We start from the raw sequence: 111,705 nt of genomic DNA on the forward strand, positions 1-111,705 counted from the left end.
CGCCTGCAACGCGGTGTCGAACCCGAGCCCGAGGTGTGCCTGGTCCGGGTCGTCCAGGAAGTCCCGCCACTCGATGCTCAACGAGAAGTCCGTCGGCTGTTGCAGCTCGACGACGAACACGCCCGCACCGATGGCGTGCGGCAGCCCGGCCGGGATGTAGACCGTGTCGCCGGGACGGACCGCGACGCTGTTGAGCGCGCCGAGCATCGTGCCGGTGTCCTGCTCACGCACCCACTCGTGCACGGTGGCGGGGCTGACCGTCTCGCGGAAACCGGGGTAGACGCGCGGGTCCTCGCCGCTGGTGCCGACCACGATCCACGCCTCGGTCTTGCCGAAGTGCGAGTCGAAGTGCTTGCGCGCGAAGCCGTCAGTGGGGTGGAAGTGCACCGGTAGCCGCTGACCTGCGTCGAGCAGCTTCACGAGGAGCGCGGTGGAATCGTGGAACGCGGCGACGTGCTCGGCGCCCAGCCAGGACTCCGGGTCGGCGCGGACCGCGTCGCGCAGCCACCGGCCGTCGGGCAGCCGGGTCAGCCCGGCCTCCTCCTGGCCGAAGCGGGTGGTGGTCGAGGCGACCCAGTCCTCGGGGCCGAACGCGGAGTCCGGTCCGGACACCCCGCGCAGGGCGGCGATCGCGGCACCACCGCGGTAGAACTGGGCCGGCTGGTTGGCCGGGAGCTTGATCGGGGCGGTCACGGGGACACCTCTCCGGAGCCGCGGGGAACGAGACGCACGGGCAGCACAACCTTTCTCGGTGCGGAGGCATCACCGTTGATGCGGGCGAACAACAGCTCGGCCGCTGCCGATCCGAGACGGCTCACGTCGTGCGCGACGACGGTCACCGGCGGGTCGAGCAGATCGGCGAGTTCGAAGTCGTCGAAGCCGACGACCGCGGGGCGCGGCGTGACGTGGGCCAGCGCGCGCAGCAGGTGGACCGTGACGCGGTTGTTGCCGGCGATGATCGCGGTGGCCGGGTCCGGGTCGGCGAGCAGCCGGGCCACCGCGTCCGCGACGCCCTGCCGGGTGGGCGGGCGCATGATCACCAGGCGCTCGTCGGGGCGCAGGCCGGCGCGAGCGCACCCGTCCCGGTAGCCGCGCAGGCGCTCGGCGGCGGTGTGGATCTCGGGCCGGTCACCGAGGAAGGCGATGCGGCGGTGACCGTGCCGGACCAGGTGGGCCACCGCCTGCACGGTGCCGCCGACGTTGTCGACCAGGACGGTGTCGGCCGCGATGTCCCCGGGCGGGCGGTCCACGAAGACCACCGGCGTGCCGGCGCGCACTTCGGGCAGGAGGTAGCCGTGCTCGCGGCCGGCCGGGACCACCAGCAGGCCGTCCACCCGGCGCGCGCAGAACTCCAGGGCCAGTTCGCGCTCGCGGTCGGGGTCCTCACCGGACGAGCCGGACAGCAGGCGCCGCCCGAACGCGGTGGCGACCTGCTCCGCCGCGCGGGTGAGCTCGGAGTAGAACGGGTTGCCCACGTCCTCCAGCACCAGGCCGATCGTGCCGGTGGTCGAGCCGCGGCGCAGGTTGCGCGCGCCGAGGTTGCGCCGGAACCCGAGCTCGTCGATGGCGGCGAGGACACGCTCGGCCGTGTCCGGGTGCACCGCGGGCTCGTCGTTGACCACGCGCGACACCGTCTTGACGCTCACTCCGGCCAGCCGGGCGACGTCGTTCATCGTGGCGCGCCGGGACGCCTTGCCCGCACCGGACGACAACGTTGTCATAGCGGGTGGATTCCACACCACCGGGCAGCGCGGTGTCAACCGGTGGTCACCGTGCGTCGGCCGCGTCCGCCAGTCGTGAGGATGATCACGACCCCCGGAGTTCCGGTGACCACGATCACGGCTCACACTGGGTACCGGAACGTCCGACAGCGTGGTTGACGTCAGCGAAGTCGGACGTTTTTCCATGTGCTTCTCACGAGGAGGAAAGCAGTGACCAGCAAGGCCGCTCTCGTGTTCCGCGTGGCCGCCGTCGCCGAGGCGCTGTCCTGGGCGGGTTTGCTGATCGGGATGTTCCTGAAGTACGTCGTGGACGCCCCGAACGATGGTGGCGTGCCGGTGCTCGGGATGGTGCACGGCGTCGTCTTCGTCGTGTACGTCGTCGTCACGCTCGCCGTGTTCAAGCCGCTGGGCTGGCGCCCGCGCGTGCTCGCCATGGCGCTGCTGGCCAGCATCCCACCGCTGTTCACCTGGTGGTTCGAGACCTGGGCGCTGCGCACCGGGAAGCTCGACGGCCCGGAGCGCCTGACCTACGGCGGCACCGGCCTGATCGTCCGGGACACCGTCTCCGCCTGACCCCGCGGCATCGAAGCGCCGCCTCCGCACGCGCCGGGGCGGCGCTTCGCGCTGCCGTCAGCCGTTGAAGTCGCCGGTGGCCTTGCGCACCTTGGTGAGCAGCTCGGACAGCTGCTCGGTCTGCTTGGGCGTGAGACCGACCAGCCCGAAGTCGATCGCGGTGACCGCCTTCGTCGCCTCCTCCAGCCGCGCATGACCGTCGCTGGTGATCTCCACCAGCGTGGTGCGCCGGTCGGTCGGGTGCGGCATCCGCTTGACCAGCCCGTCCTTCTCCAGCCGGTCCACGATGTTGGTCACGCTCGTCGGGTGCAGTTGCAGCCGTTCGCCCATCACGCGCATCGGCAGTGCGCCGCGCCGCGCGAACGACAGCAGCACCAGCGCTTCGTAGCGCGCGAAGGTCAGGCCGTGTGGTTTGAGCGCGGCGTCGACGGCCGACTGGACGATCTGCTGGACCCGCATCACGCCGGTGACCGCCGCCATCGCCCCGGACGGCCCGATCCGTTCCTCCCACAGCTGCGCGGCGCGGGCGATCGGGTCGAAAGGCAGCGGGCGGTTCATGGCAGGGAAGCTACCAGCGGGTTCTTGACCGGCGGGGCAGGGTAGTGCGCAAAGTGTCACAAGTGTGAGGAGAGCCGATGATCGTCGCGTTCAGCGTGAGCCCGTCCGGCGGTGACCCGGACGGCGGAGTCAGCGAAGCCGTCGCCCGTGCGGTGCGGGTCGTGCGCGAGTCCGGCCTGCCGAACTCCACCAACGGTGGTTGATGTCAAGACGTACCGTGCGGCAAGCTTGGCGCTGTGAACCGATACGTTGCCCCGTGTTGCCGCATCTCAATCGACCGCCAGGGCCGCCAAGAGGGCGTCATGCGCCAGGGAACGCTGGGGACGTGATTACGCCCGTCAGGCGTCGCCTGGGCTGCCTATCGGGTGTTCTCGGACAACGACCTGTCCGCGGCTGACGACGAGGTCGTACGACCGGCTTATGACGATCTTCGCGAGGCCATCCGTCGAGTGCTCGACGGCCTGTTGAACCTTCCTTCGCAGCAGAATGTCGCTCGGATGCTTGAAACGACTGACAACCAGCTCCCGCGCGCAAGCTGGCCATGCAGTTGAATTAGGAACCGCGATGAGTGAACTCTCAATGAGTGTCCGAGAGCTCAGTTCCTCGGCCCGGGGTGGAATGAGCCTGTCTCGGGATTCCACCCCTTGACCAAGACTGCGTCGGTGGGTTCGGCAGGCCAGCACTGAATCCGGACGTGTGGCCAATCACCGGGCGTCCGCGTCAGAGACAGGCGCAATCGCAACCACCCCCTCGGAACTGTTACCAGATCACCGTCGTCCTCGCCGTAGGTCGGAGAAGTAAGCCTCAACGCGCCAGAGGCGGCTCGCAGGCTGCACTCCGTGACAATGTCGAAGGCATCCTTGTCATCGGCGGGCGCCACATCGGTCACATCGATGGTGACGATCACATCGCCGTTGACCCCTGTCCAGATACCAATTGCGTCGTCCGCCAGCGCGAGGTAGTGAAACAGTGCGGAATCTGACCATTGGTCTGCCAGTTCGGTGGACGAGCCGCTATCCAGGAGGTGGATCTGCCGGTAGTCGGAGAACACAGTCAGGTCAGTCGCCACAGTTCCGTTTATACCAGGATTCAGGGGCTCGACCTGGCCGGGAACGGCCTTGCAGATAGAGAAGTTCCGGACGCTCACTGAGGTCGTGTGCTTGATATGGTTGAACAACTCACGAAAATGCGCACCGCGCGCGTTGCCCGTATGTGTCGAGTTCGTGTTCCAGTTCAGACGCAACCATGTTCACCAACGTCGATGGACGTGGTGAAGCGGGCGGTGCAGGCGGCCGGCGAAGGCGCGGCCCGGGTGTCGCTGGTCCTCAAGGCCGACATCCGGCCCGGGTTCGACAGCGGTCAGCTGGAGGCGAAAGTGGACCGGCTGGAGGAGCACCTCCGGTGAAACGTCGGACCGTACATGCCAGGATGGAAGCGTGACAAATCCACGCGCACAAGCAGCGAAGTCAGCCGCCATGTCCGCCGCGCTGTCCGGCGCGGTGGACCTGTCCGCGCTCAAGGCCCGGGCCGAGGCGCAGCGCAACGCCCCGCCGCCGTCGAGTGGTGCTCCGGCCGGGGGTGGTGGCGCCGCCGGTGCGGTCATCGACGTCACCGAGGCCACGTTCCAGACCGAGGTCGTCGAGCGGTCGATGCGGCAGCTCGTGGTGGTGGACCTGTGGGCCGAGTGGTGCGGGCCGTGCAAGCAGCTCAGCCCGGTGCTGGAGCGGCTGGCCGAGCAGTCCGGTGGTGCCTGGGTGCTGGCGAAGGTCGACGTGGACGCCAACCCGCGCATCGCGCAGGTCTTCGGGGTCCAGTCGATCCCGATGGTCGTCGCGATCGCCGGTGGCCAGCCGGTGAACGCGTTCCAGGGCGCGCTGCCCGAGCCGGAGATCCGCCAGTGGCTGGACCAGCTGCTGGAGGCGCTGCAGGGCAAGCTGCCCGGCGTCCCGCCGTCCGGCGCGGAGGACGCCGAGCAGCCCGAGGACCCGCGGTTCACCGAGGCCGAGACCGCGTTCGAGCGCGGCGACTTCGCCGCGGCGGAGGCCGCCTACCAGCGCATCCTGGACACCGAGCCGGCCAACGACCTGGCCAGGGAAGGACTCGCGCAGGTCCGGTTCGCCGCCCGCGCCGCCGAGGCCGACCCGTCGGCCGTCGCCAGGGCGGACGCGGCACCCGACGACCTGGAGGCCCAGTTCGCGGCGGCCGACTACGAGGTGGCGACCGGCAAGGTCGAGGACGGCTTCTCGCGGCTCGTCGAGGCGGTGCGCCGCACCGCGGGCCCGGACCGCAACCGCGTCCGCGAGCACCTGGTGGGGCTCTTCGAGCTCTTCGACCCGGCCGACGAGCGGGTGGCCGTGGCGCGGCGCAACCTCGCCTCGGCCCTGTTCTGACCGGACGCCCGGCGCTTCCCCTCCCGCACCCGGTGCGGGAGGGATCAGCCGTACCGCTGCGAGCAGGGTTGTGAGCCCTGCAGGTACCCGGTCCGCATGGCCTCCACCCGGTTGAACCCGCTGGCCGCCGGCTTGCCGTGCACGTCGGCGGCCACCAGCGAATCCGGCCGCAGCAGGTCCGAGATCGCCTCGTCCAGATCGCCGGCGGACAGCCGGAGCTGTTGGCCGGGCTGCGCGGCCACCGCCGCCCACGCCCCGACCAGGCAGGCCGTCCGCAATCCCGCGTTGGGGTTGTCCAGCGACGCCCCCACGCCCTTCTGAATGCCCAGCGCGTAGCGGGAGGCGACCTCGGCGAACGCCGCGAAGTCGCCGTGCCCGCCGCTGCCGGAACCGCTGAGCTCGCTGCGCTGGTCGACCGGGCGGCCCAGTGCGGCCAGCGCCGCCAGGTCGATGCTGACCGTGTTGCCGTCGGCGCAGTAGGACGCGGGCGGGGTGGACGCGCCGCCCGGGCAGCTGCCGCCGTCGTCGGTGATCCGCGGCGACGGCACCTTGGCACCCGCGAACGCCCGGTCGAGGCTCGCCCCGAGCAGCGTGATCGCCTCCCGGTCGACCCTGAGGTCACCGTCCCGGTCGTCGGCGTCGAAGGGCCGCTCGGTCAGTCGCGGGCGGATGCTGTCCATCGTCATCGCCGCACACTTCTTCGGGCCGCGCTCGAAGCCGATCTGGAAGGCGTAGGTGCGGTCGAACCCGGTGCCGTGCGCCGCCCGGTCCGTCGCCGAGGTGCCGGCGTCGTCCCGCACCAGGAACAGCGACGAGAGCGCCGAGTTGAGTCCGTCGGAGGTGGACACGGCGAAGTACTTGCTCCGGCCTTCGGCGACCCAGCGGTAGTAGCCGCCGGCGAAGCAGTCCGCCTGCTGCTCCTTGACGATCGTCGGCGTGTTGCGGGTGATGCCGGCCTGGTCGCCAAGCCGGTACTGCACGGCGTGGCCGAACTCGTGCGCGAGCACCGTGACCACCGACAGCGGCCCGAACTTGTCCATCATCGTGGGCAGCAGCGCACCGCGGTCCCAGGCGATGGAATCGTCGGTGCTGCAGTAGAACGCGTTGACGTTGCCCTTGGTGTCGCCGCAGCCGTTCTTCTGGTTCGCGCCGCCGGAGTCGTAGGACAGCAGGGACTTCACCGGCCGGAACGTGACGCCGAAGCCGGAGGGCAGGGCGTCCGACCAGTAGTCCTCGACGTCGGCGATGGTGGCGACCGCGATGCGGTCGGCCTCGTCGTCGCTGACGTTGGTCACGTTCAGGTCGGGGTCGGGCGCGTCCCGTTTGAGGCCGCTGTCGAAGTGCGTGATCGGCAGGCCGGCCACGTCACTCTCGATGGTCAGCGCGGCCGTACCGCCGCCGCACCCGGTCAGGGCCAGCGCCAGCACCCCGCTCAGCGCCACCAGCGTTCGCCGCACCCGGCCCCCTCGATGTTCGTCACGCTTGTCGCAGCGCACCTTACCGATATCGTCGATCCTCATGAGAGCAATCCGCCGGTTCACCGTCCGCGCGAGCCTGCCCGAGCCGCTGGCCGGGCTGCGCGCGCTGGCCACCAACCTGCGCTGGACGTGGCACCCGCCGACCCGTGACCTGTTCGCGTCGATGGACGACGAGCTGTTCCGTCGCGTGCGGGACCCGCTCCGGATGCTCACCGCGGTGTCCCCCGCCCGCCTGGAGGAGCTCGCCGCGGACGAGGACTTCCTCACCCGCGCCCGCGCGATGACCGAGGACCTGGACCGCTACCTGACCGAGCGCCGCTGGTACCAGCAGCGCCCGCAAGGGGAGCAGGCGCCGGCGGCGATCGCGTACTTCTCCATGGAGTTCGGGGTGCACGAGGCGCTGCCGAACTACTCCGGTGGTCTCGGCGTGCTCGCCGGCGACCACCTCAAGGCGGCCTCCGACCTCGGCGTGCCGCTGATCGGTGTCGGGCCGCTCTACCGGTCGGGGTACTTCCGGCAGTCACTGTCGCTGGACGGCTGGCAGGTCGAGCACTACCCGGTGATCGAGCCGAGCGCGCTGCCGCTGGAGCTGCTGACCGGCCCCGATTCCGAGCCGGTGCTGGTGCACGTCGCCATGCCCGGTGGCCGCGACCTGTATGCGCAGGTGTGGCAGGCGCAGGTCGGACGGGTGCCGCTGCTGCTGCTGGACACCGACGTCGACGCCAACGACGAGGACCTGCGCCGGGTCAGCGACCGGCTCTACGGCGGCGACGCCGACCACCGCATCCGCCAGGAGATCCTGGCCGGCATCGGCGGGATGCGCGCGGTGCGGCGGTACTGCGAGCTGACCGGCCACCCGCAGCCCGAGGTCTTCCACACCAACGAGGGCCACGCCGGGTTCCTCGGCCTGGAGCGGGCGCGCGAGGTGATCGCCGAGCACGGGCTGGCCTTCGACGAGGCGCTGTCCGCGGTCCGCGCCGGCACGGTGTTCACCACCCACACGCCGGTCCCGGCCGGCATCGACCGGTTCCCGGTGGACCTGGTGCAGCACTACTTCGGTGACGGCCGCCTGCTGCCCGGCCTGGAGCTGCCGCGCATCCTCGCGCTGGGCGCCGAGGACAACCCGGGCATGTTCAACATGGCGCACATGGGGTTGCGGCTCGCGCAGCGGTCCAACGGCGTGTCCCAGCTGCACGGCCGGGTGTCGCGGCGCATGTTCGCGCGGCTGTGGCCCGGGTTCGACGACGCCGAGGTGCCGATCTCGTCGGTCACCAACGGGGTGCACGGGCCGACGTGGGTGGCGCGTGAGCTGACCGCGCTCCTGGGTGGCAAGCACAAGGCGTGGGGGCACGACGGCAAGCTGCCCAGTCAGATGGGCGTGTCCGACGAGGAGCTGTGGGCGCTGCGACGGGACCTGCGGCAGAAGCTCGTGCTCGAGGTGCGCCGCCGGGTGCGCAACGCGTGGTTGCAGCGGGGCGCGTCGGCGTTGGAGCTGGGCTGGGTGAACCAGGTGTTCGACCCGGACGTGCTGACCGTCGGGTTCGCGCGGCGCGTGCCGACGTACAAGCGGCTGACGCTGATGCTGCGCGATCCGGAGCGGCTGCGTGCGTTGCTGCTGGACGAGGAACGGCCGATCCAGATCGTGGTGGCCGGCAAGTCCCATCCGGCGGACGAGGGCGGCAAGGCGCTGATCCAGCAGGTCGTCCGGTTCACCGACGACCCCGCGATCCGCCGGCGCATGGTGTTCCTGCCCGACTACGACATGTCGATGGCCCGCTACCTCTACCGCGGCTGCGACGTGTGGCTGAACAACCCGACCCGGCCGCTGGAGGCGTGCGGCACGTCGGGCATGAAGTCGGCGCTCAACGGCGGGCTCAACCTGTCCATCCGGGACGGCTGGTGGGAGGAGTGCTACGACGGCAGCAACGGCTGGGCCATCCCGACGGCGGACGGCGTCACCGACCCGTTGCGCCGGGACGAGCTGGAGTCCGCTGCGCTGTACGACCTGCTGGGGCAGCAGGTGGCGCCGCTGTTCTACGAGCGCGACGCCGCGCGCGTGCCGCGCGGGTGGATGTCGATGGTGTGGCACACGCTCGACGTGCTGGGGCCGCGGGTGCAGGCGTCGCGGATGGTGCGGGAGTACGTGGAGACCGCGTACCACCCGGCGGCGGTGACGAGCGCGGCGGCGGCCGCCAACGGCTACTCCGGGGCGCGGTCCCTGGCGGCGTACCGGCGCCGGATCGACACCGTGTGGCGGCAGGTGCGGGTGCTCGACACCGAGCTGACGGTGGAGGCGCAGGAGCGCCTGGTGGTCGGCGACGAGGTCCGGGTGCGCGCGAAGGTCGACCTGGCGGGGCTCGCGCCGTCCGAAGTGGACGTTCAGACGGTGGTGGGCCGCGTCGGGGACACGGACGAGCTCGCCGAGCCGGTGACGGTGCCGATGGTGGCCGCCCAGGAAGGCGAGTACGTGGCGACCGTGCGGCTGCCGCGGGCGGGTTCGCTCGGGTACACCGTGCGGATCCTGCCGCGGCACGACCTCCTCGCGACCCCGGCGGAGCTGGGCAAGGTGGTGCTCGCCTGAGCGCGGGTCCCGCGGTCGCCGGCACCGTCGCCTTCGGACGGTGCCGGCGGCACCGACGGCCGGCGGCCGGGCGCGCCTAGGGAACCGCCGGAGTGCCACCCGGCCGCACCGGCAGCCCGGCCGCCCGCCAGGCCCGGAACCCGCCCACCAGGTCGGTCGCCCGGGACAACCCGAGCCGCCGGAGGTCGGCGGCGGCCAGGCTGGACGCGTACCCCTCGTTGCACACGACGATCACCGGCAGGTCCGCGTGCACCCCCGGCAGCCGGTGTTCGCCCGCCGGGTCGAGGCGCCACTCCAGGTGGATCCGCTCGACCGGCACCGACCCGGGGATCTCGCCCTCGGCCTCGCGGTAGGCGATCGGCCGGATGTCCACGATCAGCGCGCCCTCGGCCTGCAAGCGCCACGCGTCGGCGGGCTCCGCCCGGTCCAGCGCGGACCGGGCGGCTGCCAGCATCTCGTCGACGGTCATCAGCGCAGCACGCCGGGCAGCGGCGGGATCTCGGCAGGCACGTCGTCCAGGCTCGCGTACTCCCGGGTGGGCACCAGCGGCGGCGAGTAGGCGTGGATGCTCGCGGAACCCCCGGCGGCCGCGCCGGTCACCCGGTGCGCCCGCCCGGCACCGAATCCGATTCCGTCGCCGGCCACGTGCACCCGCTGCCGGACCGGCCCGCCCGGGTAGCGGTACTCCTCGGCCAGCTCGCCCCGCAGGACGGTGAACGAGCCGGCCGCGCCGCCGTGGTCGTGCGGCGCGGTGCCCTGCCCGGGCAGCCAGGTCAGCACCCACAGCTCGAGCCCCTCGGTGAGGGCGAGCCGTGCCCACCACCGCCGGTCCTGGTCGAAGTGCAGGAACTCGGCGATCCGCTCGCCGAGATCCAGGGTCACGGTGCGGGTGAGGCCCGCGAGCTGGGTGGGCGTCCAGATCAGTCGTTCGGGGTGCAGCAGCTCGTCGAGCTCGGTTCCGGCCAGGCGGGGGTGGATTTCGGACGGACGCAGGACGGACTGGGTCATGACGGTCTCCCGGATTGGTCGCGTGAACAACGGCGCGGCGAGACGCGGCAGGGTCAGCAACCCCGCCGCGTCGGGCGACACCCGCACGACGCGACCAGCACCAGATCCACAGCGCGATTGCGCCAGAAACGGCGCCGACGGAACCGGGAGGTGCTCACGAAGCGCATACTGCCACGGCGCCGGGGTCACCGGTTGTGACGTCCCACCAAGTGGTACGGGGGCGGCGGGACCGCGGCCGCGCCCGGCCGCCACAATGGGCTCGTGAGCGAGCCGAACGACCTTGACGATCTCGTGGTGCGCATGGCCGGGGTGGGGGTCCGCCGCGGGCGCACCGACCTCCTGGCCGGCCTCGACTGGTCCGTGGAACTGGACGAGCGCTGGGTGGTGCTGGGTCCCAACGGCGCGGGCAAGACCACACTGCTCCGGCTCGCGGCCGCCGAGCTGCACCCCACCACCGGGACGGTGCACCTGCTGGGCGAGCAGATCGGCCGCACCAACATCTTCGACCTGCGCCCGCGCATCGGCTTCAGCTCGGCCGCGATCGCCGCGCGCGTGCCCGTGGACGAGAAGGTCGGTGACGTCGTGGTGAGCGCCGGGTACGCGGTGATCGGCCGGTGGCGCGAACAGTACGACCAGCTCGACACCGGCCGCGCCGGGGAACTGCTGGCCGCGATGGGCATCCGGCACCTGGCGGAGCGCGACTACGGCACCCTGTCCGAGGGCGAACGCAAACGCGCCCTCATCGCCCGCGCCCTGATGACCGATCCCGAGCTGCTGCTGCTCGACGAGCCGGCCGCGGGCCTGGACCTGGGCGGCCGCGAGGACCTGGTGGCGCGGCTGTCCGAGCTGGCCCTCGACCCGGACGCGCCGGCCATGGTCCTCGTCACACACCACGTCGAGGAGATCCCGCCCGGCTTCACCCACGCGCTGCTGCTGCGTGACGGTCGGGCCGTGGTCGCGGGCCTGGTCGACGACGTCCTCACGGCCGAGAACCTGTCCAAGACGTTCGACCAGGATCTGGTGCTCGAACGTTCGGGTGACCGCTTCTTCGCGCGTCGCCGGTAAGGTCAACCCCTACCAGCCGGTAGGCACCGCACGATCAAGGAGGATGCCAGCGTGGGCGAGTTCGTTCGGCTCGAGGTGGACGGCGGGATCGGCACGATCCGGCTGGAGCGGCCCCCGGTCAACGCGATCAACGGGCAGGTCACGGCGGAGCTCGCGGTGGCCGCGCAGGAGGCCACCGAACGGGCCGACGTGCGCGCGGTCATCCTCTACGGCGGCGAGAAGACGTTCTGCGGCGGCGCCGACGTCAAGGAGATGGTCACCCGCTCCTACGTCGAGATGCGGTCGTTCGGCGCCAAGCTGCAGAACACGGTGGCCGCGGTGGCCGCGATCCCGAAGCCGGTCGTCGCCGCGATCACCGGCTACGCCCTGGGCGGCGGGCTCGAGCTGGCGCTGGGTGCGGACTACCGGATCGCCGGGGACAACGTGAAGGTCGGCCAGCCGGAGATCCTGCTCGGCATCATCCCCGGCGCTGGCGGCACGCAGCGGCTGTCCCGGCTGATCGGCCCCAGCAAGGCCAAGGACCTGGTGTTCACCGGTCGCTTCGCCAAGGCCGAGGAGGCCCTCTCGCTCGGCATCGTGGACCAGCTGGTCGCGGCCGACGACGTCTACTCCGCGGCGCAGAAGTGGGCCGGCCAGTTCGTGAACGGCCCGGCGGTCGCGCTCGCGCAGGCCAAGGCCGCCATCGACGGCGGCCTCGACATGGACCTGGCCAGCGCCCTGAAGCTGGAGACCCAGCTGTTCACCGCGCTGTGGGCCACCGAGGACCAGACCACGGGCATGACCTCGTTCGTGGAGAACGGTCCCGGCAAGGCCACCTTCGAGGGGAAGTGACGTGACCGCCGATCCCGCGCCCAACCCGCACGCGACCGAGGAAGAGGTCCAGGCGGCGTACTCGGACCCCAAGCTGGCCAACATCCTCTACCACGACTGGGAGGCCGGCACCTACGACGAGAAGTGGTCGATCTCCTACGACGAGCGCTGCATCTCCTACGCGACCGACGTGTTCACCGCGGTCGCCGGCGAGGCGGGCCGGCCCTACCCGACCGCGATGGAGCTGGGCAGCGGCACCGGGTTCTTCCTGCTCAACCTGATGCAGGGCGGCGTGATCAAGAAGGGGTTCGTCACCGACCTCTCGCCGGGCATGGTGCAGGTCGCCTTGCGCAACGCGCGGAACCTGGGACTGGACGTGGACGGCCGGGTCGCCGACGCCGAGCGCATCCCGTACCCGGACGACAGCTTCGACCTGGTGGTCGGGCACGCGGTGCTGCACCACATCCCGGACGTGCCGGGCGCGCTGCGCGAGGTGCTGCGGGTGCTCAAACCGGGTGGCCGGTTCGTGTTCGCCGGTGAGCCGACAAGGATCGGCAACTTCTACGCGCGCAAGCTGGGCCAGCTGACCTGGTGGCTGACCACGAACATCACCAGGGTCCCGGCGCTGAGCGGCTGGCGCCGCCCGCAGGAGGAGCTGGACGAGTCGTCCCGCGCCGCGGCCCTCGAGGCGGTCGTCGACCTGCACACGTTCGACCCGTCGGAGCTGGAGCGGATGGCCCTCGGCGCCGGTGCGGTGGACGTCCGGGCGGTCACCGACGAGTTCAGCGCAGCCCTGGCCGGCTGGCCGATCCGGACGTTCGAGGCGGCGGTGCCGCCGGAGAAGCTGACCGTGCGCTGGCGGATGTTCGCCTACCACCTGTGGCTGCGGCTGTCCGCGCTGGACAAGAAGGTGCTGGCCAAGGTCCTGCCGCGGCAGCTGTTCTACAACGTGATGATCACCGGCACCAAGCCGTAAGTGCCCTACGCGTTCACCCTCGACGACGTCGCCTTCCTCCGCTCGGCGGACGGCGCGCGTGCGCTGGCCGCGGTCGCCCGGCTGCCGTTGACCGACCGGGTCGCGGACGTGGCGGCCGTGCGCAAGCTCGTGGGCGAGCGGTTCGCGCCGGTGCTGGAGACCGTGCTGTTGCGCCGCAAGGGCAAGCTCGACCCGGACTGGCTCTACACCTCCGACGCGCTCCAGCAGGCCAGCGTGCCGCCGGTCGCCCGGCACCGGGCCACGCGGCTGGCCGGCCGGGACGTGCACGACGTGACCTGTTCGATCGGCGCCGACCTGGCGGAACTGGCCCGGGTCGCGCGGCGCTGCGTCGGTTCCGACCTGGACCCGGTGCGGCTGGCGATGGCCCGGCACAACTGCCCGGACGTCCCGGTGGTCCGGGCCGACGCGCTGAACCCGGTGACCCGGGACGCGGTGGTCGTCGCCGACCCGGCGCGCCGCGACTCCGCGGGCCGGCGCACCTGGCGGCCGGCGGACTTCGCCCCGCCCCTGGACGCGCTCGCGGACGTGTACGCGGGCCGCGACCTGGCCGTGAAGTGCGCACCCGGCCTCGACCCGGCCGCGGTGCCGTGGGCGGCGGAGATCGAGCTGGTCTCCCTCGACGGGCAGGTCCGCGAGGCGTGCGTGTGGAGTGCCGGGCTGGCCACCGCGCGCCGCCGCGCCACCGTGCTGCGCTCGGACGGGCCGGGGTGGACGGTGACCGACCGGGACCCGGACGACGTCGGCGCGGCCGCACCCGGGGAGTGGATCGTCGACCCGGACGGCGCCGTCGTGCGGGCCGGCCTGGTCAAGCACTACGCCGCCCGGCACGGGCTGTGGCAGCTCGACGAGCGCATCGCCTACCTCACCGGGCACACACCACCGCCCGGTGTGCGCGCGTTCCGGGTCGCCGAGCACGGCCACTACCAGGAGAAGTCGCTGCGCACGCTGCTGCGCGCCCGCGGCGTGGGGCGGCTGGAAATCCTGGTACGTGGTCTGGACGTCGACCCCGACGCGCTGCGCAAGCGGCTCAAGCTGACCGGCGCCGAGGAGGCCACGGTGGTGCTCACCCGCATCGGGCGGACTCCGCACTTCTTCCTCTGTCGCGCGGAACGGGTTCCCCGGTAGGTTCTCGCCTCGTGCACAGTCCACGGGGAGGAACCATGTTCCGCAAGAAGATGACCGGATTGGTGAAGCTGGCGGCGGCGGCCGCGGTCGGCGCGGCCATCGCCGGAGGCACCACCGCGATGGCGACCTCCGGCGGCGGCCACGAACCGGCGAACCTCGGCCAGGTCAAGCTGGACGTCAAGGCCTACTACGGCGACCGGATCGACGCCGAGGGCAGGCACCACGAGTCCGGCGACAGCCGGTGGGCCACCGACCTGCGGCGGCAGGTCGACGGCGCCCGGCACTACCTCGCGGTCCGCCTCCAGCAGGGCGTGCGCAACCCGGCGATCGTGCTCGACATCGACGACACCTCCGAGGTCACCTACGGCTGGGAGGCGGACAACGACTTCGGCTTCGACCCGGTCAAGCAGGAGAAGGCCATCGCGGACGGGGCGTTCCCGGCGATCAAGCCGACCCTCGAGCTGGCGAACTGGGCCGCGCAGCACGGGGTCAAGGTCTACTTCCTGACCGGCCGCAAGGAACACCAGGGCCCGGCCTCGCTGAAGAACCTGGCCAACGAGGGTTACCCGGCGCCGGCCGCCGCCTTCTTCAAACCGGAGACCGCGGCGCCGGACTACCTGTCGTGCGGCCTGACCTGCACCACCGTGCAGTACAAGTCCGGGACGCGGGCGCACATCGAGTCGCTCGGGTCGACGATCGTGCTCAACCTCGGCGACCAGTACAGCGACCTCGACGGCGGCCACGCCGAGCGGCCGGTCAAACTGCCGAACCCGATGTACTACCTGCCCTGAGGCGGAAGCGGACCGGCGGCGCGTGAGCTGCCACCGGCTACCTGCCCACCAGCGTGTCGGTGTTGATCAGCCACTTCCCGTCGCGCTGGATCATGCCGAGGTGGTGCCGTTCCCGCGAGTGCGAGCCGCCCTTCACGAAGTCGAGCGTGACCTCGACGGCGCTGTCGTCGATCTGCCGGGGGCCGCCGACGATCGTGACCGCGGTGATCGTGGACCAGAAGTTCACGTAGCTCGCCTTGCCCTGTGCCTGCAAGGCGGGACCGAGGCGCGCCCAGCCGGCGTCGGTGCCGCCCGGCATCAGGGCGTAGTAGTCGCTGACCGCCTGGGCCGCGGAGGCGGTGGCCGGGCTGGGACGGACGCTCGTGGTCCCGGCCGTCGTGGTGATGCTGCGGGAGGGCGGGGCGGTGCTGGCCGGCGGGAGGGTGCTGGTGGACGGGAGGGTGCCGGCGGTGTCGGCGGGGGCCGGGTTGTCGCCGCTGAACGAGGGCAGCAGGACCACCAGCGCGACCACGAGAGCGGCGACCACCGCCAGCGCGGCGCCGACGTAGGCGGATCTCCGCCCGGACGGTCTCGGCTGCGGGACCGGCTCCTCGACCTCGGTGCCGGCCGTCATCAGGGCGAGTTTGCCCAGCTCCGCCGCCAATTCGGGCATCGTCGGCCGGTCCGTCGGGTTCACCTGGAGCATCCGGGTGAGCACGCCGGTGAGCGGCCCGGCCTGCTCCGGTGGGGCGACCCGGCCGGCGGCGGCCGCGTAGAGGAGCGCCATCTGGTTGTCGAGGTCGCCGTAGGGCATGCGGCCCTCGACGGCGGTGTAGAGGGTGGCGCCGAGGGAGTAGACGTCGGACTCCGGGCCGGGCTGCTCGCCGCGGGCGGCTTCCGGGGAGAGGAACGCGGGGGTGCCGGCGAAGCGGCCGCTGCCGGTGAGAGTGCCGTCGTCTGCGGCCTTCGAGATGCCGAAGTCGGTGATCTTGGCCGTGCCGTCCGCGCCGAGCAGGATGTTGCCGGGTTTCACGTCGCGGTGCACGATCCCGGCGGCGTGGGCCGCAGCCAGGGCGGAAGCCGCGTGGGCGCCGATGCGCGCGACGTCGCCCGGCGGGAGGCTGCCCCGCTCGGCGAGGACCTCGGCCAGGCTGTGGGAGGGCAGGTACTCCATCACCAGCACGGGCCGGCCGTCGTCATCGGCCACGTCGAAGATGCTGATCGCGTGCGGGTGCTGCAACCGCGCGGCCAGGCGGGCCTCGCGGAACGACCGCTTGCGGGCCTGCTCGGCCTCGTCGTCGGTGAGCCGCGGCGGGAGCAGGAGTTGTTTCACCGCAACGGTCCGGTCGAGCAGCTGATCGCTCGCCTCCCACACGACGCCCATCGCGCCCCCGCCGATGTGCCGCCGCAGCCGGTACCGCCCCGCGATGACGCGCTCGTGGTCCTGCCCCTCGGTCTCCGTCACCCGGCAAGGTTACGGTGTGGTCCCAACCCCGCGCGCGGCAAGCACCGGGTGCCGGGCAGGGGTACCGGTCGCACCGTCACGGATCCTCCCACCTGGCGGTTTCCGCTGGCCACCGCACCGCGTGGCGGCCATTGGCGGGTTGCCGACCTCAACACCTACTTGACCCTTTTCGCGGCACCGTCGCCCGGGAGCACGGGGCAACCGAGGGCCGCCTGGCCGGTGCGCGACGCGGAGATGGCGGACGACAACCGCATGGCGGCGCGCCAACAGACACCACCACTCCCGCAACGGGAAACGGCGCGGCACAAGCCGCTGGTGACGCGTGCGACCCGCGGGCCCGGTGCGGATGCGCCGCCCGAACAGCGCTGCGGCCGGCCCGCCTCGCTCGACGGCGGGCGTCTTCCTCGTGGTGCCGCCCGGTCGCGAGCACCGGCTTTCGCCAGTTCCGCGGGGCGGCGCGCCGCACCTATGCCTGCGAGGAACCGATTCATGGCGATGAGGTGCCGACGGTGCGCGTCGGTTTTGCCGGAATGGGCGCGAGGTCGGCATTGCGCAGGCGGCTCGGCGCGGAAATCGGGGCGTCCGAAGGCTGTCCGTGGTGCGGCGTCGTGGTGAACCCGGAAACCGATTCGCGGTGGCACAGCAGCGTTCTCGCCGCCCGGAGGTGGTGCCGGAGCGCGCCGTCGGGTGAAGCCGGACCCGGTTCCGCGAGCGTCACACGGGAAAATTGCCTTTGCCCGGCCCCAGCGAGTGGACGGCGGGCACGGATGAGAGGATGCTAGACGGTGGCAGGCTTTCAGCTTTGTCCATTCAGGACAGTCTCTTCGGGAGGTGCGGATGACGGCCGTGGACGCTCGCGAGGATCTGGTGCCACTGCGGACGGATTTCGACCGCTCGTGGCGAGGCTACGATGCTCGGCAGGTGCAGGCGTACGTCCACGCCGTGGAGGCCGACCTGCGGATGGTGATCGCTGATCGCGACGCGGCGGCCGCGGCCGCGGAGCGTCTTGCCGTTCAGCTCGAGGATCTGCGCTCCGAAAACGACGCCCTGCGGGAGAAGATCGACCGGATCAGCCGGAGCCCGATCGACGCGGAGGGGCTGACCGAGCGGCTGCTGCGGATGGTGGAGCTGGCCGAGGACGAGGCCGCGGAGGTCACCGAGCGGGCTCGGCTGGCGGCCGAGCGGAGCTGGGCCGCGGCCGAGCAGGCGGCCGGGCGGCTGCGTGAGCGGCACGAGCGTCTGGTGGCCGAACTGGATGCCCGCCGCCGGCAGATGGCCGAGGAGCAGGCCGAGCTGATGCGTCGCACCCAGGCCGAGGTGGACCTGATGACTCGGCAGGCGACGCAGAGCAGGCACAAGCTGGACGAGCAGGCCGCCCGCCGCCGCGCCGCGGTGGAAAAGGACTTCGAAGAGGCGATGGCGGTGCGCCGCGCCACGTCGCTCCGCGCCATTGCCGAACGCGAAGCCGAAGCCCGTGCCAAGGCCGACGAGCTGGTCACCACCGCCCAGACCCGCGCTGACAAGCTCCTCGCGGCCGCCCGCGCGGAGGCCGAAGAGGCCGTGACGTCGGCCCGTGCCGAGGCCGAGCAGACCCTGACCTCGGCTCGTGCCGAGGCCGAGCGGAGGCTGGCCGCGGCACGCGCCGAGGCTGAGCAGACCGTGACCTCGGCCAGGGCTGAAGCGGACGAGACGTTGACCTCGGCTCGTGCCGAGGCGGAGGAGACGCTGACGTCGGCGCGTACGGAAGCCGACCGGCTGGTCACCTCGGCCCGTACCCGGTCCGACGACCTGCTCGCCTCCGCTCGTGCTGAAGCCGAAGCCACGGTCGCTTCGGCCCGCGCGAAGGCGGACGACCTGGTCAGCTCCGCGCGCAAGGAGGCCGACAAGCTGCTGACCTCCGCCCGCGCTGAGGCGGAGGAGACGCTGACGTCGGCGCGGCGCGAGGCGGAACAGACGCTGAGCGCGGCCCGCGAGGAGGCCGACACCTTGCAGGCCGAGGCCACGAAGCAGGAGGCCGACGCCCGCGCCAGGGCCGAGGACTTGGTGTCCCGGGCCACGGCCGAGGCCGACGAGCTGGCCGCCGACGCCCGGTCCCGGGCCGACGAGCTCCTCGCCGACGCCACCGCGCGCGCCGACGCCAAGCTCGCTGATGCTGATTCCCGGCTGTCCGACGCGACCCGGCGTGCCGACGCGATGGTCGCTGAAGCCACCGACCGGGCGAGCTCGCTGGTCGCGTCGGCGACTGCTCGTGCCGAGGACAAGGTCAGCAGGGCCAGTGCCCAGGCCGAGCGGCTGCTGGCCGAAGCCACCGCCGAGGCCCGCCGCCGCGCCGAGGAGGCTGCGGCCAAGGTCGCCGAGCTGACCCAGATCCGCGAGGACACCGCCAGCAGGCTTCGTGCCGTCAACGCCCTCCTGGCCGAGGCGACTCCGCTCTGGGCGGAAACTGCGCCAGGTACGCCGGACTCGCGAGGAGCTTCGCAGGACAGCGTTGCCGCTCACGAGGAAGGCGAGGAACCACGGCCCGGGACGGCGGTGCCCGCCGGGTCCGGAGCCGAAGGCCGGTCACCAGCGCTCCCGCGCATCGACATCGCCGTCCCGGTGCAGTCCGCGCCCGCCGACAAGGCCCCGGTGGAAGCGGCTCCCTGACGGCCGGTGTCACCACGCCAGTCCAGCTGGGTGAGCGGCGGGAGGCTTGATCGCCTCCGCTTCAGGTGGCACGTCCCGTTCGGACGGGGCTCGACGGCTGGTGGCGCTGGTGGTGCCGTGTCGCCCTGCCCAGTAGCAGGCGCGCACGCCTTGCCAGCACGCGCGCCTCTTGCCGGACGTGCACCTCTCGCCAGCACGCGCACCCCTTGCCGGGCGCGCTGGTCAGGGCTACTCACCGCTCAGCTGTACTCACCGCTCAGCTGTACTCGCTGTCCTGGCGTGCTCACTGCCCTGCGCGTGCCGCACCTGCGCGGCCCCGGCCATCCAGCCGGCCGGGGTGAGTGACGCGGTCTGGATCACCCGCGCCGCGTTCGTCAAGACCCCAATGGAAGGGTCCCTCCCGCGTCCGGGAGTTGCTTCCCGGGCCCAGACGCTGGTTCGCCCAGTCCGGTGGCGTCCGGGGCTGTCGGAAAGTTGCGTCGATACCTCCTCGGGGTGGTCGGAGCTGTGTACCTGTTTTCGGACGCCGCGCTGCCGGATGATCGGCCCTTCCCGACGGCTCGCCCAGGATGGTGCCGAGCCGACACGCCTGCGGATTCTTGCCGGTACCGACCCCGGACCGGACCTCGTCGTCGAGGGGTGTGGCGGTCACCTGCCCGCTCTTCCTGAGCCTGCCGCTGCCGCTGCCGCTGCCGCTCGTCGTCCCGCGGTCACTCGGCCTGCCGTGTCACTCAACCTGCCGCGTCGCTCGACCTGTCGTGTCACCTGACCACCCGCTGTCGGTTGACCTGCTGTGTCGCTTGGCCTGCCGCTCTCACTCGGGCTGTCCGTCATTCGGCCCGCGGGCATGGGTGATCCGGTCAGGAACCGTTGGTCGTGCGTGAAGACTGCCTCCTTTCCTGGGTCTCCCGGCGGACCCGGTCCATGTGTTCGTGCAAGGCCGTCACCTCGACGGCCAGTTCGGGGTACACCTGGTCGAGGTGCTGGCTGACCCCGGCCAGCGGCGACAACAGTGCCGAGGCGTCGTCCTCGGCCAGTGCACGCCGGACCCGTCCGACTCCCGGCACTCCCTCCAAGGCGCTGATCTGCCCGGCCAACCGGCGCAGCGAAGCGGAGTTCTCGCGTGCCCATCGGGTGACCGCCTTCTCCTCCGCGCGGCGGTCACGTGTCTCCTGTACTCGTTGATCGGCCGTGTTGCCGCTGCCCGTGGCATCCCGGAGCCGCAGGTAACGACGCTCGGCCGCCTGTCTGCTGGCCACGCCGAGCGCCGGCGCCAGCTCCGCCCAGCTGACTCCCGCGTCGCGCGCGGCCTTGATGAGCTGGGGCTCCCAGGCCGTCAACTCGTCGCGCAGTGCTCGCAGTACGCGGAGCGCCGCGAGCACCTCCGCCGGTTCGTGCTCGCCGGCATCCTCGCCGAGCACGTCCACCAGCAGTTCCACTGCGTCATGCATGTTCTCGTAGGGCGGCACGAATGTCATCATTCCGATGACGGACGGACTTGTCAACTGGAGGACGACGCGCTATAACTGTGGTGTGCGACGTCAACGCCAAGGAGATACCGGACCCGAGGAGGTGTGACCCAGATGTTGATGCGCACTGATCCCTTCCGCGAACTGGACCGCCTGACCCAGCAGGTGTTCGGCCAGGGGCCTGGAACGTGGTCACGCCCGGCGATGATGCCGATGGACGCCTACCGTGCGGGCGACGAATTCGTCGTGGTGTTCGACCTGCCCGGTGTGGATCCGGACGCGATCGAGCTGGACATCGAGCGCAACGTGCTGACCGTCAAGGCGGAGCGGCGTCCCGCTGCTACCGGGGACGACGTCGAGATGCAGGTGGCCGAGCGGCCGCTCGGGGTGTTCTCCCGGCAGCTCTTCCTGGGCGACACGCTGGACACCGAGAACATCAAGGCGAACTACGAGGCGGGTGTGCTGACGCTGCGGATCCCGGTTGCCGAGGCCGCCAAGCCGCGCAAGATCGCAGTCGAGAGTGGTGAGAGCCGCAAGGAGATCACCGCTTGAGATTGCTGCGGGAGGGGTGATGCTCGGACAACCGTGGACGAGCACCCGGGCATCACCCGGTTCTCCCGCTGCTCGTCGCTCGATACGGTGAGTTGGTGGGACTCATCGCCGAGCTCGAAGCCGATTTCGTGACGACCGACCGGGATGTGCTGGCCGGTTACCGCTTCGACCAGGCCGGATTCGGCACTGCGGGTGTGCCGATCGCCCTGGCCCGGCCGTCCAGGACCGAAGACGTCGTAAGAATCATGCGTGTCGCTTCCCGGCACCGGACCCCTGTCGTCCCGCAAGGTGCCCGGACGGGACTGTCCGGAGGGGCGAACGCGGTGGATGGGGCGATCCTGCTCTCCATGGAGCGGATGACCCGCATCCTGGAGATCGACGAGATCAACCACACGGCGACGGTGCAGCCGGGAGTTGTGAACGCCGTGCTGTCCCGCGCCGTCGAGGACAAGGGCCTGTTCTATCCGCCCGACCCCGGCTCGTGGGAGTCGTCGACGATCGGTGGCAACGTCGCCACCAACGCCGGCGGGCTCTGCTGCGTGAAATACGGCGTCACCGCTGACTTCGTCCGGGAGCTGGAGGTGGTGCTGGCCGACGGTCGAGTGCTGCGGACCGGGCGCCGTACGGCGAAGGGGGTTGCGGGGTACGACCTGGTCCGGTTGTTCACCGGCTCGGAGGGAACGCTCGCGGTGATCACCGAGATCACCGTGGCGCTGAGGCCCGTGGCGGAGGCGCCGTTGACGGCGGTCGCGTTCTTCGCGACCCCGCCGGCGGCGTGCCGGACGGTCACGGAGTACCTCGGCACGGGGCAACGTCCGTCAGTACTGGAGCTGATGGACAAGCCGACGATCGACGCGGTCGCGGCGTACCGGGACCTGGGTTTCCCAGCCGACGTCGAGGCCGTGCTGATCGCCCAGTCGGACCGTGGTCCGGCGGCGCCGCGGGATCTCGAGACCTTCGCCAAGGTCGCCCGAAGCTGCGGAGCGACCGACGTGCTGGTGGCGAGCGACCGCGCCGAGGCGGACATGCTCATCGCGGCACGACGGCTCGCCGGTGTGGCCATGGAACGGCTGGGTGACCGGCTCGTCGACGACGTGTGCGTGCCACGCTCGCGGTTGGCGGAGTTCTTCGAGGGAGTCACCGCCATCTCGCGCGAGCACGACGTGCTGATCCCGACATGCGGGCACGCGGGGGACGGCAACATGCACCCGAACGTGGTCTTCGACGGCGCAGACCCGGACTCGGTGCGGCGTGGCAGGGCCGCGTTCGACGCGATCATGGCGCTCGGTCTCCGGCTCGGCGGCACGATCACCGGCGAACACGGCGTAGGCACGTTGAAGCGGGATTGGCTGGAGACGGAGCTGGGCGAGGTGGGTGTCTCGGTCCACCAGGCGGTCAAACAGGCGTTCGACCCGCTGGGGATTCTGAACCCCGGCAAGGTCGTTCGCCCGCTACCGTGAGGGGATGGAGACAGCACTGTGGCATCCGTTCTCGGACATGGCAGTGGTCCGGGACGAGGAATTCGTCCTCGAACGAGGCGAGGACGTGTGGGTCTACGACGCCGCCGGCAACCGCTACCTGGATGCCACGGCCAGCCTGTGGTACGCCAACGCGGGCCACGGCCGGACGGAGATCGCCGACGCCGCCGCCGAGCAGATGCGCAAGCTCGCCGGCTACTCGATATTCGGCGACTTCGCCAATGAACCGGCCCGCGCGCTCGCGGGACGGCTCGCGGACCTCGCACCGATGCCGGATGCCAAGGTATTCCTCACCACCGGAGGTGGCGAGGCGATCGACAGTGCGGTCAAGATCGCCCGCCGGTACCACGACGCGCAGGGGCAGCCCGAGCGCGTGCACGTCATCAGTCGTACGAACTCCTACCACGGCACGAACGGCATTGGCACCGGCGTCGCCGGCATCGACGCCAACCGAATCGGGTTCGGCGAAATCCTGCCCTCCTCGTCACGCGTTGCCTACGACTCGGTGGACGCGTTGCGCGAGGAGATCCGGCGCGTCGGTCCGGACCGCGTCGCGGCGTTCCTGTTCGAGCCCGTCATCGGCGCGGGCGGTGTGCTCGCGCCGCCCGAGGGATACGTGCAGGGCGTGGTGGACGTGTGCCGCGAGTACGGCGTCCTGGTGATCGCCGATGCGGTGATCTGCGGGTTCGGCAGGCTCGGCACCTGGTTCGGCGTCGAGCGGTGGGGCGTGGAGCCGGACCTGATCACCTTCGCCAAGGGGGTCACCAGCGGCTACCTGCCGATGGGCGGTGTGGTCGTGCACGGGCGCGTGGCCGAGCCGTTCTGGGAGCGGCCCGGAACGACCCTCCGGCACGGCGCCACCTACTCGGGCCACCCGGCCTGCTGCGCCGCGGCGCTGGCCAACCTCGACATCCTCGCGCGGGACAACCTGGTCGAGCGGGGCCGGCTCCTGGAAGACGAGCTCGCCGCGGCCCTGAAGCCACTGACGGCGCACCCCCTGGTGCGCGAGGTGCGGGCGGGAGTCGGCCTGCTGGCGGCCGTCGAGTTGCAGCCGGAGCTGTTCGACCGGCTACCTTCCGCCGTACCCGACCTCAGCCTGCTCATCCGTCAGCGCGGTGTGCTCACCCGGACACTCGCCAAGGCGCTGGCCGTGTCGCCGCCGTTGACGATCCGGAGCCCGGAGATCAACGAGATCGGCCGGGCGTTCGCAGCCGGACTCGATGAGCTGGCGCAGAAGGCAGGGGAGTGAGCCAGGGCCGGTGACGCACCGAGCGCGCGCGGCGTCCCGGCGCACGGGATGGGTGCGTGGCGGCGGTTCGGTGACCTTGGCGCGTGACCTCGTGCCGGCCGCCCCGTGCCCGGGGCCGACACCCCTACCAGCGACACCCCTACCAGCGGGCCTGGGCCGGTGACTGGCGATGGGACAACGGCGATCGCTGGCTGGGTGCCCCTCTCGAGCGGGCGGGCGCGGATCAGCCGGCGACGGCCCTCGCGAGTGGAGGCGAGGCCAGGCCGGCTGCGACAGGGGGCCGGTCACCCGCTTGCGAGCGGGTGACCGGCCCTGGGGTCAGCTGGCGTAGGGCCGCACTCGCCGCGCGTCGCGGAGAGCGTGGGCCCACCAGGACAGCTGGTCGAGCAGAGCCTTGGCCGCCGCTGTGGCCGCGTCGGGGCTCACCAGCTCGCCCTGGTCGTCGAACTGGCCCCAGGCACCGTGGAAGCTCACGGTCTCCCGGATCGTCGTCGCGTGCAGCTCGGCGAAAACCGGCCGCAGGTGCTCCACCGCCCGCAACCCACCGGACAGCCCGCCGTACGACACGAACGCCACCGGCTTCGCCTGCCACTGCGTCCCGTGCCAGTCGAGCAGCGTCTTCAGCGACGCCGGGTAGCTGTGGTTGTACTCCGGGGTCACCACGACGAACGCGTCCGCCCGCTCCAGCCGCTCGCTGATCGCCCGCACCTCGTCGGTCACCTGGCCGGAGAGCGCCGCGGGAAGGTTCGCCTCGGCGAGGTCGATCACGTCGAGCCGGTAGCCGCCGTGGGCGGACGCCTGCTTGGCGAACCACCTCGCGACCACCGGCCCGAACCGGCCCTCCCGCGTGCTCCCGACGATTACCGCAACATCAAGTTGGTCCATGCCGGCCAGCATGTAACCTCGACAATACTTGAAGTCAAGCGCCGCTGATCACGACGTGCTGCCGCTGGTGACGCCCGTTCAGAGCCTCGTCGACCAGCGCGATCGCGAAGTCGGCATAGGAAATCCGGTCCGCTGGGTTGCCGTGCGGAGCCACCCGGTAGGCGCCGGTGCGCCCCGCGGAGTGATCGAAATCTCCGGCCGGGCTGACGTACAACCAGTTCACCTCGCTGTCGCGCAGCACCGCCAACCCGGCCGCGTGTGCCGCGGAGAACGGGCGGAACTCGGCCGGGAACCCGGGTGCGTCCATCCACGCCTGCCCCGACGCGTCCGCCGCCAGCGACGCGATGCCCACGACGACCAGGCGCGCGGGCGCGGCCGCGACCAGCGCCCGTGCCGACTCCGTGAAGAAGGCGTGCGGGTCGGTGCCCTCGCCGTAGACGGCGGCCGCCGAGATCACCGCGTCCTGGTCCTTCACCAGGGCGGCGACGGCCGCCGGATCGGTGACGTCGCCCGCGACCAGTTCCACCCCGTCCGGCGCCGCGTGCTGGGCCGGGTCGCGGACCACGGCCGTCACGTCGTGTCCACGCCCCGAAGCCTCCGTGACCACCTGCCGTCCCGCTCGCCCACCGGCGCCGAAAACCACGATTCTGCTCATGACGCGACCGTAGCCAGCACCCTGGTTTCCTCCCGGATACCGACTATCGTGGCAGTATGCGTGAACCCCTGCCGCCGGACATGTTCGACGAGATCTGCCCGTCGGGCCTGGTGCCGATCCGGTTCGGCGACAAGTGGGCGCCGCTGGTGATCGCCTGCCTGGAGGGCGGGCCGCGCCGGTTCTCCGAACTGCGCGTGCCGTTGCAGCGGGTGACGCCGAAGATGCTGACCAAGTCGCTGCGCGGTCTCGAACGCGACGGTCTCGTCCGCCGCACCAGCCACTGCGGGACACCGGCGCGCGTTGAATACGAGCTCACGCCCCTCGGCCGCAGCATGCTGGCGCCGATGAAAGCGGTCTACGCCTGGGCGGGCGAGCACTGGGAGGAGCTGCTCGACGCGCGGGAGTCCTACGCGCAGCGCTAGCCGGGCCGGAGAGCCGGCGGCTCCCGCGGTGGCCTGGGCGGGCACCGCTCAGGGCGTCAGCCGCGCCGAGGCTCGGGCCAGGGCCTCGGTGAGCGGGGTCGTGCCGTTGTCGCGCGCAGCCGTCAGGACCGCGGACACCGTGTCCCCGATCGACTCGACGCGGGACATCGCCGCGGTGTGGGACAGGCCCTCGACCTCCCGGAGCAGGACGTACACCGCGCCGCCCGCGCTCGCCACGAAGTCCGGCACCCACACGATCCCCCGGGCAGCCAGGCCCCCGGCGACCGAATCCTCCGTGAGCTGGTTGTTCGCCGGGCCCACGATCAGCGGCACGGACAACTCCGGCACCAGCTCCGCCGGCAGCACCCCACCCACAGCGGCCGGCACCAGGATGTCCGCGGGCGTCCGCAACGCCTTGGCCGGCTCCACCCACTCGAACTCGCCCGTACGCTTCGCAGGGTCCACATCGGACACCAGGACCCGCGCGCCAGCCTCCGACACGTGCCGCGCCACCAGTCCGCCCACCGAACCCAGCCCGCTGACGACCACCGTGCGGCCGACGAGGTCGGCAGTGCCGAACACGTGCCGCGCTCCCGCGCGCACCGCCGCGAACACCCCCGCCGCCGTCGGCACGCTCGACGAACCCGTCCCGCCGTGCTCCGCCGGCAGGCAGAACACCCGCGACGTCGCGCGCCGCACCACCACCATGTCGTCCGGGCCCGTCCCCACATCCGGGCCACCGAAGTAGGAACCGCCGAAGGAGTCGATCATCTCGCCCAGATCGAGCAACGCCGCCTCGCGCAGCTCCGGTGTCAGTGACGTCCCCGGTTCGAGTGCGATCACGCTCTTGCCGCCGCCGAAATCCAGTCCGGCCGCGGCGTTCTTCAACGTCATCGCCTCCGACAGGCGCAACGCGTCGGCCAGCCCGTCCCGCCAGTCCGGGTACCGGCGCAACCGGATGCCGCCCGCCGCGGGACCCAGCGCCCGCGAGTGGACCGCGACGATCAACGCCAGGCCGGAACGGGGACCACGCCGCACCTTCACCTCTTCATGGTTCATGGGCCGGACGCTAGGCTGATGCCCAATGGAATAGCGACTTGACCGAACGATATTCGGCGCGAGCATCGGAGCTGCGAACATGGACGAACTTGATTCGGCGATCGTACGGCTTCTCCAGGAGGATGCGCGGCAGTCGAACCGGGACATCGCGCGCAAGGTCGGGATCGCGGCGTCGACGTGCCTGGAACGGATCCGCCTGCTGCGCCAGCGCGGCGTCATCCGCGGCTACCACGCCGACATCGACCTGACCGCTCTCAACCGCGGGGTGCAGGCGCTCGTCGCGACGCAGCTCCGGCCGCTGACCCGGGACGTGGTGGACGCCTTCGAACGCTCGATGGCGCAACTGCCCGAGGTGATCGCGGTGTTCTCGATGGCGGGCAGCGACGACTTCCTCGTGCACGTCACCGCGCAGGACATCGACCAGCTGCACGCGTTCCTCCTGGAACGCTTCACCAGCCGCCGGGAGATCTTCGCCTTCCGGACCTCGATCATCTACCAGCACCGCAGCAAGCAGGTGCTCGAGCCGCTACCCGCGCCGCGTCACTGATCGGGGTGCAACGCGGCGAACACCGACGGCCAGTCCGGGAGCGGCGAGTCCGCGTCGTCGTACAGCTCGAACGTCTTGCCCGACGCGGCCGGGTCGAACAGCGCTGCGACCGAGGCGTCGGCCACCGCGTCGCGGCTCACCCGGCCCTCGCCGGTGTCGCCCTGTTCGACGCGGATCCCGGTGACCGGCAGGTCGTGCAACCAGCTCGGCCGGACGATCGTGTACTGCGCGCCGCTGTCGCGCAGCGCCTGCTCGCCGCGGGCGCGCGCCTCGATGCGCGCGCTCATCTCCGGGTGCGCGGCCGGCCGGGTGAGGTAGATCTGCGACACCAGCACCACCGGGATGTCCTCGCGCGCCGCGATCTCGGCGATGGCCGCGACCCCGTGGTGCATCGCGGCCTCGGCGGCCGCCGGGTCCTTCGGCGGCTCCGCCACGATCACGACACCCTCGGCGCCGGTGAACAGGGCCGGGTCCGGTTTGCCGGTGAGGTCCAGTGCGGGTTCCGAACTGCGGCTCGCCGCCACGACCCGGTGGCCGCCACCGCTGAGCCGGTCCGCGATCCGTCGGCCGGTCCGGCCGGTACCGCCGACCACGACGAACGTGCTCATCGCCGCCTCCCGGCTGTCTCCGAAGTCACTGGGGTTGCTGAGGGCAGCATGGACCCGCCGGTGATCATGGTCAATGGCTGGTGACACAACCGTTCCCGCAGTGCGGCCGCCGCTTCGTCGGCCCCGAGCTCCGACCAGATCTCCAGCGACCGCCGGAACAGGCCCTGGGCCTCGTGCACCTGCCCGAGCCGCTCGTGCAGCTCACCCAGCAGCTGTCCCGCCTCCGCCTCGGACCGCCGGTCACCGTCGCGCCGGTGGACCGCCAGCGAGTTGACCAGCAGGAGCTTCGCGTGCGTGAGCTCGCCGCTGCGCAGGCACAGTTCGCCGAGACTCCGGTGCGCGTAGCCCACGCAGCGGTCGTCGCCCAGCTCGCCGAAGATCGTGATCGCCCGGTCCAGTTCTTCGCGGGCCGTGCCGAGGTTGCCGCGGTGCTGGTGCAGCAGCGCGATGCGGTGCCGCGCGTGCGCCTCCCGGTGCCGATCGCCGATCTCCGTGCACATCTCGCGCGCATCGGTCAGCCACCGCAAGGCGGTGGCCCCGCAGCCGCGCGCGAGCCACACGGACCCGATGGCGATCCGCACCACCGCCTCGCCGTGCCGGTCGCCGTGGCGGACGAACAACTCCAGTGCGTCGTGACAGTGCGACAGCGCCGCCTCGTACTCGCCCGCCATCCGCCGGATCGTGCTCAACCCGGCCAGCGCGACGGCCGCACCCTGGTCGTCGCCGATGCTCCGGAACAAGGCCAGCGCACGCGTGAACGCGCTGTGCGCGGCGGCGTAGTCGTCCTGGTAGACCTCGAGCTGCCCGAGGTTGCGCAGGACCACCGCCTGCCCGCGCGGGTCCCCGGTGCGTTCCGCCGCGCCGAGTGCCAGCTCGTGCGTGCGGCGCCAGTCCTCGTGGTGCCCGCGCAGGTCGAAGTACGGGGCGAAGGCCGTCGCCAGCTGCCACGCGAGCGCGTCGAGCCCGTGGCGGACGGCCAGTTCGACGAGCGCGACGGGTTGTTCCCCCGCGTACCACGCCACGGGGTCGGCGAGCACCGTCCGATCCGGACACCACAGGCCCGGCGGCAGCGGTCCTGGCGTGGCGCCGAAGAACCGCACCGGCATCCGCTCCGCCGCCTCGGTGGCCAGCGACAGGCAGCCCTCGACCACGCGCCGGACGCCGTCGTCGGCCGGGTCGGCGAGTTCCCGCGCGTAGCAGCGCACCAGGTCGTGCAGCCGGTACCGCCGGCCCACCGACTCCACCAGGTGCGCGTCGACGAGCGCGTCCAGCACCTCGTCGGCGCATTCCCGGCCGAGGAGCGCACCGACCATCCAGCCCGGGAACGGCAGCGGCCCCAGCGCGGCCAGCGCGCGGAAGGCGCGGGCGCAGCTGCCCGGCAGTTGCTCGTAGCTGAGCGTGAGGCTCGCGCGCACGGCGAGATCGCCGACGCGCAGCTCGTCGAGGCGGCGGCGTTCGTCGGCGAGCCGGCGGGCGAGCGTCCGGAGTGTCCATTCGCGACGGAGCGACAGGCGGGCCCCGGCGATGCGGATGGCCAGCGGCAGCCGGCCGCACGCCTCGACGATCTCGGCCGCCGCCGCGGGTTCCGCCTGCGTGCGCGCCGGTCCGGCGATCCGCGTCAGCAGTTCCGCGGCCTCCGCTCCGGACAGCACACCGACGTCGGCGTGCCGGGCGCCGGTGAGATCCGGCAGCCGTCCGCGGCTGGTCACCAGCACCGCGCACGCGCCCGCGCCGGGCAGCAACGGGCGCACCTGGGCCGCGCAGCCGGCGTCGTCGAGCACCACGCACACCCGGCGCCCGGCGAGCCGCGACCGCAGCAGGGCGGATCGTTCGCCGAGCTCACGCGGGATCGCCGGGTCCGGCACGCCGAGCGCGTGCAGCAACTCGGCCAAGACGTCCAGAGGCCGCCGGGGCGAGTCCGACGTGCCGCGCAGGTCGACGTAGAGCTGACCGTCCGGGTAGCGGTCACGGACGACGTGGGCGGCGTGCACGGCCAGCGCGGACTTCCCGGCACCGGGCGGCCCGGACAGCACGACGACCGACGTCCGTTCGCCGTCGAGCACCCCGGTCAGTTCCGCGAGCGGCTCCGCCCGGCCGGTGAAGTCCGGCAGGTCGAGCGGCAGCTGGCACACCGGTGTGACCGTGCCGACCTCGGCGACGGCCTGCCGCAGCCGGGCGCCGGGCTCGGTGTCCAGTTCCGCCCGCAGCAACTGCTCGGCCTCGGCGTAGGCGGCGAGCGCCTCGACCTGGCGCCCGGCCGCACCCAGCGCGACGATGAGCAGCCGCCACAGCTCCTCGCGCAGCGGGTGCTCGGCGAGCAGACCGCGCAGGTCGGCGACCGCCTCGTCGTGCCGCCCGGACTCGACGCGCAACCGCAGCCGGTGCTCCTGCACGGACAGGCGCAGCTCACGCAAGCGGGCCACTGTGGACAACCAGGTGTGGTGGTGCGGCAGGTCTTCGAGCACTTCGCCACGCCACAACCCCGCCGCGCGGTCGAGGAGCGCGGCCGCGGGTTCGGTGTGCGCCCGGGCCGCCAGCTGCTCGGCGAGGGTGGCGTCCAGCTCGTCCGGCGCGACGCGCAGCAGGTAACCGCCCGCGCGGCCCTCGATGCGGTCGCCGAGCAGCCGGCGCAGACCGTGCACATAGGTCCGCAGGTTCGCCGCGGCGGATCGCGGCGCCCGGTCCGGCCACAACACGTCGGTCAGCGTGTCCGCGGAGACCGTGGCGTTGGGCTGGAGCAGCAGCGCGGCCAGCAGCAGGCGCGGCTTCGGACCACCGAGGGGTGCCGGCCGCCCGCGAACCTCCACCTCGAGCGGTCCCAGGACTCGGAAGAACACCAACGGCATCACCTCCGGACGCCCGGCTGGAAAAAAGGAAATATGATAGTAGGCAAGCCTGTCAGGGATTCACCAGTACCGGCGCGGAGCTTTTTCCCGAAGTTCAGCCGAAGAACTCGCGTCGATTGTTCACTTGTTCACCAGTTCGCGGGGACGGGTCCCGGGCGACCTCGGCGGCGCGCGGCAGCTTCGGCCCGTGCGGCTCCGCGGCGGCGAGCCGGAGGCACGCCAGCAGGCGCAGGCCCGTCCACTCCCGTTCGCTCCAGGAGGCACTGTCGAGCGGCGGCTGCCAGCCCGTGCGTTCGGCCTCGGTCCACACGTCGTGCGCGTGCCCGGCGAGCAGGACGAGCCTGCTCACCGGATCCTGGCGCGGGACCACGTCCTGCTCGCACCGCACCGCGTCCGCGACCGCGGCCTCGTGCCGGTTCACCGCACGCGACAACGAGGGGTCCGCGGCCAGCGCTTGCCAGCCCGGGCCCAGCCGGCCGGCGACACCGCGCAGCCACCGCCGCGCGGATCGATCCGCCAGGAAATCGGCCCACCGCACCCTTCGATGATGGACCCCGGACAGCGCTTCAGCGACCGTAGCCGGCCTTCCGGAGTGCCTCGGCCAGCGCGCCACCGCCGCCGGCCGGCTCGCGCCGCTTCGGCTGACCACCCTTGCGCGGCTGGCCGCCACGGCGCTCACCGCCGCCCTGACCCGCGGGTTTGCCACCCTGACCAGCGGGTTTCGCGCGTCCGCCGGTGACTTCGTCGTCCAGCCGCAGGGTCAGCGAGATCCGCTTGCGCGCGATGTCGACCTCGAGCACCTTCACCTTCACGATGTCACCCGGTTTGACCACCTCGCGCGGGTCCTTGACGAAGTTCTTCGACATCGCCGAGACGTGGACCAGACCGTCCTGGTGCACCCCGATGTCGACGAACGCGCCGAACGCGGCCACGTTGGTGACCACACCCTCCAGCCGCATGCCGGGCTCGAGGTCGCCGATCTTCTCCACGCCCTCGGCGAACGTCGCGGTCTTGAACGCCGGGCGCGGGTCGCGGCCGGGTTTCTCCAGTTCGGCCAGGATGTCGGTGACCGTCGGCAGGCCGAACGTGTCGTCGACGAAGTCCTCCGGGCGCAGCGTGCGCAGCACCCGCTCGTTGCCGATCAGCTCACGCAGCTCGACACCGGTCCTGGACAGGATCCGCCGCACCACCGGGTACGCCTCCGGGTGCACGCTGGAGGAATCCAGCGGGTCGTCGCCGCCGCGGATGCGCAGGAAGCCGGCGCACTGCTCGAACGCCTTCGGGCCGAGCCGCGGCACCTCCTTCAGCGCCGAGCGCGACCGGAACGGGCCGTGCGTGTCGCGGTGGCTGACGATGTTCTCCGCCAGTCCCGCGGTGATGCCGGAAACCCGGGTCAGCAGCGGCGTCGAAGCGGTGTTGACGTCCACGCCGACGGCGTTCACGCAGTCCTCCACCACCGCGTCCAGCGAGCGGGACAGCGCCACCTCGGACACGTCGTGCTGGTACTGCCCGACACCGATCGACTTTGGGTCGATCTTCACCAGCTCGGCCAGCGGGTCCTGCAGCCGCCGCGCGATCGAGACCGCGCCGCGCAGCGAGACGTCCAGTTCCGGCAGCTCCTGCGAGGCGAACGCGGACGCCGAGTACACCGACGCGCCCGCCTCGGAGACGACGGCCTTGGTCAGCTTCAGCTCGGGGTGCCGCTTGATCAGCTCGATGGCCAGCTTGTCGGTCTCCCGGGACGCGGTGCCGTTGCCGATCGCGATGAGGTCGACCGAGTGGGCGGCGCACAGCTTCGCCAGCTCGTCGATCGACTGATCCCACCGGTTCTGCGGCTGGTGCGGGTAGATCGTGTGGGTGTTGACCACCTTGCCGGTCGCGTCCACGACCGCGACCTTCACCCCGGTGCGGAAGCCCGGGTCCAGGCCCATCGTCGCGCGGGTGCCCGCAGGCGCGGCCAGCAGCAGGTCACGCAGGTTCGCGGCGAACACGTTCACCGCGTCCTCCTCGGCCTTCTGCCGCAGCCGCATCCGCAGGTCGATGCCCAGGTGCAGGAGGATCTTGGTGCGCCACGCCCAGCGCACCGTGTCGGCCAGCCACTTGTCGGCGGGCCGGCCGGCGTCGGTGATCCCGAACCGCTGCGCGATCCGCTGCTCGTAGTCCGACGGGCTGGTCCGCGGCTCCGCAGCGGAGTCCCGCGGCTCCGCGGGCTCCACGGTGAGGTCGAGGACCTCCTCCTTCTCCCCGCGCAGCATCGCCAGCACCCGGTGTGAGGGCATCTTGGTGAACGGCTCGGCGAAGTCGAAGTAGTCGGCGAACTTCGCGCCCTCGGTCTCCTTGCCCTGGCGGACCTTCGAGGAGAAGTACCCCTCGCGCCACATCTTCTCGCGCAGCTCGCCGATCAGGTCGGCGTCCTCGGCGAAACGCTCGACGAGGATCGCGCGGGCGCCGTCGAGGGCGGCCTGGGCGTCCGCGACGCCCTTCTCGGGATCGGCGAACGCGGCCGCGGCCGCGTGCGGGTCGGTGCCCGGGTCGTTCAGCAGGCCCTCGGCCAGCGGCTCCAGCCCGGCCTCGCGGGCGATCTGCGCCTTGGTGCGCCGCTTCGGCTTGTAGGGAAGGTAGATGTCCTCCAGCCGGGCCTTGGTGTCCGCGGCGCGGATCGCCTCGGCCAGCTCGTCGGTGAGCTTGCCCTGGCCGTCGATCGACTCGAGGATCGCGGCCCGGCGCTCGTCGAGCTCCCGCAGGTACCGCAGCCGGTCCTCCAGCGTCCGCAGCTGGGCGTCGTCGAGCGCGCCGGTCACCTCCTTGCGGTACCGCGCGATGAACGGCACGGTCGCCCCGCCGTCGAGCAGGTCCACGGCGGCCTTGACCTGCCCTTCGCGGACGCCGAGTTCCTCGGCGATCTTCTGCTCGATCGACTGCACGGCCACTGTCACGATGCTGATCACTCCCTGCTCGCGGTTGCGGGGGCCAATTCTGCCTGCGTCACCCCGGTAGGACGCGGAAGGGGTGCCCGCCGTTGCCGAATCGGGAGCAACGGGCGGTAACCAACGCGGCCCGGCGGACGACCTCGGGGTACCGGGGTCGAGCGGGCAGGTGTGGATGGGCGGTTCGCGCGGGACGCGCCAGGTACGGGTGGCGGTGCACCTGAGACGGGTCGAGGTGACGGGGCCGGACGGTGAACCCGTGTCGCTGTCGTACCCGGGGATACTGCTGACCGGGTACGAGGACGGCCGCGAGGTGTGCCGGCGGTGGGTGCCGCTCGGCCGGGATCCCTCGTTCGCCGACGACGAGCTCCTGATCGAGGCGCTGCACGCGGCGACGCTGTGGCAGAACCACGAATCGGAGGACTGCTCCTGATCGCTCCGGATCGCCGCAGGACGGCGGCGTGCCGAGGCGGCGGGACTGTGCCAAGCTCGCGAAGGCAGGAGTCGGCGAGGACTTGGAGGGCGCACATGGAGCGGGTCGGCACCGGTGGTCACGTGGTGTTCGTGCTGCACGGCTGGTTCGGGTCGTCGGGTGCGTGGGGGGAACTCACCCCGCACCTGGACGCCGAGCGGTTCAGCTACGTCTTCCCCGACTACCGCGGCTACGGCACGCGCAAGGACGAAGCCGGTGCGCACACGATCGCCGAGGCCGCCGGCGACGTGCTGCGGCTCGCCGACGAGCTGGGCGCCGACCGGTTCTCCCTCATCGGCCACTCGATGGGCGGCTGCGTCATGCAGTACGTCCTCGCCGAGGCACCCGGCCGGGTCCGCTCGCTGTTCGGCATCTCGCCGGTCCCCGCGACCGGCGTGCCCATGGACGAGGCCACCTGGGGCCTGTTCAGCAGCGCCGCCGAGGACCCGTCGAGCCGCCGCGCGATCATCGACTTCACCACCGGCGGCCGCCACCCCGGCGCGTGGCTCGACGGCATGGTCCAGCACTCCCTGGACAACTCCGACAAGACCGCGTTCGGTGAGTACCTGCCGTCCTGGGCGAAGGCGGACTTCGCCGACCGGGTCGTCGGCAACCCGGTGCCGGTCAAGGTCGTCATCGGCGAGCACGACCCCGCCCTGAACGAGGAGCTCATGCTCGCGACCTTCGGGCAGTGGTACCCGAACCTGGAGATGGAGGTGCTGCCCGACGCCGGGCACTACGCGGCGGACGAGATCCCGGTGACGCTGGCCAACACGATCGAAGTCTTCCTCGACGAGCACTGATGTCCGAAGTGGACGTGTTCGACCCGCGGGTGTTCGCCCGCGGGGTGCCGCACGACGAGCTGCGCCGGCTGCGGGACACCGAGCCCGTCGCCTGGCAGGACGAGCACGAGGTGCTCGACTGGCCGTCCGGGCCGGGCTACTGGGCGGTGACCCGCTACGCCGACGTCAAGCACGTGCTGCGCACCCCGGAGACGTTCTCGTCGTGGCTCGGTGCGACCCAGATCCGCGACCCCGAGCCGGACGACCTCGCGTTCATCCGGCGGATGATCCTCAACATGGACCCGCCGGAGCACAACCGCCTGCGCCGCATCGTGTCCGCGGTCTTCACGCGCCGCCGGCTGGAACGGTCCGCCGACCAGATCGCCGAGCGGGCCCGCGCCCTGATCGGGGCGGTCGTGCCACGCGGGCGCTGCGACCTGCCGGCCGAGGTGACCGACGACTTCCCGCTGCTCAACCTCGCCGACCTGATCGGGGTGCCGGCGCGGGACCGCGGGCTGCTGCTGAAGTGGACCAACCGGGTCATCGGCTACCAGGACCCGGAACACGCCGAGGTCGTGCGCGGCCCGGACGGCAAACCGGTCAACCCGCGATCACCGGCGATGCTGGCCGACATGTTCGGCTACGCGCAGGAACTGGCGGAGGCCAAACGGCGCGACCCGGCCGACGACCTGATGACCGCGCTCGTCCAGGCCACAGTGGACGGACGATCGCTGGACGACGCCGAGCTGCGCATGTTCTTCTTCCTCATGGTGATCGCCGGGAACGACACCGTGCGCAGCGCACTGCCGGGCGGGGTGCTGGCGCTCGTGCAGCACCCGGCCGAGTACCGGCGGTTGCGGGCGGACCCGTCGCTGGTGCCGTCGGCGGTGGAGGAGATGCTGCGGTGGCACCCGCCGGTGCTGACGTTCCGCCGCACCGCTGCGCGGGACACGGAGCTCGGCGGGAAGCGGATCGCGGCCGGGGACAAGGTCGTCGTGTACTTCGCCTCGGCCCACTACGACGACCGGCAGTTCCCCGACCCGTACCGCTTCGACGTGACCCGCTCGCCGAACGACCACCTGGCTTTCGGTCAAGGGCCGCACCTGTGCCTGGGCGCGCACTTCGGCCGGTTGCAGATGCGCGTGTTCTTCCGCGAGTTCCTGACGGTGCTGCCCGAGGTGCGGCTGGACGGCGAGGTGCGGCGGCTGACGTCGAACTTCATCAACGGGATCACGCACCTGCCGTTGGCCTGGTGACCCCGCCGGGCTGTGCGGTCAGCCGGTGAACGCGCGGACCTCCACCCCGGCCTCCACCAGCGCCGCGCGCACGCGCCGCCCGATCTCCACCGCGCCCGGGGTGTCGCCGTGCAGGCAGATCGACTCCGGCCGCACCTCCACCTCGCTGCCGTCGATCGCCGTCACCACGCCCTCGGTGGCCATCCGCACGCAGCGCCGGACCACCTCGTCCGCGTCGTGGATCACCGACCCGGGCTCGCGCCGCGACACCAGCGTGCCCGCCGGGGTGTAGGCCCGGTCGGCGAAGGCCTCCCGCACCGGCCGCAGCCCGGCCGCCTCCGCCTGGCGCAGCCACTCCGATCCGGGCAGACCCAGCACCGGCAGCGCCGGGTCGAACTGGCGCACCGCCTCGACCACCGCCGCGGCCTGGTCCGCGTGGTGCACGATCGCGTTGTACAGGGCGCCGTGCGGCTTCACGTACGCCACCCGCGTGCCCGCCACGCGGGCGAACGCGTGCAGCGCGCCGATCTGGTACAGCACGTCGTCGGTCAGGTCCGCCGGCGCGATGTCCAGGAACCGCCGCCCGAACCCGGCCAGGTCCCGGTAGCCCACCTGCGCGCCCACGGCCACCCCGCGTGCGGCGGCGGCCGCCGTCACGCGGCGCAACACGCTCGGGTCGCCCGCGTGGAAGCCGCACGCCACGTTCGCGCTGGTGACGATCTCCAGCAGCGCGTCGTCCTCGGTGAGCCGCCAGACCCCGAAGCCCTCGCCGAGATCCGCGTTCAGATCCACCCCGGTCACTCGCCCTCCAGTTCACCCTCGGTCCGCAGGTACACCTCGCGCAACCGCCCCAGCAGCTCCGGATCCGGCTCCGCCCACAGGCCGCGGTCGGCGGCCTCGGTCAGCCGCTCGATGATGCCACGCAGCGCCCACGGGTTGGCCTGCGCGAGGAACTCCTGGTTCTGCTGGTCGAGGACGTAGGACTGGGACAGCTTCTCGTACATCCAGTCCTGCACGACCCCGGCGGTGGCGTCGAAGCCGAACAGGTAGTCCACAGTGGCCGCCAGCTCGAACGCGCCCTTGTAGCCGTGCTTGCGCATCGCCGCGATCCACCGCGGGTTGACCACCCGCGCCCGGAACACGCGGGCCGTCTCCTCCGACAGCGACCGCGTGCGCACCGAGTCCGGGCTCGTCGAGTCGCCCACGTAGGACGCCGGTGCCTGCCCGGTCAGCGCGCGGGTGAACGCGATCATGCCGCCGTGGTACTGGAAGTAGTCGTCGGAGTCGGCGATGTCGTGCTCGCGGGTGTCGGTGTTCTTCGCCGCGACCTCGATGCGCCGGTAGGCGCTCTCCATGTCCGGCCGCGCCTCGACCCCGTCCAGGTCGCGGCCGTAGGCGTAGCCGCCCCAGGTCGCGTAGACCTCGGCCAGGTCCGCGTCGTCCCGCCAGTTGCCCGAGTCGAGCAGCGGCAGGATACCGGCGCCGTAGGCCCCCGGCTTCGACCCGAAGATCCGGGTGGTGGCCCGCCGCTCGTTCCCGTGCGCGGTCAGGTCGGCCTGCACGTGCGCGCGCACGAAGTTGTCCTTCGCCGGTTCGTCCAGCGACGCGACCAGCCGCACCGCGTCGTCGAGCAGGTCCACCACGTGCGGGAAGGCGTCCCGGAAGAATCCGCTGATCCGCACGGTCACGTCGATGCGCGGCCGGCCCAGCTCGGCGAGCGGGATCGGCTCCAGCCCGGTCACGCGCCGGGACGCGTCGTCCCACACCGGCTGCACGCCCAGCAGCGCCAGCACCTCCGCCGCGTCGTCACCCGACGTGCGCATCGCCGAGGTGCCCCACACCGACAGGCCGACCGACCTCGGCCACCCGCCGGTGTCCTCGCGGTAGCGGCGCAGCAACGACTCCGCCAGCGCCTGCCCGGTCTCCCAGGCCAGCCGGCTCGGGATCGCCTTGGGGTCGACGGTGTAGAAGTTGCGGCCGGTCGGCAGCACGTTGACCAGCCCGCGCAGCGGTGAGCCGCTCGGCCCGGCCGCGATGTAGCCGCCGTCCAGCGCGTGCAGCACGGCGTCGATCTCCGCCGACGTGCCCGCCAGCCGCGGCACGATCTCGGTGGCCGCAAAAGCCAGCACCCGCGCCACCTCCGGGCCGGGGGCCACCTCGGCGACGGCGGCGGGCGACCAGTCGCGCTTCTCCATCGCCTCCACCAGCGCGCGGGCGGTGGCCTCGACCGAGTCCACTTCGGACGTCGGCGCGCCCTCGCGCAGCCCCAGCGCGGACCGCAACCCGGGCACCGCACCCGCCTGGCCGCCCCACATCTGCTGTGCCCGCAGCATCGCCAGCACGAGGTTCACCCGGGCCTCGCCGGCCGGCGCGGCGCCCAGGACGTGCAGCCCGTCGCGGATCTGGGCGTCCTTCACCTCGCACAGCCAGCCGTCGATGTGCAGCAGGAAGTCGTCGAACTCGGCGTCGTGCGGGCGTTCCGACACGCCGAGGTCGTGGTCGAGCTTGGCGGCCTGGATGAGCGTCCAGATCTGCGCGCGGATCGCGGGCAGCTTCGCCGGGTCCATCGCCGCGATGTTCGCGTGCTCGTCGAGCAGCTGCTCCAGCCGCGCCAGGTCGCCGTAGCTCTCCGCGCGGGCCATCGGCGGGATCAGGTGGTCGACGATCGTGGCGTGCGCGCGCCGCTTGGCCTGCGCGCCCTCACCCGGGTCGTTGATCAGGAACGGGTAGATCAGCGGCAGGTTGCCCAGGACCGCGTCCGGCCCGCAGGACGCCGACAGGCCCGCGTTCTTGCCCGGCAGCCATTCCAGCGACCCGTGCTTGCCCAGGTGGACGACCGCGTGCGCGCCGAACTCCTCCTCGATCCAGCGGTAGCAGGCGAGGTAGTGGTGGCTCGGTGGCAGGTCCGGGTTGTGGTAGATCGCCACCGGGTTCTCGCCGAACCCGCGCGGCGGCTGGATCATCAGCACGACGTTGCCGGCCCGCAGCGACGCCAGCACGATGTCACCGTCCGGATTGGACGACCGGTCGACGTAGAGGTCGCCCGGCGGCGGGCCCCAGTGCTCCTCGATGTCCGCCCGCAGATCCTCGGGCAGCGCGGCGAACCACTCGCGGTACCGGGCGGCGGGCACCCGGATCGGGTTGCCGGACAGCTGCTCCTCCGTCAGCCACTCCGGGTCCTGACCGCCCGCGGCGATCAGGGCGTGGATCAGCGCGTCACCGTCCGGCTGGCCGGTCCCGGTCGGCTCGACCCCGGGGAACGGCTCGTCGCCCAGGTCGTAGCCCTGCTCACGCATGCGGCGCAGCAGCTCCACCGCGGAGGCCGGGGTGTCCAGGCCCACCGCGTTGCCGACGCGGGAGTGTTTCGTCGGGTACGCCGACAGCATCAGCACGATCCTGCGCTCCGGCGGCGGGGTGTGGCGCAGGCGGGCGTGCGCCAGGGCGATCCCCGCGACGCGCGCGGCGCGTTCCGGGTCCGGCACGTAGTGCGGCAGGCCGTCGTCGTCGATCTCCTTGAACGAGAACGGCACCGTGATCAGGCGGCCGTCGAACTCCGGCACCGCCATCTGGTTGCCGGCGTCCAGCGGGGACAGGCCGTCGTCGTTGTCCGCCCAGGTCGCGCGGTCGCTGGTCAGGCACAGCGCCTGCAGGGTCGGCACGTCCAGGGCGGCGAGCTCGGCGACGTCCCACGCCTCGTCGTCACCACCCGCCCCGGCCTCCGCCGGCCGGGTGCCGCCCGCGGCGAGCACGGTCACCAGCAGCGCGTCCGCCTTGCGCAGCTCGGCCATCATCGCCGGTTCCCGTGACCGCAGCGACGCGCAGTAGATCGGCAGGGCCTGACCGCCCGCGTCCTCGACCGCCTCGGCCAGCGCCTCGACGAACCGGGTGTTCCCGGACAGGTGGTGCGCGCGGTAGTAGAGGATCGCCACGACCGGAGCACCGGAGTCCACCGCGCGGCGTGGGGTGCGCGGCAGCACACCCCACGCCGGCTGCTCGGCCGGCGGTTCGAAACCGTCGCCGGTGAGCAGCAGTGTGTCGGAGAGGAACCGGTGCAGCTGGGTGAGGTTGGCCGGGCCGCCCTGCGCGAGGTAGGCGTGGGCTTCGGCGGCGATGCCGGCCGGCACGGTGGACAACGCCATCAGCTCGGCGTCCGGCGTCTGCTCACCGCCCAGCACCACCACGTGCTTGCCGCTGGCGCGGACGACGTCCAGGCCCTCCTGCCAGGTCCGGGCCGATCCCAGGATGCGGACCACGACGATCTCGGCCGCGGCCAGCAGCGCGGGCAGCCCGGCCAGGTCCAGCCGGGCCGGGTTGGCCAGCAGGTAACCGGCCGCACTGGTCCGGGCGCTGAGCAGATCGGTGTCCGAAGTGGACAGCAGCAGGATCACGCGGGTTCCCTCCTCGGTCACCCAACCCTGTCCGGTGAGGCGCCCCGGAGTCAAGCAGCCGGCCACCCGGCCGGGGCGCGGGTCGCGTGGAGAAGATCACCTCGAGCAGCACCCCCGCATCCGGTATGAGCCAGGTAATACTTCGGGCTCAGCCCGCCGTTTACAGTGAGCGCATGGCCCCTCCCGCACGCGTCCGCCCCGATGCGTGCCCGGGTGTCTTCGCCACCCACGACGCCGCCGACGGCGCGCTCGCCCGGATCCGGCTGCCCGGCGGACGCGTCAGCGCCCAGCAGGCCGAGGCGCTGGCCGGCTGCGCGGAAGACCTGGGCGACGGCAGCGTGCACCTGACCTCGCGCGGCAACGTCCAGCTGCGCGGCCTGTCCCGGGACACCGGCGAGCTGGCCGCGCGGCTGACCGCGGCCGGTCTGCTGCCCGCGCCCGCGCACGAGCGGGTGCGCAACTACCTCGCCTCCCCGCTGAGCGGACTGACCGGCGGGCTGGTCGACGTGCGCGAGACCGTGCTCGAACTGGACCGGGCGGTGTGCGCACGGCCCTGGCTGGCAGCGTTGCCGGGCCGGTTCCTGTTCGCCCTCGACGACGGCCGCGGTGACGTGTCCGGCGAGGACGCGGACGTGTGCTGGCGGGCGCTGGACTCGTCGACCGGCGCGGTGCTGCTCGCCGGCCGCGACACCGGGGAACGGGTGCCGCTCGCCGGCGCGGTCGACGCACTCATGCGGAAGGCGGCGTGGTTCCTGGAGGTGCACGGCAGCGCGTGGCGGGTGCGGGAGCTCGACCTGCCCGCGGGCGAGCGGCTGCCCTCGTCCCCCGGCGTGCCGATCGGCGTGTTCACCCGCGACGACGGGCGCACCGGCGTGTGCGGCGCACCCGTGCTGGGGCAGCTCGCAGCCGCGGACCTGCGCGCGCTGGGGGAGATCGTGGTGACGCCGTGGCGTTCGGTCGTCGTGCCGCTCGGCACGGACGCGCCGGGGCTGGTGACCGATCCGGCCGCGCCGGGCCTGGGCATCAGCGCGTGCATCGGACGGCCCGGCTGCGCCAAGTCCCGCGCCGACGTGCGCGCGGATGCGCGGGCGATCATGCCCCGCGTCCCCGCTGGGGTGCGGATGCACTTCAGCGGATGCGCGCGGCGCTGCGGCCGGCCGCACGAGCCGCACGTGGACATGCTCGCGGGCAGCGAGGGATACCAGAAGGGAACAGCGTGATCGACTACATCCGCGACGGGGCGGAGATCTACCGCCATTCGTTCGCCACGATCCGCGAGGAGGCCGACCTCGCGATCCTGCCGGAGGACCTGGAGCCGGTCGCGGTCCGCATGATCCACTCGTGCGGCATGGTCGACCTCGTCGACGACCTCGCCTACTCGCTCGACGTCGTCGAGTCGGCCCGGGCCGCGCTGCGCGACGGCGCGCCGGTGCTGTGCGACGCCCAGATGATCGCCAGCGGCGTGACCCGCCGCCGCCTGCCCGCGGCCAACGAGATCGTGTGCACGCTGTCGGACGAGCGGGTCCCCGCGCTGGCCGAGCGGATGGGCACCACCCGCTCCGCGGCGGCGCTGGAGCTGTGGCGGGACGAGCTGGCCGGCTCGGTGGTGGCGATCGGCAACGCGCCGACCGCGTTGTTCCGGCTGCTGGAGATGCTCGACGAGGGCGCCGGGGTGCCGGCCGCGATCATCGGGGTGCCGGTCGGGTTCGTCGGTGCCGCCGAGTCCAAGGAAGAGCTGGTCAAGCGGGCACCCGCGCCGTACCTGGTGGTGCACGGACGGCGCGGCGGCAGCGCACTGGCCGTGTCGGCGATCAACGCTCTCGCGAGCGAGGCCGAATGAAGACGGGCAAGTTGTGGGGCGTCGGGCTCGGCCCGGGCGACCCGGAGCTGATGACGGTCAAGGCCGCGCGGCTGATCGGCGAGGCCGGCGTGATCGCCTACCACTGCGCGCGGCACGGGCGCAGCATCGCGCGGTCGGTCGCCGAACCGTACCTGCGCGCGGGGCAGATCGAGGAACGCCTGATGTACCCAGTCACCACCGAGGGCACCGACCACCCGGGCGGGTACGAGGGCGCCATCGCCGAGTTCTACGAGCTCAGCGCGAAGCGGCTCGCCGAGCACCTGGACGCCGGTCGGGACGTGGTGCTGCTGTGCGAGGGCGACCCGTTCTTCTTCGGCTCCTACATGTACATGCACGAGCGGCTCGCCGACCGGTACGAGGCCGAGGCGGTGCCCGGCGTGACCTCGGTGTCGGCCGCTTCGGCGGTGCTCGGCAAACCGCTGGTGCAGCGCGACGAGGTGCTGACGGTGCTGCCCGGCACGCTGCCCGCCCCGGAACTGGCCCGGCGGCTGGCGGACACCCAGGCCGCAGCGGTGATGAAGCTGGGCCGCACGTTCGGCTCGGTGCGCGAGGCGCTGGCCGAGTCGGGACGGCTGGACGAGGCGTACTACGTCGAGCGGGCCACCTGGTCCGGCCAGCGGGTCGAACCGTTCGCCGACGTCGATCCGGCGTCGGTGCCGTACTTCTCGCTGGCGCTGGTCCCGAGCCCGGCCGCCGCGTCCCGCACGGCTCCGGCGGCCGGGACCGCGGCGGCCGCTGCCGAGGGCGGCGAGGTGGTGGTCGTCGGGCTGGGTCCGGCCGGACCGGAGTGGCTGACCCCCGAGGCGTCGGAGGCGCTGGCCGCGGCCGAGCACATCGTCGGGTACGGCCCGTACGTGGCGAAGGCGCCGCAGCGGGCCGGGCAGGTGCGGCACGCGTCGGGCAACCGCGTCGAGGCGGACCGGGCACGGCACGCACTGGAACTGGCCGCCGCCGGAGCCCGCGTGGCGGTGGTGTCCTCCGGTGATCCTGGAGTGTTCGCCATGGCCTCGGCGGTGCTGGAACAGGCGGCCGAACTGGCCGAACCGGTGCCGGTGCGGGTCGTTCCCGGCGTGACGGCCGCCTCCGCCGCGGCGGCCCGGGCCGGGGCGCCGCTGGGCCACGACTACTGCGTCCTGTCGCTGTCCGACCGGCTCAAGCCGTGGGAGGTCATCGAGCGGCGGCTGGACGCGGCCGGGGCCGCCGACCTCGTCGTGGCCATGTACAACCCGGCGTCGAAGACCCGCACCGAGCAGCTGGCGCGGGCCCGCGAGGTGCTGCTCCGGCACCGCGCCGGGGCCACACCGGTCGTGGTGGCGCGCGACGTCGGCGGCGCCGCGGAGTCGGTCACCGTGACCACGCTGGACGAGTTCGATCCCGGCACGGTCGACATGCGGTGCCTGGTGATCGTCGGGTCCTCACGCACGCGGGTGACCCACGGGCAGGTGTGGACGCCCCGGTCGTACTGACCGCGGGCGGGCCCGTCCGTGGCCGGACGGGCCCGCCCCGCTTAGCGGGTCGGGGTGGAGCCGGTCGGCTGGTGCGGGCCGGGGCCGAGGCTCTGCCAGCCCCACAGCGTCTGCGTCCCGTGCTCCACCTGCGGGGCGACCCCGTCGGTGTACGGCTCGATCTGCAGCAGCCGTCCCCAGGACCGGCCGGACGTGTCGCCCTTCAGGTAGCTCGGCACCTCCGGTTCGTCGGCCAGTTCCTGGAGCCACCCGTTCGGGCCGCCGCCGTATTCGTCCGCCACCCCGGCCTCACCCGCGAGGTCGCCCGCCGTGATCCGGTACGCCGGGACCTGCGAGATGCCGTCGTGCGAGGCGACCGGGTTCATGCACGGGTAGACGAACGCCGCGGGCCAGTCCATGTACACCGGGGCGCTGCCGATGCGCTGGGTCAGTGTGGTGAACGTCGGCACGCGCGGGGCGCTCACCGCGACCCACCCGTCGGTCGTGATGTCGTCGTCCTTGGCCACCACGCGCACCCGGTTCACGTCCGGCGGCAGATCGCCGATGTCGACCCGCCCGTCCGCCCACCTGGGGTTGGCCGTTGTGGCGCCGGTGCCCACGTTCGGGGCCAGCACGGTGACCGACCGGACCACCTCGACCCCGGCCGGGGTGTTCCGGCCGAACTCCAGTTCGACGCTCGTCGCCTTGGCGCTCGGCGCCGCGGCCGCGATCGTCACCTGAGCACCGGCGTGCTGCTCCGGCAGCGCGTACCAGTCGGTGCGCAGGCGTCCGGTCGCCGAAGTCTCGTGGTAGCTGCTCCACATCGGCACGGTCGCGGTGGTGAAGCCGTGCGGCGGGCTGTTCAGCGGGTCGCCGTCGGCGGTGCTCTCGGTGTGGAAACCGGCCGAGGTCTTGTCGTTGCCGGTGTCCTCCGGCCGGGGCAGCGCGGTGTTCTGCGCCGGGGGTGCCGCCGCCGGCACGGTCGGCGAGCTGACCGGCTTGAGCATGCTCGACACCGGGTCCTGCTCCACCATCACGTGGTCGGACAGGTTGCAGCTCTTGCCGAACAGGTGGTCCACGTTCGCCGCGGCGAGGCTGTAGCTGCCCGTGGACAGCTGCTTCTGGATCGACTTCGCCATGCTGGCGACCTCGAACACCACGACCGCGCCGCACACCACGACCAGCGACGCCGCGCCGAGCCGCAGCGCGCGGCCGCGACGCTCCCGCACCGGTGGCGGCGCAGCCGGCCGCTGCATGCGCACGTTCTCGACGAACGCGAACACCGCTGCCACCGCGGCGCCCGCGAGCAGCACGGTGGACAGGTCCCAGCCCTTGAGCGACGGCGGCTTGTCCCACCACGGGACACCCAGGCTGGACACGAACCAGTAGGCGTTCGGGCCGGTCGCCGCGAGCGCGGCCACCACCAGCAGCCCGGCGGTGAACGCCGCCCGGTTGCGCCGCGACCGCAGCACCGTCGAACCGGTCGCCAGCGCGGTCAGCGCCGCCATCGCCGCGCCCACACCGGCGAACGCGCCGAAGTGGTGCGTCCACTTGGTCGGGGTCAGGGCCAGCAGGAGGAAGAACAGCGCCACCGTGCCGATCAGCCGGCGGGCCGGGCCGAGTGCCGCGCCCTGGATGCGGCCGCGGCGCAGCAGCACCACCAGGCAGGTGCCGGTGCACAGGATCAGCAGCAGCACCGGGAACCGGCGGGACATGGCGCCGTCCGCGTTGTTTTCGAACAGCAGCTCGTACCGCGCCAGCTCCTCGTACCACGACTTGTTCGGGCCGACCGTGCCGCGCAACCGGGTCGCCTCCATCACGGTGGCGAAGGTCTGGTCGACGAACACGACGATCAGCACGATGAACCCGGCCGCCGCGATCGGCGCGAGCACCGCCAGCCACCCGGACTCGCGGGCGCGGCTGCGCAGCAGGTGGAACAGCGGTTTCGCGGCGACCAGGAACGGCGCCACCGCGATCAGTGCCGTCGGAGTCGCGGCCAGCGCGAACGCGGCGCCGATCAGGCCCAGGCACAGCGGCAGCAGGCGCCGCGTGACCAGCGCCCGCTCCACCGCGCACAGCGCGATCAGCGAGCCGAACGCGGCCCACGGCTCGGGCCGGACACCGTTGTTGAACGGCAGCCACCACACCAGGAACACCACGGCCGCGGCCCAGCCCGCCGCCGGGCTGAGCCGGACCTCCTTGCCCAGCCGCGGCAGCACCTCACGGCTGATCAGCAGCCAGCTCAGCACGCCCAGCAGGAACGACGGCAGCCGGATCCACGGCGGCACCGTGGACACCACGGCCATCAGCTCGTAGATGTGGTCGTTCCACCCGAACGGGGCCTCCGCGACGCCGAACCACCGGTGGTAGTTGGTCAGGTAGCCGACCTGGCCGGCGACCCGCGCCATGGTCATGATGTAGCCGTCGTCCGCGGTCACCGGCCCGACGAACACCCACGCGCTGAGCACGCCGAACACCAGGACGTCCCGTTTGGTGAGCTTCCACCAGCCGATCGGCGCCCAGCGCGGCGCCCGCCGCGCGCTGCCCGAATCCAGCCGGTTGACCGCGATCAGGCAGCCGATCAGCGACAGCACGCCGAACACGCCGATGCCGACCTTCAGCCCGGTCGGCGAGGACTGGTAGCGGGTGTCCGGGGTGATGCCGACGGACAGGCCGCCGATCGGGTCCCGCGCGGAGGAGATGTCGGTGTAGATGCCCAGCACCCGTGGCCGCACGTCGCCGCCCGAGTCGTAGACCGGCGTGCCGGCCACCGTCAGCGTGGTGTGCGTCGCGCTCGAGCGCAGGTGGACGTCGCAGCCGGAGCCCGGCAGCGGCTGGCGCGCGACCTGCTGTCCGCGGCTGGTGGCGCTGAGCACGTTGTCGTCGACGGTCAGCTGCATGCCGACGCCGTCGCCCACGCGGGCCTGCGGCACGGTGGAGAACAGCAGCGCCGCGCCGGCGGCGCGGGCGTCGACCGATTTGATCGTCGCGCACGGCAGGTCGACCTGCATGTCCTGCGCCCAGTAGCCGACGAGCGGGGCGTTGACCGGGCGGGTGTCGCTGCCGGCGGGCCACACGATCTTCGCCGTGTCCTGGATGGTCGGCAGCAACGGGAAAGCGATCGCGCAGGCGGCGGCGAACACGCCCAGCACGATGGCGAGCAGCCGCCACAAGAACGTGTGCGGCCGCGCCGGTGGGGTGCTCTCCGCCGTGCCCGGCTGATCCGGGCCGGTCACCTCATCCGGTGCGGCAGTAGGTGTCCTGCTGACCATCCACATTGGGAGAACGTTAGCGCGGCGCATCGTCGTGCCCGCTTCGGGCCGGGACGTGTGCCGGACCGTTCGCGGTCCGCCGCTGCGGACAGGATGCTCTCGATCCTGATCGGGTGAACGTGCCTCGCGTCCGGGTGTTGTCCAGGCGCGCCGCATCCCACGGCTGGGTGACCCGCGCTCGGGGCGGAGTACGTGGCTCCGAGGACCCGGAGCACTCTTCGGTCACGTCCCCAGGATCGCCGACACCCAATCCAGCGCGGCAGCCACGTCGGCGACGGTCGGCGCGGGCGGTCCGGGCGGTCGAGGCGGGCGCCGCACGACCACCACCGGTACCCCCTCCTGCCGGGCCGCGACCAGCTTCGCGGTGGTCATCGCGCCGCCGCTGTCCTTGGTCACCAGCACGTCGATGCGGTGCTCACGCAGCAACGCGGTCTCGCCCTCGACCGTGTAGGGGCCGCGGTCGAGGAGGACCTCCAGCCGCGGCGGCAGCGGCGGCTCCGGCGGGTCGACGCAGCGGGCCAGGAAGTGCGGCCGGGTGCAGCGGGCGAAGGCGGCCAGGCCCTGGCGGCCGCTGGTGAGGAAGATCCGGTCGCCGAGCCGCTCGACGAGGGTGGCGGCCTCCTCGAGCGTGTCCACCCAGTGCCAGTCGTCGCCAGGGCCCTGCCGCCAGCCGGGACGTTGCAGCCGCAGCAGCGGGACCCGCGCCCGGGCCGCCGCGGTCACGGCGGACGCGCCGATGCGCTCGGCGAACGGGTGCGTGGCGTCCACCACCGCGGCGGTGCCGTGCTCGGTCAGCCAGCGCGCGAGACCGTCCGGACCGCCGAAACCACCGACGCGGACCGCGCCGGCCGGCAGGCGCGGGCTGGCGACCCGTCCGGCGAGCGACGAGGTGACCGCGACGCCGCGGGAGACCAGCCCCGCGGCCAGCGCACGGGCCTCACCGGTGCCGCCCAGCACGAGTACTTTTGTCACGCGAGCCATACTGCCTCCTGATGAGGTACGGGTGGACCACTGGAGCGTGTGCGACCGCGGCCACCACGGCCGCGTACACCGCCCTGCTCACCGGCGAGTTCCCCGACCCGGTCGAGGTCTGGCTGCCGCAGGGACGGCGCCCGGCGTTCGCGCTGGCCACCGAGCGGCTGGACGCGGAGTCGGCCACCGCCGGGGTGATCAAGGACGCGGGCGACGACCCGGACGTGACCCACGGCGCGCTGATCCTGTCCACGGTCCGCCGCGGGCAGCCGGGGAGCGGGGTGACGTTCCGGGCGGGTGCGGGCGTCGGCACGGTGACGCTGCCGGGACTACCGCTGGCAGTGGGGGAGCCGGCGATCAACCCGGTGCCGCGCCGGCTGATGACCGAGGCGGTGCGGCGGGTCGCCGCGGCGCACCGCGACCCCGGGGACGTGGTGGTCGAGATCTCCGTGCCGGAGGGCGAGGAGCTGGCGCGGCGGACGTGGAACCCGCGGCTGGGTATCGTCGGCGGCCTGTCGATCCTCGGCACCACCGGGGTGGTGGTGCCGTACTCGTGCTCGGCGTGGATCGACAGCATCCGGCGTGGCGTGGACGTGGCACGGGCACTGGGGCACCAGCACCTGGCGGGCGCGACCGGCAGCACCTCGGAGCGGGTGGTGGCGCAGCGGTACAGCCTGCCCGAAACGGCGCTGCTCGACATGGGCGACTTCGCCGGCGCGGTGCTGAAGTACGTCAAGCGGCACCCGGTGCCGCGGCTGACCATCGCCGGCGGGTTCGCGAAGATGTCCAAGCTCGCGGCCGGGCACCTGGACCTGCACTCGAAACGGTCGCAGGTGGACCTGGAGCTGCTGGCCGGGCTCGCGCCGGAACCCCTGGCCGCGCGGATCCGGGCGGCGAACACGGCGTTGCACGCGTTGCAGCTGTCCCAGGCGGAGGGGTTCCCGATCGGGGATCTCGTCGCCGCACGGGCCCGCGAATTCGCGGCCTCGGTCCTGGCCCCGGCGCCGGTCGAGGTGGACGTCCTGGTGATCGACCGCGCCGGGACGGTGGTCGGGGTCAGCGGGGCCTGATCTTCTCCGCCCGGTCCCGAGCCGCCGAGTACAGGTAGCTGTCCGGGAAGCCGCTCGCCGCCAGGACCCGGCCGACGAAGATCACCGCGGCCGAGCCGATCCCCGCCGCGCGCACTTCCGGCGCGATGCCCGACAGCGTGCCGCGCAGGATGCGCTGCCCCGGCTGGCTCGCGCGGTGCACCACGGCCACCGGGCAGTCGCCGCCGTAGTGCGGCAGCAGCTCCGACACGACCTGCTCGATGCGGTTGATCGCCAGGTGCACTGCCAGCGTCGTGCCGCTCGCGGCGAACGTGGCCAGCGTTTCGCCCGGTGGCATGGCGGTCGAGCGCGCCTGAACCCGCGTGATGACCAGGCTCTGCCCGATCGCCGGCACCGTCAGCTCCCGTCCCAGCTCGGCGGCCGCCGCGGCGAACGCGGGCACCCCCGGCACCACCTCGTACCGCACACCGGCCGCGTCCAGCCGGCGCATCTGCTCGGCGACCGCGCTGTAGATCGACGGGTCGCCGGAACACAGCCGTGCCACGTCGTGCCCGGCCCGGTCGGCCGCGACCAGCTCGCCGGTGATCTGGTCCAGCGACAGGTCCGCCGTGTCGATGCGGCGCGCCTCGGCCGGGCAGTGCGCGAGCAGGTCGGGCGGGGTCAGGCTGCCGGGGTAGAGGCACACGCCGCAGCGCGCCAGCAGATCACGCCCGCGCACGGTGATCAGGTCCGCCGCGCCGGGGCCGGCGCCGATGAAGAACACGGTCATTTCACGAAACTCCATTGCGTGACGGTCCGGGCCGGCGTCCAGCCGGTGAATCCTCCGAGCGGCGCGGCGTGCTCGACCGCGATGCGCACGAGCTCCCCGCCGTGCTCCCGGTAGGCGCGGGCCAGCGCCTGCTCCGATTCGAGCGTGACCGCGTGCGCGACCAGCCGCCCGCCCGGCCGCAGCGCCTCGCGGCAGGCGTCCAGCGACGCGAGACCGCCGCCGACGAACACCGCGTCCGGGTCGGGCAGGTCCGTCAGCACCCCGGGCGCCGTACCAGTCACCACCCGCAACTCGGGCACCCCCAGCCGGTCCGCGTTGCGCCGGATCCGCGCCGCGCGTGACTCGTTGCGCTCCACCGCGACCGCGCGGTTGGCCGGGTGCGCCCGGGACCACTCGATCCCGACGCTCCCCGCACCCGCGCCCACGTCCCACAGCAGCTCACCGGCCACCGGTGCCAGCCGGGCCAGCGCGGACGCCCGCAGGTCCCGCTTGGTGATCTGCCCGTCGTGTTCGAAGGCGTCGTCCGGCAGGCCGGGCAGCGTCGGCAGGGTCGGCAGGGCCGGTCCCGCGCACTCGATCGCGACGACGTTCAGCGCGTCCCCCGGCGGATGCGGCCAGTCCCGCGCCCGGCCGTCGGTGCGCCGCTCGGCCGGGCCGCCGAGCTGTTCCAGGACCGTGAGCTTGCTCTCGCCGAAGCCGCGCTGGGTCAGCACCGAGGCCAGCTGCGCGGGCGTCGCACCGTCGGAGCTGAGCACCACCAGCCGCGCGCCCGGCGCGAGCGCCCGGCTCACCCGGTGCACGCTGCGCCCGACGACGCTGACCACCTCGGTCTCTTCCGCGGACCAGCCCATGCGCGCCCGGGCCAGCGCGACCGACGACACCGCGGGCACGATCCGCACGTGCTCCGCGCCGAACCGCCTGACCAGCGTCGTCCCGATGCCGGACAGCATCGGGTCGCCGCTGGCGAGCACGCAGATCCGGCGCCCGCGGTGGGCGGCGAACAGACCGTCCAGCGCGGGCAGCAACGGGCTTGGCCAGGGCACCTTCTCGACGTCCGCGGGCACGAGGCCGAGCTGGCGGTGCCCGCCGAAGACCACCTCGGCGGCCCGGATCTCCGCGCGCGCGGACTCGGCCAGCCCGGCCCACCCGTCGGCCGGGACACCCACAACGACGATCCTCACGGGGCTGACGGTATGCGATGATCCGGGGGACGGTCGCGCGAGGAACCCGGTGTGAATCCGGGGCGGTCCCGCCACTGTGACCGGCCCGCGGGCCGGGAGCCAGAGCTTCGACGGCCGTTACGTGCCCGGCACGTGCCCTGTTCAGGCGGGCGAGGACACCCGCGCGTGGCGAAGGAGTTCGCTTGAGGCCGTATCCGTTCACCGCTGTCGTCGGGATGCCGGACCTCCGGCTCGGACTGGTGCTCTCGGCGATTTCCCCGGCCATCGGCGGCGTCCTGGTGCGGGGCGAGAAGGGCACCGCGAAGTCGACCATGGTGCGCGCGCTGGCCGGTCTGCTGCCCGAGGTCGACGTCGTCGAGGGCTGCCGCTTCTCCTGCGACCCCGCGGCACCGGACCCGGACTGCCCGGACGCCCCGCACGCGGCGCGCGCGGTCCGCCGGCCCGCGCGGCTGGTCGAACTCCCGGTCGGGGCGGCCGAGGACCGCGTGATCGGCTCGCTCAACCTGGAACGCGCCCTCACCGAGGGCGTCACCGACTTCCAGCCCGGGTTGCTCGCCGCCGCGCACCGCGGTCTGCTCTACGTCGACGAGGTCAACCTGCTGCACGACCACCTCGTCGACACGCTGCTCGACGCCGCGGCCATGGGCCGCGCGACGGTCGAACGCGAGGGTGTGTCGGTGTCGCACGCGGCGCGGTTCGTGCTGATCGGCACCATGAACCCGGAGGAGGGCGAGCTGCGGCCGCAGCTGCTCGACCGCTTCGGCCTCACGGTCGAGGTCGCCGCGAGCCGCGACCCGGAGCAGCGCGCCCAGGTGATCCGCCGCCGGCTGGCCTACGAGGCCGATCCGGATTCCTTCGCCGACGGCTACGCCGACTCCGACGCCCAGCTCGCGGCCGAGATCGCTGCGGCGCAGAAGCTGCTGCCCGCGGTTGAGCTGACCGACGACGCGCTGCGGCGGATCGCCGAGGTGTGTGCCGCGTTCGAAGTGGACGGGATGCGCGCGGACATCGTCACCGCACGCACCGCCGTCGCGCACGCGGCGTGGAGCGGACGCACCGAGGTGACGAGCGAGGACATCCGCGTCGCCGCGCGGCTGGCGTTGCCGCACCGGCGTCGCCGCAACCCGTTCGACGCGCCCGGCATCGACGAGGAGCAGCTGGAGCAGGCGCTGCGGGACACCGAGCCGCCGGAGGACCCGGGCCCGCCGGACGACGACGGTCCCGGCTCCGGCGCGCCGCCCGGGAACGGCGAACACGGTGACGGGAGCGGCGAACACGGTGACGGGAACGGCGAACACGGTGACGGGAGCGGCGAACACGGTGGCGGGAGCGGCGAACACGGTGGGGGGCAGCGGACGGTGGGTGCCGGAAAGCCTTATCGCGCGAGGATGTTCAGCGTCGCCGGGGTGGGGGCCGGCGCGCACGGGAGGCGGTCGCGTGCCCTGACCGACGCCGGACGCACCATCGGTGTCCGGCCGCCGGGAACCCGGCAGGGACGGCCGCACCTGGTCGCGACCGTGCGGGCGGCGGCGCCGCACCAGCGCTCCCGCGGCCGCGACGGCGCCGGTCTGGTGCTGCGGCCCGGCGATCTGCGGTTCGCGCTGCGCGAGGGCCGCGAGGGCAACCTGGTGCTGTTCTGCGTGGACGCATCCGGCTCGATGGGGGCGCGGGCGCGGATGCGCGAGGTCAAGGCCGCGGTGCTGTCCCTGCTGCTAGACGCCTACCAGCGGCGGGACAAGGTGGGGCTGGTGACGTTCCGCGCCGGTGCCGCGGAGCTGGCGCTGCCGCCGACGATCAGCGTCGAGGCGGCCGCCGTGCGGCTCGAAGCGCTGCCGTCCGGCGGCCGGACGCCGCTCGCCGAGGGGCTGCTGGAGGCCGCGCGGGTGCTGCGTGTCGAGGCCGTCCGCGATCCGCGCCGCCGACCGCTGCTGGTCGTGGTCACCGACGGCCGGGCGACCAGCGGCGCGGACGCCGTGGCGCGTGCGCACGCCGCGGCGCAGGTGCTGGCCGCGGCCGGGGTGGCGTCGGTGGTGATGGACTGCGAAACCGGCCGCATGCGCCTGGGGCTCGCCGCGGAACTGGCCGCCCACCTCGGTGGCGAGCACGTGCCGCTGGGCGAGGTCGCCGCGGACGCACTGGCCACCGAGGTCCGCCGGAGGGCTGCCTGATGCCACAGGGAAAACCGCTGGTGGTGCCGGACGACGGGCTCACCACACGGCAGCGCCGCAACCGCCCGCTGCTCGCCGTGCACACCGGTGCGATGAAGGGGAAGTCGACCGCCGCGTTCGGCATGGCGCTGCGTGCCTGGAACCAGGGCTGGTCGATCGGGGTGTTCCAGTTCGTCAAGTCGGCGAAGTGGAAGGTGGGCGAGGAGAACGCGTTCCGCGCGCTCGGCGCCCTGCACGAGAGCACCGGCCAGGGCGGGCCGGTGGAGTGGCACAAGATGGGCGAGGGCTGGAGCTGGTCGCGCAAGCCGGGCTCCGACGAGGACCACGCCGCGAACGCGCGGGAGGGCTGGGCGGAGATCGCCCGGCGCCTCGCCGCCGAACAGCACGACTTCTACGTCCTGGACGAGTTCACCTACCCGCTGCACTGGGGCTGGATCGGCACCGCCGAGGTCGTCGCCGCGCTCGAGAACCGGCCGGGCCGCCAGCACGTGGTGATCACCGGCCGGAACGCCCCGGCCGAGCTGATCGAGGCGGCCGACCTCGTCGTGGAGATGACCAAGGTGAAGCACCCGATGGACACCGGGCAAAAGGGCCAGCGCGGGATCGAATGGTGACGCCGTGGTAGCCCGGCTGATCATCGCCGCGCCCGCGTCGGGGCACGGCAAGACGACGGTCGCCACCGGGCTCATGGCCGCACTGCGCGCCCGGGGGCTCGCCGTCTCCGGGCACAAGGTCGGGCCGGACTTCATCGATCCCGGCTACCACGCCCTCGCCACCGGGCGGCCACCGCGCAACCTCGACCCGTTCCTGCAAGGGGAGGACCGGCTGGTCCCGCTGCTGCGGCACGGGGCCGCGGGTGCGGACATCGCGGTGATCGAGGGCGTGATGGGCCTGTTCGACGGGCAGCTCGGCACCGCGGGGTACGCCTCGACCGCGCACGTCGCGCGGCTCCTCGGTGCGCCGGTGGTGCTGGTGGTGGACGCGAGCGCGGCGAGCCGGAGCGTCGCCGCGACGGTGCTCGGGTTCGCCCGCTACGAACCCGGGGTGGAGATCGCCGGCGTGATCCTCAACAAGCTGGGCTCGCCGCGGCACGAGGAGGAGATCCGCGCGGCGCTGGTGCGGACCGGGATCCCGGTGCTCGGCGCGTTGCGGCGCAGCGACGACATCCACGCGCCGGGCCGTCACCTGGGGCTGGTACCGGCGGCCGAGCGGGACGCCGAGTCGCGGGAGCTGCTGCCGAAGCTGGCGGCGTGGGTGGCCGACGGGGTGGACCTGGCGGCGGTCGTGCGGGTGGCCCGGTCGGCTCCCGCGCTGACCGCTCCCGCGTGGGAGCCGGCCGGGTCGTACTCGGGGCCGCGGCGGGTGGTCGCGGCGGCCGCGGGACCGGCGTTCACGTTCCGCTACACCGAGACGGCCGAGCTGCTCGCCGCGTCCGGAGTCGACGTGGTCGACCTGGACCCGTTGCGCGACAAGGCATTACCCGAGGGTTGTGCCGGGTTGTACTTCGGCGGCGGGTTCCCCGAGGTGCACGTGGAGGACCTTTCGGCGAACGCGCCGCTGCGCGCGGAACTGGCCGCGGCGATCCGGCGCGGCATGCCGGTGGTGGCCGAATGCGCCGGGCTGCTGTACCTGTGCCGGGAACTGGACGGGCTGCCGATGGTGGGGGCGCTGGACGCGTCGGCGGTGATGACGCGGCGCGGCGCGCTCGGCTACCGCACCGCGGTCGCGCCCGGGCCGAACCTGCTGGCCGAGGCCGGGCACCAGGTCACCGGGCACGAATTCCACCGGACGGAGGTGACGCCGCGGGCCGGTGCGCCGGCGGCGTGGACCTGGGACGGGGCCCCGGACGGGTTCGCGTCGCGCACGCTGCACGCGTCTTACCTGCACGTGCACTGGGCCGGGCATCCCGTGCTGGCGCAGCGGTTCGCGGCGGCGGTGCACGCGCATGGCTGACTACGACCTGCACCACCACGGGGATCGGGAGGTGGGGGACGGGCTGACCGACCTGGCGGTGAACGTCCGGTTGCCCGCGCCGCCGGCCTGGTTGCGCGCGGAACTGGTGGCGGCGCTGGACGAGCTGGCCGCGTACCCCTCGGCGGAGGCGGCCAGGGAGGCGGTCGCCGCGCGGCACGGCCGCGACACGTCGGACGTGCTGGTGACGGCGGGCGCGGCCGAGGCGTTCACCTTGCTGGCCACGGCGTTGCGGCCGCGGCGCGCGGTGGTGGTGCACCCGCAGTTCACCGAGCCGGAAGCGGCGTTGCGCGCGGCCGGGCACGAGGTGGAGCGGGTGGTGCTGTCCGCTGCGGATGGTTTCGTGCTGAGACCGGTGCCCGCGGACGCCGATCTGGTGTTCGTCGGCAATCCCACCAACCCGACTTCCGTGCTTCACCCGGCCGCAGCGCTGCGTGCGCTGGCCCGGCCGGGGCGGATCCTGGTGGTGGACGAGGCGTTCCTGGACGCGGTGCCCGGTGAGCCGGAAAGCCTGGCGGGGGAACGGTTGCCGGGCGTCGTGGTGATCCGGAGCCTGACGAAGACCTGGGGGATCGCCGGGCTGCGCGCGGGATACGTGCTGGCCGAGCCGCCGGTGGTGGCGGCTCTGCGGGCCGTGCAACCGCCGTGGTCGGTGTCCACGCTCGCCGCGCGCGCCGTGGTGGCGTGCTCCCGGCCCTCGGCACTCGACGAGGCGGACAAGCTGGCCGCGCGCGCCGAGCAGGACCGCGAGTACCTGGTGGCCGGGCTGCGCGCGCTGGGCGTCGAGGTCGCCGGCGAGCCGCGGGGCCCGTTCGTGCTGGTGCGGATCCCCGGCGCGGCCGCGTTGCGCCTGCGGTTGCGGGAGGCCGGCTATGCCGTCCGGAGAGGCGACACGTTCCCCGGCCTGGACGGCGACTGGCTGCGCATCGCGGTCCGGGACCGCGAGGTGACGGACGGCTTCCTGGCGGTCCTGGAGCCTCGGCTGAACGGGTGAACTCCGGGAATTCGCCGGTGGGGGCGGCAGGTGAGGCAGTAGTCACGAACGGTGATCTTGTCCAACGTTCTACGTGGGTTCCGGGCTCTGATCGGCGAACGCCTGTGGGACGCACTTGTCTCCGAGGGCGCGACGCGCAGCTTCCCGTCCGGATCCTTCCTGTTGCGGCAGGGCGACCCCGGCGGTTCGGTGCTCGTGCTCCTGCGTGGCCGGGTGCAGGTCACCGGCCACGACCAGCAGGGCGCGGAACTCCTCGTCTCGTTGCGGGCCGGCGGTGACCTGGTCGGAGAGATCGCGGGTGTGCCGCAGATGACGCGGACGGCGAGCGTGCAGGCGATCGACCACTGCACCGCCCAGGTGCTCACCGCCGAGAAGTTCCGTGACTTCCTGAAGCGGAACCGGATCGACGGGCACTTCACCGACTACCTCCTCGGGAAGCTGTCCGAGACCGTGCCCTACCAGATGCAACTCGTGCACTTCACCGCACGGCGGCGGCTTGCCCGGCTCATGCTGGAGCTGGTCGTGCTCGCCGACCCGGGTCACCCGGACCGCATGCGCGTGCCGTTTTCGCAGGAGAGCCTCGCCCGTGCGCTGGGGTTGTCACGCAGCACGGTCGCCGAGCAGATCGCGGCGCTGCGCGAGCTGGGAGCACTCACTGCCGGACGGCGGCTCGTGGTGGCCGACCTCGACAAGCTGGCCGGCAGCGCCGGCTTGTGATGGTCGTCACCCGTGGAATTGTCCGGTGCCGGACAACTCCGCGGACGCGGTTCGGTGATCGTCGTGATCGCGCCGCACACCCCGGGTGCGGGCGGAAAGGCGATCACGATGACCAAGCACGACCACGTCGAAGCTCTGCCGCCGTATCGAGCGCTGCTCGTGGTGGACATCCGGCACTTCAGCGGGCGGCGCGGCCGGTTCCACGCGGAGCTGACCGACGCTGTGCCGCAGATCCTGGCGCAGGCGTTCCAGCGTGCCGGGCTGGACAGGATGTGGCGGGAGCACAAGTTCGGTGCGACGACCGGTGACGGCTACGTGGCGGGGTTCCCGGCCGAGGAGCTGCCGTTCCTGCTCAACCCGTTCCTGCCCGCGCTGCAGGAGGAACTGGAGTACCGCAACACCGTGGGCTGGCGTGCGGCCGGCGACGAGCCGTTGCGCATGCGGGTCAGCGTCAACGTCGGCCCGATGACGGACTCGGGCGGGAAAGCGCTGTCCGAGGGCAGCGGTGCGTCCCGGGTGGAGAACCACCGCCTGCTCGACTCGGACCCGGTGCGGGACCTGCTCACCCGCTCGGGAAAACCGACCTGCGTGGCCGCGATCGTGTCCGACCGGGCGTTCGCCGACGCCGTCGCCACCGGCTACACCGCCGAGGACGAAGACCTGTACGTGCGGGTGCCGGTGGACCAGAAGACCTACCACGGCACGGCTTACCTGCGCGTGCCCCAACCTTCGGGTGACCTGCTGAACCGCGGCTTCCGTGCGGAGGCGGACATCGACGACGAGCCGACCACGCAGGAGGCCGCACCGGTCAACTCGACCGTGATCCACCAGGCGAGCGGCCCGGTGCACACCGGTTCCGGCAACCAATTCCACGGGGACGGGCAGAACATCATGGGCTACAACAGCGGCAGCATCCAGCAGTCCTTCGGAGGGCGTGATCGATGACGGCGCCGGTGAACCAGACCGAGATCGCGGACGTGCGCGGTTCGGTGCACAGCGGCAGCGGTGATCAGATCGACAACTCCACCCATTACTACCAGTTCCTCCGCCTGGTGCGAGACGATCCGGTGCCGGCGGCGCGCCGGCCGATCACCGCCGGCGATCTGCGCTGGCTGCGGATCAGGTTCGAGCCCCCACCCGGGTTCGACAAGGCGGAGCGGGTGGTGACGGGCGGGGTCGTGGTCCTCAGCGGTCCGACCGGGTCGGGACGGGAGACCGCCGCCCGGATGCTGCTGTGCCCGGAGGGAGAGGAGGACAACGAGATCCACGAAATCGACATCGAGGCGGGCGCCGCTGCGGCCCTGGGGGACGTCGAAGCCGCAGATCGGCTCCTGGTCAACCTCTCCGATCTGGACCGGTGGACTTTCCACGGCTACCACCGGGAGTTGCGTTCCCTGGCGGCGGCGGTGGAGCAGAGCGGGGCGCGGCTGGCTGTCGTGATCAACCAGGTGCAGGAGGCGTGGCTCACCGACGAACTGCGGCGGCGGGTCGTGCCGCTGGGGCGGCCAGGTGCCGTTCCCGTGGTGCTCACCCATCTCGCCGCCGCCGGGATCGACCTGCCCCCCGATGGCGTCGATCGGGCGGCCGGAGAAGTCCTCGAGGCGGCCGCGATGAGCGAGCTGGCACGGGTGGCGTACCTGGTCGTCGCGGAGAGCGAGAACAGGCGCGGCGCGGCGGCGGACTGGCTGGCCGCGGCCGTCGAGGCGATCCGGGGCTATCCGGGGGAACTGGGGCAACTGCTGGACCGGCATCGTGACGGCCGGCAGCGGGCTCTGCTGTTCGCCGCGACCGCGTTCGCCGGCGCGCGGCTGGACACCGTGGCTGTCGCGGAGCGGACGCTGCTCGGGCTGATCGGCTTTCCGGAACCGGAGCAGCACTGGCTCGAACACGACGGGGTCGTGGGGCGGCTCGGGCGGCTCGGCGCCGAGGTGGCCGATCGGCGGGTGGGGTTCGGGCGCATCGGTTATGCGGACGCGGTTTTTGGCCGGCTGTGGGACGAATACGCCGGCCTGCACGAGGACCTCGAGCGCTGGATCGCGGACACGGTGGTGACGCCGCCTCTGGCGGACGACGAGCGGCGTCTTGCCGGCGACCGGCTCGGTGACCAGTTGCTGCGCAGCCGCGACGGTCGGTCGGTCGGTCGGGTCGCGCGGAGCTGGGCCACGCAGCCCCGGAGCGAGGTCCGGGTGCTCGCGTACCGGTTGCTGGCCCGCGCGGCGGTCGATCAGCACGTTGGGCGGGCAATGCGGAGACAGCTGTACGAGTGGGCGGAGGATCCCTCGCTGCCCGCCCGGCTCGCCCACATGATCCTCGCGGTGTGCGAGCGGGTGCTGACGCACACCCACCCGGACGTCGCGATCGTGCGGCTGCGCCTGCTGACCCTGCATTCCGCACCGGCGGTCAGCGCCGCCGCCCGGGAGGTCCTGGTCCGCCTGGCCGACGACGCGCGGCTGTCCCGGCGGATCCTCGCCGCCCTCGCGAAGTCGAGCAGGATCGATCACGCACTCTTCGCGGTGCTCGCGGCACCGCACCGGGTCGATCACCACCCGTGGACCCGGGCACGGCTGATCGAGTGCTGGCGGGCAGCCCTGAACGACCGTGCTGTGGAGCAATGGTCACCGCTGGTTCAGGCGTGGCTCGCGGAGGCCGGGACGCGGGCGGATCTTCTCGATGTCCTGGCCGCGGCGGCCGGTGACGACGAGGCCCGGGCAGCGCGGCTGTTCGTGGTGGCCCGGGACTGGGCGCGCCGGGCCGACGGTGGGGCGGCCGTGTTCGCCGCCCTGCGGGACCGGATCGACCGGCAACAGGGCGTGGCCGAGTGGTGGGACGACGGAAGAACGGAGCTCTCGCGATGAACAACCGGACGGTGGTCTCGGCAGGACTGGCAGTGGCGGCACTCCTGATCGTGTCCGCGCTACTGGGCGGGTGGGTCGCACTCGTCGTGGTGATCGTGCTGCTCGGCATCGGCGGTGTCGCGCTGGCTGCGGCCTACTCGCGGCCGCGGATCGCGCCGCCCGCACCGGCGCCGGCGGTGATGAGCGCCGAGTACGAGATCAGTGCGGAGCCGCTGCAGACGGCCGACCCGGACTACCGCGCCTTCTTCTCGGCTCAGGTGCACTGCCAGTTCACTGCCGGTCCGGGGGCGCGGGATGCCGCGAGCTGGGCGGTGCGGAGCATCCGTGACCGCGCCGCCGACATCGTGGCTCGCTACCAGCCGGAAGACCTGGCACAGGCCCAGCGCGACCTCGCGGTCGCGGTGGGGCAGGCGCTGGGGGACAGCGCGTCCCGCTGGGCGTGGGCCACACAAGTGACGCTGACTTTGTCCGACGACGACCGCGAGCTCGTGCAGCGCCGCATCGAATTGCGCAAGAAGGTCCGGCAATGGGAGGACGAGCGCGCGCTGGAGAAGGCTTTGCGTGCCTACCTCCGCGACGACGCGCTCGCGACTCCCAGCGACGCCCTGATCTGGTGGCTGGCACAGAACCAGGACCGGGTCGAGGACGCGGTGCGGATGCGCGGTACGTTCGCGCTGCTGTCGTCCGCGGTGCACGAGTCCGCGGTCTCCCCGTACTTCGCGGGCCTCGCGGCAGAGGCGGAACCGTCGGACGACCGGCAGCAAGCCGAGGCTGTCCGGGACGACCGGCCCAGTTCGCCCGCCGATCTCGCCGACCGGTTCGTGCGGGCACTCCACCCGGCGACGGAGGAGAAGCCGGAGCGTGAGCTGCTCCGGGACCGGCTGGCGTCCTTGATGGTCCGGGCCGGGCGGCCGGACCTCGCCGGTTCGCTGCGGGACCTGGGGGAGGGCGACGTGCCGGACAACGTCACCGCGTTGCGGTGAGCCGCGGGGAGGCCGGTCGGGTGAGCGGTCTCCCCGCTACGGCGCGAGGGCCAGCCAGGCCGCCGCGGCGGCGAACTCCACGCCGGCGCCGAGGACGTCCCCGGTGATGCCGCCCAGCCGGGCGGTGCACCGCCACACCACGACGCCCGCGGCGAGGAAGGCCGCGGCGACCGCGACCGGGCCGCGCCACCACGGTAGGCCGGGGGCGAGCGTGGCCAGTCCGGCGGCGACGCCGCACGTGAGGATTGTCCACAGGAGACGAACGCTGCCGGCCACGGTCGCGCCCAGGCCCTCCGGCCGCGCCGAGGGCACGCCGCGGGTGCAGCACAGCGCCAGCACCCACCGGCCGAGCAGCGTGCCCGCGAAGGCGGCGGTGACCCCGTGACCGGCGCCGATCGCGCCCGCTAGCGCTCCACATTGGACGATCAGCACGAGCACGAGCGTGGCGACGCCGGTGGGGCCCGAATCGCCCCGGCGCATGATGTCCAGTGCCCGGGTGCGGTCGAACGAGGCGCCGAGGCCGTCCGCGGTGTCGGCGAGCCCGTCGAGGTGCAGGCCGCGGCTGGCCAGGCCCACCGCGCCGACGGCGAGCCCGGCCACGGCGACCGCCGGTAACCGCAGGGCGTCTCCGGCGAGGACCACCACCCCGGCGAGCACCGCGAGCGGAACCGCTGCCAGCGGGGCCAGCAGCATGGCTCCGGCGGCGACCCGGCGGTCGATGACGCGCGGGGCCGGGGTCGGGAGCGCGGTGAGGGTGCCCACGGCCATCCGCAGCGCGTCGCCGGTCAGCATGGCGGCCGGTCAGGCGAGATCGGCCAGCAGGCCCATGTCCGCGATTACGGCACGCGCCGCGCGCAGCGTGGGGACCGCCTGGACCGCGCCGCTGCCCTCGCCGAGCCGCAGACCCAGGTCCAGGATCGGCGTCAGCCCCAGCGACTTGAGCGCAAACGCTTGCGACGGCTCGGTCGAGCGGTGCCCGGCCAGCCACCACCGCGCCGCGCCGGGCGCGATCTCCGCCGCCACCACCGCGGCCGCTCCGGAGAACACGCCGTCCAGCAGCACCGGCACCCCGCGCACGGCACCCTGCACCAGGAACCCGGCCGTCGCGGCCGCGCACGCGCTGCCCAGCGCGGTGAGCAGCTCGAACGGGTCCGCCACCCGCGCACCGGCCCGCTCGACCGCGGCGCGCACCACCGAAACCTTCCGCGCCCGCCCGGCATCGTCGACACCGGTGCCGGTGCCGACGACGTCCTCCGCCGGCACCCCGAGCGCCGCCGCGACCAGGGCCGCGGCCACGGTCGTGTTGCCGATGCCCATGTCGCCGGGGATCAGGAGGTCCGCACCGTCGTCGACCTCGGCGTCGGCGACCGCGCGGCCCGCCTCGAACGCCCGCCGCGCCTCGCCCGCCGCCAGCGCGTCCTCGACGTCGATCGACCCCGACCCGCGCCGGACCTTCCACGCCCGCACCGCTTCCGGCACGTCGGACAGATCCGCGTCGACCGCGATGTCCAGCACCCGCACACCGGCACCGGCCTCGCGGGCCAGCACGTTCACGCCGCTCTTGCCGGCCAGGAACACCCGCACCATCGCAGCGGTGACCTCGCGCGGATAGGCCGACAGGCGGCTCACGCCGTGATCACCGGCGAAGACCACCACGCGGGGCCGGGTGATCGGCGGCGGCGGAACCTGACCGGACGCGGCGCACAGCCACGCGGCGAGCTCCTCCAGCCTGCCCAGCGCGCCCACCGGTTTGACGAGCGCGTCCAGCCGCTCCAGCGCGGCGGCGTGCGCGGCCGCGCTGGGCACCGGGATGTCGAAACGGGTCACAGCAGAGCCCTTTCGTCGAGGTGCAGGATCCGTCCGGCCACCACCAGCTGCACGCTGTCGGCCTGCGCCGCGACGCGATCGTTGAGCGCCCCCAGCACATCACGGAACAGCCGCCCGGAGGTTGTCGCGGGCACCACACCCATGCCGACCTCGTTGGTCACCGCGACGATCGGCACGTGCGCGACCTGCCAGGCGTCGAGGAACTCCTCCAGCCGTTCGTCCAGCCGCAGCTCCCAGTCCCGTGCGCCCTCCCACGCGCCGACGTCACCGAGCACCCGCGTGACCCAGGTGCCCAGGCAGTCGATCAGCAGCGGGCGGGACGCCTTGCGGACGGTCGTGGCGAGGTCGCCGGTCTCCACCGTGTGCCAGTTCGCCGGTCTGCGGGCGCGGTGCAACGCGATCCGCGCCGCCCAGTCGGGGTCGTCGCCGGTGGGCACCGGGCCGGGCGCGACGTAGACGACTTCGGGATGGCGGGCCATCAGACGCTCGGCGTGGCGCGACTTGCCCGAGCGGACCCCGCCCAGGACCAGCACCTTCGCCTCGTCGTCCCCGTACCGGCGGAGCAGCCGGGCGGCGGCCTCCAGTGAGGCGGCCAGCCGCTGGGTCAGCTTGGTCATACCCGGCATTGTCGTGCACGGGCTACCGTGCCGTGTGTGGTGTATGCAAGATCGTTGACCGCGCTCGGTCTCGTGGCGGGATACGCGCTGGACGCGGCCCTCGGCGACCCGCGGCGCGGTCATCCGGTGGCGCTGTTCGGGCGGGCGGCGCACGCCCTGGAGCGCCGTGTCTGGGCCGACTCGCGCGCCCGCGGAGCCGCGTACGCCGCGACCTGCGTCGGCGCCGCCGCCGGGTTGGGGGCGCTCGCCCAGGCCGCGACGCGCCACCGCCCGGCCGGCCGGGTCGTGGTGACCGCGCTGGCAACGTGGACCGTCCTCGGTGGCCGGGGCCTGGCCGCCGAGGGGGAGGCGATGGCGGTGCGGCTCGAGGCCGGGGACGTGCCCGCGGCGCGGCAGCGGCTGGGGCACCTGTGCGGGCGCGACGCTTCCGGGCTGGACGAGAAGGGCCTGGCCAGGGCCGCCACCGAGTCGATCGCGGAGAACACCAGCGACGCCGTCGTCGCGCCGCTGCTGTGGGGCGCGGTCGCCGGGCTGCCCGGGCTGTTCGGGTACCGGGCGCTGAACACGCTCGACGCGATGGTGGGCCACCGCACGCCGCGGTTCGCGCGGTTCGGCTGGGCCGCCGCCCGCGGCGACGACCTCGCCAACCTGCTGCCCGCTCGTGCCGGAGCGCTGGCCACCGCGCTGTGCGCCCGCGTTGTCGGGGGCCGGCCGGGACGCTCGGTGCGCGTGTGGCGCCGGGACGCCCGCCGGCACCCCAGCCCGAACGCCGGGCAGATCGAGGCGGCGTTCGCCGGCGCGCTGGACGTGCGGCTGGGCGGGGTGAACAGCTACGGCGGCCGCGTCGAGGACCGCGGCACCCTGGGCGACGGCCCCGCCCCGGACGCCACCGACGTGCGCCGCGCCGTCCGGTTGTCGCGAGCGGTCGGGCTGGCCGCGCTCGTCCTCGCCGCGGGGCTGGCCCGATGAGGGGGCTGCTGGTCGCCGGTACCACCTCGGACGCCGGGAAGAGCCTGGTCACCGCGGGCATCTGCCGCTGGCTCGCCCGCCGCGGGTTCCGGGTCGCGCCGTTCAAGGCGCAGAACATGTCCAACAACTCGATGGTGTGTGCCGACGGCGCGGAAATCGGCCGCGCCCAGTGGCTGCAGGCGATCGCCGCGGGCGCCGAACCGGAGGCCGCGATGAACCCGGTGCTGCTCAAGCCGGGCAGCGACCGGCGCAGCCACGTCATCGCCCTCGGCAAACCGTTCGGCACGCTGGAAGCGGGCGAGTTCGCCACCGGCCGCGGGGAGCTGGCGCGCATCGCCTTCGCCGCGTTCGAGGACCTGCGCGGCCGGTTCGACGTCGTGGTGTGCGAGGGCGCGGGCAGCCCGGCCGAGATCAACCTGCGCCAGGGCGACTACGTCAACCTGGGGCTGGCGCGCCGGTTCGGGCTGCCGGTGGTCGTGGTCGGCGACATCGACCGCGGCGGTGTCCTGGCCGCCATGTACGGCACGGTCGCGCTGCTCGGTCCCGAGGACCAGGCGCTGCTGGCCGGCTGGGTGGTGAACAAGTTCCGCGGCGACGAGACCCTGCTGCGTCCCGGGCTGGACCGCATCGCCGAGCTCACCCACCGGCCGGTGCTCGGGGTCCTGCCCTGGCTGGACGGGGTGTGGATCGACTCCGAGGACGCGCTGGCCGCCGCCGGATGGCGGCACGAGCAGCAGCCGGCGGGCGGACTGCGGGTCGCGGTGGTGCGGTTCCCGCGGGCCTCGAACGCGACCGACGTGGACGCCCTCGCCGCCGAACCGGGTGTAACCGTCACGCTGACCGCCGATCCGGACACCGTGCGCAGCGCGGACCTGGTGGTGCTGCCCGGAACCCGGGCCACCGTGGACGACCTGCGGTGGTTGCGCGAGCGCGGGCTCGACGACGCGCTGGCCGCCCGTGCTGCGGCAGGCCGTCCGGTGCTGGGCATCTGCGGTGGTCACCAGATGCTGGCACAGACCATTGTGGACGATGTGGAGTCCGGCGCCGGGACGGTGACCGGGCTCGGTTTGCTGCCCACCACGGTGACGTTCCGCGAGGAGAAGGTGCTCGGACGGCCGGTCGCGCGGTGGCGCGGGCACCACGTCGCGGCCTACGAGATCCACCACGGCAACGTCTCCCTGGCCGCGGAGGACGGCGTCGAACCGTTCCTCGACGGCTGGCGCCGCGGCGCGGTGTGGGGCACCACCTGGCACGGCACGTTCGACAACGACGGCTTCCGGCGGGCATGGCTGGCGGAGGTGGCGGCGCAGGCCGGTGTGTCCTGGTCACCGGTGCCGGGGGCGCCCGGGTTCGCGGCCCTGCGGGAGTCCATGCTCGACCGGCTCGCCGACGCCGTCGAGGCGTGTCTGGACACCGGTGCGCTGCTGCGGCTGATCGAGCAGGGCGCGCCGCCCGGCCTGCCGCTCGTGCCGTGACCCGGGGCCTGCGGATCAGGCCAGTGTCACCCGCACGCCCTCCAGCTCGAAGGCCGATACCAGGTCCGGTTCGGCACCCGAGTCGGTGATCAGCAGGTCGATGTCGAGGGTCGAGCAGATGCGCGCGAACGCGTAGCCACCGAGCTTCGAGCTGTCGGCCACCACCACGACCCTCTTGGCGCGGTGCGCGAGCAGCTTGTCGATCGCCGCCTCGGCCTCGTGGTGGGCGTAGGCCCCGCGCAGCGGGTCGACCGCGTCGACCCCGAGGAACGCCAGGTCGAGGCTGACCTCCTCAAGCACCATCCCGGCGAGGTGCCCGGTCAGCTCGAACGACTGCGGCCGCGCGACGCCTCCGGTGCTGACCAGCCGGATGCTCTGCCGCACGGCCAGTTCGTGCGCGATGTTCACCGCGTTCGTCACCACGGTCAGCACCGGGGAACTGCCGCGGTCGTTGAATTCCGGCCGGGCCGCGATGGCGCGGCTCACCTCGGTGGTGGTGGTTCCGCCGTTGAAGCCGAGCACCATTCCGCGGTTGACGAGCCGGGCGGCGGCTTCGGCGATCCGCCGGTTTTCCCCGGTGTGCCGCGCACCGCGACGACGGCCGGGCAGGTTGTAGGCGACATTCCCGGCGACCGCACCGCCGCGCGTTCTGGTGAGCAACTGGCGACTCGCCAAATGGTCCAGGTCCCGGCGAACGGTCGCGGGGGAGACGTTCAGCTTCTCCGCCGCCTGCTCGACCTCGATCCGGCCCTGCTGCCCGATGATCTCCAGCAGGGTGTCGAGCCGCTCATGCCGGTCCACGTATCAGTAATACTCGCTCGCGCGCGGCTTGTGAACACTGATCAGCGCCCTGGCCGCCACGTGGAAAACGCGGATGCGGTCGGAAAAACACCCACAGCCCGGCGGGGGCGACGCGGGAAGTCAGCCGTCCACAATGTCCTGTCGCGGGGCGAACAAGTCCTCGGCGTTGTCCAGCCGTGCGCGCAGCCGCGCCAGGCCGGCCTCGGTCCACGTGACCTCCGGGTCGGGTTCGAGGTAGGTGAGCGTGATCGCGGCCAGGCCCAGGGCCGGCAGCGACCAGTCACCGCTCGCCCCGCCGATCGAGGCCGGCACGCGCTGCTCCGCGAGTTCCGGTGTCGCGGTCGCTTTGGTGATCAGCCCGCGCACCAGCGCGTTGCCGAGGTGGGCAATCGTCTCGAACGACACCCCGGGGTGGGCGGGCCGGAGGCCGAGCAGGTCGGCGACCACTCGGTGGCTGTGCGCGATCCGGCCGGTGAAGGTCCGTTCCGATGCCGCGAGGGCGGCGGTCACCTCGTGGCGCAGATCGCCCTCGGGCAGCCCGGCCACCGTCACGGTCAGGGCCAGGTAGGTCCGCCACTGCGGGGAGCCGAGGATGTGCTGGAAATCGAGCAGCGTGGTCTCCCGGATCAGCTCGGCGGCCGCGGCGCGGCGGCCATCCGGAGTGGTGAGCGTGTCCAGCCGCTCGGAGAGGATCCGCCGGACCAGTGCGCTCGCCGCATCGCTGCCGGTGGCGGCGAGCGGGGCCTCGCCGGCGGCGAGTTCCAGCAGGAGGTCGCCGAGGAACGCCTCCTTGTTCGGCCACCTGCGGTAGACCGCGCTGCGCGCGACCCCGGCCTGCCGGATGAGCTCCTCGAGCTGGATGTGGTCCAGGCCCACCCGGAGCCCGTCGCGGGCGACCGCGGCCGCCGCGGTGGTCAGCAGTAGCCGCTCGGTCTCGCGGTCGGACAGCCTGGGCCGCCGCTTCCGGCCGAACGCCGCTGTGGGATCAGGTTGCACCGGACACCTCCATTGAGACATGATATCCCAAGTATCATCAACCACAGGCAAGGGGAACATCATGACGCGAGCGGCCAACACAGCGCCGCAACCGGCCAACACAGCGCGACGAACGGCAAACACGGCGCGCCGACGGGCAAACACGGCGCCGCGGCGTGTTTGCCGGGCGGGAAGGTGAGGGGCGTGTCCGAGACGGTGAACCGGCTGAACGGCGGCAGGCGGACGAGCCGGGCCGCGGTCGCGATCGGCGCGGGGCTGGTCCTGCAGCTGCTGACGATCGCGGCGGTCCTCCTCGCGACGGGGGCGATCGAGGAACACCTGCGTGGCGTCTACGCGCAGTACCGGCCGGACCAGGCGGAGCGGGCCGGCGGGATCGTGGTCACGTACCTGCTGGTGGTGGGCGTCCTGGGCGCGGCAGGGTGGCTGCTGACGGCGTGGGCGCACCGGCGACGCACTCGCTGGACGCGGGTGCTCGCGTGGACGTTCCTGGTGCTGGGCACGCTCCTGGCGGTGACGAACCTGGCGATCACGGAGTACGGCTCGCGGCTCGTCCCGCTCTGGCTCGGTGTGGCCGGCCTGGTGCCCTCACTCGCCGGGCTCGCGGCGGTCACGCTGCTCCATCGGGAGCGCTAGGGCTGGGCACGGGGCGGGCCGGCGCGACTGCGTTGTCGCGCCGGCCCGCCCCGGGGTCCTAGGCGATCGGCCGGTCCGTCGGCGCGATCGGGGCCGGCAGGACGTCCCGGCCCGTCAGGTAGGCGTCCACCCCGGCGGCCGCGGACCGGCCCTCGGCGATCGCCCACACGATCAGCGACTGCCCGCGGCCCATGTCGCCGGCCACGAACACGTTGTCCACACTGGTGCGGAAGTTCTCGTCCCGGGCCACGTTGCCGCGGGCGTCCAGCTCCACGCCGAGCTGCTCCAGCAGGCCCTCGCGCTGCGGGCCGACGAAACCCATCGCCAGCAGCACCAGCTGCGCGGGCAGCTCCCGCTGGGTGCCTTCGACCTCGACGAACTTCCCGCCCTCGTTGCGCACCTCGACCAGCCGCAGCGCCCGCAGGTTGCCCTCGTCGTCGGCGAGGAACTCCTGCGTGCTCACCGAGTACAGGCGCTCGCCGCCCTCTTCGTGCGCGGAGGACACCCGGTAGATCATCGGGTACGTCGGCCACGGGTGGGCCTCCGACCGCGACTCGGGCGGGCGGGGCATGATCTCCAGCTGGGTCACCGACAGCGCACCCTGCCGGTGCGCGGTGCCGACGCAGTCCGCACCGGTGTCACCACCGCCGATGACCACGACGTGCTTGCCCTCGGCGGAGATCGGCGACGACTCCAGCGCCCCGGCGGCGACCCGGTTCGCCAGCGGCAGGTACTCCATCGCCTGGTACACCCCGGGCGTCTCGCGGCCCGGCGCGGGCAGGTCCCGCCACGCGGTCGCACCCCCGGCGAGCACGACGGCGTCGTAGGACGACCGCAGCTCGTCGGCGGTGATGTCCACGCCGACGTCGACACCGGTGCGGAACTCGGTGCCCTCGGCGCGCATCTGGTCCAGGCGCCGGTCCAGCCGCCGCTTCTCCATCTTGAACTCGGGGATGCCGTACCGCAGCAGGCCGCCGATGGCGTCGGCCCGCTCGAACACGACCACCTCGTGCCCGGCGCGGGTCAGCTGCTGGGCGGCGGCCAGGCCGGACGGGCCGGACCCGACGACGGCGACCTTCTTGCCGGTGCGCGTCACCGGGGGCTGCGGCGTGATCCAGCCCTCCTCCCAGGCGCGGTCCACGATGGAGATCTCGACCCGCTTGATCGTCACCGGGTCGTCGTTGATCCCCAGCACGCAGGCGGTCTCGCACGGCGCCGGGCACAGCGTCCCGGTGAACTCCGGGAAGTTGTTCGTGGCGTGCAGCCGCTCGATCGCGTCGCGCCAGTCGTCGCTCCAGACCAGCGTGTTCCACTCCGGGATCAGGTTGCCCAGCGGGCAGCCCTGGTGGCAGAACGGGATGCCGCAGTCCATGCAGCGGCCGGCCTGCTTCTCCAGCTTGCTGGTGGCGAAGTCCTCGTACACCTCACGCCAGTCGAGCAGCCGCAGCGGCACCGGCCGGGTCTTCGGCGTCTCGCGGGGCGTCGTGAGAAAACCCTTGGGGTCAGCCATGTGCGGCCTCCATGATGGCTTCGTTCACGTCCCGGCCGTCGCGCTCGGCTTCCGCCCGAGCGGCCAGGACTCGCTTGTAGTCCTTGGGCATGACCTTGCCGAAGCGGGGGACCGTGGTCTCCCAGTCGGCCAGCAGCGCCCGCGCCAGCGGCGACCCGGTCTCCACGAAGTGCGCCTCGACGGCGTCGCGCAGGAACTCGACGTCCTCGTCGTCCAGCGGGTCGACGTCGACCATCTCCGGGTTGACCCGCAGCGGCGACAGGTCCAGCACGTAGGCGATCCCGCCGGACATGCCGGCCGCGAAGTTGCGCCCGGTCGGGCCGAGCACGACGACGCGTCCGCCGGTCATGTACTCGCAACCGTGGTCACCGACGCCCTCGACCACGGCCAGCGCGCCGGAGTTGCGCACGCAGAACCGCTCGCCGACCCTGCCGCGCAGGAAAATCTGCCCGCTGGTGGCGCCGTAGCCGATCACGTTGCCGGCGATGATGTTCTGCTCGGCCGCGAGCTTCGCCTCCTTCGGCGGGCGCACGATGATCCGGCCGCCGGAGAGGCCCTTGCCGACGTAGTCGTTGGCGTCGCCGAACAGCCGCAGCGTGATGCCCCTGGGCACGAACGCGCCGAACGACTGGCCGGCGGTGCCGGTGAACGTCACGTCGATCGTGTCGTCCGGCAGGCCCTCGCCGCCCCAGCGCTTGGTCAGCTCGGACCCGAGCATGGTGCCCACGGTCCGGTTCACGTTGCGCACCGGCAGTTCCAGGCGCACCTTGTCGCCGGAGCTCAGCGCACCCTCGGCGAGCTGGATCAGCGTGTTGTCCAGCGCCTTCTCCAGGCCGTGGTCCTGGGCGACCACCTGGTGCCGCGCGGCGCGCGGCTCCAGCTCGGGCACGTGGAAGATCGGCGACAGGTCCAGCCCGCGCGCCTTCCAGTGGTCGACGGCCTTGCGGGTGTCGAGCATCTCGGCGTGCCCGACGGCCTCCTCGATCGACCGGAAGCCCAGCCGCGCCAGGTACTCGCGCACCTCCTGCGCGATGAACTCGAAGAAGTTCACCACGTACTCGGCCTTCCCGCTGAACTTCTCGCGCAGCTTCGGGTTCTGCGTCGCCACGCCCACCGGGCAGGTGTCGAGGTGGCAGACCCGCATCATGATGCAGCCGGACACCACCAGCGGCGCGGTGGCGAAGCCGAACTCCTCGGCGCCGAGCAGCGCGGCGATCACCACGTCGCGGCCGGTCTTGAGCTGGCCGTCGGTCTGCACCACGATCCGGTCGCGCAGCCGGTTGGCCAGCAGCGTCTGCTGCGTCTCGGCCAGGCCCAGTTCCCACGGGCCACCGGCGTGCTTGATCGAGGACAGCGGCGAGGCGCCGGTGCCGCCGTCGTGACCGGAGATCAGCACGACGTCCGCGTGCGCCTTGGACACGCCGGCCGCGACCGTGCCGACGCCGACCTCGGACACCAGCTTCACGTGGATGCGGGCGGCCGGGTTGGCGTTCTTCAGGTCGTGGATCAGCTGCGCCAGGTCCTCGATCGAGTAGATGTCGTGGTGCGGCGGCGGTGAGATCAGCCCGACACCGGGCGTGGAGTGCCGCGTCTTGGCGATCCACGGGTACACCTTCGCGCCGGGCAGCTGACCGCCCTCGCCGGGCTTGGCGCCCTGGGCCATCTTGATCTGGATGTCGTCGGCGTTGACCAGGTACTCGCTGGTCACCCCGAACCGGCCGCTGGCGACCTGTTTGACGGCGCTGCGCCGCTCGGGGTCGTAGAGCCGCTCCGGGTCCTCACCGCCCTCACCGGTGTTGGACTTGCCGCCCAGCCGGTTCATCGCGATCGCGAGGGTTTCGTGCATCTCCTGCGAGATCGAGCCGTAGGAGATGGCGCCGGTGGCGAACCGCTTCACGATCTCGGAGACCGGCTCGACCTCCTCGATCGGCACCGGCGGGCGCACGCCCTCCTTCAGCTCGAACAGGCCGCGCAGCGTGAACAGCTTCTTCGACTGCTCGTCGACGGCGTTGGTGTACTCCTTGAACACCTCGTAGCGGCCGGTGCGGGTGGAGTGCTGGAGCTTGAAGACCGTGTGCGGGTTGAACAGGTGCGGCTCGCCCTCGCGCCGCCACTGGTAGTCCGAGCCGATCTCCAGCTCGCGGTGGCCGGCGCGGAACCCGTCCCGCGGGAACGCGCGGGCGTGCCGCTGCCGGACCTCCTCGTGCAGCACGTCGAAGCCGACGCCGCCCAGCCGGGAGGTGGTGCCGGTGAAACAGGTGTCGATGACCTCCTGCGACAGGCCGAGCGCCTCGAAGATCTGCGCGCCGGTGTAGGAGGCCACAGTGGACACTCCCATCTTCGACATCGTCTTGCGCACGCCCTTGCCCAGCGCCTTGATCAGGTTCCGGGTCGCCTGCTGCGGCGTGACACCCGGGATCTTGCCGTCGCGGGCCAGTTCCTCGACCGTGGCCATCGCCAGGTACGGGTTCACCGCGGCGGCGCCGTAACCGAGCAGCAGCGCGATGTGGTGCACCTCGCGGGCGTCGGCGGTCTCGGCGATGATGCCGACCTGGGTGCGGGTCTTCTGCCGCACCAGGTGGTGGTGCACCGCGCCGGTGAGCAGCAGCGACGGGATCGCCGCGTGGTCGGCGTCGACCCCGCGGTCGGACAGCACGATCAGCCGCGCGCCCTCGGAGATCGCGTTGGACACCTCGGTCCGGATCTCCTCCAGGCGGGCCACCAGCGCGTCCCCGCCGCCGTGCACGTCGTAGAGGCCGTGGATGGTGACCGCGGCGAACTCCGGCAGGTCGCCGTCGTCGTTGATGTGCACCAGCTTGGCCAGCTCGTCGTTGTCCAGCACCGGGAACGGCAGGACGACGCGGCGGCAGGACTCGCCGCTGGCCTCCAGCAGGTTCGGCTGGGCGCCCAGCTGGGTGCCCAGCGACGTCACCAGCTCCTCCCGGATCGCGTCCAGCGGCGGGTTGGTGACCTGGGCGAACAGCTGGATGAAGTAGTCGAAGATCGGGCGCGGGCCGGACGACAGCGTCGCGAGCGGCGAGTCGTTGCCCATCGACCCGATCGGCTCCGCGCCGCTGCGCGCCATCGGCGACAGCAGCGTGTCGAGCTCCTCCTCGGTGTAGCCGAACGCCTGCTGCCGGCGCACCAGCGAGGCGTGCGTGGGCACCTCGCGCTCGCGCTCGGGCAGTTCCTCCAGCCGCACCAGGCCCTGGCGGACCCACTCGTCGTACGGGTGCTCGGCGGCCAGCTGTCCCTTGATCTCCTCGTCGTCGACGATGCGCCCCAGCGCGGTGTCCACGAGGAACATGCGGCCCGGCTCCAGCCTGCCCTTCTGCACGATCGTCGCCTGGTCCAGCTCCAGCACGCCGACCTCGCTGGCCAGCACGACCAGGCCGTCCTCGGTGACCCAGTACCGGGCCGGCCGCAGGCCGTTGCGGTCGAGTACCGCGCCGATCTGGGTGCCGTCGGTGAACGACACCAGCGCCGGGCCGTCCCACGGCTCCATCAGGGTGGAGTGGAACTCGTAGAACGCCCGCCGGGCGGGATCCATCTCCTCGTGGTTCTCCCACGCCTCCGGGATCATCATCAGCACGGCGTGCGGCAGGCTGCGGCCGCCCAGGTGCAGCAGTTCCAGCACCTCGTCGAAGGACGCCGAGTCGCTCGCGCCGCGGGTGACGACCGGGTAGATCCGCTTGAGGTCACCGGGGATCAGGTCGGTGGCGAGCATCGACTCGCGCGCGTCCATCCAGTTCCGGTTGCCGCGCAGCGTGTTGATCTCGCCGTTGTGCGCCACGTACCGGTAGGGGTGCGCCAGTGGCCACGACGGGAAGGTGTTGGTGGAGAAGCGGGAGTGGACCAGGCCGATGGCACTGGTCACCCGCTCGTCGGTCAGGTCGGGGAAGAACCGCGGCACCTGCGGCTCGGTGAGCATTCCCTTGTAGACGATCGTGCGGGCGGACAGGCTCGGGAAGTACACGTCCTCATCGGCCAGCAGGCGCTCGGCCCGTTTGCGCACGACGAACGCGGCGCGCTCGAGGTCCAGGCCGGTGCGCACGCCCTCGTGCGAGGTGAGGAACAGCTGCGCGAAGTGCGGCATCGTGGTGGCCGCGGTCGGCCCGACGTGCTCGGGGTCCACCGGGACCTCGCGCCAGCCCAGGACCCGCAGGCCCTCCTCGGCGGCGATGCCCTCGATCGCGCTCATCGCGCGGCCGCGGGCGGTCTCCCCGGTGGGCAGGAACGCGGTGCCCACGGCGTAGTGACCGGCCTCCGGCAGGTCGAAGCCGACGACCTCGCGGAAGAACGCGTCCGGCACCTGGATCAGGATGCCCGCGCCGTCGCCGGTCTCCGGTTCGGCTCCTCTGGCGCCACGGTGTTCCAGGTTGCGCAGGGCCGTGAGGGCCTTGGTCACGATGTCGTGGCTGCGTCGGCCGGACATGTCGGCGACGAACGCGACACCGCAGGCATCGTGCTCGTATTGCGCGTCGTACAAGCCGTCTGGCTTGCGAACACTGGGGCGGGTCACGGCTGGCCGTCTCCTCACACGTGGGCGCGGCGCGGGCGCTGCTAACACAGCGGCCCTCCTGCGCGATGGTCAGTCGGGAGCAGAGGTAGGAGTCGCCCGAACGAGGGCAGGACTCACCTACACCGGCCACACGTCATCGGGTGGCCGCGGTCGGCACGTCGTCGGGCCGCTGGCGCGCATCAGCGTGTCCCGGGTCGTGGTGGGCGGGTCCCCGCGGCGCGCCAGTTACCCCCGGGTTCGCCGGGTCTTATGACAGTAATGTGAATTCGCCGTGATCGATATACGCCGACCGGACTCGTGGCATATGCCATAGGGGCGTTGACGGCGCAGCCCCCGGTGTGGAAGTGCCTCCCGCCCCGCCGTTGACCTGCGCGAACACCGATCCGGTCGGGCCGGTGATCGATTCACCGGATCGGGTGGCGAGCCGATCAAGTAATCAAGGTGTTACGAACGGGTGCCGACCGCGTCCCGGGCCGGGCGCTCAGCCGGATACCGTCACCGACCCGAGATCGGTGAAGTGCGCCGCGATGCGCGAGCCCGCCTCGACGGGGACGGCCTCCGTCAGCCCGCCGGTCAGCACGATCCACCCGGCCTCCAGCGCCAGCCCCCGTTCCGCCAGCGTGTTCGCCGCCAGCGCCAGCGCTTCACCCGGATGGCCGAGCACCGCCGCCCCGGTGGCGCTGTCCACGATCGCCCCGTCGACCTCCAGCAGGCACGCCTGGAGGGACAGATCCAGCCCGGACGGCGCGACCCCGACCGGACCGACGCGGAACACGCTCGACGACGCGTTGTCCGCGATGGTGTCCGGTGCGGCGAACCGGAAGTCCTGGTAACGCGAGTCGATGACCTCGATCCCGCCGTGGATCCGGTCCACCGCGCCCATCGCCACCGCCGCGGTGACACCGGGCCCGGCGAGGCGTTCACCCAGCACGAACACGATCTCCGGCTCGGCGCGCGGGTGGATCAGCCGCGGCAGCGGGTCCGCGGCAGGCAGCACCATGGCGTCGGTGAGCCAGGCCAGCACGGGACGGTCCACGCCCATGCGCTCCTGCTGCGGCCGGGACGTCAACCCCAGTTTGATCCCGATCAGCTTCTCGCCGCGGGCCAGCCGCAACCGCAGCGCCTCGTCCTGGACGGCGTATGCGGTGCGCACGTCCAGCCCCGGCCATTCCGCGGTGATCGGCCCGCGCGCCGCGCCCGCGTCCTCCGCCGCCAGCAGCACCCGTGCCGCCTCGGCGATGCTCCACCCGGTCATGCGTCCTCCCCGCCCGCGAACACCGCGGTCACACTGCCCAGCCCGGCCACCGTGGCCACCACCGTGTCCCCGGCCCGCACCGGGATCGCCCTGGTCATCGAACCGGGCAGCACGACGTGGCCCGGCTCCAGGTCGACGCCCAGCGGGCCGACCGTGTTCGCCAGCCACACCAGCGCGTTCAGCGGTGATCCGAGCACCGCGCCGCCCGCCCCGGTGGCGGCGAGCTCCCCGTTGGCGTGCAGGGTGCACCCGGCGAGCCGAAGGTCCACCGACGACAGTGCGGTCGGCCGGCTGCCCAGCACCACTCCGCCGGAGGAGGCGTTGTCGGCGATGGTGTCCACGATCGAGATGCGCCAGTCCGCGATCCGGGAGTCGACGATCTCCAGCGCCGGGAGCACGAAGTCGACCGCGCGCACGGCGTCGGCCACGGTCACGCCCGGTCCGGACAGCTTCCGCCCCAGCACGAACGCGATCTCGGGTTCGATCCGCGGCTGGAGGAAGCCGCCGGCCGGGATCGGCTGGTGCTCGAGGTGGAACATGCCGCCGGTGAGGTGCCCGTAGTCCGGCTGGTCCACGCCCATCTGCCGCTGCATCGCCGCCGAGGCCAGGCCCACCTTGTGGCCCTTGACCTCCGCGCCGCCCTCGGTCCACACGCGCACCTGGTCGAGCTGGATCCGGTAGGCGTCCTCGACCGTCGCCTCCGGGTAGGTCTCGATCAGGGGACCGATCGGCTTGCCCGCCGCGTAGGCCTGCAGCAGGAGGTCGGCCGCCTCGCGTACCGCTGTCGCATCCATGGCCCGAACTCTCGTGGCCGGGCCCGCGGACCGCAAGCACCGCGTTCCGCTCCGCGGCACACCGCTAGACGTGCGTGTGCTGGTCGGCGGCGACGATCTCCGCCGCCGACGGTGCGTGCGCGGGGTCGGTCAGCCACTGCAGGGCGACGCCGACGAGCAGCGAGTAGTAGTGCGAGCCCACGATCCGGACCCGTTCCGGGTCGGCATCCGGGCCTAGACCGCCGAAGGCCCTGGCCAGTGCCGTGCGGGCCGCCTGCTGCGCCTGCGCGGTCATCTCCCGGATCTTCGCGTCGTGCTGGAGGTAGGCGACCCCCTCGAAGTTGACGAACCACAGCTGCCGGTTGCCGCGGACCGACTCGATGATCCGCTCCCACAGCGCCTCGTGGGTGTCGCCGTCGCCGAGCGCCTGGAAGAGCAGTTCACCCCATTCGGTGTTCAGTTCGTGCAGCGCGCGTGTGAGCAGCTCGTCCTTGGACCCGAAGTGGTAGTTGATCGACGCCAGGTTCGCACCTGACGCGGCTGCCAGGTCCCGTGCGGTCGTGCGCGCGTACCCGACGCGAAGGAGGCATCCGCGGGCCGCTGTCAGCAAATTCTCTCGATGTCCCACGTCTGCTAACGTATCATGTGTACGTTCGTTTAAAACGACCGTTCATCACATCGAAGGGGATCATCACCATGGGCACTCCAGCCGTGCGCATCAGGGGGCTGCGCTGCAGGTTCGAGGGAGAGGCGGGGCCGGTCGACGCCCTGCGCGGCGTCGATCTCGACGCCGAACGAGGATCGTTCCTGGCGATCATGGGACCGTCCGGATCGGGCAAGACGACGCTGCTGCACAGCGCGGCCGGGCTGCGCACCCCGACCGCGGGCAGCGTCGAGCTCAACGGCGAGAGCCTGGCCGGGCTCGGCGAGACCAAGCTGGCGGAGTTGCGCCGCCGGCGCATCGGGTTCGTGTTCCAGGCGTTCAACCTGCTCCCGGCGCTGACCGCCAGGGAGAACGTGGAACTGCCGCTGCGGCTGGACGGTCGCCGTCCGGATCCGAAGCGGACCGAGGCGATGCTCGCCGGCGTCGGCCTCGCGCAGCGCGGCGGGCACCGGCCGGACCAGCTCTCCGGCGGGCAGAAGCAACGCGTCGCGGTGGCGCGGGCGCTGATCACCGACCCGGAGGTCGTCTTCGCAGACGAGCCCACCGGGGCGCTGGACATCCGCAGCGCCCGCGAGGTCCTCAGCCTGCTGCGCGGGCTCGCCGACCGGGGCCAGACGATCATCATGGTCACCCACGACCCGGTCGCCGCGTCGTTCTCCGACCGGGTGCTGTTCCTCGCCGACGGCCTGATCGTCGACCGCCTCGACCGGCCGTCCGCGGCGGCGGTGGCGAGCCGGATGGCGACGCTGGTCGAGTCCGCCGAGCGCGCCGCGATGGGGGTGAGCTGACGTGGTGGGTCTCGCACTGCGGCTGTTCCGCCACCACCGGGGCGCGGCCATCGCCACCGGCCTGGTGGCGCTGATCGGGATGGGGCTGGTCACCGCGATGACCGCGCTCCTGGGCACCGGGCTCGCGGACACCACCGCGGCCGCCGACCGGCCGTTCCTCACCGAGTTCCCGGTGATCATGGGCGGCTGGGTGGTGGCGATCGTGCTGTTCGCGATGGTCTCCACGGTCAGCGTGACCCTGAGCGGACGGACCGGTGAGATCGGCGGCCTGCGGTTGATCGGGGCGACACCCCGCCAGGTGCAGGTGATGGTCTCGGCCGAGACCTTCGCCGTCTCCGCGGTGGCGTTGCTGCCCGGCCTGGGCGCGGGCTACCTGCTCGGCTGGATCGTGCTGACCGCGGTGCGGTCCTCCGGGCTGATCGATCCGGCCTCGGTGTACTCGCCGGGGCTCGGGCTGCCCCTGCTCGGCGTCCTGGTCGTGCTGGTTGCGACCGTGGTGGCGGCCTGGATCGGCAGCCGCAGCACAGCCGGGCGCAGTCCGGTCGAGAGCGCGGGCCCGGCGCGGGGCAAGCGGTCCGGCCGGTCTCCGCGGCGGATCATCGCGGTGGTGGTGCTCGTCGCGGGTGTCGGTTCGGCGTCGGCGGTGCTCGGCCTGGACGCGGACAACATCGCCACGACCGCGATGACCGGGCCGGCCACGGTGCTCACCGCGATCGGGCTGGCGGTGCTCGCGCCGGAACTCGTCGGCGTGGCGAACCGGGTGCTGCGTGCTCTGTCCGCGTTGCCGCGCGGCGCGGCGGGCCACCTCGCGGCGATCAACCTCGCCGCGGCACCGGAGCGGGTGCGGCCCGCGGTCACGTTCCTCACGCTGCTCGTCGGGGTGTCCGCCGGCACGCTCAGCATGCAGGGCATCGAGAACCAGCACTCGGTCGCGGGCAGCACGGCGCAGGTGCTGGCGTCGATCAACTACCTCGTGGTGGTCCTGATCGCGGTGTTCATGGCGATCGCGCTCACCAACAACCTGGTGGCCGCGCTCGGCCGGCGGAGCGAGGAGTTCGGCGCGATGTCGCTGATCGGGTCCACGGCGGGACAGACCCGCGGAATGCTGCTGCGGGAGATCGTCGCGGCGACGCTCGTCAGCGTCATCGCCGCGGTGGTGGGCGCGGTCGTGTGCGTCATCCCGTTCTCGATCGTCAAGACCGGCGGTGTGGCCGCCGCGTTCGCGGCCGGCCCGTACCTGCTGAGCGTCGTGCTCGGCGTGGTGATCGCGGTCGGCGTCACGACCGCCGCCGGTGGCCGCGTGGTGCGCGCGGCCATGGTCCACTGAGGACCCGGCCGGGCCGTCACGACGGCCCGGCCGGGTTCGCTCACTTCTGGTGCGGCGCCACGTAGTCCTTGGCGTCCGCGGCTTCGAACAGCGGCTTCACGTACTTGATGCCGCCCACCGAACTCCCGTCCGGCTGCGCCACGTAGACCTCGCGGGTCGGCGGTGCGCCCGGCTTGGAGAAGTCCAGCGGGGCCACCAGGTTGCCGGTGTCGGCCGAAGTGGTCTGCTGCAACGCCCGCAGGATGCCGTCGCGGGTCAGGTCCTTGTTGTCGCAGGCCTTCTTCAGCACCGTGCCCCACACCTCGGCCACCGCGTAGCCGTAGGGCACGCCGGCGTTCGGCGGCTCCGGGAACTTGGCCGCCTGGTACTTCCCGAGCACCTCCTTCGCCTTCGGGATGTCGGCGGCGACCGGCACGCTGCTGGCCACCACGTACAGCCGGTCCAGCGCGTTCGCGGCCGGGCTGTTCAGCAGCACCGGGTCGAACGTGGGGTTGTTGCCCAGCACCGGGACGTTCAGCCCGAGCGCCTTGTTCGCCGCGGCCACCGAACCGGTCTGCGCCGGGGTGGTGGTCAGCAGGATCGCCTTGACACCCTCGCCGCGCAGGCCGGTGACGATGTTGGTCAGGTCGTTGTCCGACGAGGTGATCTTGACCTCGCGCAGGTTCAGGCCGTGCTTCTGCGCGTAGTACTGCGACCCGCGCAGGCCGTTCGCGCCGTACTCGCCGTCGATGTAGATGTGCGCGACGGTGTCGCCGTCCTTGATCATCCCCTGTTCATGCAGGTAGGACAAGCCGTCGATCATCTCCACGTCGTAGGTCGTGCCGACGATCATCACGTACGGGTTGTCCAGCAGCTCCGAGGACCAGGACGCCGGAGTGGTGGTCACCTTGTCGGACTTGATGTTCTGCTTGAGCGCCGCCATGATCGGCGACCCGACCACCTGGACGAACCCGAGCACCTTGGGCTCCAGCTGCGGGTACAGGGTCTTCGCCTGGTCGGCCTTGTAGCCGTGGTCCACGACCTCCAGCCGGACCTGCCGGCCGCACACACCACCGGCGGCGTTGAAGTCGTTGGCCCACAACTGGTTGCCGTGCGTGATGCCGATGGACAGGTTCTTGAACGGACCGGTCAGGTCGCTCATCACGCCGAGGGTGATCTCGTTCGCGGTGACCCCGAGGTCGGTCTTGACGCCGGAGGCGTCCGAGCCGGACGATCCCTGATCGCCCGCCTTCGTGCCGCACGCGGCGACGACCAGCATCGCCGCGAGGACCAGGGAAAGCCGTCGCTTCATCGGGACGTTCCTTCCTTCTTGCGTTGCGCGTGCAGGCCGCCGGTGATCCGGCGCCCGATCGCCGCGAGCCCGCCCGGCTCGAAGAGCACGACCAGGATGATCGCGGCGCCGTAGACGAAGGTGCTGACGAGGATCGGGGTGACCGCGCCCGCGCCGCTCCCGGTGAAGATCCCCAGCTGGTTCGAGTACAGCGAGAGCACCTGCGGCAGCCCGAACACGATGAGCGCGCCGACCAGGGCGCCCCCGATCGAGCCGAGGCCGCCGATGATCACCATCGCCAGGTAGGCGATCGAGACGTTGATGCCGTAGGTACCGAACTCGTTCTCGTCCGGCTTGAGGATGTCGAACCACAGCACCGTCATCACGCCGGCCAGCCCGGCGTAGGCGGAGGACACCGCGAACGCGCCGGCCTTGGCCCACGCCACGTTGACGCCCATCGCCGCGGCCGACGCCTCGTGGTCACGTACCGCCCGCCAGGACCGCCCGACCCGGCTCCGTACCGCACCGCGTGCCAGCACGAACGCGATCACCGTCAGGGCCAGGTACAGGTACCACAGGCGTTCGGCCTGCCGCAGCGGCACACCGAGCACCACCAGGCTGCCCGAGTTGTCGAAGGTGAATCCGAACAGCGCGAACGGCGCCGGGGTGCGGCCGGTGGAGGTACCGCCGGTCAGCCGGTCCGCGGACTGTCCGAAGTAGAGGCCGATGAACACCAGCGACAGCGACGCCACGCCCAGGTAGATGCCGCGCAGCCGCCCGGACACGGGCGCGAACGCCAGGCCCAGCAGCGCGGTGACCGCCACCGCGGCGAGCAGCGCCAGCAGCGGGTCCACGCCGAACCCGACCACCCTGCCGTCTTCCGTTCCGCTCGCCAGCACGGTGTAGGTGGTGCCGCCGGCGAGCAGGAAGAACGCGTGCGCCAGGGACAGCTGACCGGCCTGGCCCACCAGCATGGTCAGCCCGATCGCGCCGACCGCGCCGGTCATCATCCACTGCCCGGCCTTGAGCCACTCGGAGCCCACGTACAGCGGCAGCGCCAGCAGCACCACCAGCAGGACCAGCCACGCGGACCACCGCAGCCAGCGGAGCGGTTTCGCCGGGGCGTTCGCGGTCGCGCCGGCGACCGTCGCCCGCATCGCGAGGTCAGACACGGGTGCTCTCCCTCGTTCCGAACAGGCCGGACGGCCGGACCACCAGCACCAGGAGCATGACCAGGAACACCGCGCTCTTGGAGAAGTCGAACGAGATGTACTGCGCGGACAGTGCCTCGACCAGGCCGACGATCAGGCCGCCGACGATCGCGCCCACGGTCGAGTCGAGTCCGCCCAGGATGGCGGCCGGGAACGCGGCCAGCGCGATCGAATGCGTGCCACGGGACAGGCCGGCGCCGGAGAAGTCCTGCGTGGCCAGGAACAGCACGGCGACCCCGGCCAGCAGTCCCGCGACGAGCCACGCGGTCATCGTCACCTGCCGGCTGCGGATGCCCATCAGCGCGGCGGCCTCCCGGTTCTCCGCCTGCGCGCGCATCGCGACCCCCCAGTTGGAGAACTTGAACGCCAGGTAGAAGGCGGTGATCAGCACCGCGGCCACGGCCATCGCGACCAGGTGCGTGCGGAACAACGTGATGCCACCGACCTGGATCGGCTTGGCGTCCCACGCCTCGCCGAGGAACGGCACGCCGACGCCGAGCCGCCGCACGATCTCCTCGGCCACGATCACGTCCACGCCGATCGTGAGCAGCGCCAGGCTGTTCGGGTCGGCCAGCTTGGTGCGGGACAGCAGCAGCCGTTCCACCACCACCGCGAGCAGTCCGGCGCCGGCGACGCCGACCAGCGAGGCGCCGAGCCAGCCCAGCGACTCGCGGGTCACCACCACCAGGTAGCCGCCGAAGAGCACCAGCGAGCCGTGCGCGAAGTTGATCACCTCGGTGGCCTTGAAGATGATCACGAATCCCAGTGCGAGCAGCGCGTAGACCGCGCCCTTGCCGAGGCCGTTCACCGCCAGCTGCAGGAACGTGTGCATCACGCGGCCTCCGTTCCCAGGTACGCCCGGACCACTTCCGGATCCCGCTGCACCTCATCGGGCGGGCCGTCGGCGATGCGGCGGCCGAAGTCGAGCACCGTGACCCGGTCGGCGATACCCATCACCAGGCCCATGTCGTGCTCCACCAGCAGGATCGAGATGCCCAGCTCGTCGCGCACCGCCCGGACCGTCTCGGCCAGATCGGCCGTCTCCGCCGCGGTCATGCCCGCGGCCGGCTCGTCCAGCATCAGCAGGACCGGTTCCACGGCCAGCGCGCGGGCGATGTCGACCCGTTTGACCTGGCCGTAGGGCAGCGCGGCCACCGGGGTGTGCAGCAGGTGCCCGATGCCGAGGAACTCGCAGATCTCCGTGGCCCGCCGGGTGTGCCTGCGTTCGGCCCGCACGATCCACGGGGCGCGCAGCGCGCATTCCAGGAAACCGCCGCGGGTGAGGGCGTGCCGGCCGAGCATCACGTTGTCCAGCACGCTCGACCCGGGCGAGAGGGCCGCGTTCTGGAAGGCGCGGCCGACGCCGAGCGCGGCCATCCGGTGCGGGCGCAGGCCGGTCAGCTCGGTGTCACCCAGCCGGACCCGGCCCTCCGTGGCCCGGTAGAGGCCGCCGATCACGTTGAAACAACTGGACTTCCCGGCGCCGTTCGGGCCGATCAGGGCGTGCAGCGAACCCGGCCGCACGGTGAACGAGACGTCCTCCAGCGCGGTCAGGCCACCGAAGCGGAGCGTGAGGTGCTCGACGCGCAGTTCCGGGATCATCCGCCCCACCTCGACAGGACGTGCTTGCGTGGCTCGGCTGCCGCCTCGGATCGCGCGTGCCCGCCCAGGTACAGGCGCCGCACGTCCTCGCTGCGGGACAGCTCGTCGGACCGGCCGGCCAGCGCGACCCGGCCCACCTCGAGCACCGCCGCGTGGTCGGCGACGCTCAGCGCCATCACGGCGTTCTGCTCGACCAGCACGACCGCGGTGCCCTGCGCGTGGATCTCCCGGATGATGGCGCTGATCTGGGTCACCACCTTGGGCGCGAGTCCCAGTGAAGGCTCGTCCAGCAGCAGCACGCGCGGTGCGGACATCAGCGCCCGGCCGATCGCGAGCATCTGCTGCTCGCCGCCGGAGAGCAGCCCGGCGCGCTGCCGGGCGCGCTCGGCCAGCACCGGGAACAGCTCGTGCACGCGCTCGCGGGCCTTGACCCGCTGCTCCGCGGACGCCGAGATTCCGCCCGCGCGCAGGTTCTCCTCGACGGACATGCGCGTGAAGATCTGGCGCCCTTCGGGCACGCCGACCACGCCGAGCCGGACGATCGCGGCCGGGTCGAGCCGGTCGATCCGGGTGTCGCCGAGCCGGACCTCACCGCGGGTGACCACGCCGCGGTGCAGTTTGAGCGTCCCGGAAATGGTGCGCAGCAGCGTGGACTTGCCGGCGCCGTTGCCGCCGAGGACGGCGAGGACCCCGTCCTCGGGCACGGTCAGGTCGACGCCGTGCAGGGCGGCGACCGAGCGGCCGTAGCGGACGTGCAGGTCTCGGACGTTCAACACGGTGGGCACCCGCCTCCTCCGATCGTGTGACCGGTGTCACTCTCGGTGGCGGCAATCGTTGATCGGCCCCCGCCCGTCCGGCACCCCCACCTGGAGAGGTTTGCCGGACCTTTGCGCAACCGTGCCCTCTCCAGGAGGGGATGTCCGCACGCCGCCGGGTGTGCGATCGTGGGCAGGTGACCGCAGAGCAGCGTGTCGCCGCGGACCGTGCCGTCGAGCACAGCGACGTGCTCGACGAGCTGTTGCGCGAACGCGAGGGACTACTCGGCACCCTCGACCGGGTGATGGCGCTGCAGGGCACCGCGCACCTGATCCGCGAAGCGCTGGGCGTGCACGCCGCGTTCGTGGGCGAGCTGGAACGCCCGGGCACGGCGGTGATCCGGTGGATGGCCGGGAACAAGACCGACGCGCTCCAGAACCTCGTGGTGCCCACCGGGCAAGGGGTCGGCGGCCGGGTCCTGGCCTCCGGCCGGCCGGTGCGGGTGTCGGACTACCTGAGCGCGCCGACCATCACGCACCAGTTCGACGCGCAGGTCGCCGGTGAGGGGCTCGCCGCGCTGCTCACCGTGCCGATCATCGGCCGTGCCGGGGGCGAGGCGGAAACCCTGGCGATCGCCTACGCCGCCATGCGCGAACCGGCCGACTTCGGCGACGACGCGGTGCGCCGCCTCGAAGGCATCGCCGAGCAGGCCGCGTCCGCGCTCAAGCTGGCGGGCATCGCCGAGTCCGGCCGGGCCGACGCGATCTCCGCGGAGCGGCGGCGGATGCAGAGCGCGCTGCACGATTCGGTCGGCGCGCTGTTGTTCTCGATCGGCGTGCAGGTGCGCAACCTGCACCAGGACGTGGCCGGTGACCCGGTGCTGGAAGGCCGGTTGTGCCGGCTCGAGGGTGACGTCTCGGCGGCGTCACGGGCGCTGCGCGAGTCGTTGCTGTCGTTGTCGGAGTCCACTCCGGAGCGGGCGCTGCCGGTGGAACTGGCCGAGCACTGCCGCTCGTTCGAGTCGCGCTGCGGGCTGCCGGCACGCTTCGTGCAGCTCGCGCCGGTGCGGCCACTGGACGGCGAGCGCACCGCGTTGCTGGTGTGCGCGGTGCGGGAAGGGCTGCTCAACGTCGAAAAGCACGCGCACGCGTGCTCGGTCGTGGTCAGCCTCGGGCCGAGTGCGGGCGGCGTGCAGGTGGTCGTTGCCGATGACGGCACCGGTTCCGGTGACTCCGCCTCCGGAACCGGGGTGGGGCTGCGTTCCCTGGCCGAACGGGCGGCGCGGATGGGCGGGCGGGTGAGCCTGGTCCGGGACGAGGACGGCGGCTGCACGCTGCGGGCCTGGGTGCCCGAGGTGCCATGACCGCGACGGTCCTGGTGGTCGACGACCACCCCGTGGTCCGCGACGGGGTCACCCTGTTGCTGCGGGCCGAGCCGTCGCTGGAGCTGATCGGCAGCGCGGAGTCCGGCCGGGGTGCGCTCGCCCAGGTCGGACTGCTGCGGCCGGATCTCATCCTGCTCGACCTCCGCTTGCCGGACATGCTCGCGCCCGAGGTCATCGCCGGGCTGCGGCAGGTCCACCCGTCCGGGCGGATCGTGGTGTTCACCGCGCACGGTGATCACCAGGGGTTGCTGGCGGCGCTGGACGCGGGGGCGCACGGGTGCCTGCTCAAGGACGTGACCGGCACCGACCTGGTGTCGGCGCTGCGGCGGGTGCTGCGCGGGGAGCGGGTGGTGGACCCGCGGATCATGCCCGACCACCCGTCGCGGTCCGATGCGCTGGCGCGCAGCGGCCTGACCCGGCGGGAGTACGAGGTGCTGCGGCTGGCCGCCCAGGGGCAGACCAACCCGGAGATCGCGGACACCACCGGCCTGACCCGGAACACGGTGAAGACCTACCTCCAGTCGGCACTGCACAAACTGGGGGCGCGCAACCGGGTGGAGGCGATCGGGAAGGCGTCGGAGGCCGGGTTGCTGTGATTCCGGGGCGGCGTTTCACCCGGTGCGACGGCTTCGGCACGAGGAAACCCCGTGATCAGCAGTGGATCCGCAGCCGCACGACCATCGTTTCCGGGGCCAGCTCGTCGAGGTAGGAGTTGGCGAACTCGACGTACCCCATCCCGGCCCGGGGCACCTGGTCGTCGTGGTAGATCCACGTACCGTCCAGGGTCAGCAGGTTCTCCGTGGCGACCACCCGCTTCGGGGTTCGCTGGTTGAACGGGATGCCGAACTGCGACGCCAGCCGCGCGGCGCGGGTGCGCATACCCGCGAAGTCGAGCAGTCCCCGCGGGCCCCCGTCGCACGTCCCGGGAACCCACTCGCGCGGCTCGCCGAAGGAGTCCACCAGCGCCCGGACCAGGCGCGGATCGTCCTCGTGACCGGGGTGCACGTCGAACACGTCGCCGGACCGGCCGATCCACCAGTGGTCCCACTCGCCCTCGCGCGGGGCCGGGTCACCGTTCATGTCGAACGGGGCCATCGCCTCCTCGAGCGCGGCCCGCAGGTCCCGGTGCGCGTCGGGCGGCAGGCAGACGGTGACCAGCTCGTGCGCCATGTGGTCGAACCTTACCGTGGCGGCCACCGGGTTCCCGGCAGCCGCCACGGCGGTCCCGCTACGGCAGGAGCAGGAACGCGAGCCCGTTCGGCACCCCCAGCCCGGTCACGTCGTCGTACCCGGGCGTGGTGTGGATCGACAGGTCCGGCCAGTCGAGATCACGCGCCGAGGTGACCAGGCCACCCGAGGCGTCCACCGAGTTGACGTAGTCGACCCGCATCACCGCCGCGTCGACGTGCTGCACGTCCCGCACCGCCGGGGTGCGCGCGGCCACCTGGTAGAGCACCGGGTTGACGAACCCGTGGTGGAACCCGGTCAGGCTGTCCGACACGGCCATGATCCCGGCGAGCACCGGCGACGCAAGGCTCGTGCCGCCGATGCGGTACTGGTCGTAGTGGACGCCGTCGGGGAAGGTCTGCGTCTGCCCGATCAGGAAACCGGTGTTCGGGTCGCCGACCGCGGAGATGTCCGGCACCACCCGGCCGCGCGCCTTGCCGTGCTGGTTCTGCGCCGCGAGCGCGTCCGGCACGACACCCTTCTGGTAGAACGGCTCGTCGAACAGCACGCTCGTGCCGCCGCCGGAACCGGAGGTGTAGGCACCCGGGTAGGGCGGGGTGTACGCGCCGCCCGTGAGCGTGCTCTTGCCGGTCTCCCAGCCGGTTTCGAACACCGTCCGGCCGTCCTTGCCGATCGCGAGGCTCGTCCCGCCGACCGCGGTCACCCACGAGTCCGACGCCGGGAAGTCCGCCGACGGCGCGCCGAGCCGCGCGGCCTCGTCGCCGTTGTCGCCGGACGAGAAGTACACGCCGATGCCCTCAAGCGCCGCCTGTTGTGCGATCTGCGTCCACACCCGCACTTCGGCGGCCGGGATGTCCTCACCCGCGTCGCCGTAGGAGTTGGAGATGATGTCCGCGCGGTGCCCGGCGACGATCCAGTTCAGGGCCTCGTCGAGCGACGCGTCCTGGCAGTCGGATCCGCCGACGTAGAGGATCTTCGCCCCCGGCGCCATCGCGTGCACCGCCTCGACGTCCAGCGTCTGCTCGCCGTACCAGCCCGCCGCGTCGCACTGGTCCGGCGGCTCCTGGTCGACGTTGGCCGGGAAGACCTGCTGCGCGAACTGCGACGGCCGCAGCGGGTGCCCCGGGTCGTTGCGGCGCGCGTACTCTGCTGCGTCCGCGTACAGCGTCGGTGAAGCGAACGCGTCCACGATCGCCACCGTCGTGCCGGTGCCGTCCGCGCGCACCCCGTCCACCCCGTAGGCCGACCGCAGCTGGGCGGGCGTGTAGCCGCACGGCGCGTAGGGCCGCTGCAGGCCGTGGTACGCCGGGTCGGTTGTGTCGATCTTCTCGCCGTAGTAGGCGCTGCACGGCCGGGCGTTGCGGAAGCCCGCCGGCGGCGGCACGTCGGACGGCGAACCGTCCGTGATGGCCGGCTTCATCAGCGCTGTGGCCTGGTCGACGCCGATCACACCGAGCACGTCGGCGGACAGCGCGGCGGGCACCGACAACTCCCGGTCCGCGGCGCGCAGCACCTGGCCCTCGACGCGGTAGCGCGCCAGATCCACGCCGAACGCCTGCTCCACCTGGCCGGTGGTGCCGGTGGCTTCGACGTAGGCCCGGTTCGGCGGGATGTCGCCGATCGCGAACCCGCTGCCGGACAACCAGTCCCGCACCGCACCGAGCGTGGCGTCGCTCGCCGCGAACCGGTCGCGCACCTGGTCCGGTGACAGGTACTGACGGAAGGACGGACCGGACGGATCGGACACCGCGCGGGCGGCCGCGTCCGCGCCGGCCTGGTCGCGCGTCGTCAGGTAGACCCGGAAGCTCAGCTTCGCGGACGGCGCCGAATCGGCGACCTTGGCCTGCGGGGTTGCCCAGCCCGGGTGGGACGCCGGGATCACCGCGCGTTCCTGCGCCGAAGCGGTCACGGGGAGGGCGAGCACGCCACCAGCCAGCGCGAGCGACGCGACAACGGTCATAGCTCTTCGCATTGGGCCGACAGTAGATCGGTGTCCGGAAAAAGCCAGACCGGCGGCGAATTCGTTATCTGTTTACCGAAGAAAGTCGGAAATCCGGCAAATGGGGTTCACCGCCCCAGCGGGCCCTTTTCGGTGACCACGGCGGTGACGAGGTCGGCCGGGGTCACGTCGAAGGCCGGGTTGAACACGGGTGTTCCGGGCGGTGCGACCGGAATGCCGGAAAACGTCGTGAGTTCCTCCGCGGCTCGTTCCTCGATCACGATCGACTCCCCGGACGGCAATTCCGGGTCCACCGTGGAGGACGGCGCGACCACCACGAACGGCAGCTCGTGCCGCGCGGCGGCCAGCGCGAGCCCGTAGGTGCCGATCTTGTTCGCCACGTCGCCGTTGACCGCGATCCGGTCGGCGCCGACGACGACGCAGTCGACCATGCCGCGCGCCATCGCCGCGGCCGCGGCGGAGTCGGGCAGCACCCGGTGCGGGACACCGGCCGCGGCGAGCTCCCACGCGGTCAGCCGCGCGCCCTGCAACAGGGGCCGGGTCTCGTCGGCGAGCACGTACTCCACGTGCCCGGCGGCGTGCAGGTGCCAGACCACCCCGAGCGCGGTGCCCCAGCCGACCGTGGCCAGCCGCCCGGCGTTGCAGTGCGTGAGCAGCCGCAGCGGCCGGCGCGCGCAGATGCCGAGGATCAGCTCGGCGGCGCGGGCGGAGGCGTCGTGGTTGAGCCGCTCGTCCTCGTCCAGCAGTGCGAGCGCCTCGGCGAGGACCGCGTCGGGACCCTCGCCGAGGCGCGCCAGCGCACGGGCGACGCCCCAGCTCAGGTTGACCGCCGTCGGCCGGGCGTCCGCCAGGCGCGCCGCGTCGGCGCGCACCGCGTCCGGGTCGTCGTGGGCGAACGCGGCCAGCGCGGTACCCAGCGCCCCGGCCCCGCCGAGCGCGGGCGCGCCCCGGACCGCGAGCCGACGGATCGCGTCGATCAGCTCGTCGACGCTCGCGAGCCGCAGCGTCCGGTACTCACCCGGCAGGGCGACCTGGTCGATGATCTCGACCGCCCCGTCCACCCAGTCGATCGTTCTGCGCACGCCTCCATTCAACGCCATCTGGACGGCGGTGCCGACCAGGCATAACTTGGGGAAACCGCGCGAGGGGAAGGGGTACGCCCATGACCGGCCGGACGAAATACCTGCTCGACGAGTCGGACCTGCCGACCACCTGGTACAACGTGGTCCCCGACCTCCCGGAGCCGCCGCCTCCGCCGCTGCACCCGGGCACCCGGGAACCGGTCGGCCCGGACGACCTCGCCCCGCTGTTCCCCCAGGCGCTCATCGCGCAGGAGGTCACCGGTGAGCGGTTCGTCGACATCCCCGGGGAGGTGCTGGACGTCTACCGGCTCTGGCGGCCGTCGCCGCTGTACCGCGCGCGGCGGCTGGAGAAGGCGCTCGGCACCCCGGCCCGCCTCTACTACAAGTACGAGGGGGTCAGCCCGGTCGGTTCGCACAAACCGAACACCGCGGTTCCGCAGGCGTTCTACAACGCCGCCGAAGGGATCCGGCGGCTGACCACGGAGACCGGCGCCGGGCAGTGGGGCAGCGCGCTGGCGTTCGCGTGCGCCACGTTCGGGCTGGAGTGCGAGGTGTGGCAGGTGCGCGCCTCCTACGACCAGAAGCCCTACCGCAAGATCATGATGGAGACGTTCGGGGCGACCGTGCACCCGAGCCCGTCCAAGGAGACCGCGGCCGGCCGCGCCGTGCTGGAGAAGGACCCGGATTCCACCGGCAGCCTGGGCATCGCGATCAGCGAGGCCGTCGAGCAGGCGGCCGCCGACCCGGACACCCGGTACGCGCTGGGCAGCGTGCTCAACCACGTGCTGCTGCACCAGACCGTGATCGGGGAGGAGGCGCTGCTGCAGTTCGAGCAGGCCGGTGACACACCGGACGTGATCGTGGGTTGCACCGGTGGCGGGTCCAACTTCGGCGGGCTGGTGTTCCCGTTCCTGCGGGAGAAGCTGGCCGGGAAGATCGCGCCGGTGATCCGGGCCGTCGAGCCGGCCGCGTGCCCGTCGCTGACCCGCGGCCGCTACGCCTACGACTTCGGTGACACCGCGGGGCTGACCCCGCTGCTGAAGATGCACACGCTCGGGCACGACTTCGTCCCGGACCCGATCCACGCCGGCGGTCTGCGCTACCACGGCATGTCGCCGCTGCTGTCGCACATCCACGAGCTGGGCCTGATCGAGGCGATGGCGGTCGGGCAGCAGGAGTGCTTCGCGGCCGGGGTGGCCTTCGCGCGGTCGGAAGGCATCATCCCGGCACCGGAGCCGACGCACGCGCTGGCGGCGTGCATGCAGGAGGCGTTGCGCTGCAAGGAGACCGGCGAGGAGAAGGTCATCCTGACGGCGTTGTGCGGGCATGCGCACCTCGACCTGCCCGCGTACGCGGCGTACCTGGCCGGGCGGATGATCGACAACGAGCTGCCCGAGTCCGTGCTGGCCGAGTCGCTGGCGGGGCTGCCGTGACCGACGAGCACGCGTCCCTGACCTACACCTCCTACCTGGCGCTGGACGAGGTGCTGGGCGCCCAGCGCCCCCGTTCCGCCGAGCACGACGAGATGCTGTTCATCGTCATCCACCAGGTGTACGAGCTGTGGTTCAAGCAGATGCTGCACGAACTGGCGTACCTGCAGGACAAGCTCGCCGCCGGGGACACGCCGCACGCGACCCGCACGCTTCGCCGCGTGCTGACGATCCTGAAGGTCGTGGTCGCGCAGATCGACGTGCTGGAAACCATGACGCCGACCCAGTTCACCAGTTTCCGCACCCGGCTGGACGCGGCGAGCGGTTTTCAGTCGGCGCAGTTCCGCGAGCTGGAGGCACTGCTGGGCCGGCGCGACCCCGGCGCGTTCGAGCACTACCCGGAGGGCAGCGCGGCGCGGGAGCGGATCGCCGCGGCGATGGCCCGCCCGTCGCTGTACGACTCGTTCCTGGCCTACCTGTCCGCCCACGGCTACGACGTGACGGGTGACCAGCGGAAGCTGCTGCTGAGCGTGTACGCCGACGACGCCGGCCCGGCGACCGTCGCCGAGCACCTGGTCGACCTGGACGAGGGCGTGCAGGAGTGGCGGTACCGGCACGTGAAGATGGTCGAACGGACCATCGGCGACAAGACCGGCACGGGCGGCTCCTCGGGCGCGAAGTACCTGCGGGGCACCCTGTTCCAGCCGCTGTTCCCCGAGCTGTGGGCGGTCCGCGCGGACCTGTAACCGCGCCCGGGAGCGGCCAACACGCCGCCCGGACCGGCCAACACGCCGCCGGGAGCGGCCAACACGCCGCCGGGAGCGGCAAACACGCCGGCGGGCGGCGTGTTTGCTCCTTGGGGCGGCGTGTTTGCTATTGCGGGCGGTGGGTTGGCTGCTGCGGGCGGTGGGTTGGCTGGTTCGGCGCGCGCGGGGTGGTCGGCGTCAGGCGTTCCGGAGGCGCGCGAGCAGCGGGTCGAGGGCGGCGGGGTCCTCGACGTGGGCGTTGTGCCCGAGCCCGGGCAGGATCACCGCGTCGTCCGACAGGTGCGCGGCCGGGCACATCGGGTCGTGTTCACCCGCCGCGAGCACCACCGGGGCCCGCGCCGCCGCGAGCAGTCCCGGCAGGTCCGGCGCGCCGACGCCGAACGCCGCCTGGTCCAGCGCCAGCCGCCACCCCTCGGTGAGGCCGCTGTCGACGATCGGCGAGTCCGCGGCGACCAGCCCGTGCAGCCCGGACAGCTTGAGCCACCGGGCGGCCGCCTCCTCCCGCGAGGCGAACACCTTCGGCGGCCGGGCGGCCTGCTCGGCCGCCCGGGCGAGTTCCTCGTCGGTCCAGCGCACCTTGATGCCGAGTCCGCAAGCCCCGCTCACCCGCACGCCGAACCAACCGCTCGCCAGGGTGAGTGCCACCACCCCGCCGAGGGAGTGCCCGAGCACCGCGACCGGTGCCCCGGACGGCACCAGCGGCGCCACCGCGGCGGCCAGCGCACCGAACGAGTACCGGGGGAGCGGTTCGGACCAGCCGTGCCCGGGCAGATCCGGGGCGATCCACCGGCCCGGCCACCGCGTGACCACCTCGTCCCACACCGCGCCGGTCGCGCCCAGGCCGTGCAGGACGAGCAGCACCGGTCCCGCCGACCCTCCGGAACGCACGTACATCGCTCGATCTTGCCATGGCCTTTCCGGCGGCGGGACCGCTAAGTTCTCCCCATGGAGCGAACGGGGACGACCTTCCCGGATGCTTCCGCCCCACAACCGGAGTACCCCTCCGCGGCGCCACGAACGTCGTCGGGTGGGTCGCAGATGAGGAGTCACCACCGTGACGGATGGAGTGTTCGGCCGCGAAACCGGCCATGAGCAGGTCGTGTTCTGCCAGGACCAGGCGAGCGGCCTGAAGGCGATCATCGCCGTCTACTCGACCGCACTGGGCCCCGCGCTCGGCGGCACCCGGTTCTACCCCTACGCCAGCGAACACGACGCGCTCGACGACGTCCTGGCGCTGTCCAAGGGCATGGCCTACAAGAACGCGCTCGCCGGGCTCGACCTCGGCGGTGGCAAGGCCGTCATCATCGGTGACCCGGCGACCATGAAGACCGAGGCGCTGCTGCGTGCCTACGGCCGGTTCGTGCAGTCGCTCGGCGGCCGCTACTACACCGCCTGCGACGTGGGCACCTACGTCGCCGACATGGACGTCATCGCCCGCGAGTCCCGGTTCGTGACCGGCCGCTCCCGTGACGACGGCGGCGCGGGCGACTCCTCCGTGCTGACCGCGTTCGGCGTCTTCCAGGGCATGCGCGCCGCCGCCGAGTTCCGCTGGGGCAGTGCCGACCTGGCCGGCCGGCACGTCGGTGTCTCCGGGGTCGGCAAGGTGGGGCACATCCTCGTCGGGCACCTGGTCGAGGCCGGCGCGCGGGTGTCGATCACCGACGTTTCGAGCGCGGCCATCGAGCGCACCAAGGCCGCGTACCCGGCGGTGGAGGTCGTGGCGGACAACGACACGCTGCTGCGGGCGCCCCTGGACGTGTTCGCGCCGTGCGCGCTCGGCGGCGCGCTCAACGAAGCCACGGTGCCCGTGCTCGGTGCCGAGGTCGTCTGCGGCGCGGCGAACAACCAGCTCGCTCACCCGGGCATCGAGAAGTCGCTGGAGGACCGCGGCGTGTTGTACGCGCCGGACTACCTGGTCAACGCCGGCGGGGTGATCCAGGTCAGCGACGAGCTGCACGGCTTCGACTTCGACCGGGCCCAGCGCAAGGCGGCCGGCATCTTCGAGACGACGAAGGCGGTGTTCGAGCTGGCCGACGCCGAGGGCGTGCCGCCGGCGACCGCCGCGGACCGCCTCGCGGAGCGCCGGATGTCCGAGGTCGGGCGGCTGCGGTCCATCTTCGCCGGGTGATCTTCGCTCATCGGGGGCGGTGGCGTGGGTGGCCGGGCAGGCCACCCACGCCGCGGGTCAGCCGCTCTTGCGACGGAAGGTGCGCTTGCTGGCCGCGGGGCCGTGACCGTGCACGTGGCCGCCCTTGCCGCCGCCGCCCTCGTGCCGGCCGGACGCCTGGGCGCTCGCCTGCTTGCGGTCGAGGGCCTCGCGGAACTTGCGCTTGACGTCGTCCTCCGATTCGCCCGGTGACGTGTTCTCGGACATCCGACCTCCTGGTGTTGCCGCTTGCCTGTCCAGCCTTCCAGGTGCCCGTCTCGTTGGCGAGCTGTTTTCGTCGCGATTGTCGGCGGTGTTGACTGGCGTGCCAACACCGGGGAGTTACTGTTACGGCATGGCGAAGTCTGCTCCCGTGCCCGGCCGTCCGCGTTCGCGTGACGCGGCGGGGCTGCCCGCGGTCACCCCGGATCGCATCATCGATGCGGCGCTCGAGCTGACGGCCCGGCACGGGGTCGAGTCGTGGACGTTGCGCCAGCTAGCAGGTGCGGTGGACGCCTACCCCGCGGTGATCTACCACCACGTGGGCGACCGGGACACGGTGGTGACCGCGGTGGTCGACCGCGTCATCGCCATGTACGAGCTGCCCCCGGCCGAACTGGAGTGGCGCGACTGGTGGCGCCGGTTCCTCAAGAACCTGCGGTCCGTGTTCATGCGGTACCCCGGTGTAGCGCGCCGGGTGGCGCTCCTCGGCCCGTCGGTGAAGGCTGCGGCGCCCACTGTGGACCGTGCGATGAGGACACTCCTGCGGGCCGGCTTCGAGCACGACGAGGCGTCGATGGTGTGCCGTCTGCTGGTGAGCCAGGCGTGTCTGTTCATCTCGCTGGAGGACGACCAGCGCAAGGCGGCCGAGGTGAGGACCCAGATCTCCGACGTGTGGGGCGCCCCGCCGCCGGGCCCGGACCTGCCCGGGCTGGCCACCCTGAACGAGTCGGTGCACGCCCGGCTCTCGGACCCGGACAAGAGCGAGGACTACTTCGCCGAGCTGTTCGACTATTCGATCGACCGCGTGCTGGACGGGGTCCAGGTACGGCTGGCGGAGATCAACCCCTCCTGACGACCGGCAGAACGGGGGTCCCGCCGGTGCCGGCGGGACCCCCGTTCTCGTTTCCGCTCGTCAGGGGCAGACGATCTTCGGCTGCGGGTTGTAGCGGACGGTGCGGGTCTCGCGCCGGACCTCGCGGCCGGACTTCGCGTCGCGCAGCACCCGGGTGTCCGTGCTGGTGAAGCCCTGCGCGCCGGCGGAGGCGTGACAGTTCTCCGCCGGACCGGGCTTCTCCTGGGGCGGGACGAAGTTCGTCCGCTCACCGGGGATCGACTCGACCGTGTACCGTTTGGTGCCCCACAGCTTGACCGTGATCGACGACGGCGTCCAGATCGTCTGGATCGCGACACCGGTGCCGGAATCGTTGGTGAACTTCAGGTCGATGACGCTGGCCCCGTTCGGGCTCTGGAACACCGTCGCCTCGCGCGCGGCGGGGTAGCGGCTGATGTAGTAGCTGTGCTCCTTGTGCCCGGCGTCCTTCAGCCCGGCGAAGTAGGCCGCGTTGTACAGCGTGGTGGCGAACTGGGAGATGCCGCCGCCGACCTCGCGGGCCGGGGCGCCGTTCTCGATCACACCGGCCTCGACGTAGCCCTGCGCGGTGCCGCGCGGGCCGGTGTACCCGTTGAGGCTGAAGGTCTCGCCCGGTTTGACGATCGCGCCGTTGACCTTCTGCGCGACGGTGCGGATGTTCACGCCCGAGTCCGGGGCGAACCCGCTGGTGGTGAACTCGCCGATCACTTCGGTGATGCCCAGCTGGTTGGCCTGCTCGGTGGTCACCTTCGCCGGGGTGGTCTGGTACTTCGCCACCAGTTCGTGCTTGCCGGGCGCCTTGAGCACGTTGAAGACCGGCTGGAGCGTCGGGTTCCAGTCCACGCCCTTGCCGTCCACCGACGGCTGCACCGCCGGCCGGCCGCCCTCGAACACGATCTGGGCGTCCTTGCCCTCCTTCTCCGAGGGCTTGAGCTGCGGCGCCGCGGCCTCGATGAGCTTGTTGTGGTCGACCTTCGGCACGAGCGTCCCGCCCCCGCCCGGCTCGAAGGTGAGCGCGGCGGCGACGGCTTCGGGCGGCAGGGTCGCGACCGCGCCTTCGCCGCGGATGACGAGCGGCGTGGACACGGCGGGCCGGACGAACCCGTCGAGGGTGGCCTGCACGGCGTCGGTGGTGACCTGCACGGGCGTGGTGGTGACGGGGAGGGTCAGCGTCTGCCCGGCGGCCCAGTGGCTCAGCACCTCGTTCTTGGCGCCGGCGGCATCGAGCTGCTGGCCAGGCTGCGGCGTCACGGCGACGGGCTTCGCACCTTCGAAGCGGATCGTGCCCTCGGTGGGCGGCCGGTCGGTGCGAGCACGGAGCTGTTCGACGGCCGCGGTGAGCCTGTCCTCGTCGGCGTGGGTGACGACGCCGACTTCGCGGTCGGTGAAGAGGGACGCGACGCGGGTGAACGGGTTGAGTGGCTGGTCCCCGGCTTGGTCCAATGTGGACTGCCAGTCGAGGCTGAGTCCGGCGCTGCCCGGGTCGATGGCCGCGGTGATGTCGCCGGCCCGGACCGCGACGGGCTCGGTCAGCCTGGGCTCGATCTCCGCGCGCAGCTTGTCCTCGGCCGCGCTGCGCTTGAGGCCACCGACGTCGACTCCGGCGACGGTGACGCCCCGCGGCACGGTGCCCTGGCTGACCAGCAGGTCGACGGCGTAGAGCGCGGCGAGCACGCCGAGCACGGACCCGGCGACGATCGCGGCGCGTTTGGCGGTCTTCGTGCGCCGCGGCGGCTCTTGCGGCACCTTCGGCAGCACGTCGGTGACCGCGGCCATGACCTCGGTCCGCTCGTCGTCGGATGTGGGCCACGTGGGCTCCTGCGTCAAGGCTCACCCCTCCTGATCCGGACAACCCGGATGAAGGTTACGGGCGGGGCGTGCGCAGTCCTGCTCCGGGTGGTGGTGCGTGGTACACCGGTGGCCATGCGGCTGCTCATCATCGCGGACACACACGTGCCGAAGCGGGCGCGTGATCTGCCGGACCGGGTGTGGGCGGAGGTCGCGCGGGCCGACGTGGTGGTGCACGCGGGCGACTGGGTGGACGTCGCGCTGCTCGACGAGCTGGAGTCCCGCAGCCGGCGGCTGATCGGCGTGTACGGCAACAACGACGGGCCCGAGCTGCGTGCCCGGCTGCCCGAGGTGGCGCGGGCGGAGCTGGACGGGCTGCGGCTGGCGGTGGTCCACGAGACCGGACCGGCGAAGGGCCGCGAGGCCCGGTGCGCGCGGGAGTACCCGGATGCGGACGTGCTGGTGTTCGGGCACAGCCACATCCCGTGGGACACCGAGGCGCCCACCGGCCTGCGGCTGCTCAACCCGGGTTCTCCCACGGACCGGCGCCGCCAGCCGGCGCACACGTACCTAACTGCGCGGGTCGACGCGGGACGGCTGCGGGACGTGCGCCTGCACGCTCTCCCACCCCGCTGAGCGCGTCCCGGTCGTTACCGCTCCGGGCCGGTTCAGCTCGCGTTTCCGGCGGCCGGTTCCGCCTCCGCCGCGGGCGGCTCGGCCGGCCCGCGGGCCGGCTGCACCTCCGGGGAGCGGCTCGCCGTGCGTGCCTCCGGCACGGTGACGTCCACCTGTTCCCGCGCGAGCAGCCGGATCACCGAGGTGATCGGCTCGACGCCGATGTCCGGGTCGAGCGAGCGCAGCAGGCCCAGCCCGAGGGTGATGCCGAACAAGGCGTGCGCCGCCTCCCGGGCGCTCATCGGCAGCTGCACGCCGAGACGACGGGCGTTGGCCTCGAGCAGCGCCGTCACCTGGTCGGTGATCTCTGTGTTGCGCTTCCCCAGGCACTCGAGCAGCTCCGGGTCGTGCCGGCAGTTGAGCAGGTACTCCGCTTCCAGCCGGATCCACTGCTGGTCGCCGCCGGTGCCCGCGGCCCACGTCGCGAAGGCCGTCAGCAGGTCTTCCAGGGTGTCCGCCCGGGCCACCGCCACGTCCGCCGACGCCGTCTTCTCCGCGCGGATGCCGGCCAGGACCTCAAGGCACAACTCGTCCTTGTTCCGGAAGTTGGAGTACACCGCGCCCTTCGAGAACCCCGCCTCCTCGGCCACCCGCTCCAGTGAGGTGCTGGAGTAGCCGTCCCGGAGGAAGAGCCCGGTGGCGGTGTCAAGGAGCCGTCGGCGCGTGTGCGCCTGACTTTCCGCACGCGTCAGTCGAGCCATGGGGCCACTCTACGACGAGGCTTGAACTGCGTTCAAGCGCGGTAGGCAACGATCGTCCGCTGTCACCTATGTGGGTGACTAAGCTGGGAGGGTCCGGAAGGTGAGACCCGCGTTCTTCAGCCGGGTCAGCAGCGAGTCGCCCATGGCGGCGGCGGGGGAGAGCTGCCCGGCCCGGGCGGGCAGCTCGTCGAGCGCGAGGCACAACGCGGACTCGGCGAGCATCTTGGCCGTCTCGTCGTAGCCCGGGTCGCCGCCGGAGACCTCGGTGACCACCCGCCGGCCGCCGCCGTCGGCGGTGAACCGCACCGTGAACCACGACTTCGCGCGCCGCTGCTCGCTCGGGCCCTCGCCCGGCTTGCGCAGGCGTTCCAGCGCCGCGCGCACCGGCGGCAGCTGCACCAGTGCGACCGCCGCGCCCAGCCCGGCGAGTCCCCCGGCCAGGACCGGCAGGTGCTTGACCGCCGCGTAGTGGCTGTAGGTGAAGTCCGGCCCGTATTCGGGGAGCTCCCGCGCAGAGGCGACCACGACCTGCGGGTCGATGGTCGGCAGCGGCACCAGCCAGTGGCCGGTCTCGCCGTCCCGTCGCGGGGTGCCGGTCACCGCGCGCACGCGCCGCCCCGCCGGGTGGTGCTGCACCTTCCGGCGTTCCCGCGCGGCCTGCCGCATCGGCAGCAGGCGCGAAGCCGCGCCCAGCGCGGAGGCGTAGGTACCGCCGGAGAACGTCGCGCCGGCCCGCACCTGGCCCCGCACCCGGATCGGCACGTCGTCGGGTAGTTGCTTGATCGTGTAGTAGACCCCGAGGTCGTGCGGGATCGAGTCGAAGCCGCACGCGTGCACCAGGCGGGCACCGGTTTCGGTGGCGCGGGCGTGGTGGCGGACGTACATCAGGTCGGTGAACTCCGGCTCGCCGCACAGGTCGACGTAGTCGGTGCCCGCCTCGGCGCACGCGGCCACCAGCGGCTCGCCGTACTGCACGTAGGGGCCGACGGTGCTGATCACGACCTTGCTCGACGCGGCAATCGCTTTCAGCGACGCGGGATCGCCGACGTCGGCGTACTGGAGCGGCAGCTGGGCGAACTCCGGGCCGAGGCTCGCGCGCACGCCTTCGAGCTTGGCCCGGTTGCGGCCGGCGAGCGACCAGCGGCAGCCCTCGGGGGCGTGCCGCGCCAGGTACTCCGCAGTGAGCCGCCCGGTGAACCCGGTCGCGCCGAACAGGACGACGTCGTAAGCCATGCCGGTCACCCTAACGGCTTTGCGGCGCCTCGCCGGACGGTCCGGACCTGCTCGCGCGGTCCCACGATGCGGTGACGGGTGGCTCGGGCGCCGGGGTGCGCGACGTCACGACGACCGAACTGTCCCCGATGTCCGGGCTGCCCCGCGCGCGCGATCGCAGCGCCGGCCGGCAGCTCCGGCAAGCCGCGGAACTCGCAGCTCAGCGGCTGGTTCCGGGAGGGATGGGACTGGACACGCGGCACGATCTGGTGGAGGCTCGGGCGCTCTACACCAAATACGGCTACCGCGAGATCGAGGCTCCGGACCACCGGTTGTACGCCGATCACTGGTGCGAGAAGCGGCCGGCGCTCGGCTGACAGGTGTAGTCGCCGGAGAACCGGGGTAGTCCTGCGCGCAACTGAGATGGTCGCGGAGGTGAGGTCGAGATGGCGGACACGTCACGGCTCCCGGCGCCTGTTGCCGAAACCTGGGAGTGGCAGCGGCACGGCAACTGCCGGAACTTGGACAGTTCGGTGTTCTTCCACCCGGACGGCGAGCGCGGCTTCGCCCGGGCGGACCGGGTGGCGCGGGCGAAGCAGATCTGCATGTCCTGCCCGGTGATCGTCGAGTGCCGGCACCACGCGCTCACCGCCGAGGAGCCCTTCGGGGTGTGGGGCGGGCTGGACGAGACCGAGCGGCGGGCGATGATCCTGCGGCGCAAGCAGCTGCTGTCGAGCGCTGAGAAGGAGCAGGAGTGCGTTTCGGTTACACCCTGATGACCGAGCAGGCCGGACCGCGGGAACTGGTCCGGCACGCGGCGGCCGCCGAGCAGGCGGGCTTCGCGTTCGAGGTGTGCAGCGACCATTACTCACCGTGGCTCGACGAACAGGGTCACGCCCCGTACGCGTGGAGCGTGCTGGGCGCGGTCACCCAGGTGACCGAACGCGTCGAGCTGCTGACCTTCGTGACCTGTCCGCTCATGCGCTACCACCCGGCGGTGGTGGCGCAGAAGGCGGCGACCATCTCCCTGCTGTCGGGTGACCGGTTCACGCTGGGTCTGGGTGCGGGCGAGAACCTCAACGAGCACGTGATCGGCCGCGGCTGGCCGTCGGCGAACGTGCGGCACGAGATGCTCAGCGAGGCGCTCGCGATCATCGGCGACCTCTTCGACGGCGGCTACGTGAACTATTCGGGCCGGCATTACCGCGTGGACTCGGCGAAGCTGTGGGACCTGCCCGAGCGGCGCGTCCCCATCGGCGTGGCGGTGTCCGGCAAGCAATCGGTCTCCCGGTTCGCCCCGGTGGCCGACGCGTTGATCGCGACCGAGCCGAAGGGCGAACTGATCTCGGCCTGGGACGAGGAACGCGGCCGGCTGGGGCAGGACGCCTCGCGCAAGTACGCGCAGCTGCCGGTGTGCTGGGACCCCGATCCCGAGGCGGCGAAGCGGCGGGCGCACGAGCAGTTCCGCTGGTTCGGCGGCGGCTGGAAGGTCAACGCCGAGCTGCCCGGCCCGTCCGGGTTCGCCGGTGCCACCCAGTTCGTCACCCCCGACGACGTCGCGCAGTCCATTCCGTGCGGCCCCGACGCGGAGCCGATCGTGAAGAGCGCGCAGGCGTTCGCCGAGGCCGGCTTCACCGACCTGGCGCTGGTCCAGATCGGCGGCGAGCACCAGGACGGGTTCTTCGACTTCGCGTCGAAGGAACTCCTGCCCGCACTGACCGAGGCCTACGGCGGCGACTAGGCCGTGTCTGACAATGCCTGTGTCCAGGGGGATGACCGCCCGGATTCCCCTCCTGCGCGGGTGTGTCCGGATGGCGCGTCCCGGCTTGGCCTGGTGTCAGCAGTGTGACCAAGCGGCTCGATCAGCGGATTCGTGTAGTTCGATGATCCTCTCGACCGTCGTTCGCGCATCCGAAAACGGCCGCCGCGGCTCACCGGTCCGCATCGGCAACAGACTCACCCCAGCCCACCGTCGACCTGGTGAACGGGCCGGTATCAGAACCTGCGGAGTCGGGTCGGTGCGCATCGGCTTCAGCGACCCCTCAAGATCGAAGGTTCCTCAGGTCGCGTTTGAGGATCTTCCCGTTGGCGTTCTTGGGAAGCTCGTCGAGAAACGTGATGGACTTCGGCTTCTTGAAGGACGCCAGGTGCGCACGGGTGTGCGCGATGAGTTCTGCTTCGGTGACGTCGGCGCCTGGACCGGTCACGACGAACGCGCCGACGTTCTCGCCCCATTCGGGGTCGGGGAGGCCGACCACCGCGGCTTCGCAGACAGCCGGATGTGCGAGCAGGACTTCTTCGACCTCGCGGGGGTAGATGTTCGAGCCGCCGCTGATGATGACGTCTTTCGACCGGTCGGTGAGATACAGGAATCCGTGTTCGTCGACGTGCCCGACGTCGCCGGTCAGCAGCCAGCCGTTGTCGATGGCGCCGGCGGTGGCGGCCGGATCGGACCAGTAGCCGGCCATCACGACGTCGCCGCGAACCCGGATTTCTCCGGTCGTTCCCGCGGGCAGTTCGGTGCCGTCGGCGTCGGCGACCCGGACCTCGACGCCGGTGAACGGCCGGCCGCAGGACCGGCGGCGGGGGTGTGCCTTGTCGTGGGGAATCTGGTCCGGTTTCATGACTGCGATGGTCATGGGCGCCTCGCCTTGTCCGTACATCTGGGTGATGACCGGGCCGAACGTGTCGAGTGCTTGCTGCAGGTCCTCTTGATAGAGCGCGGCTCCGCCGATGACGAGGCTGCGCAGCTGCGGAAGGTCCGGTGCGGAGCCGGCTCGGACTTCGTCGGTCAGCCGGCGCAGCATCGTGGGTGCGAGGAACGCTCCGTGGGTGACCTGGTTGGCTTCGGCGAGTGCGAGGTAGTCGGCTGGGTCGAAGCTGCCGGCCGCGGAGATCACGTTGACCGCTCCGTGTCCCACGGCGGGGAGCAGGTACATCCCGCTGCCGTGGGTGAGCGGAGCGGCGTGGAGGAAAACGGCATCGTCGTGGACCGGATCGACGTCGGCGTAGTAGTTGAGCGTCATGCTCAGCAGATTCCGGTGGGTGAGGGTGGCGCCCTTCGGCCGCCCGGTGGTCCCTGAGGTGTAGAAGATCCAGGCGGCGTCCTCGGGGTGCACCTCGGCGACAGGCACCGGCCGTCCGGCTGTGAGCGCCTCGTACGAGGGTGAGCCGGTGCGGAGCACGGTCGCGTCGGTGGTGTCGCTGCTCGCCGAGTCCTCGGTTTCGGGCGCGACGACGACGACCTTCGCTCCGGAGTGGGCGAGGACGAACGCCACCTCGCGGGGGTGCAGGTGGCGGTTGAGAGGCACCGTCACCAGCCCGGCCCAGAACGTCGCCCACAGCAGTTCGAACAGGTCGGGCCCGTTCGGCAGGACGAGGGCGACCCGGTCGCCGGTACGGAGCCCGAGCGCCCGGAGCCCGCCGGCCAGGCGCGCGATCCGGTCGCGGGCGAGCGCGTAGCTCGCGGACCGGTCGCCGTGGCGCCAGGCATCCCGGGTCGGGACCCGGAGCGCGCTAGCTGCCAGCAGAGTTGCCACGTTCATCGTTTCGTCAGCCTTCGGCGTTGCCCGGTTCGGGGAAGTACTCCACCGGCGAGCCCGGCGGGATGACGTCGTTGACGAGCGGGCCGCCATCCTCGCGCCACATCTCGTAGGCGATCTCCTTGGTGATTTTGCCGTCCCGGAGTTCGAAACAGTGCACGATCCGGAGGCTGATCCGACTGCCGACGGAGAACGGCAGGTTGGGCATCTCGTCGCCGACCACGGTCACGTCGGCCACTGCGTCGTCGAACACGAACTGTTCCGTGGCGAACCGCCGCAACGTGGTCAGCGAGTGGAACTGCAGGGTGCGGAAGATCTTCATGTAGGCATCGCGGACGTCGCCGGCATCGGTGTAGACGAGCCCGCGGTTGGGCGCTTCCCAGGAGATTTCGGGGGCGTAGAGAGCAATCGCCTTGTCGACGTCGTCAGGGTTTTCGTTGTGGAAGTGTTCTTGTACCACCTCGAGATTGCGCGCGATGATCTCGTCGCGGGACAGTGCTGCGTCCGGTCGCATGGTCGTCATGAGTCAGGGTTCCTCACGGCAGAAGGGAAAGGCTATTTGTTGAGCCACGGGTAGCGGGCGGTGTCCTCGCCGGCGTAGTCCGGGTCGAGGTAGACGAAGAGGCGTTGGATCTTGAAGTCGCGGATTTCGAACACGTCGCACCACGGCCCGGCGGAGGTGACTCCCGCACGCCACTCGACGCCGGTCGCGGTCGTGCCGTGACTGGTGCCTTCGACGACGACCTTGTCGCCGTCGACGACGTAGTTGAAGTACGCGGTGTGGTGTTCGATCGACGAGATGATGCCGCCGAGCTGGCCGAAGAATTCCTTGATCTTGTTGATGCCGCGGACCGTGCCGTATTTCGGGAAGCAGAACTGGGCGTCGTCGGCGAAGAGTTCGGCGACGTTGCCGCCCGAATCGACTCGCTTGAGGAACTCCAGGGCTACCGACTTGCGCTGTTCGTCGGTCATGGTGCCGGTCGTGATGGTCATTTCGAGCCTCCTTGATCGAATGAATGGCCGGGCTCAGGTGCGGGAGAGGGCGGACTTGGCCGCTTCGCGCAGCGCGCTGACCGGGTCGTCGGCCTTGTCGTGGCTGCGCCAGGCGATGTGCCGGTCGGGCCGGACCAGCAGGCAGCCGCCGTCGGTCACCTCGCGGGTTCTGGCCCAGTCGCCGTACACGTCGTCGAAGGCGAGCCGGTAGCCGATGGGTGCGCTGGCGATCTCGACGCCCAGCTCCGCGCTGACCTTCTCCGCGGCGGCGGTCCAGGCTTCGCCGCCGATGCCGGTGATCAGGGTGAACTTGCCGTGCCCGACGACGTCGAGCGTCGAGATTTGCTTGCCGTGTCGTTCGACCCAGACGTGCGGGAGGTACGCGCCGGGATGGGTGGTGGGGTGGTAGTAGAGCTCGGGATCGCGGGTGTAGGCCGGGAACGGGGTGCCGTCGTCGACGACGGCGGCCGAGGTGTAGCGCTGGCCGAGTTCGACACCGTGCGCGTGGAAGTGGTACGCGTTCTCGTCGAGGCAGTCTTCGAGGGCTTTCCGTCGCCTGCGGCCGTCGTCGGTGTCGGCGAAGAATCCGTCGATCGCCGCCCAGCCTTCCTCGTCGGTCTGGCCCGGCCGGATGCCGAGAATGGACGGCACCCGGCCGACGATGTCGGCGCTCTTCAGGGCGCGGTCGACGACCTGGCGACCTACCGGGTGGCGTTCCTGGTGGTAGCTCTCGAGCAGCGCTTCGCCGGCCTGGCCCTTGAGGACCGCGGCCAGTTTCCAGGCGAGGTTGTAGGCGTCCTGGATCGAGGTGTTGGACCCGAGCCCGTTCGCGGGCGGGTGCCGGTGTGCGGCGTCGCCGGCGAGGAACACCCGTCCTCGCCGGTACTCGGTGGCGAGGACGTGGTTGACCTGCCAGGTCGAGACGTTCTTGATCGTGACGGGGACGCTGTCGTCGCCGATGGCCTTGTGGATGCGAGGCAGCATCGCTTCCTCGCTGGTGTCGATCTCCTCGGTGTCCGGGTCGTACATGAACACCAGGACCCATTCGTTCCAGGGCCGCACGGTGATGAAGACTCCGGAGCCGAGCCAGAAGTCGTTGCCCGGCTGAGCGGTCCAGAACAGCACGCCCGGGCGGTGTGCGCGGAAGCGCGAGAGGTCGGCTTCGAGCCAGACGTTGACCGCGTATCCGAGACCGGTTTCTCCTTCCATCGAGAACCCGAGCTGTTCGGCGACCGTCGACCGGCCGCCGTCGGCGCCGATGGCGTACTTCGCTTTGATCAGATAGGTCTCGCCGGTGTGGCGGTACCGAACGGTCGCCGTGACACCGGTGTCGTCCTGGGTGATTTCGGTCAGTTCGGTGGAGAACCGGACGTCGGCGCCGCGGTCGACCGCGCCTTGCAGGATCAGCGGCTCCAACAGGTGCTGGGGCATGTTGCACATGGCCGAAGGGCTGCCCGCCTCGTAGTCGGCCTTGCGGCCGACCATCGTCCCCCAGGTCTTCACCCGGGCGATCTCCTTGCCCGCCATGCTCGTGGCCCACACGTTGTCGGCCATCAGCTCGTTGGGGACGGACACGGCGCGGACCTGTTCCTCGATGCCGAGGTCGCGCATGACCTCCATGGTGCGCTGGTTCGTGATGTGCGCCCGCGGAGTGTTGGCGGTGCGCGGATACTTGGTGACGGTGATGGCCTCGACGCCGTACATCGCCAGGAACGCCGCGGCCGTGAGTCCGCAGGGCCCGGCGCCCACGACGAGGACTTCGGTTTCGACGACTCGCATGGTCGGTCTCCTTCCCGGTCAGCCGCGGGGCGCGACGAGGCGGTGGGTCATCCGGCCCAGCCCCTCGGTCCGGGTGGTCAGCACGTCGCCGGCGGCGAGGTAGCGCTGGGGGTGCGAGCCGAGGCCGACGCCGGCCGGGGTCCCGGTGAAGATCAGGTCGCCGGGGTAGAGGGTGAGGACCTCGGAAAGCTGTGCGATCAGCACGGGCACCGGGAAGATCAGGTCCGAGGTCCGGCTCTTCTGGACCTCTTCGCCGTTGATCGCGCAGGCGATCTCCAGGTCGTCCGGGTTCTCCAGTTCGTCGGGGGTGACCACCCACGGCCCGATCGGGCTGAAGCCCGGGTGCGACTTGGCCAGGCTGAACTGCGGCACGGGCCCGGCCAGCTGCCGGGTGCGCTCGGAGATGTCCTGGCCGTTGGTCAGCCCGGCGACGTGGTCCCACGCGTCCTGTTCGCGCACGGCGCGCGCCTCGCGGCCGATCACGACGACCAGTTCTGCTTCCCAGTCGACGTTTCCGTCGACGAGGGTGATGTCGCCGGCCGGTCCGGTCAGCGACGAGGGGAATTTCGTGAACACCGATGCTTTGGCCGGGATTTCGAAGCCCGACTCGACCGCGTGCGCCCGGTAGTTGAGCGCGATCGCGAAGATCTGCCGCGGCCTCGGCACCGGCGGGCCGAGCAGCGCCTCGTCGAAACTCCGCGGAGTCAGCGTCGCGCTTCGCGCCCACTCCCGGAACTCGGCCCAGCGCTCCAGGACCGCCTGCGGATCCGGGCCGAAGCGCCCGTCGCTGTCCCGGGCGACGTCAGCCGCTCCGTCGCCGGTCACCAGGACCGCTCGTCCTGCCAGGTTTGCCAACTTCATCGTCGTCCTCCTTGGCCGGGGCGGCCGGCGCCACCCTGCGCTGTGGGACCCAGCATGCCCGCTAACTTTCTAAAATTCAAGAGAAAGAGGAAAGTTCTGGGTACGTTCTCTTCTGCTGCTACTGTTGAAACATGGCGCGATCCACGTACGGCACCCGCGCGGACGACACGTTCGCCACGATGCGGGCCGACATCCTGGCCGGGCGGCTGGCCCCGGGGGAGAAGTTGAAGTTCCCGGAACTCGGCGCCAGGTACGGCGTCGGCGTGGGGGTGCTCCGCGAAGCTCTGACCCGGCTGGTCGAGCAGGACCTCGTCCGGTCGCAGCCGCACCAGGGTTTCCAGGTGACGCCGTTGTCCGCGGAGGACCTGACTGACCTCACCGCCGCCCGCGTGGCGATCGAGTGCCTGGTGCTGCGGATGTCGCTGGCCGAGGGCGACACGCCGTGGGAATCGGATCTGGTCGCGAAGCACCACACGCTCGAGCGGACTCCGCAGTACGACCAGGACGATCCGGAACGGGTCAGCGACGCGTGGTCACGCGCGCACGCCGACTTCCACCACACGCTGCTGGCCGGCTGCCGCAACTCCCGCCTGCTGGGCATCGCGAATTCGCTGCGCGACTCGGCAGAGCTTTACCGCTCGTGGTCCCAGCAGCACTCCAGGCACCCCGGCCGCGATGTCATCGCCGAACACCGCACGCTGATGGAACTCGCGCTCGCCCGCGACACCGAAGCCGCGGTCGAGGCGTTGGCGCGGCATATCAGCCACACCACGGAAATCCTGCTCGACGGCAACCGCGCTGCCCAGGCCGACGGCGGGTTGCCCGGCCCACGTCCGGAGCACTCAGTCCGGATGACCGGCGCAGAGCCGATTGCGGTCGAGACGTCCCCATGACGAGTAGCGAGCGCGAACTCCGGTTCGGCTCGGTTCTTGACGCGAAAAGAATGCGATCCACGCTGGGGCTGGGGTCACAGTGCTCTGACCCCGTGCGGGGTGGCTCGGCAGGTGGTGCGAGAGTGCTGGAGTTCACGCACGATCGCGCCGTGTCCGGCGGAATGGGGGGCCGATGCCCGCGTACGTCATCGTCACCGTCGAGGTGCTCGACGAGCAGGCCGGGCTGGCCTATGCCCGGGTGGCCCAGCACGCCCGAGCCGGTCGAGGGCACCTGGGCGGCGCCCCGGCTGGTGATCCTCGAGTTCCCCGACATGGACCGCATCCGGGAGTGGTACGACTCGCCGGAGTACCGGCGGGCCCGGAAGATCCGCGAGGGCGCGGCGCGGGTGTCGATGTTGTTCGTCGAGGGTGCGCCGCCGGAGGGTTTCACGCTCCCGGACTAGCCCAGCAGATCGCCCTCGCGCGTGATCAGCGCCCGTAGCTTGCCCAGCGCGCGGTGCTGGGTGACCCGGACATTGCCGGGCGAGATGTCCAGCGCTTCGGCCGTCTCGTTCGCCGACAGTCCCACCGCGATGCGCAGCGTCAGGATCTCCTGTTGCAGCTGCGGAAGGGTGGCGAGCAGCTTGGTCATCCGGTCGCCGAGGTCGACGTCGAGCGCGTGCTTCTCCGGCTCGTTGTCGGCCAGCGGGCTTTCCGGCAGCTCGGCGACCGGGTCCGACCGGTCGCGGGAGACCAGGCGGTAGGCGTCGGCCACCTTGTTGGACGCGATGGCGTGCACGAGGTACAGGAAGGACCCGCCCCGGTCCTGGTACTGCGGCAACGCGTGCAGGACGGCGAGGCAGACTTCTTGCGCGACGTCGTCGGCGGAGAGGTAGGACAGGTCGCGACCGCCCAGCCTGGCCCGGCAGTACCGGACGGCGACCGGCGTGATCATCTCGATCAGCCTGGCCACGGCGCCGTGGTCACCGGTGGCGGCTTCGCGGACGACCGGGTCGAGTTCTTCTTTCGTGAGCCGTTGTGATGCCCGAGGAAATGCCTGGGGCGTCAGCCCCGGCGCCTCGGGCTCGACTCTTCCGGTAGTGCTGGGCGGGACACTCGTTCGCATGGTCGGCTCCCCAACGACAACAACGAAGACCCGTCGACCGGTCGCCGTCGGGGGCCCGCGTTTCGTGTAACTCTCGGTGAGCGGGTACTCCCTCTACGTCCCTGCCTACCCGTCACCGACGCGACTGAGCGTAATCGTAAGTGGTGCCCGCCCCGGCAGTCCAGATTTCAACTAGACGTACCCCATTCGCAGCAAGCACCCGCTCGATCGAGCGTGCCCGATGCGCGCCGCGAGCATCGACGAACAGGCGGACGCACGTGTGACACGTTCCGTCGCCATGTGACAACGCGCCGGTCAGCGCGGTGGGAAGACCCACCAGCGCAACACGGCGAACCGCGCCAGCCCGCCCAGTGCACTGGCCAGCGCGAGCGCGGCCGCCTGGACGCCTGCCGACGGGGCCGGGGTGAACAGGTGCAGGGAAAGCAGGACCACCGACCCGTAGCCCGCGTAGAAGGCGAAGGTCCCCACGGATTGCAGGTGCACTCGAAGGGGGGACGCGGCCGGGTGTCCGGCGAACGTCACGCGGCGCTGGAACTCCGTGTTGGCGATCGTGGTCAGCGCCAGGGCGAGCACGTTCGCGGCGAGCGCACCGAGCAGCGGCCGGGTGCCGAGGAAGAGCACTTCCTGCAGCCCGGTGGTCAGCGCTCCGGCGACCGTGTACCAGGCGATCGGATGTCCGGCCGGATGGGGGACGGCCGCGGCCTCCCGGGTCGCCGGCCCGCTCATCCACGTCGCGGTCATGGTTCAGAACTTACCTATGCTCAGCATATATTTGTACATTACAAGCACGTGAGCTTGATCTCGGGTTTGCCCGTTCCGCCGGTCGGGTATCGCCACCGCTAGGACCAGCAGGTGAGGAGGACCGATGAGTGAGGCTCATGGCCATCCCGTCCCCGACGCGGTGGAGAGTGATCCAGCCGCGCTGAACAGCGCGGAGGACCTCGACGAGGACCGGTTGCGCGTCGATCCGCTGGAGGAGGGCATCGAGCCGCCGGAGCGGTACCTTGCCGCCGACCGGTTCGGCACGACGCCGAACGAGCAGCGCGAAGGCGAGAGCCTGGACGGGCGGCTGGCGCAGGAGCGTCCGGACGTCCAGCCGGAGGACGTGCCGGTGGACGAGACCGAAGTCCGGCCGGACACCAGGCTGGGCGCCGACGGTGGGCAGAACCTCGGCGATGCGGTGGACCAGATGGCCGACAACCCGCCGGGCTCGGTCCCGGACGCGATCCGCACTCCGCCGGACGAAGACCCCGTGTGACGTCCATCACAGTGCATCTGACCTGGTCGAACCCCCGCCGATGGGTGCGCGCGCCCCACGCGGAGCAGCGTGACCGGCGCGCGGCCCCTACGGTCGGGAGACACGAGTGCACGTAACGCGAAGGGACTGACACGATGCTCGCTTTGACCGACGCCGCCGCCGAGGCGATCAGCGCCCTGACGGCACAGGAAGGCCAGACCGACAACGGTGGCCTGCGCTTCGCCGTGCAGGCCCAGCAGGACAGCGGGGCCCAGCTCGCGCTGTCCGTAGCGCCGGCCCCGGAGGACGGGGACCAGGTCGTGGGCGCGGAGGGGGGTGCGAAGGTGTTCCTCGAGCCGCAGGCCGCGATCTTCCTGGACGACAAGGTGCTCGACGTCCAGCAGGACGAGCAGGGACAGCTGAACTTCGCCGTCCTGCCCCAGCCGGGCCACTAGAACCGGAACTTCAGCCGGGGGAGGGCACCGCACCGGTGCCCTCCCCCGGCTGCTTCCTAGAAGTGCTGGACCAGTTCCCGGAACGAGGTCAGCGTCAGCACGCGCTCGTCCGCGTCGTCCAGGTCGTCGTGTTCGAGCACCCAGGTGTGGGCGTTCGGGATGAACACCGCGTTCATCCCCGCCGCACGGGCCGGCCGGATGTCCGACTTCGGTGAATTGCCGATCATCCACGTCGTCTCCGGGGCGAGCATCCGCGCATCGGCCAGCCCGCGGTACACCCCGACGTGCTTCTCCGGCACGATGTGCACCTCCCGGAAGTGGTGGGCCACCCCGGACGCGTCGATCTTGCGCTGCTGCTCCTCCTGGTCACCCTTGGTGAGCAGCAGCAGCTCGTGCCGCGACCCCAGCTCGTCGAGCGTCTCCGCAACGCCGGGGATCAGTTCGACCTCGTGGTGGATCAGCGCCGACGCCAGCTCCTCGATCCGGTCGCGTTCGGCCTGGGTCACCGGGCGTTCGCGCAGCTTCTCGAAGCATTCGGCCAGGCTCCGCAGGAACACCTTCGTGCCGTAGCCGTGCGTGACCGCGTTGGCGCGCTCGATGTCGTCCAGGATGGCGCGCACCGCGGCGCGCTCCAGCGTCGGATGTGCGATCCAGTCCAGGTAGTCGTCGATGACCCGCTCGAAGACGACGTTGTTCTCCCACAGGGTGTCGTCGGCGTCCAGAATCAGCACCTGCCCGGTCTTGCGCACCCGCGACACCTTAGGGGGCGGCACCGGAGATGCGCACCTCATTAACGGGCGGCTCGCCGGACAGCACCGCCGCCACGTTGCGCGCCGCGAGCAGGGCCATCTCGGTCCGGGTCTCCACGGTCGCCGAGCCCAGGTGCGGCGTGACGACCACGTTGTCCATCTCCAGCAGCCGCGGCTCGACCTCCGGTTCCTTCTCGAACACGTCCAGCCCGGCACCGGCGATCTCGCGGCGCAGCAGCGCGTCGGCCAGAGCGGCCTCGTCCACGACCGGTCCGCGGGTGGTGTTGATCAGGAACGCGGTGTGCTTCATCGCGCCGAGGGCCTCGGCGTCGATCAGGTGCCGCGTCTCCGGGGTGAGCGGGCAGTGCAGCGACACGACGTCCGCGGTGGTGAGCAGGTCGCGGAACGGGAGGCGCTCGGCGTGCAGGCCCGATTCCACCTCCGGCCGCGCCCGCGACCGTCCGTTGTAGACGATTCGCATGCCGAACGCGCGGGCGCGGTGGGCCACCGCCTGGCCGATCTGCCCCAGCCCGACCACGCCGAGGGTCTTGCCCTGCAGCCCGGCGCCGAGCATGAACCCGAGGTGGAACGACCACGGCCGGCGCGCCCGCAGCAGCCGTTCGCCCTCGCCGATCCGCCGGGTCACCGCGAGCAGCAGGGCGAACGCGAGG

General features: G+C 72.1%; 103 protein-coding genes, 2 pseudogenes and 1 riboswitch (2 of these 106 only partly in view). Of the genes and pseudogenes, 50 read left to right on the plus strand and 55 right to left on the minus strand.

Translation table 11 applies throughout. From position 1 onward, the window contains the following. Positions 1–693 carry the 5' portion of a class I mannose-6-phosphate isomerase gene (locus FHX46_RS07255; RefSeq protein WP_167111804.1) on the minus strand. It extends 333 nt beyond the left edge of the window, so the window shows 693 of its 1,026 coding nt (coding positions 1–693); its start codon is at positions 691–693; the stop codon falls past the left edge of the window. After that, entirely contained in the window at positions 690–1,673 is a 984-nt protein-coding gene (locus tag FHX46_RS07260) for a LacI family DNA-binding transcriptional regulator (protein WP_167121220.1), read from the minus strand. Before FHX46_RS07260 ends, FHX46_RS07255 begins: the two co-directional genes overlap by 4 nt. Before the next feature lie 258 nt (positions 1,674–1,931). On the opposite strand from FHX46_RS07260, the gene FHX46_RS07265 reads away from it, so the two are divergent. Next, the gene (locus FHX46_RS07265) at positions 1,932–2,294 is read left to right on the plus strand and encodes a DUF3817 domain-containing protein (protein ID WP_167111806.1); all 363 of its coding nucleotides are present in this window, start codon (positions 1,932–1,934) and stop codon (positions 2,292–2,294) included. A 57-nt stretch (positions 2,295–2,351) separates the two neighbouring features. Here the strand turns inward: FHX46_RS07265 and FHX46_RS07270 are convergent, their stop codons facing one another. After that, positions 2,352–2,852 (minus strand): MarR family winged helix-turn-helix transcriptional regulator, encoded by a 501-nt coding sequence (locus tag FHX46_RS07270; protein ID WP_167111808.1) that lies wholly within the window; start codon positions 2,850–2,852, stop codon positions 2,352–2,354. Positions 2,853–2,929: 77 nt separating this feature from the next. Between FHX46_RS07270 and FHX46_RS07275 the strand changes: the two are divergent. Next, a pseudogene (locus FHX46_RS07275) lies at positions 2,930–3,046 on the plus strand (thiamine-binding protein); the annotation flags it as partial. A gap of 401 nt (positions 3,047–3,447) precedes the next feature. Here the strand turns inward: FHX46_RS07275 and FHX46_RS07280 are convergent. Further along, the gene (locus FHX46_RS07280) at positions 3,448–3,921 is read right to left on the minus strand and encodes a hypothetical protein (protein WP_167111810.1); all 474 of its coding nucleotides are present in this window, start codon (positions 3,919–3,921) and stop codon (positions 3,448–3,450) included. Between the two features lie 192 nt (positions 3,922–4,113). Here FHX46_RS07280 and FHX46_RS07285 point away from each other — a divergent pair. Next, positions 4,114–4,257: pseudogene (locus tag FHX46_RS07285) on the plus strand (thiamine-binding protein); the annotation flags it as partial. Between the two features lie 70 nt (positions 4,258–4,327). Next, on the plus strand, positions 4,328–5,242 hold the full coding sequence (locus FHX46_RS07290; RefSeq protein ID WP_208400041.1) for a tetratricopeptide repeat protein: 915 nt from the start codon (positions 4,328–4,330) through the stop codon (positions 5,240–5,242). 44 nt (positions 5,243–5,286) lie between these two features. On the opposite strand, the gene FHX46_RS07295 is transcribed toward FHX46_RS07290, so the two are convergent. Beyond that, positions 5,287–6,762, minus strand: a complete 1,476-nt coding sequence (locus FHX46_RS07295; RefSeq protein ID WP_167111816.1) for a neutral zinc metallopeptidase — start codon at positions 6,760–6,762, stop codon at positions 5,287–5,289. Between FHX46_RS07295 and glgP the strand changes: the two genes are divergently transcribed. Continuing rightward, positions 6,761–9,301, plus strand: coding sequence for an alpha-glucan family phosphorylase (gene glgP / locus FHX46_RS07300; protein WP_167111818.1), 2,541 nt, complete (start codon positions 6,761–6,763; stop codon positions 9,299–9,301). The genes FHX46_RS07295 and glgP overlap by 2 nt on opposite strands. Before the next feature lie 76 nt (positions 9,302–9,377). On the opposite strand, the gene FHX46_RS07305 is transcribed toward glgP, so the two are convergent. Together FHX46_RS07305 and FHX46_RS07310 are read right to left on the minus strand one after the other, a co-directional pair. After that, the gene (locus tag FHX46_RS07305) at positions 9,378–9,770 is read right to left on the minus strand and encodes a rhodanese-like domain-containing protein (protein ID WP_167111820.1); all 393 of its coding nucleotides are present in this window, start codon (positions 9,768–9,770) and stop codon (positions 9,378–9,380) included. Beyond that, on the minus strand, positions 9,770–10,309 hold the full coding sequence (locus tag FHX46_RS07310; RefSeq protein WP_167111821.1) for a cysteine dioxygenase: 540 nt from the start codon (positions 10,307–10,309) through the stop codon (positions 9,770–9,772). Before FHX46_RS07310 ends, FHX46_RS07305 begins: the two co-directional genes overlap by 1 nt. Before the next feature lie 300 nt (positions 10,310–10,609). Between FHX46_RS07310 and FHX46_RS07315 the strand changes: the two genes are divergently transcribed. Genes FHX46_RS07315 through FHX46_RS07335 form a run of 5 tightly spaced genes read left to right on the plus strand, consistent with a single transcriptional unit; the run spans position 10,610 to position 15,097 of the window. Then, positions 10,610–11,374 (plus strand): ABC transporter ATP-binding protein, encoded by a 765-nt coding sequence (locus FHX46_RS07315; RefSeq protein ID WP_208400807.1) that lies wholly within the window; start codon positions 10,610–10,612, stop codon positions 11,372–11,374. 51 nt (positions 11,375–11,425) lie between these two features. After that, entirely contained in the window at positions 11,426–12,205 is a 780-nt protein-coding gene (locus FHX46_RS07320; protein ID WP_167111825.1) for an enoyl-CoA hydratase/isomerase family protein, read from the plus strand. A gap of 1 nt (position 12,206) precedes the next feature. Further along, on the plus strand, positions 12,207–13,160 hold the full coding sequence (locus FHX46_RS07325) for a class I SAM-dependent methyltransferase (RefSeq protein ID WP_167111828.1): 954 nt from the start codon (positions 12,207–12,209) through the stop codon (positions 13,158–13,160). Further along, complete coding sequence (locus tag FHX46_RS07330; RefSeq protein ID WP_167111830.1) at positions 13,161–14,306, plus strand: class I SAM-dependent methyltransferase; 1,146 nt, start codon at positions 13,161–13,163, stop codon at positions 14,304–14,306. Positions 14,307–14,356: 50 nt separating this feature from the next. Then, positions 14,357–15,097 carry an HAD family acid phosphatase gene (locus FHX46_RS07335; RefSeq protein WP_167121222.1) on the plus strand — a complete coding sequence of 247 codons (741 nt, stop codon included), beginning with the start codon at positions 14,357–14,359 and terminating at the stop codon, positions 15,095–15,097. Positions 15,098–15,134: 37 nt separating this feature from the next. On the opposite strand, the gene FHX46_RS07340 is transcribed toward FHX46_RS07335, so the two are convergent. Further along, positions 15,135–16,541 carry a serine/threonine-protein kinase gene (locus FHX46_RS07340; RefSeq protein ID WP_167111832.1) on the minus strand — a complete coding sequence of 469 codons (1,407 nt, stop codon included), beginning with the start codon at positions 16,539–16,541 and terminating at the stop codon, positions 15,135–15,137. Between the two features lie 837 nt (positions 16,542–17,378). Between FHX46_RS07340 and FHX46_RS07345 the strand changes: the two genes are divergently transcribed. Next, entirely contained in the window at positions 17,379–19,187 is a 1,809-nt protein-coding gene (locus FHX46_RS07345; protein ID WP_243871239.1) for a DivIVA domain-containing protein, read from the plus strand. A gap of 249 nt (positions 19,188–19,436) precedes the next feature. Here FHX46_RS07345 and FHX46_RS28770 read toward each other — a convergent pair whose 3' ends face one another. Next, positions 19,437–19,565 carry a hypothetical protein gene (locus FHX46_RS28770; RefSeq protein WP_279589428.1) on the minus strand — a complete coding sequence of 43 codons (129 nt, stop codon included), beginning with the start codon at positions 19,563–19,565 and terminating at the stop codon, positions 19,437–19,439. A 482-nt stretch (positions 19,566–20,047) separates the two neighbouring features. Next, positions 20,048–20,638, minus strand: a complete 591-nt coding sequence (locus FHX46_RS07350; RefSeq protein WP_243871240.1) for a hypothetical protein — start codon at positions 20,636–20,638, stop codon at positions 20,048–20,050. Between the two features lie 132 nt (positions 20,639–20,770). Here FHX46_RS07350 and FHX46_RS07355 point away from each other — a divergent pair, with 132 nt between their 5' ends. The 3 genes from FHX46_RS07355 to FHX46_RS07365 all read left to right on the plus strand — a co-directional run bounded on the left by FHX46_RS07355 (position 20,771) and on the right by FHX46_RS07365 (position 23,935). Further along, on the plus strand, positions 20,771–21,208 hold the full coding sequence (locus tag FHX46_RS07355; protein WP_167111838.1) for an Hsp20/alpha crystallin family protein: 438 nt from the start codon (positions 20,771–20,773) through the stop codon (positions 21,206–21,208). Between the two features lie 95 nt (positions 21,209–21,303). Continuing rightward, positions 21,304–22,668, plus strand: a complete 1,365-nt coding sequence (locus tag FHX46_RS07360; protein WP_167111840.1) for an FAD-binding oxidoreductase — start codon at positions 21,304–21,306, stop codon at positions 22,666–22,668. Between the two features lie 4 nt (positions 22,669–22,672). Continuing rightward, positions 22,673–23,935 carry an aminotransferase family protein gene (locus tag FHX46_RS07365; RefSeq protein ID WP_167111842.1) on the plus strand — a complete coding sequence of 421 codons (1,263 nt, stop codon included), beginning with the start codon at positions 22,673–22,675 and terminating at the stop codon, positions 23,933–23,935. A gap of 318 nt (positions 23,936–24,253) precedes the next feature. Here FHX46_RS07365 and FHX46_RS07370 read toward each other — a convergent pair whose 3' ends face one another. Together FHX46_RS07370 and FHX46_RS07375 are read right to left on the minus strand one after the other, a co-directional pair. Continuing rightward, positions 24,254–24,820: an NADPH-dependent FMN reductase gene (locus FHX46_RS07370; RefSeq protein ID WP_167111844.1), complete on the minus strand. Its 567-nt coding sequence runs from the start codon at positions 24,818–24,820 to the stop codon at positions 24,254–24,256. 34 nt (positions 24,821–24,854) lie between these two features. Next, positions 24,855–25,475 (minus strand): NAD(P)-dependent oxidoreductase, encoded by a 621-nt coding sequence (locus FHX46_RS07375; protein ID WP_167111845.1) that lies wholly within the window; start codon positions 25,473–25,475, stop codon positions 24,855–24,857. Between the two features lie 56 nt (positions 25,476–25,531). On the opposite strand from FHX46_RS07375, the gene FHX46_RS07380 reads away from it, so the two are divergent. After that, entirely contained in the window at positions 25,532–25,897 is a 366-nt protein-coding gene (locus FHX46_RS07380) for a winged helix-turn-helix transcriptional regulator (RefSeq protein ID WP_167111847.1), read from the plus strand. Positions 25,898–25,945: 48 nt separating this feature from the next. Here the strand turns inward: FHX46_RS07380 and FHX46_RS07385 are convergent, their stop codons facing one another. Then, complete coding sequence (locus FHX46_RS07385) at positions 25,946–26,956, minus strand: Glu/Leu/Phe/Val dehydrogenase (RefSeq protein ID WP_167111849.1); 1,011 nt, start codon at positions 26,954–26,956, stop codon at positions 25,946–25,948. A gap of 79 nt (positions 26,957–27,035) precedes the next feature. Here FHX46_RS07385 and FHX46_RS07390 point away from each other — a divergent pair, with 79 nt between their 5' ends. Further along, positions 27,036–27,503 (plus strand): Lrp/AsnC family transcriptional regulator, encoded by a 468-nt coding sequence (locus tag FHX46_RS07390; protein ID WP_167111851.1) that lies wholly within the window; start codon positions 27,036–27,038, stop codon positions 27,501–27,503. Here FHX46_RS07390 and FHX46_RS07395 read toward each other — a convergent pair. The 4 genes from FHX46_RS07395 to FHX46_RS07410 all read right to left on the minus strand — a co-directional run bounded on the left by FHX46_RS07395 (position 27,497) and on the right by FHX46_RS07410 (position 33,905). Beyond that, a complete protein-coding gene (locus FHX46_RS07395) occupies positions 27,497–28,111 on the minus strand; it encodes an SDR family oxidoreductase (RefSeq protein WP_167111853.1) in 615 nt (204 codons plus the stop codon). The two genes, FHX46_RS07390 and FHX46_RS07395, sit on opposite strands and share 7 nt — an antisense overlap. Next, entirely contained in the window at positions 28,108–30,957 is a 2,850-nt protein-coding gene (locus FHX46_RS07400; RefSeq protein ID WP_167111855.1) for an AfsR/SARP family transcriptional regulator, read from the minus strand. The genes FHX46_RS07395 and FHX46_RS07400 overlap by 4 nt, the downstream gene beginning before the upstream one ends. 94 nt (positions 30,958–31,051) lie before the next feature. Next, positions 31,052–31,495, minus strand: a complete 444-nt coding sequence (locus FHX46_RS07405) for a DUF6401 family natural product biosynthesis protein (protein WP_167111857.1) — start codon at positions 31,493–31,495, stop codon at positions 31,052–31,054. 28 nt (positions 31,496–31,523) lie between these two features. Continuing rightward, entirely contained in the window at positions 31,524–33,905 is a 2,382-nt protein-coding gene (locus FHX46_RS07410; protein WP_167111859.1) for a Tex family protein, read from the minus strand. A 154-nt stretch (positions 33,906–34,059) separates the two neighbouring features. Here FHX46_RS07410 and FHX46_RS07415 point away from each other — a divergent pair, with 154 nt between their 5' ends. From FHX46_RS07415 to FHX46_RS07425, 3 genes are all read left to right on the plus strand, one after another. After that, the gene (locus tag FHX46_RS07415) at positions 34,060–34,317 is read left to right on the plus strand and encodes a hypothetical protein (RefSeq protein WP_167111861.1); all 258 of its coding nucleotides are present in this window, start codon (positions 34,060–34,062) and stop codon (positions 34,315–34,317) included. Between the two features lie 95 nt (positions 34,318–34,412). Next, the gene (locus FHX46_RS07420; RefSeq protein ID WP_167111863.1) at positions 34,413–35,159 is read left to right on the plus strand and encodes an alpha/beta fold hydrolase; all 747 of its coding nucleotides are present in this window, start codon (positions 34,413–34,415) and stop codon (positions 35,157–35,159) included. Then, entirely contained in the window at positions 35,159–36,394 is a 1,236-nt protein-coding gene (locus FHX46_RS07425; protein ID WP_167111865.1) for a cytochrome P450, read from the plus strand. Before FHX46_RS07420 ends, FHX46_RS07425 begins: the two co-directional genes overlap by 1 nt. Positions 36,395–36,412: 18 nt before the next feature. On the opposite strand, the gene FHX46_RS07430 is transcribed toward FHX46_RS07425, so the two are convergent. Continuing rightward, positions 36,413–37,174, minus strand: a complete 762-nt coding sequence (locus FHX46_RS07430; RefSeq protein ID WP_167111874.1) for a LamB/YcsF family protein — start codon at positions 37,172–37,174, stop codon at positions 36,413–36,415. Beyond that, a complete protein-coding gene (gene cobN / locus FHX46_RS07435) occupies positions 37,171–40,761 on the minus strand; it encodes a cobaltochelatase subunit CobN (protein WP_167121224.1) in 3,591 nt (1,196 codons plus the stop codon). The genes FHX46_RS07430 and cobN overlap by 4 nt, the downstream gene beginning before the upstream one ends. 173 nt (positions 40,762–40,934) lie before the next feature. On the opposite strand from cobN, the gene FHX46_RS07440 reads away from it, so the two are divergent. The 3 genes from FHX46_RS07440 to FHX46_RS07450 are packed head-to-tail and all read left to right on the plus strand — an operon-like array spanning position 40,935 to position 44,088. Then, positions 40,935–41,981: a nitrite/sulfite reductase gene (locus FHX46_RS07440; RefSeq protein WP_167111876.1), complete on the plus strand. Its 1,047-nt coding sequence runs from the start codon at positions 40,935–40,937 to the stop codon at positions 41,979–41,981. Next, complete coding sequence (locus tag FHX46_RS07445; protein ID WP_167111887.1) at positions 41,978–42,601, plus strand: precorrin-8X methylmutase; 624 nt, start codon at positions 41,978–41,980, stop codon at positions 42,599–42,601. The genes FHX46_RS07440 and FHX46_RS07445 overlap by 4 nt, the downstream gene beginning before the upstream one ends. Then, positions 42,598–44,088 (plus strand): precorrin-2 C(20)-methyltransferase, encoded by a 1,491-nt coding sequence (locus FHX46_RS07450; protein WP_167111889.1) that lies wholly within the window; start codon positions 42,598–42,600, stop codon positions 44,086–44,088. Before FHX46_RS07445 ends, FHX46_RS07450 begins: the two co-directional genes overlap by 4 nt. A 41-nt stretch (positions 44,089–44,129) precedes the next feature. Here the strand turns inward: FHX46_RS07450 and FHX46_RS07455 are convergent, their stop codons facing one another. Both FHX46_RS07455 and FHX46_RS07460 read right to left on the minus strand, forming a co-directional pair. Further along, complete coding sequence (locus tag FHX46_RS07455) at positions 44,130–47,303, minus strand: arabinosyltransferase domain-containing protein (RefSeq protein WP_167121226.1); 3,174 nt, start codon at positions 47,301–47,303, stop codon at positions 44,130–44,132. Positions 47,304–47,561: 258 nt separating this feature from the next. After that, entirely contained in the window at positions 47,562–48,296 is a 735-nt protein-coding gene (locus FHX46_RS07460) for a cobalt-precorrin-6A reductase (protein ID WP_167121228.1), read from the minus strand. 35 nt (positions 48,297–48,331) lie between these two features. Between FHX46_RS07460 and FHX46_RS07465 the strand changes: the two genes are divergently transcribed. After that, entirely contained in the window at positions 48,332–49,381 is a 1,050-nt protein-coding gene (locus FHX46_RS07465) for a cobalt-precorrin-5B (C(1))-methyltransferase (protein ID WP_167111891.1), read from the plus strand. Here the strand turns inward: FHX46_RS07465 and cobM are convergent. Both cobM and cbiE read right to left on the minus strand, forming a co-directional pair. After that, the gene (gene cobM / locus FHX46_RS07470) at positions 49,368–50,129 is read right to left on the minus strand and encodes a precorrin-4 C(11)-methyltransferase (RefSeq protein ID WP_167121230.1); all 762 of its coding nucleotides are present in this window, start codon (positions 50,127–50,129) and stop codon (positions 49,368–49,370) included. The genes FHX46_RS07465 and cobM overlap by 14 nt on opposite strands. Further along, positions 50,126–51,310: a precorrin-6y C5,15-methyltransferase (decarboxylating) subunit CbiE gene (gene cbiE, locus FHX46_RS07475; protein ID WP_313886054.1), complete on the minus strand. Its 1,185-nt coding sequence runs from the start codon at positions 51,308–51,310 to the stop codon at positions 50,126–50,128. Before cbiE ends, cobM begins: the two co-directional genes overlap by 4 nt. Before the next feature lie 41 nt (positions 51,311–51,351). Then, a riboswitch (cobalamin riboswitch) is annotated at positions 51,352–51,411 on the plus strand. A gap of 81 nt (positions 51,412–51,492) precedes the next feature. Here cbiE and FHX46_RS07480 point away from each other — a divergent pair. Genes FHX46_RS07480 through FHX46_RS07515 form a run of 8 tightly spaced genes read left to right on the plus strand, consistent with a single transcriptional unit; the run spans position 51,493 to position 60,998 of the window. Beyond that, entirely contained in the window at positions 51,493–53,478 is a 1,986-nt protein-coding gene (locus FHX46_RS07480; protein ID WP_167111893.1) for a putative cobaltochelatase, read from the plus strand. Beyond that, complete coding sequence (gene cobO, locus FHX46_RS07485; RefSeq protein WP_167111895.1) at positions 53,478–54,092, plus strand: cob(I)yrinic acid a,c-diamide adenosyltransferase; 615 nt, start codon at positions 53,478–53,480, stop codon at positions 54,090–54,092. The genes FHX46_RS07480 and cobO overlap by 1 nt, the downstream gene beginning before the upstream one ends. A gap of 4 nt (positions 54,093–54,096) precedes the next feature. Continuing rightward, positions 54,097–55,431 (plus strand): cobyrinate a,c-diamide synthase, encoded by a 1,335-nt coding sequence (locus FHX46_RS07490; RefSeq protein ID WP_167111897.1) that lies wholly within the window; start codon positions 54,097–54,099, stop codon positions 55,429–55,431. Then, positions 55,424–56,443 carry an Rv2231c family pyridoxal phosphate-dependent protein CobC gene (gene cobC / locus FHX46_RS07495; protein ID WP_167111899.1) on the plus strand — a complete coding sequence of 340 codons (1,020 nt, stop codon included), beginning with the start codon at positions 55,424–55,426 and terminating at the stop codon, positions 56,441–56,443. Before FHX46_RS07490 ends, cobC begins: the two co-directional genes overlap by 8 nt. A gap of 57 nt (positions 56,444–56,500) precedes the next feature. Further along, entirely contained in the window at positions 56,501–57,160 is a 660-nt protein-coding gene (locus FHX46_RS07500; protein WP_208400047.1) for a Crp/Fnr family transcriptional regulator, read from the plus strand. A gap of 54 nt (positions 57,161–57,214) precedes the next feature. After that, positions 57,215–58,105 (plus strand): hypothetical protein, encoded by an 891-nt coding sequence (locus FHX46_RS07505; RefSeq protein ID WP_313886055.1) that lies wholly within the window; start codon positions 57,215–57,217, stop codon positions 58,103–58,105. Beyond that, entirely contained in the window at positions 58,102–60,015 is a 1,914-nt protein-coding gene (locus FHX46_RS07510; protein ID WP_167111902.1) for a hypothetical protein, read from the plus strand. The genes FHX46_RS07505 and FHX46_RS07510 overlap by 4 nt, the downstream gene beginning before the upstream one ends. After that, positions 60,012–60,998 carry a hypothetical protein gene (locus FHX46_RS07515; protein ID WP_167111904.1) on the plus strand — a complete coding sequence of 329 codons (987 nt, stop codon included), beginning with the start codon at positions 60,012–60,014 and terminating at the stop codon, positions 60,996–60,998. The genes FHX46_RS07510 and FHX46_RS07515 overlap by 4 nt, the downstream gene beginning before the upstream one ends. Positions 60,999–61,034: 36 nt before the next feature. On the opposite strand, the gene FHX46_RS07520 is transcribed toward FHX46_RS07515, so the two are convergent. The 3 genes from FHX46_RS07520 to cobU are packed head-to-tail and all read right to left on the minus strand — an operon-like array spanning position 61,035 to position 63,442. After that, on the minus strand, positions 61,035–61,790 hold the full coding sequence (locus tag FHX46_RS07520; protein ID WP_243871241.1) for an adenosylcobinamide-GDP ribazoletransferase: 756 nt from the start codon (positions 61,788–61,790) through the stop codon (positions 61,035–61,037). Between the two features lie 9 nt (positions 61,791–61,799). Continuing rightward, the gene (gene cobT / locus FHX46_RS07525; protein WP_167111906.1) at positions 61,800–62,825 is read right to left on the minus strand and encodes a nicotinate-nucleotide--dimethylbenzimidazole phosphoribosyltransferase; all 1,026 of its coding nucleotides are present in this window, start codon (positions 62,823–62,825) and stop codon (positions 61,800–61,802) included. After that, positions 62,822–63,442 (minus strand): bifunctional adenosylcobinamide kinase/adenosylcobinamide-phosphate guanylyltransferase, encoded by a 621-nt coding sequence (gene cobU, locus FHX46_RS07530; RefSeq protein WP_167111908.1) that lies wholly within the window; start codon positions 63,440–63,442, stop codon positions 62,822–62,824. The genes cobT and cobU overlap by 4 nt, the downstream gene beginning before the upstream one ends. A 36-nt stretch (positions 63,443–63,478) precedes the next feature. Here cobU and FHX46_RS07535 point away from each other — a divergent pair, with 36 nt between their 5' ends. Both FHX46_RS07535 and FHX46_RS07540 read left to right on the plus strand, forming a co-directional pair. After that, positions 63,479–64,411, plus strand: coding sequence for a cobalamin biosynthesis protein (locus tag FHX46_RS07535; protein WP_167111910.1), 933 nt, complete (start codon positions 63,479–63,481; stop codon positions 64,409–64,411). Next, positions 64,408–65,886, plus strand: a complete 1,479-nt coding sequence (locus FHX46_RS07540) for a cobyric acid synthase (protein WP_167111912.1) — start codon at positions 64,408–64,410, stop codon at positions 65,884–65,886. Before FHX46_RS07535 ends, FHX46_RS07540 begins: the two co-directional genes overlap by 4 nt. A 15-nt stretch (positions 65,887–65,901) precedes the next feature. Here the strand turns inward: FHX46_RS07540 and FHX46_RS07545 are convergent, their stop codons facing one another. Together FHX46_RS07545 and FHX46_RS07550 are read right to left on the minus strand one after the other, a co-directional pair. After that, entirely contained in the window at positions 65,902–66,687 is a 786-nt protein-coding gene (locus FHX46_RS07545) for a DeoR/GlpR family DNA-binding transcription regulator (protein WP_167111914.1), read from the minus strand. Positions 66,688–66,807: 120 nt separating this feature from the next. After that, complete coding sequence (locus FHX46_RS07550) at positions 66,808–67,683, minus strand: TetR/AcrR family transcriptional regulator (protein ID WP_167111916.1); 876 nt, start codon at positions 67,681–67,683, stop codon at positions 66,808–66,810. A gap of 183 nt (positions 67,684–67,866) precedes the next feature. Between FHX46_RS07550 and FHX46_RS07555 the strand changes: the two genes are divergently transcribed. Next, positions 67,867–68,316: a hypothetical protein gene (locus tag FHX46_RS07555; protein WP_167111918.1), complete on the plus strand. Its 450-nt coding sequence runs from the start codon at positions 67,867–67,869 to the stop codon at positions 68,314–68,316. Between the two features lie 58 nt (positions 68,317–68,374). Here the strand turns inward: FHX46_RS07555 and FHX46_RS07560 are convergent, their stop codons facing one another. The 5 genes from FHX46_RS07560 to FHX46_RS07580 all read right to left on the minus strand — a co-directional run bounded on the left by FHX46_RS07560 (position 68,375) and on the right by FHX46_RS07580 (position 77,004). After that, positions 68,375–69,826 (minus strand): glutamate synthase subunit beta, encoded by a 1,452-nt coding sequence (locus FHX46_RS07560; RefSeq protein ID WP_167111919.1) that lies wholly within the window; start codon positions 69,824–69,826, stop codon positions 68,375–68,377. After that, positions 69,819–74,348, minus strand: coding sequence for a glutamate synthase large subunit (gene gltB / locus FHX46_RS07565; RefSeq protein WP_167111921.1), 4,530 nt, complete (start codon positions 74,346–74,348; stop codon positions 69,819–69,821). Before gltB ends, FHX46_RS07560 begins: the two co-directional genes overlap by 8 nt. 481 nt (positions 74,349–74,829) lie before the next feature. Continuing rightward, on the minus strand, positions 74,830–75,603 hold the full coding sequence (locus FHX46_RS07570) for a 2-keto-4-pentenoate hydratase (protein WP_167111923.1): 774 nt from the start codon (positions 75,601–75,603) through the stop codon (positions 74,830–74,832). Next, positions 75,600–76,397, minus strand: coding sequence for a 2-keto-4-pentenoate hydratase (locus FHX46_RS07575; protein ID WP_167111925.1), 798 nt, complete (start codon positions 76,395–76,397; stop codon positions 75,600–75,602). The genes FHX46_RS07570 and FHX46_RS07575 overlap by 4 nt, the downstream gene beginning before the upstream one ends. A 64-nt stretch (positions 76,398–76,461) precedes the next feature. After that, positions 76,462–77,004, minus strand: a complete 543-nt coding sequence (locus FHX46_RS07580; RefSeq protein WP_167111927.1) for a TetR/AcrR family transcriptional regulator — start codon at positions 77,002–77,004, stop codon at positions 76,462–76,464. Positions 77,005–77,072: 68 nt separating this feature from the next. Here FHX46_RS07580 and FHX46_RS07585 point away from each other — a divergent pair, with 68 nt between their 5' ends. Together FHX46_RS07585 and FHX46_RS07590 are read left to right on the plus strand one after the other, a co-directional pair. Then, positions 77,073–77,828, plus strand: coding sequence for an ABC transporter ATP-binding protein (locus tag FHX46_RS07585; protein ID WP_167111929.1), 756 nt, complete (start codon positions 77,073–77,075; stop codon positions 77,826–77,828). A 1-nt stretch (position 77,829) separates the two neighbouring features. Further along, positions 77,830–79,155 (plus strand): FtsX-like permease family protein, encoded by a 1,326-nt coding sequence (locus tag FHX46_RS07590; RefSeq protein WP_167111931.1) that lies wholly within the window; start codon positions 77,830–77,832, stop codon positions 79,153–79,155. 40 nt (positions 79,156–79,195) lie between these two features. Here FHX46_RS07590 and FHX46_RS07595 read toward each other — a convergent pair whose 3' ends face one another. The 5 genes from FHX46_RS07595 to FHX46_RS07615 are packed head-to-tail and all read right to left on the minus strand — an operon-like array spanning position 79,196 to position 84,014. Next, the gene (locus tag FHX46_RS07595; RefSeq protein ID WP_167111933.1) at positions 79,196–80,446 is read right to left on the minus strand and encodes an ABC transporter substrate-binding protein; all 1,251 of its coding nucleotides are present in this window, start codon (positions 80,444–80,446) and stop codon (positions 79,196–79,198) included. Further along, positions 80,443–81,582, minus strand: coding sequence for a branched-chain amino acid ABC transporter permease (locus FHX46_RS07600; RefSeq protein WP_167121240.1), 1,140 nt, complete (start codon positions 81,580–81,582; stop codon positions 80,443–80,445). The genes FHX46_RS07595 and FHX46_RS07600 overlap by 4 nt, the downstream gene beginning before the upstream one ends. A gap of 7 nt (positions 81,583–81,589) precedes the next feature. Next, positions 81,590–82,468: a branched-chain amino acid ABC transporter permease gene (locus FHX46_RS07605; RefSeq protein WP_167121238.1), complete on the minus strand. Its 879-nt coding sequence runs from the start codon at positions 82,466–82,468 to the stop codon at positions 81,590–81,592. Continuing rightward, positions 82,468–83,238 (minus strand): ABC transporter ATP-binding protein, encoded by a 771-nt coding sequence (locus FHX46_RS07610; protein WP_208400048.1) that lies wholly within the window; start codon positions 83,236–83,238, stop codon positions 82,468–82,470. The genes FHX46_RS07605 and FHX46_RS07610 overlap by 1 nt, the downstream gene beginning before the upstream one ends. Beyond that, positions 83,235–84,014: an ABC transporter ATP-binding protein gene (locus tag FHX46_RS07615; protein ID WP_167121242.1), complete on the minus strand. Its 780-nt coding sequence runs from the start codon at positions 84,012–84,014 to the stop codon at positions 83,235–83,237. The genes FHX46_RS07610 and FHX46_RS07615 overlap by 4 nt, the downstream gene beginning before the upstream one ends. A 176-nt stretch (positions 84,015–84,190) precedes the next feature. On the opposite strand from FHX46_RS07615, the gene FHX46_RS07620 reads away from it, so the two are divergent. Beyond that, positions 84,191–85,357 (plus strand): GAF domain-containing sensor histidine kinase, encoded by a 1,167-nt coding sequence (locus FHX46_RS07620; RefSeq protein WP_167111935.1) that lies wholly within the window; start codon positions 84,191–84,193, stop codon positions 85,355–85,357. Next, positions 85,354–85,974: a response regulator gene (locus FHX46_RS07625; protein WP_167111936.1), complete on the plus strand. Its 621-nt coding sequence runs from the start codon at positions 85,354–85,356 to the stop codon at positions 85,972–85,974. The genes FHX46_RS07620 and FHX46_RS07625 overlap by 4 nt, the downstream gene beginning before the upstream one ends. Before the next feature lie 55 nt (positions 85,975–86,029). On the opposite strand, the gene FHX46_RS07630 is transcribed toward FHX46_RS07625, so the two are convergent. From FHX46_RS07630 to mtnA, 3 genes are all read right to left on the minus strand, one after another. Continuing rightward, on the minus strand, positions 86,030–86,548 hold the full coding sequence (locus tag FHX46_RS07630; RefSeq protein WP_167111938.1) for a hypothetical protein: 519 nt from the start codon (positions 86,546–86,548) through the stop codon (positions 86,030–86,032). Between the two features lie 58 nt (positions 86,549–86,606). Beyond that, the gene (locus tag FHX46_RS07635; protein ID WP_243871242.1) at positions 86,607–88,526 is read right to left on the minus strand and encodes a S53 family peptidase; all 1,920 of its coding nucleotides are present in this window, start codon (positions 88,524–88,526) and stop codon (positions 86,607–86,609) included. Between the two features lie 107 nt (positions 88,527–88,633). Further along, the gene (mtnA, locus tag FHX46_RS07640) at positions 88,634–89,608 is read right to left on the minus strand and encodes an S-methyl-5-thioribose-1-phosphate isomerase (protein WP_167111940.1); all 975 of its coding nucleotides are present in this window, start codon (positions 89,606–89,608) and stop codon (positions 88,634–88,636) included. Between the two features lie 80 nt (positions 89,609–89,688). On the opposite strand from mtnA, the gene FHX46_RS07645 reads away from it, so the two are divergent. Together FHX46_RS07645 and FHX46_RS07650 are read left to right on the plus strand one after the other, a co-directional pair. Then, a complete protein-coding gene (locus FHX46_RS07645) occupies positions 89,689–91,041 on the plus strand; it encodes a TrpB-like pyridoxal phosphate-dependent enzyme (protein ID WP_167111941.1) in 1,353 nt (450 codons plus the stop codon). Beyond that, a complete protein-coding gene (locus FHX46_RS07650) occupies positions 91,038–91,784 on the plus strand; it encodes a tryptophan 2,3-dioxygenase (RefSeq protein WP_167111942.1) in 747 nt (248 codons plus the stop codon). The genes FHX46_RS07645 and FHX46_RS07650 overlap by 4 nt, the downstream gene beginning before the upstream one ends. Positions 91,785–91,982: 198 nt before the next feature. Here FHX46_RS07650 and FHX46_RS07655 read toward each other — a convergent pair whose 3' ends face one another. Then, on the minus strand, positions 91,983–92,699 hold the full coding sequence (locus FHX46_RS07655) for an alpha/beta fold hydrolase (RefSeq protein WP_167111943.1): 717 nt from the start codon (positions 92,697–92,699) through the stop codon (positions 91,983–91,985). 160 nt (positions 92,700–92,859) lie between these two features. Here FHX46_RS07655 and FHX46_RS07660 point away from each other — a divergent pair, with 160 nt between their 5' ends. Beyond that, a complete protein-coding gene (locus FHX46_RS07660) occupies positions 92,860–93,933 on the plus strand; it encodes a Glu/Leu/Phe/Val family dehydrogenase (protein ID WP_167111944.1) in 1,074 nt (357 codons plus the stop codon). Positions 93,934–93,990: 57 nt separating this feature from the next. Here the strand turns inward: FHX46_RS07660 and FHX46_RS07665 are convergent, their stop codons facing one another. Continuing rightward, the gene (locus FHX46_RS07665; RefSeq protein WP_167111945.1) at positions 93,991–94,179 is read right to left on the minus strand and encodes a DUF5302 domain-containing protein; all 189 of its coding nucleotides are present in this window, start codon (positions 94,177–94,179) and stop codon (positions 93,991–93,993) included. 127 nt (positions 94,180–94,306) lie between these two features. Between FHX46_RS07665 and FHX46_RS07670 the strand changes: the two genes are divergently transcribed. Next, on the plus strand, positions 94,307–95,026 hold the full coding sequence (locus FHX46_RS07670) for a TetR/AcrR family transcriptional regulator (RefSeq protein WP_167111946.1): 720 nt from the start codon (positions 94,307–94,309) through the stop codon (positions 95,024–95,026). 60 nt (positions 95,027–95,086) lie between these two features. On the opposite strand, the gene FHX46_RS07675 is transcribed toward FHX46_RS07670, so the two are convergent. Further along, positions 95,087–96,871, minus strand: a complete 1,785-nt coding sequence (locus tag FHX46_RS07675; protein WP_167111947.1) for a VanW family protein — start codon at positions 96,869–96,871, stop codon at positions 95,087–95,089. A 96-nt stretch (positions 96,872–96,967) separates the two neighbouring features. Between FHX46_RS07675 and FHX46_RS07680 the strand changes: the two genes are divergently transcribed. Then, positions 96,968–97,468, plus strand: coding sequence for a metallophosphoesterase family protein (locus FHX46_RS07680; protein ID WP_167111948.1), 501 nt, complete (start codon positions 96,968–96,970; stop codon positions 97,466–97,468). Positions 97,469–97,500: 32 nt separating this feature from the next. Here the strand turns inward: FHX46_RS07680 and FHX46_RS07685 are convergent, their stop codons facing one another. Together FHX46_RS07685 and FHX46_RS07690 are read right to left on the minus strand one after the other, a co-directional pair. Further along, positions 97,501–98,208, minus strand: a complete 708-nt coding sequence (locus tag FHX46_RS07685) for a TetR/AcrR family transcriptional regulator (RefSeq protein ID WP_167111949.1) — start codon at positions 98,206–98,208, stop codon at positions 97,501–97,503. A 78-nt stretch (positions 98,209–98,286) separates the two neighbouring features. Continuing rightward, positions 98,287–99,441: a saccharopine dehydrogenase family protein gene (locus FHX46_RS07690; protein ID WP_167111950.1), complete on the minus strand. Its 1,155-nt coding sequence runs from the start codon at positions 99,439–99,441 to the stop codon at positions 98,287–98,289. A 71-nt stretch (positions 99,442–99,512) separates the two neighbouring features. Between FHX46_RS07690 and FHX46_RS07695 the strand changes: the two genes are divergently transcribed. From FHX46_RS07695 to FHX46_RS07705, 3 genes are all read left to right on the plus strand, one after another. Next, positions 99,513–99,797 carry a hypothetical protein gene (locus FHX46_RS07695; protein WP_167111951.1) on the plus strand — a complete coding sequence of 95 codons (285 nt, stop codon included), beginning with the start codon at positions 99,513–99,515 and terminating at the stop codon, positions 99,795–99,797. Positions 99,798–99,866: 69 nt separating this feature from the next. Then, the gene (locus FHX46_RS07700; protein ID WP_167105525.1) at positions 99,867–100,196 is read left to right on the plus strand and encodes a WhiB family transcriptional regulator; all 330 of its coding nucleotides are present in this window, start codon (positions 99,867–99,869) and stop codon (positions 100,194–100,196) included. Beyond that, positions 100,175–101,161: a TIGR03557 family F420-dependent LLM class oxidoreductase gene (locus FHX46_RS07705; protein WP_167111952.1), complete on the plus strand. Its 987-nt coding sequence runs from the start codon at positions 100,175–100,177 to the stop codon at positions 101,159–101,161. The genes FHX46_RS07700 and FHX46_RS07705 overlap by 22 nt, the downstream gene beginning before the upstream one ends. A 301-nt stretch (positions 101,162–101,462) precedes the next feature. Here FHX46_RS07705 and FHX46_RS07710 read toward each other — a convergent pair whose 3' ends face one another. The 5 genes from FHX46_RS07710 to FHX46_RS07730 are packed head-to-tail and all read right to left on the minus strand — an operon-like array spanning position 101,463 to position 106,595. Next, the gene (locus FHX46_RS07710) at positions 101,463–103,055 is read right to left on the minus strand and encodes a class I adenylate-forming enzyme family protein (protein ID WP_208400051.1); all 1,593 of its coding nucleotides are present in this window, start codon (positions 103,053–103,055) and stop codon (positions 101,463–101,465) included. Next, the gene (locus FHX46_RS07715) at positions 102,973–103,485 is read right to left on the minus strand and encodes a nuclear transport factor 2 family protein (RefSeq protein WP_167111953.1); all 513 of its coding nucleotides are present in this window, start codon (positions 103,483–103,485) and stop codon (positions 102,973–102,975) included. Before FHX46_RS07715 ends, FHX46_RS07710 begins: the two co-directional genes overlap by 83 nt. Positions 103,486–103,517: 32 nt before the next feature. Next, entirely contained in the window at positions 103,518–103,955 is a 438-nt protein-coding gene (locus FHX46_RS07720; protein ID WP_167111954.1) for a nuclear transport factor 2 family protein, read from the minus strand. A gap of 33 nt (positions 103,956–103,988) precedes the next feature. Beyond that, positions 103,989–105,734 (minus strand): FAD-dependent oxidoreductase, encoded by a 1,746-nt coding sequence (locus FHX46_RS07725; protein ID WP_167111955.1) that lies wholly within the window; start codon positions 105,732–105,734, stop codon positions 103,989–103,991. Positions 105,735–105,752: 18 nt separating this feature from the next. Continuing rightward, entirely contained in the window at positions 105,753–106,595 is an 843-nt protein-coding gene (locus tag FHX46_RS07730) for a fumarylacetoacetate hydrolase family protein (RefSeq protein WP_167111956.1), read from the minus strand. A gap of 131 nt (positions 106,596–106,726) precedes the next feature. Here FHX46_RS07730 and FHX46_RS07735 point away from each other — a divergent pair, with 131 nt between their 5' ends. Together FHX46_RS07735 and FHX46_RS07740 are read left to right on the plus strand one after the other, a co-directional pair. After that, positions 106,727–107,488, plus strand: coding sequence for a GntR family transcriptional regulator (locus FHX46_RS07735; protein WP_208400052.1), 762 nt, complete (start codon positions 106,727–106,729; stop codon positions 107,486–107,488). A 230-nt stretch (positions 107,489–107,718) separates the two neighbouring features. Next, positions 107,719–107,931: a DUF1330 domain-containing protein gene (locus tag FHX46_RS07740; protein ID WP_208400053.1), complete on the plus strand. Its 213-nt coding sequence runs from the start codon at positions 107,719–107,721 to the stop codon at positions 107,929–107,931. On the opposite strand, the gene shbA is transcribed toward FHX46_RS07740, so the two are convergent. Continuing rightward, entirely contained in the window at positions 107,928–108,593 is a 666-nt protein-coding gene (gene shbA, locus FHX46_RS07745) for an RNA polymerase sigma factor ShbA (RefSeq protein WP_208400054.1), read from the minus strand. The two genes, FHX46_RS07740 and shbA, sit on opposite strands and share 4 nt — an antisense overlap. A gap of 294 nt (positions 108,594–108,887) precedes the next feature. Beyond that, on the minus strand, positions 108,888–109,334 hold the full coding sequence (locus tag FHX46_RS07750) for a GtrA family protein (protein WP_167111957.1): 447 nt from the start codon (positions 109,332–109,334) through the stop codon (positions 108,888–108,890). A gap of 124 nt (positions 109,335–109,458) precedes the next feature. On the opposite strand from FHX46_RS07750, the gene FHX46_RS07755 reads away from it, so the two are divergent. Continuing rightward, positions 109,459–109,851 carry a hypothetical protein gene (locus FHX46_RS07755; protein WP_167105537.1) on the plus strand — a complete coding sequence of 131 codons (393 nt, stop codon included), beginning with the start codon at positions 109,459–109,461 and terminating at the stop codon, positions 109,849–109,851. Positions 109,852–109,985: 134 nt separating this feature from the next. Further along, positions 109,986–110,285 (plus strand): HesB/IscA family protein, encoded by a 300-nt coding sequence (locus FHX46_RS07760; RefSeq protein ID WP_167105540.1) that lies wholly within the window; start codon positions 109,986–109,988, stop codon positions 110,283–110,285. Positions 110,286–110,341: 56 nt separating this feature from the next. On the opposite strand, the gene FHX46_RS07765 is transcribed toward FHX46_RS07760, so the two are convergent. Then, complete coding sequence (locus FHX46_RS07765) at positions 110,342–111,034, minus strand: HAD family hydrolase (protein ID WP_313886056.1); 693 nt, start codon at positions 111,032–111,034, stop codon at positions 110,342–110,344. 10 nt (positions 111,035–111,044) lie between these two features. Beyond that, positions 111,045–111,705 carry the 3' portion of a 2-hydroxyacid dehydrogenase gene (locus tag FHX46_RS07770; RefSeq protein WP_167111958.1) on the minus strand. It continues 314 nt past the right edge of the window, so the window shows 661 of its 975 coding nt (coding positions 315–975); its start codon lies off the right edge, out of view — the gene reads right to left on this strand; its stop codon occupies positions 111,045–111,047.

Origin of the sequence: Amycolatopsis viridis (assembly GCF_011758765.1) — a bacterium.
GTDB classification, from domain to species: domain Bacteria; phylum Actinomycetota; class Actinomycetes; order Mycobacteriales; family Pseudonocardiaceae; genus Amycolatopsis_E; species Amycolatopsis_E viridis.

What these genes read in the sequence shown, in the direction of transcription:
- FHX46_RS07690 (WP_167111950.1), bottom strand. Translation starts at nt 99,441, where the DNA reads ATGGCTTACGACGTCGTCCTGTTCGGCGCGACCGGGTTCACCGGGCGG.
- FHX46_RS07740 (WP_208400053.1), top strand. Translation starts at nt 107,719, where the DNA reads ATGCCCGGGTGGCCCAGCACGCCCGAGCCGGTCGAGGGCACCTGGGCG.
- FHX46_RS07270 (WP_167111808.1), bottom strand. Translation starts at nt 2,852, where the DNA reads ATGAACCGCCCGCTGCCTTTCGACCCGATCGCCCGCGCCGCGCAGCTG.
- FHX46_RS07725 (WP_167111955.1), bottom strand. Translation starts at nt 105,734, where the DNA reads ATGCGAGTCGTCGAAACCGAAGTCCTCGTCGTGGGCGCCGGGCCCTGC.
- FHX46_RS07465 (WP_167111891.1), top strand. Translation starts at nt 48,332, where the DNA reads ATGAGGTACGGGTGGACCACTGGAGCGTGTGCGACCGCGGCCACCACG.
- FHX46_RS07605 (WP_167121238.1), bottom strand. Translation starts at nt 82,468, where the DNA reads ATGCACACGTTCCTGCAGCTGGCGGTGAACGGCCTCGGCAAGGGCGCG.
- FHX46_RS07710 (WP_208400051.1), bottom strand. Translation starts at nt 103,055, where the DNA reads ATGGCGGCCCGCTCGTCAACGACGTCATCCCGCCGGGCTCGCCGGTGG.
- FHX46_RS07395 (WP_167111853.1), bottom strand. Translation starts at nt 28,111, where the DNA reads ATGAGCACGTTCGTCGTGGTCGGCGGTACCGGCCGGACCGGCCGACGG.
- FHX46_RS07295 (WP_167111816.1), bottom strand. Translation starts at nt 6,762, where the DNA reads ATGAGGATCGACGATATCGGTAAGGTGCGCTGCGACAAGCGTGACGAA.
- FHX46_RS07540 (WP_167111912.1), top strand. Translation starts at nt 64,408, where the DNA reads ATGAGGGGGCTGCTGGTCGCCGGTACCACCTCGGACGCCGGGAAGAGC.
- FHX46_RS07390 (WP_167111851.1), top strand. Translation starts at nt 27,036, where the DNA reads ATGGACGAACTTGATTCGGCGATCGTACGGCTTCTCCAGGAGGATGCG.
- FHX46_RS07305 (WP_167111820.1), bottom strand. Translation starts at nt 9,770, where the DNA reads ATGACCGTCGACGAGATGCTGGCAGCCGCCCGGTCCGCGCTGGACCGG.
- FHX46_RS07755 (WP_167105537.1), top strand. Translation starts at nt 109,459, where the DNA reads ATGAGTGAGGCTCATGGCCATCCCGTCCCCGACGCGGTGGAGAGTGAT.
- FHX46_RS07260 (WP_167121220.1), bottom strand. Translation starts at nt 1,673, where the DNA reads ATGAACGACGTCGCCCGGCTGGCCGGAGTGAGCGTCAAGACGGTGTCG.
- FHX46_RS07310 (WP_167111821.1), bottom strand. Translation starts at nt 10,309, where the DNA reads ATGACCCAGTCCGTCCTGCGTCCGTCCGAAATCCACCCCCGCCTGGCC.
- FHX46_RS07450 (WP_167111889.1), top strand. Translation starts at nt 42,598, where the DNA reads ATGAAGACGGGCAAGTTGTGGGGCGTCGGGCTCGGCCCGGGCGACCCG.
- FHX46_RS07420 (WP_167111863.1), top strand. Translation starts at nt 34,413, where the DNA reads ATGGAGCGGGTCGGCACCGGTGGTCACGTGGTGTTCGTGCTGCACGGC.
- FHX46_RS07595 (WP_167111933.1), bottom strand. Translation starts at nt 80,446, where the DNA reads ATGAAGCGACGGCTTTCCCTGGTCCTCGCGGCGATGCTGGTCGTCGCC.
- FHX46_RS07425 (WP_167111865.1), top strand. Translation starts at nt 35,159, where the DNA reads ATGTCCGAAGTGGACGTGTTCGACCCGCGGGTGTTCGCCCGCGGGGTG.
- cobM (WP_167121230.1), bottom strand. Translation starts at nt 50,129, where the DNA reads ATGACCGTGTTCTTCATCGGCGCCGGCCCCGGCGCGGCGGACCTGATC.
- cobU (WP_167111908.1), bottom strand. Translation starts at nt 63,442, where the DNA reads ATGACCAAGCTGACCCAGCGGCTGGCCGCCTCACTGGAGGCCGCCGCC.
- FHX46_RS07600 (WP_167121240.1), bottom strand. Translation starts at nt 81,582, where the DNA reads ATGCGGGCGACGGTCGCCGGCGCGACCGCGAACGCCCCGGCGAAACCG.
- FHX46_RS07440 (WP_167111876.1), top strand. Translation starts at nt 40,935, where the DNA reads ATGGCCCCTCCCGCACGCGTCCGCCCCGATGCGTGCCCGGGTGTCTTC.
- FHX46_RS07380 (WP_167111847.1), top strand. Translation starts at nt 25,532, where the DNA reads ATGCGTGAACCCCTGCCGCCGGACATGTTCGACGAGATCTGCCCGTCG.
- FHX46_RS07685 (WP_167111949.1), bottom strand. Translation starts at nt 98,208, where the DNA reads ATGGCTCGACTGACGCGTGCGGAAAGTCAGGCGCACACGCGCCGACGG.
- FHX46_RS07560 (WP_167111919.1), bottom strand. Translation starts at nt 69,826, where the DNA reads ATGGCTGACCCCAAGGGTTTTCTCACGACGCCCCGCGAGACGCCGAAG.
- FHX46_RS07655 (WP_167111943.1), bottom strand. Translation starts at nt 92,699, where the DNA reads ATGTACGTGCGTTCCGGAGGGTCGGCGGGACCGGTGCTGCTCGTCCTG.
- FHX46_RS07720 (WP_167111954.1), bottom strand. Translation starts at nt 103,955, where the DNA reads ATGACCATCACGACCGGCACCATGACCGACGAACAGCGCAAGTCGGTA.
- FHX46_RS07515 (WP_167111904.1), top strand. Translation starts at nt 60,012, where the DNA reads ATGAACAACCGGACGGTGGTCTCGGCAGGACTGGCAGTGGCGGCACTC.
- FHX46_RS07665 (WP_167111945.1), bottom strand. Translation starts at nt 94,179, where the DNA reads ATGTCCGAGAACACGTCACCGGGCGAATCGGAGGACGACGTCAAGCGC.
- FHX46_RS07400 (WP_167111855.1), bottom strand. Translation starts at nt 30,957, where the DNA reads ATGCCGTTGGTGTTCTTCCGAGTCCTGGGACCGCTCGAGGTGGAGGTT.
- FHX46_RS07645 (WP_167111941.1), top strand. Translation starts at nt 89,689, where the DNA reads ATGACCGGCCGGACGAAATACCTGCTCGACGAGTCGGACCTGCCGACC.
- FHX46_RS07290 (WP_208400041.1), top strand. Translation starts at nt 4,328, where the DNA reads ATGTCCGCCGCGCTGTCCGGCGCGGTGGACCTGTCCGCGCTCAAGGCC.
- FHX46_RS07630 (WP_167111938.1), bottom strand. Translation starts at nt 86,548, where the DNA reads ATGGCGCACGAGCTGGTCACCGTCTGCCTGCCGCCCGACGCGCACCGG.
- FHX46_RS07570 (WP_167111923.1), bottom strand. Translation starts at nt 75,603, where the DNA reads ATGACCGGGTGGAGCATCGCCGAGGCGGCACGGGTGCTGCTGGCGGCG.
- FHX46_RS07575 (WP_167111925.1), bottom strand. Translation starts at nt 76,397, where the DNA reads ATGGATGCGACAGCGGTACGCGAGGCGGCCGACCTCCTGCTGCAGGCC.
- FHX46_RS07715 (WP_167111953.1), bottom strand. Translation starts at nt 103,485, where the DNA reads ATGACGACCATGCGACCGGACGCAGCACTGTCCCGCGACGAGATCATC.
- FHX46_RS07375 (WP_167111845.1), bottom strand. Translation starts at nt 25,475, where the DNA reads ATGAGCAGAATCGTGGTTTTCGGCGCCGGTGGGCGAGCGGGACGGCAG.
- FHX46_RS07635 (WP_243871242.1), bottom strand. Translation starts at nt 88,526, where the DNA reads ATGACCGTTGTCGCGTCGCTCGCGCTGGCTGGTGGCGTGCTCGCCCTC.
- FHX46_RS07365 (WP_167111842.1), top strand. Translation starts at nt 22,673, where the DNA reads ATGGAGACAGCACTGTGGCATCCGTTCTCGGACATGGCAGTGGTCCGG.
- FHX46_RS07335 (WP_167121222.1), top strand. Translation starts at nt 14,357, where the DNA reads ATGACCGGATTGGTGAAGCTGGCGGCGGCGGCCGCGGTCGGCGCGGCC.
- cobO (WP_167111895.1), top strand. Translation starts at nt 53,478, where the DNA reads ATGCCACAGGGAAAACCGCTGGTGGTGCCGGACGACGGGCTCACCACA.
- FHX46_RS07610 (WP_208400048.1), bottom strand. Translation starts at nt 83,238, where the DNA reads ATGATCCCGGAACTGCGCGTCGAGCACCTCACGCTCCGCTTCGGTGGC.
- FHX46_RS07370 (WP_167111844.1), bottom strand. Translation starts at nt 24,820, where the DNA reads ATGGACCAACTTGATGTTGCGGTAATCGTCGGGAGCACGCGGGAGGGC.
- FHX46_RS07585 (WP_167111929.1), top strand. Translation starts at nt 77,073, where the DNA reads ATGGGCACTCCAGCCGTGCGCATCAGGGGGCTGCGCTGCAGGTTCGAG.
- FHX46_RS07350 (WP_243871240.1), bottom strand. Translation starts at nt 20,638, where the DNA reads ATGCATGACGCAGTGGAACTGCTGGTGGACGTGCTCGGCGAGGATGCC.
- FHX46_RS07625 (WP_167111936.1), top strand. Translation starts at nt 85,354, where the DNA reads ATGACCGCGACGGTCCTGGTGGTCGACGACCACCCCGTGGTCCGCGAC.
- FHX46_RS07680 (WP_167111948.1), top strand. Translation starts at nt 96,968, where the DNA reads ATGCGGCTGCTCATCATCGCGGACACACACGTGCCGAAGCGGGCGCGT.
- FHX46_RS07760 (WP_167105540.1), top strand. Translation starts at nt 109,986, where the DNA reads ATGCTCGCTTTGACCGACGCCGCCGCCGAGGCGATCAGCGCCCTGACG.
- FHX46_RS07520 (WP_243871241.1), bottom strand. Translation starts at nt 61,790, where the DNA reads ATGCTGACCGGCGACGCGCTGCGGATGGCCGTGGGCACCCTCACCGCG.
- glgP (WP_167111818.1), top strand. Translation starts at nt 6,761, where the DNA reads ATGAGAGCAATCCGCCGGTTCACCGTCCGCGCGAGCCTGCCCGAGCCG.
- cobC (WP_167111899.1), top strand. Translation starts at nt 55,424, where the DNA reads ATGGCTGACTACGACCTGCACCACCACGGGGATCGGGAGGTGGGGGAC.
- FHX46_RS07355 (WP_167111838.1), top strand. Translation starts at nt 20,771, where the DNA reads ATGTTGATGCGCACTGATCCCTTCCGCGAACTGGACCGCCTGACCCAG.
- FHX46_RS07670 (WP_167111946.1), top strand. Translation starts at nt 94,307, where the DNA reads ATGGCGAAGTCTGCTCCCGTGCCCGGCCGTCCGCGTTCGCGTGACGCG.
- FHX46_RS07510 (WP_167111902.1), top strand. Translation starts at nt 58,102, where the DNA reads ATGACGGCGCCGGTGAACCAGACCGAGATCGCGGACGTGCGCGGTTCG.
- FHX46_RS07415 (WP_167111861.1), top strand. Translation starts at nt 34,060, where the DNA reads ATGGGCGGTTCGCGCGGGACGCGCCAGGTACGGGTGGCGGTGCACCTG.
- shbA (WP_208400054.1), bottom strand. Translation starts at nt 108,593, where the DNA reads ATGCGAACGAGTGTCCCGCCCAGCACTACCGGAAGAGTCGAGCCCGAG.
- FHX46_RS07730 (WP_167111956.1), bottom strand. Translation starts at nt 106,595, where the DNA reads ATGAAGTTGGCAAACCTGGCAGGACGAGCGGTCCTGGTGACCGGCGAC.
- FHX46_RS07700 (WP_167105525.1), top strand. Translation starts at nt 99,867, where the DNA reads ATGGCGGACACGTCACGGCTCCCGGCGCCTGTTGCCGAAACCTGGGAG.
- FHX46_RS07385 (WP_167111849.1), bottom strand. Translation starts at nt 26,956, where the DNA reads ATGAACCATGAAGAGGTGAAGGTGCGGCGTGGTCCCCGTTCCGGCCTG.
- FHX46_RS07315 (WP_208400807.1), top strand. Translation starts at nt 10,610, where the DNA reads ATGGCCGGGGTGGGGGTCCGCCGCGGGCGCACCGACCTCCTGGCCGGC.
- FHX46_RS07750 (WP_167111957.1), bottom strand. Translation starts at nt 109,334, where the DNA reads ATGACCGCGACGTGGATGAGCGGGCCGGCGACCCGGGAGGCCGCGGCC.
- FHX46_RS07345 (WP_243871239.1), top strand. Translation starts at nt 17,379, where the DNA reads ATGACGGCCGTGGACGCTCGCGAGGATCTGGTGCCACTGCGGACGGAT.
- FHX46_RS07735 (WP_208400052.1), top strand. Translation starts at nt 106,727, where the DNA reads ATGGCGCGATCCACGTACGGCACCCGCGCGGACGACACGTTCGCCACG.